Genomic DNA, 115343 nt, shown 5'->3' with positions numbered 1-115343 from the left:
ATACCAGTGCTCGACGAAGGTTTCAAAGCGTGGCAGGTTCACAAAATTCCTCCTGCGAGAAGGCGAGCACAGAAACCTGTATTAAGGTGCCGTATCGACGACTTCATCAGCGATACCAATTCGGTGTGCGTAGTCGACGTCTCGTCGACTAACACGAACTGGTCATTCTGGGTTTTGAAGGCATCATTTCAGCCCAGTCTCTGTAAAAGCGCATACACCGTTTATAGCTAGCGACGAGGAATGAAAGGCAAAATCGTTTACGCGGCGGGTTGGGCTCAATGTAAATTAGCGACAAGCCTCTTGAGTCGCGGAAAACGTTTGCTATGAGTATTCTGGAGTGCGCGATATTGCTAAGTGGTTACGCGGCCCGGTCGCTTCATTCTAAACCTACTAAAAAATAGACGGGGCGTTATATGCTAAATACGCAAAGATTTTACGAAGAGTGCATGCAGACTAATATGTGCACTCAATATTATTCCACGCTGATTCAGATTTTACGGCATGCACTTGAAGTTTGACTTGATTTATTCATAAGTCTGAGAGCCTAACGGATCAATCAAGTGGGCCATTTTAGCGTCAGCTGGTTCAAATGCGCACATCCCAATAGCCAACGTTATGTTCTGCAAATATTCGCATGCCTAGGACATATTCAAAGACGGATAGCTTGCCTCTAATTAGTTGGTTGGCTCTCAAAAACTCAGCACTAAGGTGATATAATATATTTAATTGTTAAATTGCAAGCTATGTTTGACCCCCGCTCCATACCTCGTTCCTCGGTCTGAAGCAGTGCTCAATCGGCTTGTGCTCAAACCCTTCGGGTTCTGCGCTTCGAATCAAAAAACTAAAAAACACCAATCAAAATAATAAGAAGGTGGATGCAATGGAAAAGGTCAAAATCAAGGGCGGTCGCCCGAAAAAAGATAATCCCCGCACTATTGTTTCAGAGGTGTACCTAACCCCTGAAGAAGCCGAGCAATTAAGAGCAGCAGGTCGAAAGTTCGGCTACGCATATCTCTCTCAATTTCTAAGACTCGCAGCTTTTGCGCTCATTGAGCAAAAAGACATTGAACTTGATGCAAAGTCGGCGGCTGTCTCTGCCTACCTGTCGTCAATCGCAAGCGACATCAATTCTTTGAATGACATTTGCAGTCATCCCAGTATGCCAGAGGCAGCATTTGTGCTCTCAGATTCTGTTCGTACCAAAATAATCAAGCTCAATGACACAATCCAAAAACAATAATAATAAATGGAGCAACACCAATGATTAGTAAACTGAAAGAGTTTTCAGCGACATTCAGAAACCGATTGATATACGAATTCGCGGCAAGAGCCCAGGATTTCGAAAAGCGGAAGCACGTCGAATTCATCGGGGGGAATCTTATCTCAAAGAATCCTTACTACGAAGTAATTGATGATGGTCAGCGTAAGGTTTTTGTTGATGTTGAGCCGATCATAAATGAGTTCGAAAGCTACACAAACTTGTATAAGGGTGAAAGTACCAAGCTTTGCGGACACTACATTCTCTCTCTTTCAAAAGGCGAAACGCTGACATCAGTCGAGTGGATGCACTCCATAAAAAAATATATGACAGATCTTGGGTACGATGAGACTACAAAATTTGTGGCAGTCGTCCATCGCGACATTGATATAGAACACGTGCATATCGTTAGCTCAAGGGTACGCCTTGTTCAATCTGATCCTCTAAGTTTGCGTGCTTCCCTTGGTGCTCACTTTGAGCTTGTTAGCGATAGCAATGATCGGTTGAAGGGAATGGATTCAGCAAGAGGAATAGAGCAGGTCTACGGACTGGCTGTTCCGGTTAGTGACGGCTGGACAAAGGAGCTACCGGGGAAGGGAAATCCAGAAAAGGATCAGGCTCATATAATCCGTGGCATCTCAAAGGAAATATTTAAAGCAAGTAATCGTCCATCAACCATGTCACAGCTCATCGACAGATTTGCAGAACGAGGCATCCAAGTTCGCGTGCGAGGCAAGGACGGGGTGGTGGAGGGCATTAGCTATAAACTCGACAGGCAGGATGGTCGCTGGATCAGTGGCAGCACAATAATGTCTACAAAGCTCACATGGCAAAGCCTCCAGCGTAATGGTGTTGGATACCTGCCATTCCGTGATAACGCAAAGCTTGGCCTGGGCATGCCAACAGCTTCTCCAGACATGCATTCTGTTCGCAACGATGGCGCGTTGTTTAGGGCGTACGTAAAGATCAACAAGCCTAATCAGCGCTTGAAATCCTACCTCAGCAAGCACTCCAGACGTACCTATATGCATTACTCCGATGATCGCACCAATCTATTCATGGGTTTCAATTTCGGAATCGCATTTACCATGCGCAAGAAAACTAGAAACGAGGTTGAGATTGAGATCGAAAAGGAGCGGATCGCCAAGCTGTTGGCTTCAATGTTTAAGTTGATTCAGGACGTCATGGATTCACTTTTTCGTGGAATGAGCGTGCATTTCGACCTCGAATCCAATGTCGCTGATTACCCTCAGACAGCCTTGCGGCTAAATGCACCAGTCATGCTCAACGACTCTGGTCAATTCGATCTAGACGAAAATTGGGAGGAGAGTGTGATGGTTCAGACTCGAACTCAGCTGTCGAGTCTTGCCAAGATGTGTCAGGAAAGTGAAAAAGAAGCAATGCTAGAACTCAACGCTTAAGTGCAAAATAAAACAAAGCACCGGAGCCGAAAAAACTACAACGGGGTTTATGGTTCTCAGGTATATTTAAGCAAAAGTTGTATTTAAAATTCGATGAAACGTAAGCCTCATACCCGTCTTTCCGGGTCGTCAGAATCATGCTCAAAAAGGGTTTTTAGGACTTGCGTTTCATTCTTCTATTATAGATGCACTTATCGCTATATTCAATGATTTGTCGCAAATATATCGTTAAAGTATTGCTCATCCATCCTTTCACTTTGTTATAACGGAGTGAGTTAACCCTTTATTAATAGTTGCCACCAATTGATCCAAATCCCTGAGAGCATAGAGTCTCTCGGACGCGAGGCTCTACTGGAATTCGCGATGGAAGTTAAGAAGCAATAGTTATTAATAAATTTTAATAATTACAACAAGCTAAAGTATTCCGCTCCCCCGGCCCCTGAAGGCAGTATCAAAATACCGAAGCCACCAATCCTTTTTTTCTAGTTGGTTTGAGTTGCGAATATTTCAAGCCCATCTTGTATATCTAGAATACGAACCGATAACCATCGATTACACTCGCATCGATACGCCCCTGACTCTTTAATCCCCGGTACGAACATTCTTGTAGAGCTGAAAGGTGCCTTCGATAAAGATAAGCCTGGAAAATATGAAGCCATAACAGAGCCGGGCGGCTTCGCATTTCTTTTTGTGTTTCAGCGACGAGGTACAGAAATCGCTTGGAAGAAACCGAGGAAAGATGGATCTCGGTTGGTACATGAAGAGTGGGTTGCATATCACAACAAAAAGGCCTTCCTTTCTACTGCACTTTCGAAGACGAATTTGCTGATTTCAAAAAGAGCAAATCGTTCGCAGAAATCATCAAGCGTCACAAAATAATGCTACATTAAAACTTATTAAAATATTTACTTATTTTTAATAAGTGTGCGTTAGAAATCCTTTTTAACATGTTATAATTTAAAACATAAGAATAATAATAAGGAGTAATATTTTATGTATATACGCATGTCTCAGAACTGTGACCGGGTAGTCGTCCTCAAATCAGTTTCGTTAGCTATTGCTGCATTCGATGCAAACGGCGATCCGCTGAAAGGCGTCCGTAAGAGCACAACAGTCCAAATTGCCTCATTCGATCTCCTTGAGCCCATCTCCCACCCGGAAATTCCGGCAGAACAAGCTGTCGAGTTCGAATCCTGGAGATCCCTTCAGATTTCACGCATCCACAAAGCATTCATTGACGCTGCCGCAGCTGGCAAACTGGGCGGCACACCGGTCCTGAAAACTCGAACAGCATTCGGTGACCCCTCAGCGAAAGTTGGTGAATTCAGCGGCGTCATCGAGCCCATCATCGAAGTGCAGGCTGGATTGATCAAGGGTGCGATGAGTGGTCAGAGAACTGAACCCGCGTTTCCAAGAGGCCCAATCGATGGAGTCGATCCTCAGTCCATCATCCAGTCAATTTTAGAAATCTCCACAAGAATTCTGAAGCATCAGCATCGCATTGGTAAAAAAGGAGACGACTTGTACACCGTTGATGAGTTGCTCGATATTCGTGCAGCTTGGTCTGCTCTTGGCGCGACAATGGAAGACGGTGTTACTGGACAAGGCAAAATTTCCGGTGATCGTAACGGCAGGAATGCCGCAGCCGAAGGGAGAGAAATGCTTAAAGAACTCAGGAAGAGCATCACAGGTTGAACGGCGTGAAATGGGTGTAAATGGGTGTGTAATTGGGTGTTGAGACTCTTACGCTCGTTCGATCAGGTTTCCCTCGGCTGATTCAGAACGGGCCTTATTACGCCTGGAACAATCTGCGTACACACGTCTACATGTGCTACCAAATTGTTCCTGAAAATCCACTGATTGCTGGCTGATTTCTCATTTTTGCCACTCCAAAGACGAGCGCATGGTTACGTCCCCAAGGCGTAAGAATCAGCTTGATTTCTTGATGCATCGCTGGCAGAGCTTCCAGACCCAGCCATCGATTACCGCCTTTTCAGCGGGACTATATGGTTGGCTGCTACGTGAAATACGGTGTTTCGCATGCACCGTAGGTCTGCTGATTTCGCATAGAAACGTTTTTGTCAGGGTAGATATATTGGATAGGGTTGTAGCGGATTACCTGGCTTTCATTAGAGCGATCGGCAACCACCCTCGAACCCGCTGGCCAGCTTCGGCGAAGCCGGTCAAAGGTTGTCCCAATGTACGTAGAAGCCGAGTGGCTGGATTAGCTGATCAACAGCACCAGCGATCCGTTCATCTGCGATCCACTCTCGTGGCGAGTAACTGATTGCCACTGCTAGAGCGAGCTGTTGCTCAGACAGCATTGATGGATCGAAGGGCCAGAGTTCAATGCGCGTGACATTCGAATCACAGAAATCGGGATCTCCAGCTAGAAGCTCTTTCCCTTCAATGAAATCAGGCCACCTCTGGATTGGTACGGCATATGTCCTCTGTGCTCTGTCTGCGAGCATCGTTCTTGCGTCGAGAAAAGTGTCACCGACAGCCACCAGTCCGGCGCCATGATGTCCGCGAACATAAAAATCAGCGAGCCTTGGTGAAGACACATACCCCTTCACCAATTCAATGTCGATCAGCCCAGATTCTGAGCGTCGGTATTGCAGCTCGTTCAGCAGTTTTTTGAGAAGGTTTGGCTCATTCGCCATCACTCGATTCATGCATTCACGCTCATCACATCAGACCACCTTGTTGTGTAGTTTTTGCTGAGCAGCTGTTGCTTCATAGACCAGGGCGCGGTGGCTGGCTCACTCGCGAAACGGACAGATCCTCGCCCGTGAATAATGTTTATCCTGTCGAGCACTGTCATTAGCTGTTCGCTGTTTTTTCGCTTGGGCTGTGCGAAAAGATCGTCGGTGAACATGCCGGGGTCGAAGAATTGAGAGAGAATCACCCCGGCCCTCGCATAACGTGGCCCGTCGATATAAATCTGTTGCAGCCCGGCCAGCGCAGCTTCCAGCAAATCGCGTGTGTCAAAGCTCGGGTACGCCAGGGGAATGCTCACAGACCTTGCATAGGGCATCCCAGTGGTGTCGAAACGGCTGGTTCGGACGAACACTTGGACGCATGCGGTGTACTGGTTTTGCGTCCACAGCTGCCGCGAAGCATTGGCAACAAACGTAGAGATTGCTGAGCGAAGGCCATCAAGGGTCGTCACTCTTTGGCTAAAGCTACGCGTACAGGCAATTATCTGCTTGGGCGTAACATCTTCCTCAAGCTCGTAGCGATACTCGCCAGACAACTCACGGGCCGTCTTCTCAACATTGATATTGAAATGCCTACGCACAGTTTTTTTGTCGAATGTAGCGAGATGCCACGCCTTCGTAATGCCCATCAGCTCAAGGCGTTTATTGAGCTGTCTACCAATACCCCAAACCTCGCCTACGTCGGCAAAGCGGAGAAGCTTTTCTTTTTCTAGGGGATCAAAAAACCGCATGCCAGCCGGCCGAGCTGCTGCATCAGCTCTGGCTCATCGGAGGGAATAAGTTGGCGAATTTCTATGGCATTCATCGGATCGCACGCAAATACTGGATGTTCATACAGTATAGTGCGATTTGCGCAATCGCCAAGACCATGAAGACGAGCAACCGATTGGTCGCGACCGTTTACTCTGATTCGCGTCCTAAGTGAGGCATAGCTTCCCATTCGCGGATGATTGAATCGGGCGGCGTTTCAGCCAGCAGCTCATCCAGCAAGTATTTGTGGTGAGATATGAGAAGACGCCCCTGGGCATCCACTTCGATGTTGACAGTGCATCCGACATGAAACCGCTCCCGCAGATCGGGAGGAAGTTGAATTCGAAATTCAGAATCAATCGTGACTTTGTTCATAACCACAGCCTTCGGAAGGAGGAGTACCAGAAAGCATAAACCGCTGGCCAGCTTCGGCAACGCCGGGATGGGTTGTTGCCAAAACCCCCTAGATCATCGAGGCGACTCAGCTTGTCAGCGGTGCAATGTTCAAGTATCGCGTCCTAATCGATAGGCTTGAAGGTGCACCGCGCCGCGTTTGTTGGGGGCTATTAGTTTGTGGGAAATAACCCATAAAGATATGGCGCAGGCTTATGTTGTGCGCTCAGAAAGGACATCGCCTACGTAGAGTCGGCGATATTTCAGATATACGGAATTATCGGAAATATACCGCTCCAATGTTGTTGTCAATTATAGTAGCGTGTATGAAAGAAGAGTGCGCTCTAAAAAAAATTAAAATTTGTTGATTTCGGTCGTTTTTTGGGAATATATATGCATCGCTATCTGGGCATGGCGATCTGCACCGGATAGATATGGTTGATTAACCTGATTACACAGCTGTGTAACTCTTGCGAATCTGGTGGAGACCGGGCATTGAAAGCGCCCTGGTTACACAGATGTGTAACTCTTGTGAATCTCGCGAAACTCCTACTCTTCGTTTTCAACATAAATTTTGGCTGTTATATTGCCTGTGGGACAAATATTTAAAGTAAGCTTGATAGTTTGAATGTGGCAAATCGTTTGCATGCGAAAATCTCCACACTACGGATTAACCAGTCGCCGGCAGATCTTATATAGCAACGCAGATCTTGATACGGGTTTAACTTTATGCACAGTCTAGACCGGTTGCTACTTGGGATGAGACCACTACGATGCATATGAGTTGGCGCGGTGATGCTTAATTAGGTTCAAGAAAGAAATTTTCCAAGAGAAGGTAGATGTCGTGCCTCATGATCGTCACTGACTTTCCAGAAAAGGTTACTAAAAATTATGCAAGAATCACTCGACGCACTTTTGCGCGCGCGATATCCGGACATTTTTTCAGTCGATAGCTCGGCAGGGCAGCGCATTTTCGGCTTTGAGTGCGGTGATGGCTGGTTCCCGCTTATCGATGCTACGTGTGAGTTGATTCAGCACGACATTGAGACCAATGGCTCTCAGCAATTTCTGGCTGTGCAAGTGAAAGAAAAATTTGGCGTGCTTCGTTTTTACTACCGACAGGGATGCGACTATGCAGCGGCTACGGTGGACCTGGTGGAATCTCTATCGCCGTACGTTTGTGAAGTATGTGGCGCTCTTGGCAAGACGGTATCACTTTTTGGTTGGATGCAAACGCGTTGTCCGGCGCATGAGAACACGACTATTTATGAAGGGCCTCTCCTGACTTTGGAGAATAACTTGCTGCTAGTTCCTCCTATGGGCGAGTTACTGGGCGCTGCGTTGGCGTTTTTCGCACTTGATGGTCAGGCCGCGGCCCGCTGGTTGACTCAACCAGCGCCTGCGCTTGCACATTCGATTCCGTTGGCGTTGGCAGGAACTGTAGGCGGCCAGCGCCAGATTTTGACGCTCATCGGACAACTTGAGCACGGCATCATTCCGTGACGCAGTTATGAATGTTTCCGCTGACCCAAACCTGACCCAGGAACCTGCCGTATGTTCGGTCAGCAGTAACCGTCTGGATTCCTTCCGCGTAGCGGCTCGCTAGTGCACCCGCCACGCGGAAATGAGCCAAGGGTACTATCCAAGGCTACCAGCCTTCCTGTTACATCGCGTCGGTTCGATGTGGGCCTAAATTTGAAAAAGATCCAACTGTAACACGGCAGAATTGCGCCGACCGTAAGGTTCTTACGGGATTATCTAATCTGGAAATTTTACAATCAGGAGTAGAAGAACATGACCGACAATCAACTGTTGAGCCGATTCCGAGATGAGGTTCTATATACCGGACCAGAAGCTTCGCTACCAGGGAATCTTGACGATTTTTGGTTGGCTGAGTTGTCCCGTAGTTTAGAGCAGTTTTTTGATAGAGAAGATAGTGAGGACGAGGAGGGGCAAGGTTTGTCCCTTCCACTTGCGGCAGTAGTACACATCCTCTTTGTAAAAAACGGTGGGAATGAAATCAAAGAGTCGATGGAAACTATATTCGATCACATGCAGAGCTATAGAGTCGAGCTGGCTTTGGAGGAGGTCAGACGTAAAACGGACGTGAAAGCTGACCCCGTTACGTTAGAGTCAATCTTCACCAACAGAAACGTCACTTTCGTAAAGGCGACCCCGAGAGGTTTTGCACTTTAAAATCCCGGCGAAAACTGATTCTTTGGCAAATCATTGTAACCATGATGCTTTCTTCGCAGGGTGCCGGTGGAGAGGTCCGCCGGACTGGCTATCGCACCAGCAGCCACTTTGCATATTGGTGATAACGCCTTGCGTTTTCGGCAGTTTTATCTTTGCTCGCCTCCCAATCGGTAGACCTTATAACGCGCTTCGTAGCGGGCTGGTATGTCGATTTTGGCTCGATCTCGGTGTATTTTTCGGCGCAAAAAGCGCTGCCAGCGAAAACCCGGGTGCTTGTGTATTTTCTGCTGGAGCTTTTTCAGGACCTACTCAGCGAGCATTTCCATGGTGTCTAACGATTATTTGAGGAATCGCAAGGCTGCTATTGATCGGATGACGGCCTCTCTCGGAAGGCAGTTACCGACCCAGGCTGTGTGAAAACGCCAGTGTTTGTCTAACCTTCTGATCGTCTAGATCGTATTGGGGGCGATCATGAAGCGATTCATTGAAGGTGAGGCGCGGACGCAAGTCACGTTGCTGCCTGAGTGCTTGGACGATTACGTATCCGAAGAAAATCCAGTGCGAGTGGTCGACCTTTTCGTCGATGAACTCGACCTGGGTGCGCTTGGATTTGAAGGTGTTGATCCTGCTGCAACGGGGCGTCCGGCCTACCATCCAGCGATCTTGCTGAAGATCTATATCTACGGCTACCTGAATCGGATTCAGTCCAGCCGCCGACTGGAACGGGAGGCCGAGCGCAATGTCGAGTTGATGTGGCTGACGGGGCGTTTGGCTCCGGACTTCAAAACCATTGCCGACTTTCGCAAGGACAATGGCAAAGCCATTCGCAGCGTCTGCCGGCAATTCGTAGTGCTTTGCCGCAACCTCAATCTCTTCTCTCAATCGATCATCGCCATCGATGGCAGCAAGTTCAAAGCCGTCAACAACCGCGACCGTAACTTCACCCAGGGAAAAGTGAAGGCACGCATGCAGCAGATCGAACAGAGCATTGACCGTTATCTGGCGGCGATGGATTCGGCGGATCGGGTAACACCCGAAGTGGCCGAGGCCAAGACCGAGCGGTTGAAAGAAAAGATAGAAACGCTGAAACAGCAGATGCAGAAACTCAAGGACATCGAGGCGCAGCTTCACGACAGTCCAGACCAGCAAATCTCTCTTACCGACCCAGATGCCCGCTCAATGGCCACGAGCGGCCGAGGTACCGGAGCGGTTGGCTATAACGTACAAACAGCCGTCGACGACAAGCACCATCTGATCATTGCCCACGAGGTAACCAACGTTGGCAATGACCGGACGCAACTCAGCAATATGGCGAACCAGGCGCGTGAAGAGATCGGCGCTGAGTCGCTGACGGTGGTCGCCGACCGAGGCTATTACAAGGGGCTGGAAATCCTTGCCTGCGAACAGGCGGGTATCACCACCTTCGTACCGAAACCCCTGACATCAGGCAGCAAAGCCGAAGGCCGATTTGGTAAGCAGGACTTCATCTACGTTGCTGCATCGGACGAGTATCGATGCCCTGCGGGGCAGTTACTGACTCGGCGGCATTCGTCGATGGAAGACGGCATGTTATTGCATTGTTACTACTTCTCTGGCTGCCAGTCCTGCGCAATGCAAAAGCAATGTACGACGGGTAAGGAGCGCCGAGTAAAGCGCTGGGAACATGAAGCCGTAGTCGATGCGATGCAGACTCGGCTGGATCATGATCCAACGATGATGAGGCGTCGCCGACAGACCGTTGAACATCCTTTTGGAACGCTTAAATACTGGATGGGAAGTACCCACTTCCTGACCAAAACTCTGCCGAGGGTAAGCACCGAGATGAGCCTTCATGTATTGGCCTACAACCTCAAACGAATGATGAGCATCTTCGGTATATCAGGACTGCTTGAAGCGATCAGGGCGTGAATCGAAGCTGCTTGATCGTCCGTGAGTGGCTGTTTGGGCCGCTGACGCGGCCCAAACAGCATTTACGAACGCCTATGTAGCTGACTAGGGCAATTCGCGCTTCCGTCTGCTGGTTTCGCAGGCAACGCTTGTAGCTCTCAGTTTTCGATGTGTGCAGTGCGTTTTCACACAGCCTGGACCCAAAGCGGACGGTGACGACAGGCAGAATCGACTATGGCATGTGCTGGACCATTTTGCTGGCGTGATGGTAGCCTACTTGTGTAAAGCAAACAAAAAGCGGCAGGAGAAACAAGTGGTATTCCATTCCGAATCTAAAGCACCGGTTACAAAAAATAAACTATTTGGTTTGGATGTGGAGTTTAGGCGGTTATTAGCCTTTTGTAATTTGGTTTGGTCAGAAAATTGGCCTTCTACAAAAATACTGTACTCAATAAATCCTACCATAATGCTTTACGGCTCACCTGGCACAGGAAAAACCTCGTTACTACGAAATGCCGCTTTGGAAATGCAACCTCAAGATGTAAAGTATTTTTCATTCAGTCTAGAACGTTTGCTGCATAAAGACCTTGGTAGATCATCTGAGGAGCTTAGAGATCTATTTGGTTTTATCAGGTCGGAATCTGATAAGGAAGAAAAGATGCTTGTGCACTTCGATGATGTAGACTCTGTGCTTAGTTCGAGATATGTCGAAAATGAATCGTCTGGGGTCAAACGCTTTGTTAATACTTTCATCAAAGAGCTTGATGTAATTTTTAATACGACTCAGAATTTTTCGCCGATTGTCGCTGTTACTACAAACATTTACCCGATGATTGACTCGGCAGTGAAAAGGCGCTTTTCATTAAAGCTTTCCGTAGAAAACAACGTAAGCAAAGAGGAGTTTCAGGATTGGCTTACTCCGATGATAGAAGATCTAGGAATATGCGGAAGTGTAAATTATGAAAGGCTCCATAGCAAAATGGAGCAGCGAGATCTAACACCGTACGATGTTTGCCTAGCGATGCAGAATCTATTACTTGACAAGCTTTCAGGTCACGCCATAGCTGACCACGCAGTTGAGCATGAATTTGACGTAATTGATTCTTCGAAATGCAATGGGCATCATATTTTTAAACATGTCTAAGGGGGATGCTTTGAGTGTCGAAAAAGAGCCAAGCGCTGCGCGGAAAGCTGCTCAATCAACAATTATTCATGAAGACTTGGTGGACGCTATCGAGGCGTTAGGACAAGCTAATGGATTGGACGTCGAAGCCACAAAAGGGAACGACTCTAGAGGAGATCTTCGAGTGAAAAAAAGTGACTTCGGTCCTCTCATGAACATAATCGAAGAAAAACTTAAGCGCGAGTAAGCCTCCATGAGCGATGATGACGAATTTGTTGAAGTTAAAGTTCATCGAGATAAAGTAGGAACGACCACAGCTAGAAAAATAGTTAAGCAGGGAGCCAAAGCGTTGATTTCTCACTATGAGATCACCCCTGGGGCGAAAGTTATTCTCGACGAGAATGGCGTTATTTATTTTGAAAATGTAGACCCGAAAGATCTTGAAGTTGAAAGCGAGGTAGAATAAATGGATATCGATTTTTACAAGGGCTTTGATTTTTACGACTCAGTAAGTTTCAATAATGACTTGTGGGGGGAAATATTGGCAATAGACTATCTTGATAATGTTAAGGACGCAGAAGAAATCATTCCAGAAGGCTATGATGGTGCAGGGGAAACATTGGAGCGAGTGCACATGGATGAAAGTCGAAACTTATTCATTAAAGGGCTTGCCAGGCTAATTGTTAAGTACTCTGGTCAGCCTCGCGGTGCTAGTAACGTTGAGGTGCTAAGCACGCTTTTGAAAACGATTGAGTTCATTAATGATGATAATATAACTCACTTTAGGCTAGATGTTTAGTAAATTGGCGCGCTATCGCGCGCTTGTAAACCAAGCCAGCAGCGCTTGAGCCTGAACTAATGCTTTGTGGTCTACACGGTAACAGGGTGGCCCAAATCTGAATCAGAGAACGCTGTTTATGAGCGATGTACAGGCCAGCCGGTGGCTTCTTCTGGCCGAATTTTGCCAGTAGCTATAGGCGGGAATAGTCCAATTATGGCGCTGACTAACGCTTGGATAAGGTGCGAACTTTTGCCCGTCTTGGATACCGCAGCGCACGATTTAATCACTTGTTAGGCATCATTTATAGGCTTCCCGTCGTCATTAGCCTCATACACGATTGGATTAGTGAGGCCTTCAGATCGCCAATGTGCGCGTAAGCATTCAAATGCGAAATTAACAAGCCTTGTTGCTTCGTCTTCACTGATTGCTTCACTAGGCCGTAAAATCTTTCCATTGTTGGCATCTACATAAGTTGACAGATTCTTCTTGCTGTAGGACTCTGGGACAGCCTTATTTGCACTGAGAAGCCACTGGATATCTTGGTCAGTGACGAGGTCGATTTCTAATCCGAAGGTGTAGAAGTGCCCGTTCTGTGACGCAATTTTTGCCTCGTGGTTCGTGAAACGCTTCTTGACCTTCTTCCAGTCGACCGCTTCTCCTTCGGTGACTTTCCCAATGACACCTACAACGATTGGAATTTTGCCAAGTTCTTCAACGCAGAAGTGAGCGAGTAGATACGCTCGACTGTACATACAGTTCTTCAGCAGAAGATCCGCTTCACGATGCAACTCCTCAGCGTTGTCGAAGATTGCCAAGCGCAGCGCATGTAGTTCTTGTATTGGCAGGGTATGCATGATGGCTAAACTTTGGTTAAGGGATCGGCTTTAGCCGGGCCCGAGTGAGCGAAGCGAACGGTTTGAAGCATTTTTTATGCCCCGCGTAGCTGATTAGAATGCGGCTATTCTACTTAATCCTTCGACTACTTCAAATTAACTAAGACTGAATCGCCATCAGTTTCCTATACGCCTTCGAATGACTGCCTCTGGCCGATATCTGCCTTTCGCGCCAGGAAGCTTTCGGCCAGAAACCGTCACTACATCAGCACGGGAATAGGTTGGGAGTACCCACCGGAGTCGTGGACTATTCATTCCAAGTTAGTGTTCACTCAGCCCGGACTGCCTACCTAATGATTTCCTTCATTCGACTCGTATGCCCGTGGTCCAGCCACCTAATTGAGAAGACACTCTAGGGTTATGGGCCACAAGAGTAATCACAGTAAAGACGCTCATGCGCTCCAACGGTAAGAGACTTACCCTACAGGTAGGAATATGTGCATTGAACACAAGCTCTGCGTCCCTAATCCGCTGAGTGCTGGGTGTTCCATTTTGCATCGTATAGGTAGCACTAAAATTCGGTTTTGGTAACGATTGCAAAGAACGGGCGATGGAGCGCCAACGTAGCATCAACAATACAAACGACATGGCTGTGGTGGCAAATTTTTGCAAAAAGACAACACACCTGAGAAACAAAAATATATTTAAAGTCCTTCTGGAATTTTTGTTTGGCCATCTCCTTGAACTCTTGTGCCTAGTTATCGCACACTCCATCAGTCGTGATATATGCCTTGCTTTCAAAGAAGGACTGAACTTTTTGAGTTTGCGCAAATTTAGGATATTTTGAAATTTCCGTAGTTCTGGATTTACTCTGGATAGCGGCGGCGCGAATAGCCAACTATCTAGCCTTACCGGATTGCCGATGTTGCAGGCACGGAGGTCCAGCAAGTGAGTGGCGGCAGCCATGGCTAGAGAATTCGTAAAAGCCGGCGATAGGGAATGTACCTTTCGTTGCCGTATATGAAGCGCCAAGCTGTCGTCTCGATCCCAACTCAGTGAGAGGCGTTTATCGAGCGCTGCGGTTAAACCTTGCCCTTTCATTGGTAGAAACAAAACAGCGCAGCCAATGTAGAGTCCTGGTAGGAAATACCAGGGAAAGTTCAAAGTAATATCAAATTTTACCTCGAATAAGCGGAGCGTCAGCTGCGAAAAAAAATACATAACAAGTGACAGAGTCAGTGCTTTTATAAGGTTGAAACGATGCAGTCGAAAAAGATATCGGCGAGTCGCACTTATTACAGTAATCTCTTTAAAAAAACTGGCTGAACGTTTCTGAGTTCGCATTATCAGTTTATCGAATAGTAAAAAAAATAAGATGCACCCTCCAAGGAACGCTAGTAGTTCGTAAAATGCCATTATGAAGCTATTCATAGGGGTTGCTCGGTCAACTTGTTGGCCCCGGAATTAATCGTAAATTTTCCGATTAAGAGCCTTTATGGATTCATACATGTTCTCATCTCGGGCAGAAGCTATAACTTGCGCCCAATTCACCGTGTCAGTTTCAAACTCTTGGAGTCTGAAGAATTTGTCACGGGCCCTCGCACAACGACGGCGAGAACACACCTCAGAGAGGCATTATGCCATCATGACTGGATTGGAATGAAGATTTAGCCCTTCAATCGGCTTGGGAGGCAGATGTCGCCACGATGCGACGGTTCAGCCCTGCGAAATGATGAACTCACCAATGTCAGCTTTTGGCTGTGGATGCTGCCTGTCCCTAATGTTTGAACACTCAGCCGACAGCAGTCATTCCGGCGTCATCATCAGAGCGAGAGACGTTGAATTCCTCTGCGACTCTTTGTGCGCTCAATTGAGCGCCCAGTAATAGCTCACCAGTCTAGATTTTCTGCCGGCTTAGAACGCTTAAGCCTTCATAAATGCGCGACTACTGGGCAAGGACGCCTTCTTCAGCAAGTCTTTATAAGGAGGAGTGAGCATCGAGGGATGATGATTCACTCGGTTTCTAAGCCGTGATCATGCGCACATAGGGCGATGTGATGGAGTGGTCGACATACCGTGTTCCGGCATCGGCCAATGACGCGCGTTCAATTGAGGAGATCGCGGCGGAGGAGTTGCGTATCGCCGCGTGCATTATCGATGCTGGAGACCGAGCCCTTGAGGTTGCCAGGTTATTAGGCGTTAGACGTCTCACAGGGGCAGCGCGTGAACGCATTGAGCGAATACTGAACGCATAGGGTCTGATTGATTCGTCGTGGTGATGTGAGTTCACGCCGTTTTTGGCCCTTTTTCGCGCTGTCTTTGGCACCAATCCTGTCTGATACTTTTCTTCCTCTCTCCGCTTTCTCGCATGTCAGATAGCCTTGCCAAACGCCCTGTTTCCGGGCGATTAGGGCGTTTTTCCTCGGGGCTCCGCGGCGCTAAACCCTGGAAGCTCAGTTCCGATTCTTCGTTCTTAAAGGTCACCACCCCAAATCATCGAAACCGGCTGTACGTCACGCGGGCCGTGCCTTTGAAGACAAACGGAAGCAGCGAAAGCACCTTTAGGCCGGACTTCCGATTGTGCGCTAGGGAAACGGAACAGAGCGCGGGGAGGGCGCATCTATTCGAACTTATTGCTGACGGGCTGTGGGCCTCCTGAAGACCCTTTGATCACAAGACCCAGGGGCCGATTTGGAATCAAACCATCGCGTCTGAGAGCCTGCCTCATACCTCCAAATTCGACGTTTTTGGGCCCAAACCGCAGTGCCAAACAGACCGCAAATTCACCCGACTTCTTGCTGTTTTGGTGACAAACCATTTTGCAGGTAGTTGGCACCGATTGAGTGCCGCTGAACCCTCGAAAGATCCGTCGGCCGCGGCTTCTAGCGGTCAACTCGGAATCTCTTACAAGGTCCTGGTCGGTGCCAAATCCGCTGCTAACTCACAGAATGTGTAAGTTGGCGTCGGATTTGGCATCGCGTTGCAGGATGTTTGGCACTGCCATCTAGCTTTCAGATCGCTAAATTTAGCGCAGTCTTTGGCACCGCAATGCTCTCACTGATTCTCTGGTTTTGTCGGCTGAGGGAATTTTGCATCTGGAAAGCCTTTTTTCAGCGCCGCATACAGTTCATCAGCCACTTTATCCAAATCCTCGATTGATCTATCTACCCTGAAAATCAGGCGTTTCGTCTGATCTATCAATTGCGAAAACAATCGTGGGCCGAGTGCTTGCTCTAGAGAGGCGTGCGAGACCGGCCCACCTTTAGGAAGGATTTTTTCTAGGATTGGCTGTATCTGCGTAAGATGCAGCGCTGAACGGGTTCGTACTACGTCTAGCGCATGCAGAAAATTCTGCTCAGCTATGACCAGTGTTTCCAGTACCCCTGAATCACCAAGATCAAGAAAAAATGCAAGGCTATCCAAGTCTAACCTGGGGGGCTCATCCAAGGGGTAGTCAATAGGGGGAAGTGAGATCACTACTGAGGGGTTGTCGCGGTAATCATCCACGAAGTCCAATTGGATTTGAGCGACGATATTCACTTGGCGCCAGAGTGTGAACATAGCGCGTGCGCCTGCACCTATTTGCCTTTTCCGTTCGTCTTCCTGGGCGGCATCTCGTACCAGAGCTGCTCCGTACCATGCCCCTGCATATGCGGCGATCAAAGTAGCTACAGCCGGCAAAAAGTCTTTTGCGAATGCTGCAAGTTGAGGGGTTCCAAACGGAGCGCTCAAGGACGCTGCGACAACGATCAAAACCAGCAAGGTTAGCGGATTTTTCAGCTTTTTCATTCCGTCCCTCTCATGACTCGTCCCTGGTTGGGTGATGCTATAAAGCGGAGCAGGGTGTGCTGATCGCCCGCAATGACCACCCGAGTCTGTTGCTAGATACGTGGTTAGTGCACTGCTAGACATTACCTTCCCTGGCTGTAGGCAGGGAGGTTGTGGCGGTGAACAGCTCGGCCAGCAGGAGGCTAGGGTAGGTCAACGCTGGATGGTCTTGCTAGAGGTGGGGCGGACAAATTTAAATCGGATTTCTGTAAAAACGTTCCCACCAGACAGGCTTAATCTGGGAGCAGGCTGCGCCGGGAATGGAGAAGCGCCAACAGCGCTTGGGAGTTTCAGCCCGGCGCTTCATCATGGCACCACTCCCAGTGGACCAGACTCGACATTGAAGGCCATCCCACCGTTGCTTTTTGCTGAAGTAACCCGCGCACGACCATCGGAATCGATTTTGATCCGCAACTCGCCCCCTACGTCTACCGTCTTATCGCTCACTCTGTGAGGCGAGTACTGGCTCGGGGAGGAGGCTGCACTCGACAGCGCGGGTGGTCCCAATTTGATGGCGGGCGGAGCGCTTGCGGCTGGTGCCGTTAGGCGTGTTGCGCTTCCATCACCCGTCATTCAGCTGGGCATCCAGTCGGTCAAGCTACCAACGCTTTCTTTGAGCCAACCCGTCAGTTGATTGAACTTCCCACGTATACCATCCCAAAGGCCACCGATCCATTGAGCTCCAATCTCGCTTAAAGGGCGCAGTCCAAACAGCTCGAACACGGCGTCAATTGCCTTTAGCAGAAGCCCAGCAGGCGAAAACGAAATGAGCCCCTGGACGATGTCACCAATACCCTGGGCAAAAAATCCTTCTAACTTGCCCCACAGGTCCGAGAACCAATTGGCGATGGAGTGTAGTGGTCTACTGAAACCGGACACCCATTTAGGCGAGAATGCTCGCCAGATAAAGGTGTCTGATGACCAAGCAACGTCGTTCCTTTTCCGCTGAATTCAAACGCGAGGCCGCAGGCCTCGTGCTCGATCAAGGCTATAGCCATATCGAAGCCAGCCGCTCGCTTGGGGTGGTCGAGTCCGCGTTGCGTCGCTGGGTTAATCAACTCCAGCAGGAGCGCAACGGCGTTACTCCGCAGAGTAAGGCGCTGACGCCCGAGCAGCAGAAAATCCAGGAATTGGAAACTCGAATCGCTCGCCTTGAACGGGAGAAATCCATTTTAAAAAAGGCTACCGCGCTCTTGATGTCGGAAGAGCACGAGCGCACGCGCTGATTGATCAACTGAGCGCCCAAGAGCCGGTCGATTGGCTTTGCACAGTCTTTGACATTACTCGCTCGTGTTACTACTCCCACCCCCTCAGGCACCGAACTCCGGACGTTGAGCGGCTTCGGTTGCGCAGTCGGGTCAACGAACTGTTTACGCAAAGTCGAAGCGCTGCCGGTAGCCGCAGCATCGTGTCGATGATGCAGGAAGACGGTGAGCAAATCGGGCGGTTCAAGGTGCGTGGCCTGATACGGGAGCTGGAGTTGGTTAGCAAACAACCTGGATCACATGCCTACAAACAAGCGACGGTTGACCGGCCTGACATTCCGAACATCTTGAATCGAGAGTTTGATGTGCCGGCGTCGAATCAAGTCTGGTGTGGCGACATCACTTACATCTGGGTTCAACGGAAATGGCATTACCTGGCTGTCGTTCTGGATCTCTACGCACGCCGAATTGTGGGTTGGGCGCTGTCAAACAAGCCGGATGCGGATCTGGTCATCAAGGCGTTGGACATGGCTTACGAACAGCGTGGCAGGCCTCAAGGGCTGCTGTTTCACTCGGATCAGGGCCCAGTATGCGAGTCGTTTATTTCGCCAGCGGCTGTGGCGTTATCGCACGCGCCAGAGCATGAGCCGGCGGGGAAATTGCTGGGACAACGCGCCAATGGAGCGCGTGTTCCGCAGCTTGAAAACAGAATGGATACCGACCACGGGCTACAGAACGGCTCAAGAAGCCCAGCGCGATATCAGCCAATTCTTGATGCATCGGTACAACTGGATTCGACCCCATCAATTCAACGGTGGGCTGGCGCCAGCCCGGGCCGAAAAAAAACTTAACGTCGTGTCCGGGATTAGTTGACCACTACACAATCGTTGGGCACTGTTTGTCCGATAGCTTTGCCACGGAACCGTAAGGGCTTTTTGTCAGCGACTGAATAAGGTCGCCCAGGAGCTGAGTGACGAGCTAAAAACCGTAGCGGGGTGTTTTTCTGCTTTGACATAGAATCACTTGGGTCGACCGACCCGTAGACCGCCAAGTAAGGCATTGCGCGCCAAGACTCGTGCGACCTGCATCTACGCTTTCTTCAATTTGCTGAAACTGTTTCATTGGCTGGCGGGTGTCGCCAGATTTTTTTGCCGTTCAAGCTGATCACTCAACAATTGGAGCGACTGCCATGAATGACATGACCACCGCTGCAGCAGAGATCACTGCTGAATCTTCCCTACACAATGAGCCCATCCCTGCGCTTCACACCAAAGCTGACCCGATCCGGATTGCAGCGGAAGGCTTCAGCGACCCGGATATGCTCGAGATACAGCAGCCGGAGTTTTGGCTCGGAAATGGATTGCCCTGAAGGAAGTTATTCTTGAAGGGCTTTGAATCGCAATGCTTCGTGTGCGGCGACGCCTTCGAGTGTTTTGACTTCAACCGTGAGCCAAGCTGGATCGACCACGCAGATGATTGGTCGGAAGTGCCGTGGTGTACTTCACTTGGCTCAGGGCAAAGCTTGACCTGATACTCGCTACGACAGGTATTGTCGTGAGACAGTCGAGCAGTAAGGTCTGGTATTTTGAAATATCCTCGCTCACAACCCTCAGCATGAAATCAGCCTCGCCGCTCATCAAATAACACTCCATGACTTCCGGTCGCTCCCTGATCGCATTGGTAAATATCTCCAGTGATTGCTTGTCCTGAAGCTTCAGGGTGACGTGTACGAACACGTTAATCGCAAGCTCCAGCTTCGCGGGGTCGACCAATGTGACTGCACCTCGAAGAACCCCGTATTCTTTCATCTCCGCAACGCGTCGCCAACACGGCGAAGTGGACAGCCCCACGATATCTGCCAATTCGGCATTGCTCAATTCTGCGTTCTTCTGCAATGCGTCGAGGATTCGCAGGCTGGCATCGTCCAGTTTTGCGCGGCTCATGGTAGGTTTTTCCTGTAATGGGTCGTTGATAGGTGAAACGTACCGATTTATTCGTTTTCAGGAAACAGATAGAAGCATTTTTGCTGCTGGGTAGAAATATCATGAATGCTCGATTGGATAACTTTCCGGAGCGCAATCATGAGTGTTTCCACCGAATTACTTGTAAGAGCTCGAGGCGGGACTTTCGGGTTTCAAAACACGTATATGTGGCTAGCTGTGATGGTACTGCTCTGGGGCAGCAGTTGGCCTATTACCAAGCTTGCATTACAGGATGTGCCTCCGCTCTGGCTGGCCACCATCCGGTTTTCCAGCGCGGCGCTGTGTTTGTTCATGTATTTGATCTTGCGGGGGCAACTGAAACTCCCGGTAGCCAAAGATCTTGCGATCATCGCAAGCGTTGGTTTATTGCAGATGATGGCTTTTACCGGGCTGGGTTTGGTGGCCATGGTGCACATCGACACCAGCCGTGCAGTGCTTCTGGCGTATACAACACCCTTATGGTGCGTGTTAGTGGCTTGGCTTATTTTTCGCGAAACACCGTCGAGGATGCAGGTGTCCGCACTCCTGATTGGCCTGATCGGTATTGCAGTGGTTTGTTCGCCCGGCGAGTTGGATTGGTCGAATAAGGATACTGTGCTGGGTGCGGTGTTCCTGATTCTGGCGGCCATCAGTTGGGCAATCGTTATCCTCCATATCAAGCGCCACCATTGGGTCACGTCTCCCTTGGCACTCGCCCCATGGCAGATGCTGCTTGCGACCGTTCCACTGGCAATTGCTGCCACTCTCACAGAAGGTCCTCCCACCTCCATAAAAGTCAGTGCCGATCTGTTAGAGGAGCTTTTTTCATTGGTCCCATCGCAACATCAGCGTGTTTTGTAATATCAGCGGAATTTGGGAGAAGGGTGTCGACGTTTGCGATGTCGAATTTCACCATGGGGGTGCCATTGGTGGGGATTGTTTTTTCCTGTCTTACTCTCGAAGCCACAGTCTCAGGTAAGTTCCTGCTTGGACTTTGCCTGGTAGTGTTCGGTGTTGTCATCGCTGCGCTGGTTGCGCGTAATACCGCGAGGAGTTGATTGTAAAAGTGAAGAAAATAGTTCGGGTCGACGATATTCAGGTATTCGTTACGACTGCAAGTGCAGGCAGCTTTTCGGCGGCGACACGATTGCTGGACATCTCGCCTGCCTTGGCCAGCGGCGCCGTTCAGCGTCTGGAGGGCATCCTGGGAGTCAGATTGTTCGTGCGCTCCACGCGGCGGCTGAGAGTATCTGACGACGGTGAGCGCTACCTGTCGCATGCTCGGCAAGCACTGGAAGCCCTTGAACTCGGCGAGCTGGCATTGACCCAAGGGCGTGATGAGATCGCCGGAACCATCCGTTTGTCCATACCTTCGGACATCGGAAGAAACGTGCTGTTGCCCTGGCTTGATGAATTTCAATTGATGTATCCGAAGGTATTGCTACAACTGCGGATCAGCGATCAGGTCGCGGACCTGTTCGGCGAGCATCTGGATGCCAGTATCAGATATGGCCAACTGGCTGACTCAAGCCTCGTGTCATTGGCCTTGGCACCGTTCAACCGCAGAACAGTGTGTGCATCGCCCAGCTATCTCGCACGGCATGGTGTTCCCCTGACGCCCGAAGATTTAAGCCGGCATAACTGTCTTCGTTATGTCATGGGGGAACAGACTTACGAGCGTTGGAGTTTTCACTCGTCAGAGGGCGCCAGAACCGTCCAGGTGACGGGGGACCGCATCAGTGACGATGCGGATATCGTTCGTCGATGGGCTGTAGCGGGAGTGGGGGTCGTCTACAAGTCCAGGATCGACGTCATGGATGATCTTCGGCAGGGCCGCCTTGTGGAAATCTTTCCCGAGGAGTACGGACAGCCGGCGCCGCTTCAGCTCGTGTGTGCACATCGAACTTCGCTGACGCCGGCAGTGCAAATGCTGAGAACCTTCTTGTCCACACGTTTCGAGAGCTATGTTGCGCAATGACGCTCAATGTTGGATGTCAGACTTTTTCAAGCTGTGATAGGCGTTCAATTCGACTATCAGCCGCTTCCAGGGCCGAGCATCCTTCCCGTCGAATCAGGTAGTCGGCTTCACTCCCGTTAGCGAAGTAGTCGCCGGCCTGATCCAGCGCACAAGACGGATGAGCTTTTGCATTGAACGGCCCTCTAGTGGGTTTGTGCAGGCTTGGCGTCGATCTTGATACGCATCAGGCTGTAGGGTTTCACGCGCTTGTCCTGACCATCATTGAATCCAGGAGAACGATGAAGTTGATTGGCCGTGAAGTACAAGTAGCCGTCGGGTCCGATGGACAAGGTGTCCGGCCAAAGCAAGCGTGAATCCTCGACCAGGGTTTGCCATTGACCGTCGGACAAGCGTTTCCTGATTGCGTTGTGCTCATAATCGCCGGCATAAACCGCTCCGTTGGCATCGGCTTCAAGGCCGTCGGAAGCTCCTTTCTCACCCAAGTCGATGACCGCTTTTTCCAGTTCGGTATCGCTCATGCTTGGGTCTCGCAACAGAGCGGTCGAAACTGAATAAAGATGCCTGCTCGACAAAGGGCAGAAGTACAGTGTCTGGCCATCGCTTGAGAGCGCTATGCCATCAGACGCTACCGACAACAGGCCGGCTTCTCCTTTGTCATTTTTTGTGACAAGGGCCGGTCTGCCTTCGATCACGGGAGTGAACGAGGGATCGACCGAGGTGGACTTGACTCCACTCAGTCGGCGAGTGGCATTGCCGCTTGCAAGATCGACAACAATGATTGCACCAGGGCCACTGACGGAAGAATCCGTAACATAGGCGACCCCTTCCTTGCCCACCCGAAAGTCGAACCTCATGTCGTTCACGTAGGTGGAGGGCAGCATCACCTCTGGGGGGAAAACGACGGTCTTGACTATCTTGTTGGACGCCAGGTCGATGGCGACCAGCTTGGCGCCTCCGGCCTTGGGTTCGGAAAACCTGGGTGCTGCGGTATCGAGTATCCAGACCCGCCCATGGCCGTCGGCGACTACGCTTTGCACACTGATGAAACCAGCGGCCGGGTTTTTCGGATCTTCGACATTGGTTTTCAGGTCAGGGTAAGGCACGACCTTTCCTTGGACAACTTCCGCAACGGTGTATGGAACGTCGTCACCCCAACGGGGAAAGTTGACAAAAATGCGACCGCTCTCGGTGACAGTAACTCCCGTTGGCATGGCCCCATTGAATGCGAAGACGCGTTCGATCTGGATGCCCTTGCCGGTTGCAGAATCGGCTACAGCCATTGCACTGAGAGAAACCGCGATCGCCAGTCCAGCGACTTTGAAGAGTGCTTTCATGTTCGTTTCCTTGCGTGTGTAAGCGCTTTTTAGAAGCCTTCCAGGACGATCTTGCCCTTGGCTTTGCCGCTTTCAATGAGTGCATGAGCGCGTTTGAGGTTCTCGGCGTTGATGCTGCCGAAGTGCTCGCCGATCGTGGTCTTGATCACGCCTTCTTCGACCAGGGCGCAAATCCTTTCCAGCAAGTGATGTTGTTGGATCATGTCGTCGGTGTGGTACAGCGAGCGAGTGAACATCAGTTCCCAATGCACTGACAGCGATTTGCGCTTGAGTGGAATCACGTCCAGTTGTTCGGGATCGTCAATCAGCGCGAGCTTGCCCTGAGGACGCAGCACTTCGACGATCTGGGGAAGGTAGGTGTCGGTGTGGGTCAGACTGATCACGTAATCGACGGGGCTTTGTTTGAGGTTTTCAAGCTGTAGGGAGATCGACCCTGAATGATCGATGACGTGATGGGCGCCCAGTTCACGTACCCAGTCCCGGGTTTCCGGTCGAGACGCCGTGCCGATCACCGTGAGTTGGGTCAGCTTGCGGGCCAACTGAACCAGGATCGAACCGACACCGCCGCCTGCGCCAATCACCAGGAGGCTTTGCCCTTTACCACCGCCTTCCTTTACGCCGAGGCGGTCGAACAACAGTTCCCAGGCGGTGATGGAGGTCAGCGGCAACGCTGCGGCACTGGCATTGTCCAGCGTGCGGGGTTTATGCCCAACAATGCGCTCATCAACCAAGTGAAACTCGCTGTAGCTGCCAGGGCGATCAATGGCGCCGGCGTAGAACACTTCATCGCCTGGCCGGAACAACGACACATCACCACCGACCTCACGAACGATGCCTACCGTGTCCCAACCCAAAACCTGAGGTTGCTTGCTGGTACTGCGAGCTCTCACTTTGGTATCGACCGGGTTGACGGCGATCGCCTTGACCTCGATCAGCAAATCACGGGCGCGTGGGATGGGTTGAGGCAATTCGGTTTCGAACAATGACTGAGCGTCTTGAATGGGCAAACCCGGTTGGGTGAATACGACTGCTTTCATTTGCGTTACCTCAATAGGGCGGGAAGTGGTGTCAGGCTAACTGCCTTGGCCTACCTCAAAAACCAACCAACCGGAGTAAGACTTTCGCCGTTTTGATGAAGGTTCGGACAAATTTGCTTCAACGGCGCTCCAATCTCCCAATCAGCGGCCGAAAGGACGGCGAATCCAGTGGTCCCGCATACCAGTAAGGCGATTCAAAGAACACCGCTACACCTGTCGCATCACCGTCCCTCTGATGCGACAAGTGTCCGGCTTCATCATCACGCATCACTTCGCTACAAGCCCCGTCGTTTCTGGCCTGTAGCCTGTTTCATCCCCTCTGGCACAGCCGTTGCTCCAGTCCTTTGCAGCCATCCGCGCCTGGCGCTGGCTCCTAATAAGAACTGGAGATTCCACGATGAATCAGATTGGCCTGCCACGGTCCCTTCTTCCCTCAAAAATCCTCGCTTCACTGCTTCTCGGCGCGGCGATTTCCGGCCACGCCATGGGAGCGCCTGCGCAGCCTGCGGCTGTGGATGGCGCGCGTATCAGCGCGGCCAACAGCGAGCCGGGCAACTGGATGAGCACCGGCCGCACCTACGACGAACAACGCTTTAGCCCGCTGAAGAAAATCAACGACGGCAACGTCGACAAGCTCGGCCTCGCCTGGAGCTACAAGCTGGATATCGATCGCGGTGTGGAAGCTACGCCGATCATTGTCGATGGCGTGATGTACACCACCGGGCCGTTTTCAATCGTCTATGCCCTGGATGCGCGCGACGGCAAGCTGCTGTGGAAATACGACCCGCAGTCCGACCGCTCCCGCGCCGGTGAAGCCTGCTGCGATGCGGTGAACCGTGGTGTGGCGGTGTGGAATGGCAAGGTCTATGTCGGCGTGCTCGATGGCCGTCTGGAAGCCATCGACGCCAAGACCGGGCAGAAGGTCTGGAGTGTCGATACCCGCAGCGACCCGACCCGCAGCATCACCATCACCGGCGCCCCGCGCATCGTCAAAGGCAAGGTGATCATCGGCAACGGTGGCGCGGAGTTCGGTGTGCGCGGCTACATCACCGCCTACGACGCCGAGACCGGCAAGCAGGACTGGCGCTTCTTCACCGTGCCCGGTGACCCCAAGGAAATGCCCAAGGGCAAAGGCATGGAAATCGCCGCCAAGACCTGGTTCGGCGACAACTACCACAAGCAGGGCGGTGGTGGCACGGTGTGGGACTCGATGTCCTATGACCCCGAGCTGAACCTGCTGTACATCGGCGTGGGCAACGGTTCCTCGTGGAACCCGCGTATCCGCAGCGAAGGCAAGGGCGACAACCTGTTTCTCTCCTCCATCGTGGCCATCAACCCGGATAACGGCGAATACGTCTGGCACTACCAGACCACCCCTGGCGATGCCTGGGACTACACGGCTACCCAGCACATCATGCTGGTGGACCTGGAACTCGACGGCAAGCAACGCAAGGTGCTGATGCAGGCGCCGAAGAACGGTTTTTTCTACGTGATTGATCGGGCCACGGGCGAGCTGCTGTCGGCGAAGAATTTTATTCCGATCAACTGGGCCACCGGCATCGACATGAAAACCGGGCGGCCGATCCGCAACGAGAAAGTCGCCGAATACTGGAAAGACCCGGAGAAAAAAGCCCGCCTGATCCAGCCGGCCTTCTGGGGGGCGCACGACTGGCAACCTATGTCGTACAACCCGCAAACGGGCCTGGTGTACATCCCGGCGCACATCATGTCGGCCATGTACCAGGACGTTGACGGCGCGCCACCGCGCTCCAAGTTCAAGAGCATTTACCAGCTCGACGTGAACACCGGGATGATGCCCGAGGACCCTGAAGGCCTGCGCAAGATCGCTGACACCTGGACCGGTAAGTTGATCGCCTGGGACCCGGTCAAGCAGGAAGCCCGTTGGGAAGTGCCATACACCACCATCTTCAACGGCGGCACCCTGAGCACCGCCGGCAATCTGGTGTTCGAAGGCACTGCCAATGGCCGCGTAGTCGCCTACGCAGCCGACACCGGCAAGAAGGTCTGGGAGTCGCCGGCCAACACCGGCGTGATGGCGGCCCCGGTGACCTATGAAGTGAACGGCGAACAGTACGTCACCTTCATGGCCGGTTGGGGCGGGGCATTCTCCACCTTCGCCGGTGCCTTGTCGTTGCGTGCCGGGGTCAAACCCAATGCGCAGGTGCTGACCTACAAGCTTGGCGGCACTGCCACGCTCCCGGACCTCAAGGACCGGTTCGCCGATCGCAAACCCGAACCGCCGAAGCTGACCGGCACGCCAGCGCAGATTGACCAGGGCCGTGAGCTGTTCAACTCCAGCTGCTCGCAATGTCACGGCATCAACGCCATCAGCGGCGGTGTAGTGCCGGACCTGCGCACCCTGAGCAAAGACAACCATGAACGCTTCCTTGGCATCGTCTACGGCGGGCGTATTCCCGATGGCATGCCGTCGTTCCAGGGCCACCTCGACCTTGCGCAAGCCGAAGCCGTGCATCAATACCTGATCAAGCGCGCCTATGACCTGCAGGAACAGCAGGCCGCCACCAAGAAAACCGCCAGCAACTGACACTTATGCGCCCGCTCTGACGGGCGTTTTTTCATGGACAGGAGAGACTGCAATGAGCGAGATCGTCACCTACCAGAACTACATCGATAGCGCCTTTGTCGGCAGTGAAGAGCTGATAGAGGTGTACAACCCGGCCGACGCCGCCCTGTTGGCTCGCGTGCCACAGGCCACCACTGTGCAGGTCGAGCGCGCCATCGCCGCCGCGCGCAAAGCGCAAAAAGGCTGGGCCGCGAAACCGGCCATCGAACGCGCCGGTTACCTGCGCCAGATCGCCAACAAGGTGCGCGCCAACGCCGACCGCCTGGCGCGCATCATCACCCAGGAACAAGGCAAGGTGCCGGGCCTGGCGCTGGTGGAAGTCAACTTCACCGCCGACTACCTCGACTACATGGCCGAGTGGGCCCGCCGCCTGGAAGGGGAAGTGCTGACCAGTGACCGCGCTGGCGAACACATCTTCCTGCAACGTAAACCCCTGGGTGTGGTGGCCGGCATTCTGCCGTGGAATTTCCCGTTCTTCCTCATCGCCCGCAAGATGGCGCCGGCACTGATCACCGGTAACACCATCGTGATCAAACCCAGCGAAGAGACGCCCATCAACTGCTTCGAATTCGCCCGCCTGGTCGCTGAGACCGACCTGCCCACCGGCGTGTTCAACGTGGTCAGCGGCACTGGCGCAGGCGTCGGGCATGCCCTCACCAGCCATGCCGGTATCGACCTGATCAGCTTCACCGGCAGCGTCGCCACCGGCTCGCGGATCATGGCCGCCGCCGCCCCGAACATCACCAAGCTCAACCTTGAGCTGGGCGGCAAGGCGCCGGCCATCGTACTGGGTGATGCCGACCTGGAACTGGCGGTTAAAGCCATCACGGCCTCACGCGTGATCAACACCGGGCAAGTGTGCAACTGCGCTGAACGGGTGTACGTCGAGCGTGGTGTGGCGGATGAGTTTATCGACAAACTGGCCAGCGCCATGGCCGCCACCAAGTACGGTGACCCGTCCAGGGAAGCTGGTCTGGATATGGGCCCGCTGGTCAATCAGATCGGTTTGGACAAGGTCGCGCAGATGGTCAAGACCGCCAGCAGCCAAGGTGCGCAAATCATCACGGGCGGCAACGTCGCCGACCTTGGCAAAGGTTTCCACTACCAGCCCACCGTGCTGGCCGGCTGCAAGGCCGATATGGAGATCATGCGCAAAGAAATCTTCGGGCCGGTATTGCCGGTGCAGGTGGTCGACTCGCTGGATGAAGCCATTGCCTTGGCCAACGACAGCGAATACGGCCTGACCTCGTCGGTTTACACCCGCAATCTGAGTGCCGGGTTGAAGGCCGCCCGAGAACTCGACTTTGGCGAGACCTATATCAACCGCGAAAACTTCGAAGCCATGCAGGGCTTCCATGCCGGTACGCGCAAGTCCGGGATCGGTGGGGCGGATGGCAAGCATGGGTTGTATGAGTTCACCCATACCCATGTGGTGTACATCCAGGAGTGAATGATGGCCGGGCGTGAAAGCGCCCGGCTTCTGCACGGGGTGATCGTGTTCGTGCTCAAAATACCTCGTTGGGCTGCACGATCCCGTGTTTTTTCATTTTGCGATACAGCGTGGAGCGCGAAATCCCGAAGCTGTCGGCCGCTGCGGTGATGTTCCATTGATGCTGCCGCAACGTGGCATACAGGTGCCGTGCCTCATCGCTGCACAGTTGTTCGGCCAGATTGCTGCTGGGCGGCACGTCGGGTGCCAGGGCGAGCGGTAGCGGCGCATTCATCCCCTGCAATTCCGCCGGCAGGCAATCGCTATCAATCACCCCGTCTTCAGCCAACGCCACGGCGTAACGCAGCCCATTGAGCAACTGGCGGATATTGCCGGGCCAGGGGTAGGCCAGTAGCCGGGCCCGCGCTTCGTTGTCCAGGCGTAACCCGGCCGCGCCGGGCTGGGCGGCCAGCAGTTCATCGAGCAGTTCGGCGCGGTCGCTGCGTTCGCGCAGGGCAGGCAGGTGCAAGGTCATGCCGCTGAGGCGGTAGAACAGGTCTTCGCGAAACTGTTTGGCGCTGATCATGCCGGCCAGGTTCTGGTGGGTGGCGGACACCACCTGGACGTCCAGCGCCACCGGCGCGGCTGCGCCGATGGGGGAGATTTCCCGTTCGGCCAGCACGCGCAGCAAACGGGTTTGCAGGTGTGCGGGCATGTCTCCGATTTCGTCGAGGAACAGGGTGCCGCCATTGGCCAGTTCCAGTTTGCCTTTCATGCCTTTCCTGTCGGCGCCGGTAAAGCTGCCGGCGCGGTAGCCGAACAGTTCGCTCTCGATCAGGGTTTCGGGAATTGCGGCGCAGTTCAGCGCCACGAAGGGGCCCTTGCGGCGCAGGCTGGCCTGGTGGATGGCGCGGGCGAAGGCTTCTTTGCCGGTGCCGGTTTCGCCGGTGATCAGGATCGGAATGCCCTTGTCGATCACCTTGCGAATACGTCGTACGCCTTGTTGCAGGATCGCGTCGCGGCCGCCCAGTTGATCGAGTTGCGGGTGCTGCGGGTGACTCGGGCGTGTGGGTTCGGCGGGTTTCAGGCGACCGACGGGGATACGCAGGCCGACGTCGACCAGCGCTTCGTCGATCAGCGCACGCAGTTGCACGCCGCGGGCGCCGCCGCTGGTCATGCTCAGCAGTTCATCGACATTGGCCGGCAGCAGGGTGTCGATGCGCCGGCAAAGCAACGGCTGGTTCTGCACCTGGTCGTAGGCGACAAACGCAGCGCGATTGGCGCCGACCACCCGGCCGCTTTCATCCAGGGCCAGCAACTGTTCGTTGGCCAGGTCGGTGATGTCATCGCGCGGTTTGATCGCCAGCGTCAGGCAGTCACGGTAGCGCTGGCGAAAGTGCGAGTTCTCGATCATGCGCGCATACATGATCACCAGTTGCAGGGTCAGGTACTGTGATTCCTTCGGCCCGGCGCTGTTCAGGCAGGTGGCGTTGAGGCAGCCGCGCAGCAAGCCCTGGGCGTCGAAGATCGGGGCCACGGAACAGCTGAGGCGGAAGTTGGAGGCCAGGAAGTGTTCTTCGCGGTGAATGATCATCGCCTGTTGGGCGGCCAGGGCGGTGCCGATGGCGTTGGTGCCGGCCACCGATTCGTCCCAGCGCGCGCCGACGATCAGCCCTGACTGGGTATAGGGATCGTGCTGGTTGGGCAGGCGAGCGTCGAGGGTGATGCCTTGTTCATCGCTGAGCAACACGGCAAAACCGGCGGGCACCACGCGCTTGGCCAGTCCGGTGACGCCCTGGCTGGCGATGGCCAGGTATTCCTGGTGCTGGGCCTGGTGCTGGCGTATTTCTTCCGCGGTGAGGATGTTCTTGACGTTCACCGCCCGTGGATTGAGCTGGTGCTGGTTGATGCTGCGATACCAGGACTGGGCAATCACCCGGTCCGGGCGGATACCGCGATCATGGAAGTGATCATCGACGAAGGCAGCCAGTTCACTTGCGTTGGTTTCCACGGCATGCACAGGCATAGCAGGACTCCCGATGCCGATGCCGTCAGCGGGTCAGGCGCTGCGGATCGGCTGTTGTTTTTGTAATGGCGACGCTCAGTCAGAGCGTGAACGCTGCACAGGTGTAACAACCATAGACCTTTGGTCTGCCTTTTGCAGTCATCCTTGCGTCGCATGCCGACCATTGCAGCAAGCTACATGCCGAAAGCCGGACGTCGGCCTACAAGGCCCAATCCAGCGCACTGAAAGGACTGCAGGGCGGGGCCGGGTGGTCGGCGCAGGTGTGCCACGGATGACACACCTGTCGCAGCACGCTGATTCAGGTGTTGCGGCGAGAATTGCAGTACTCCTATCAATAACAAGAGGATCGCACCATGTGGACTAAACCCGCCTACACCGACCTGCGCATTGGTTTCGAAGTGACCATGTACTTCGCCAATCGTTGATCGCCGTTGCCCCGGCTTGCCGGGGCATCTTCGTAGTGGCATTTTAATGGTGTTAAATGTCCCGTCGCCACCCGGAACGGGTCAGCACCCATCGCAGACTCAAAGCCTGCCTTGCAAAGGCTCCTGAAATGCCAAAAACACCACCTGAGAACAGGGCTTCAGTAACTGCCGCTGATATCGAGCGGTCGATCCAGGCCTTGAACAAAATGGCTGAGCGTCTTTGGGGCAATGGTCGAGAGGCCGAGGCCAAGGCGCTTCTCGGTGCCCTGGATGCGTTGAACCGCGCGTTGGATCGAATCAGGATTGGCGAAAGCCGCAGAGCGGCCACCCTCCACTGAGTCGTCGCCCCTGCAACCAGTTACGAGCGCTGGGGTTTGCGCGCCACCTTCACCCGATACATCTCCCGATCCGCCAGCTTGATCACCTCATCTGCCGTCATCCCTTGAGGCATCACCGCCACCACCCCCACGCTCGCGCCGGGATAGTGGAAGTCGTCCAGGCCATCGCCCAGTTCATATCGCCCGATCGTCGCCTTGCTCAGGCGTTGCTGCAGCAGCTCGGCTCCATGCTGCATGTCCTGGGCCTGGTCGGGGTTTTCGGACAGGGTGCCCAAGGCAATCGCGACAAATTCGTCACCGCCGGTACGGCCGATGATGTCGCTGGTTCGCAGCGCTTGTTGCAGGCGCATGGCCACGCCGCGCAGCAGTTCATCGCCGGCCAGATGACCGTGGGTATCGTTGACGAGTTTGAAGCCATCGAGGTCGATGACGGCCATGAGGATGTACTTGTGCTCGCGCTCGGCAAGGGCGAGCAGGCGGGTGGCGTCGCTGAGGATGGCGCGGCGGTTGGACAGGCCGGTCAAGGGGTCGGACAGCGCCAGTTTGGTCAGTTCGGCATTGAGCATTTGCAGGCGTTCGACCAGTCGTTCGCGTTCCAGGGAATAGCCCAACAGGCCCGAGAGCAGCGTCAGCAGCGGTTCGACTTCCGGCGTACGAGCGACCTGGCTGGAGCTGGCGGCGCAGACGGTTCCCAGCACTTCGCCGTTCTGGGCCTTGATCGGCGCACTCACATAGGTCTTGATGCCCAGCGCCGCGGCAGCCTCGGAGTCTCCCCAGGCTTCGACCACGTTATCGCAGTACAGGCGGTTTTCATCCAGGGCGCGCTTGCACAGGGTGTCGCCCCAGGGCACGACCAACCCTTCCGGGATGACCATGTCGCCGGTGTTGCGGGCGAACTCGACCCGCTGGATACCCTGGTCGGTGTCGATGGTGGTGAGGTAGGTCGACTCCATCCCCGTCACCTGGCTGAGCAGCGTCAGCAATGGGCGCGTCAACTGTTCGAGGTTCTGCGCTTTGGGGATGGTCTCGGAAAGAAGTGAAAGTAGATGATCCATCAGTACCCGCCGGTCGCTAAAAAGATTGCCCAATTATCGACATATCGGCGGGCAATTTTACAGCCCTGATGGGATGAGTAGGGGTCTCCCTGACAGGCATTGATCGCCTGTCAGGGGCCTGTCACCCACTTACTTGGTGCTGTGCACCGCATCAATGATGACCTTGGCCACATCTGCCGGGCGCGACTGTTGAGGCACGTGGCTAGACTCCACCTCGGTGACGTGTGCCTTGATCTTCTTGGCAAAATCGCGTTGCAAGTCTGGCTGGATCATGCGGTCTTCACGGGCGACTACGTACCACGACGGCTTGCCTTTCCAGGCGGCGGCGCTGGTCTTGTCCTCGAATGCAGCGGCGCGGATCGGGCCTTGGGTCGAGGTCATGACGGCGGTCTGGGCAGCAGGCAGGTCCTGAGCGAAGCCGGTGGCCATGCCTTGTGCGGTCATGTAGAGGAAGCCGTTTTTATCGGCGGCGATGTCCTTCGTGCCGGACGGCGCCGGGTATTGCTTGCCCAGGTCCTTGACGGCCTGGCCGGCATCCGGGGCGAACGCGGCGACGTACACCAGGCTACGAACTTTCTGGTCAGTACCGGCCTGAGTGATTACTGTACCGCCCCAGGAGTGGCCGACCAGCACCACATTGCCGTCCTGGTTGTTCAGTACGCGCTGAGTGGCGGCCACGTCATCGGCCAGCGAAGTCAGCGGGTTCTGCACCACGGTGACCTTGATGCCTTCGGCTTGCAGCAATGGAACGACCTTGGCCCAGTCGGAGCCGTCGGCGAATGCGCCGTGCACGATCACTACCGAAGGTTGCGGGGTGGCGGCGTGGCTTGCGCCAGCAAAAACGGAAGCGGTCATGGCGAGGGCGAGGGCGATTGCCTTGGGTTTGAACATGGTGGAATCTCCTGTGGTTGATGTGACCAGTTTCCGGAATACGCGTGAGGTCCGGTATCGGTCGTTTATCCGAGGCGGACAAAAAAACAGGTGAATGATGGAGAGCGTGATGAAGGGTGCCGACGCGGTTGAGCTGGAAAGTGCAATGGTGTGCCTGTCCGTTGTGGGCGACTTGAGCATGGGCCAACCCACTGATCAGTCACGCCGCGCCGCTCGCCTGGCCCAGTGGCTTGCGCAAACCTGCGACGGCGCCGGCGAACACATCGAAGTGGCGCGACAGGTGTCCCTGCTGCGCTGGTCCGGTTGCACCGCCAACGCCGAGGACTTCATGCGCCTGCTCGGTGATGACGTCGCCGGGCGCAACGCGATGCTCAGCCAGACGCTGGGCCCGGCGGGGCTGCGGGCCATGCGCAAGACCGCGCCGCAGGCCCAGGTACATTGTGAGGTGGCGGGTGACATCGCCCAGACTTTGGGGTTGAGTGCGCCGGTCGAACTGGGACTGCGCCATGTGTTCGAGCAATTCGACGGCGAAGGCCGCCCGGGGGGCCTGCGCCATCCCGAAGTGCCGGAAGTGGTCTATCGAGTGCTGCTGGCCGGGGACCTGGAGATTCTCTCGCGGGTGCACGGGCTCGATTCTGCGCTCGAGTGGATTGCGGGCCAGGGCAACCGTCGTTATCCGGCCTCGTTGGCCGCCGAGCTTTCACGCAATGCCGCCGAATGGCTGGACGCATTGAGGGAGCCGCCAGCCACCCATTCAAGCTCGCCCGCGCTGAAGGCACAGGTGCCGCTAACGTTGGTAGGCGATGTGATCGACCTGAAAATTCCCTGGCTGGCAGGTTATTCCCGGCGCTCGGCCGAACTGGTGCGCGACGCGGCCAAGCTGTGGGGCCTCGCCGAACCCTCCATCGAGCAACTGGGCAAAGCGGCGCTCATTCATGGCGTCGGTCGGGCGGCGGTGCCCAATCGCATCTGGAACCTGCCCGGCCCATTGCTCGATGGCGATCTCGAACAGGTGCGACTGGTGCCGTACTGGACGTCGCGCACCTGCAAGCAGATCCCTGAGCTGGTGGCTCCCGGTCAAATCGCCGCCAACGCCTACGAACGACTCGATGGCAGCGGTTATTTCCGGGGGCTGGACGGGGATGCCCTGCAACCTGAACACCGTTTGCTGGCGGCGGCGCTTGCCTGGCAGGCATTGCGTTGCGTGCGACCCTGGCGTCCAGCGTTCAGCGAGAGTGACGCCGAACGCCTGCTGCTCGAGGAAGCAGCAGAAGGGCGTTTCGACCCGCGCGCTTGTCAGGCGGTGATCGCCGCCGCGCGGGGTGAAGCGCCGTGGCCCCCTGTAAGTCCAACACCAGCCCGCTCAGTGAACGAGAGACCCAGATCCTGCAGTGCATCAGCATGGGTGGCAGCAACAAGGAGGTGGCGCGCCAGCTCGGCATCAGCCCGAGCACGGTGCGCACCCACGTTGAAAGCGTGTTCCGCAAATTGCAGTGCACCACACGGGCCGCCGCGACCCTCAAGGCGTTGACGTTGGGATTGATCTGATTACCCCACGCATCTCCCGCGATGCGCAGCGACCCGCCAGCCACGCCAGGACAGCCGCGACACCCAGCAACATCGCGCTCGACTCGAACGTTGCGCGATAGCCGCTGAAGTCGAACAGCAAACCGCCCACGGTGGCGCCGGAGGCGATCGCCAGTTGCACGATGGCGACCATCAGGCCGCCACCCGCTTCGGCATCGTCCGGCAGGGTTTTCGCCAACCAGGTCCACCAACCCACCGGCGCCGCCGTGGCGACCAATCCCCACAGGCCGAGTAAAACCGTGGTGGTCATCGCCGAGCTGCCGAAGGACAACAGCGCCAGGGCGATCACGGCCATCAGTACGGGGATGGCGATCAGGGTGCGATGCAGGCCGGATTTGAGAAACCCTTCAATCAGGAAGGTCCCGGCCAGGCCCGCCAAGCCGAGCACCAGCAACATCAGTGACAGCGTGGAAACGCTGACCTGCGTGACCGTTTCAAGGAAAGGACGCAGGTAGGTGAACAGCATGAACTGGCCCATGAAGAACACGCTGACTGCAATCATGCCCAGGGCCACCGGCATTCGTTTCATCAACCGGAAGACGTTGCCGTTGCCGGCGCTGGCGCTGTTTTTCAGCGTGGGCATGCTGAACATCAGCCACGCCGCGGCGATGACGGCGACCGGCACAATGCAGAAAAACGCCCCGCGCCAGCCGATCAACGAACCGACAAAGCTGCCCAGTGGCGCAGCAATCACCGTTGCCAGGGCGTTGCCGCCGTTGACGATGGCCATCGCCCGGGTGACCTGGTCTTCAGGAACCAGGCGCATGGCGGTGGCCGCCGACAGCGACCAGAACCCTCCAATGGCAACGCCGATCAGGGCGCGGCCCATCATGAAGATCGTGTAGTTCGGTGCGAAAGCAGCCACCGTCCCGGAGACGATCATCAGCAACGTCAGGGACAGCAGCAGGGGTTTGCGGTCGACCCGCGCCGCGATCGAGGCGATCAGCAGGCTGGTGATCAGCGCGAACAATCCGGACACGGCGATGCCCTGGCCGGCCTGGCCTTCGGTGACATGCAGGTCGGCGGCAATCGGTGTCAGCAGGCTGACGGGCATGAATTCCGAGGCCACCAGCACGAAGGCGGCGAGGGACATGGCGAATACCGCGCCCCAGGATGTTTTGGGGGGTTGGGTCATGGTTTGAATCCTTTAAACGCAAAGCATCGCGCCCCCTGGATCGGGGGCGGGACAAGGTTGTTTTTTAGCGGGGGGGTTAGTTAGCCAGCGTGGCGTTGTCGATCACGAAGCGGTATTTCACCTCGCCCTTGAGCATGCGCTCGTAGGACGCGTTGATCTGGTCGGCGCGCACCAGTTCGATGTCGGCGACGATGCCGTGCTCGGCGCAGAAATCCAGCATCTCCTGGGTCTCGGGAATGCCGCCGATCATCGAGCCTGCAACCGTGCGGCGCTTGGTGATCAGGTTGAACACGTTCGGCGACGGATGCGGCGAGGCGGGGGCGCCGACCAGCGTCAATGCGCCGTCGCGCTTGAGCAGCACCAGGAACGCATCGAGGTCGTGGGGCGCGGCGACCGTGTTGAGGATGAAGTCGAAGCTCTTGGCATGCGCAGCCATTTCCTCGGCGTTGCGTGACACCACCACCTCATCGGCACCCAGCTCGCGGGCGGCCTCACGCTTGGACTCGGACGTGGTGAACGCCACCACATGCGCGCCCATGGCATGGGCCAACTTGATGCCCATGTGGCCCAGGCCACCGATGCCGACCACGCCGACTTTCTTGCCGGGGCCGGCGTTCCAGTGACGCAGCGGCGAGTAGGTGGTGATGCCGGCGCACAGCAGCGGCGCTACCGCCGCCAGTTGCGCTTCGGGATGGCGGATGCGCAGGGCATAGCGTTCATGCACGACGATGGTTTGCGCGTAGCCACCGAGGGTCCAGCCGGGCGCGTCCGGGGTCGGGAAGTTATAGGTGCCGATCATGCCGTCGCAGTAGTTTTCCAGGCCGCTTTCACAGTCGTCGCAGTGCTTGCAGCTGTCGACGATGCAGCCGACACCGACCAGGTCGCCAACCTTGTAGTCCGCCACATTGGCGCCGATCGCAGTCACACGACCAACGATCTCGTGCCCCGGTACGCAGGGGAATTGCGTGCCGGCCCATTCCGCACGCACCTGGTGCAGGTCGGAATGGCAGATGCCACAGAACGCGATATCGATCTGGATGTCATGGGCGCCGGGTGTGCGGCGGGTGATCTGCATGGGCTCAAGGGGTTTGTCACCTGCATGGGCACCGTAGGCGTGTACAAGCATGGGGAAATTCCTGAGTGAGTGGGGGTGGACGACCATTGTGTGGCCGGCCCCTGCATGCCCTGTAGATCATTCCTGTGAGTTACTTGCCTGATTCTATGAATGTCGGTTCGCGCCGGAACACTCCCTGTAATTTCGGCGGGTTATGATGGCGCCACTGCTTATGTTCAAAGACTCAAGGACCTTGCAATGCGGATATTGATTGTGGGCGGCGGCATCGCTGGTTTTGCCATGGCCAGGGCCCTGGAATTGAAGGGCTTCACGCCGGAACTGGTCGAGCGCCGTCTCGATGAATCACCCGGTGGCATGGGGTTCTACCTGCCTGGCAACGCCGGCCGCGCACTCGCCCGACTCGGTCTGCTGGACTCGGTTCGCGGGGCGGCGGCGCTCATCAAAACGCAACGGATCATGGACCAGCGAGGGCGCTTGCTGACAGTCACCGACACCGAAGACTTCTGGCGTGACTGCGGCCCCTGCCTGTCGCTGCCGCGTGATGCGCTGCACACCATCCTGCGCGGCGCCCTCGAGCGCACGAACACCCGTTTCGGCGTCTCCATCACCGGGATCACGCCTGCGACCGATGCCTGCGAGGTGGCTTTCTCCGATCACACCACGGCCACTTATGACCTGGTCATCGGCGCCGACGGCATTGATTCGACCGTGCGCCGGATGATTTTTCCGGCGATCCAGCCGTCCTTTGTCGGCAACGTCTGCTGGCGCTTCATCACGCAGAACACCACGGATATCGAAGGTTGGACAGCAATGCTGGGCAAGGGCCGCACGCTGTTGGCCATCCCGGTCAGTGGCGAGCAGGTCTACGTTTATGCCGACATGGCGGTGGCTGAAGACGAATTCGACCGCGTCAGGCACGCCTCACTGCAAAGCCTGTTCGGTGACTTCGCCGGGCCGCTGTTTCCACTGCTTGCCGACACCGGCCAGGACACCCACTTCGGCAGCATCCAGCAAGTGGTCATGCCGCACTGGTATCGCGGCCGCGCCGTGCTGATCGGCGACGCGGCCCACGCCTCATCGCCAAGCATGGCGGAAGGCGCGGGCATGGCCATCGAGGATGCTTGGGTCATGGCCGACGCCATCGCCACCCATCAGGACCTGGATGCGGCGTTGCAGGCGTACAGCGCCAGGCGTCAGCCGAGGGTGGACTGGGTACAGAAACAATGCGTGGCGCGGGACAAGATGCGCACGCTGCCGGTGCCGGCCCGCAACCTGATTCTCAAGCTGCTGGGCGACAAGCTCTACAAACGCAGCTACATGCCGTTGCTGGCTTCGGTGTAGTTCAGGCGCCGCTCTCCATGGGGCGGCTGATCAGGTACTGACACACCAGGCGTTCTCCGCGAAGGCACTGGTCCGCCGCCGGTTGGCCGGTGGCTTCGGAGAAGAACGACGCCATCGCCCGGCAGACGCAAGGTTCGTCGTGCACGGCGCCGCCCAGCGGGCACGTGTAGTTGCGCACCATGATGCCTTCGTCCTGGGCATGCGCTTCGGTGTTGGCGCCGAGCGCGTTGGCAGCAGCCATGGCGGACTGCAGGCCGCTTTGAAAGTCCTCGGGCGTGGCGATACCGGCTTCGCGGGCGAGGTGGCGGCCGGTCTCGTCGAGCAATTCACTGATCTGTCGCTCGTCCATGCGCGTCTGCATGACTTTCAACAGCCCGCGCAGGAACAGCCGATAGGCGCTCGACTCGATGTCCTCGCTGCCCGGCGCCGCTTCATAGACCACCGGTGGTTTGCCGAGCATCCCGCGTTGCCTGAGGGTGGCGCGACGGACCAGCCCCTGGGCTTCGAGTTGGCGCAACTGCACGTTGATGGCATTGCGCGTGACGTCCAGGTGCTCGCACAACTGCACGACAGTCAGCGGTTCGCGTTGTAACAGGCGCAGGATGTCGTTTTTCGTGGTCACGAAAAAATCCTTTTGGTCCAAAAGTGCCGATCATAGCAATCCCTCCGGCAAAGTGGGGTAAGGCGATTAATGACAATTGGTATTGTCATTAATCGCGTAATGCCGCTAGACTCGCCTGGCAACGCCATAAAACCAAAACCAAGCCTGATGATTGCCGAGCCAAGACAAATGAACGCACACGAAAATACCCGTCCTGCCGAAATGGTCGATGCACTGAATGCAGTGTTCGGCAAACACCAAGCTGCGCGCAGTTCTCATGCCAAGGGCGTCTGCGCGAGTGGTGAATTCACGCCATCGACTGACGCGCCCCAATGGGTCAGGTCGAGCCTGTTTGCCCAGGGTGGCGTGCCCGCGGTGCTGCGTTTTTCAGTGGGCGGTGGCAACCCCAACGTCTCTGATAAGAGCCGCACCGTACGCGGCTTGTCGGTGCACCTGAACGACAGTGCCCAAGCCTACGACCTGATGATGATTTCCGAGCCGGTGTTCTTCGCCGCCACGCCCGCTTCGTTCGTCGCGTTCCTGCAAGCGCGGGTGGCTGACCCGGCCACCAAGAAGCCTGATCCGAACAACATCAAGGCGTACGAAGCCAGCTTCCCCGATGGCAAGCTCCAGCCGCGTCTGCTGGCGTCGCACCCGGCGCCGGCGTCCTATGCCACGACCGCGTACTTTTCCACGCATGCCTTTCGCTTCGTCAACGGCCGTGGTGAAGGTGTGTGGGGCCGGCTGGTGATGGAACCGGTGGCAGGCACGGTGTTGCTCAGTGAAGAACAGGAAGCCAGCCTGCCTGACGCGTTTCTGGCCGCAGAACTCGATGCGCGTCTGCAGACCGGCACGGTGCAGTTTCGCTTGTACATTCAGCCGGCGGGGCCGAACGATTCGCTGGTCGATCCCTCGCAACAGTGGAGCGAAAACCACAGCGCTCGCCTCGAGCTCGGACGCCTGAGCGTTCAGGCGGTCGAAGCGGACACCTTGTGCAACCCAGGGGTGTTCGACCCGATGCGCCTGCCGGATGGCATCGAACCGTCGGACGATCCGGTGCTGCTGTCGCGCAGCGCGGCGTACAGCGTATCGCTGCAGCGTCGCCAGGCACCTGGCGACGCGACTTGCTGAGGATCAGTCGAATGGGTGATTTACCGATGGCGGCCATGGCGTGTGCTGCGGTGTTGCTCACGGGTTGCGCCTGCGCACCAAACGAACCGACCCTGACCTTGCACACCCGCAAGACCCCGGCCGAGTACGCCGATTGCGTTGTGCCGAAATTGCAGGACAACGCACTGACGTCGACCGTTTCGCAGAGCCAGCGCAGCTATCGGATTGTGGTGCCCAGCAAGGTTTCGGCGGACAAGGTGCTGGAGGCGCACAAGGCTGGCAAGGGCGGCAAGGTATTTGTCTACGACCCGCAACTGCTGGCCTCGAACGTACTGCCTTCGAGCTTTGAGCGCGTCGCGCAGGATTGCATCTGATCCTGGCTGACAGCGCTTTTGCGCAACTCCTTTGGTTGGCCGTAACCAGCCATTTTTCAGCCCATGCCGGTGTCGGCGTGGTTTTTTTTTGCCAGAACAACAGTGCGCGGCCGTGAGGAAATTGTCTCCACAGAGGCTACAGAGCGTATCAAATCGGACGGCGCACTGGCGCGCCGGCGCCTGCACTTCGATGACCCGCTATTTCTGCGGATGGGCAGAGGGGTGCAGCCAACGGTTCGGGCGATGGACATCGCGGCATTACTGATCCCGGCATTGCGTAACATCGAGGTAGTGATCAAGCAGGCAGCGCGGCGCGGTGGTTGATTGACGGGCTCGCCGTGGTCAGGCAGACACGATCCCTGTAGGAGCGAGCTCGCTCGCGATGGTCGTCAACGATGACGATGGCTGCCTGAATGCCCGCGGTGCCTGACTCCACCATCGCGAGCGAGCTCGCTCCTACAGGGGATCGCGTAACGCTTTTGATCTTCTGTGGGAGCGGGCTTGCCCGCGATGGTCGTCAACGATAATGCGGAACACCTTGCACTCCGTAGTGCCTATTTCAACGCTTGCTGAACGCCAACCGCGCCGCAAACAGCACGAATAGCATCCCCGTGGCGCGATCCATCCACTTGATGACTTTCTCGCGGCGCAGAAAGCTTGCCAGCGGCTGGGTCGCGCCGATCAAGGTGGTGGACCAGATCAGCCCCAGCACCACGTGAATGCTCACCAGGCCAAAGGTCCAGGCAACCAGGTTGTGCCCCTGGGGGATGAACTGCGGCAGGAACGACACATAGAAAATGCCGATCTTGGGGTTGAGCACGTTGCCCATCATGCCCTTGAGGAACCAGTTGGCATTGGGTTTGGCGTCAGCCTGCACCGGCGATAATGAACTGCGCGGGCGCAGCAGCATGTTCAGGCCCAGCCAGGCGAGGTAGGCCGCGCCGCAGTATTTGAGGATGTTGAAGGCCAGCTCCGACACCGCAATCAGCGCACCCAGGCCAAACGCCACGGCCGCCCCCCACAGCAGGCAACCGGCGTTGATGCCCAGCGCGGCGCGAAACGCTTGCTGCCGACCTTCCACGGTGGCGGTGCGCAAGACCAGGGCGGTGTCCAGGCCCGGCGTCAGCGTCAGCAGGGTGGCGGCGAGGGTGAAGGCGAGCAGGTTGTCGGCGATGGGCATGGGATTCACTTACTGCGGGATGGATATGAGCGCACGTTAGCATAGGCCCCTCACACCCGTTGACCGCTGCGAATTCGTTCACTCGCACGCATTCACCTTTGCGCTCGGTGTCGACCGCCATGACATCCTGGGAGTGCCCAAGGTATGCCGAAAAGGAATGTCAGTATGCGGCGTTTTCGTTACATCGGCGCGGCGATTTCTCCTAGTATCGTGGCATTAATCAACGGGTAGCCGCGATGCGAACAGCAATAGTCCATGCCATGATGGCAGGCGCTTTATGGGGGGCGGTAATCGTCACGCCTTCAATGATCCCCGATGTGCATCCGGTGGTGATCAGTTGCGCACGTTTTCTGGTGTATGGCTTGTTCGCCGTGCTGGTGGCGTTGCCTCGCGCCCGGCAGCTCCTGGGGCGCCTGCGCAAGAGCGATGTGCTGATTTTGCTGGAGCTGGCGCTGACCGGCAACCTGGTCTATTTCATCCTGCTGAGCGCGGCGGTCCAATATGCCGGGGTGGCGATTGCTTCCTTGATCAATGGGTTGATCCCGGTCGCGATCATGCTCATGGGCAGGAAAACCAGCGGTGGCAGCAGCGGGTCGATGTACATCTCCCTGGTGTTGATTTGCATCGGCACAGCGTGGATCAATGTGCCGGCGATCATGGACATCCTCCATGGCCAGGGCAACAGCGACAGGGCGTTTGGCGCATTCCTCGCAGGACTGGGCGTGTTGTCCTGGTCGTGGTTTGCCTTGCGCAATGCCGGACACCTCAAGACGCTGCGCTTCAGCCCCAGTGAATGGTCGACGCTGCAAGGCGTGACAACGGGCGTTGTCGCGTTGTTTGCCAGCATCGGCGTGTGCCTGTTCAATCCGCAGATTCTGCCGACGACGTTGAGCGGCGGGCGCATGACCGTGTTTATCCTGGTGATCCTGTTTCTGGCCATTTGCGGGTCGTGGCTGGCCAACGGCTTGTGGAACAGCGCTGCACAGCGCTTGCCGCTGGGGCTCAGCGGGCAGATGATCGTCTTCGAAACCCTGTGTGCGCTCGTCTACGGCTACCTCATGTTGTGGGCCTTGCCCGGCGCCAACGAGGCGATTGGTATCCTGCTGGTGCTGGGTGGCATCGCCTGGACCTTGAATGCGCGAGGGCGACGAGCTGCTGCTACCTGACATGCTGGCTTCAAGGGCTGCGCCGTTCGCAGCTACGCTAAGGGGCATCTCCATCTCCAGGACGCAAGCCTTGATGCCGCCCATAACCACGCGCCTGGTGGCGCTGCTGGCGTTTTGCCTGAGCCTCCCACTGGCGGCTCAGGACAGCGCCTGCCCGGCAGGCGAAAAACAGGTGTGCCTCAACGGCTGCATCTGCCTGCCTGACCTGGGCAAGATCGCTGGTGTACCGGATGGCATCTATCAGGTTGCAGCGCCCGCCTTGGCGTTATGGCTGACCCAGTCGCGCGCCGAAGCCGCGAGTGCTGGGGTTCAACCCATTCCGGCGTCTGTACGTGAGCAACTGCTGCGCTGGTACGACGCCAGTGTGCTCGACGCCGTGAGCTACAAAATCAGCGACGACGGTCAACTCAACGCCGCCAACGCCATGCTGCAAAACCCTGACATCGGCGCGGTGACGCTGATCGACATCATCGTTTTTCGAACCGCTGAAGACGCCGGGCAGAACATCGCGCTGTGGGCCCATGAGCTCAAGCACGTGCAGCAGTATCAGGAGTGGGGTGTTGCCGGTTTTGCCCAGCGTTACACCGCGGATTTCAACGCGGTGGAGGCGCCGGCCTACGCCATCCAGATCGAGGTGGGAAGGGTGTTGCGAGAAGAGGCGGCGACTCAATGAGCCTCCTCCCGACAGGTATTGCTTAATTCGACAGGATCAGCAGCGGCGTGTTTTTCTTCACGACGTAGGTCGCCAGCTCCGACGCGGTGGTTGAGCCCACGTTCTTCGCCGTGTGGGCGACACCTTCGGGAATGAACAGCGAATCACCGGCTTTCAGCGTCACCGGTGGCTGGCCTTCGAGTTGGTATTCGAACGTACCGCTCTCGACGTGGGCGATCTCCACGCCGGGGTGTGAGTGCTTCGGCGCCGCCACGCCCGCATCGAAGTCCACACGCACCTGGATCACCTCGCGGTCGGCGGCACCCAGGTCGGCGCGCAGCAGGTCGGTGCGGTGCAGGCCGCTTTGCCAGCTTTTGGTTTCTTCAGCGTGGGCGATGCCGGTAAGAGCGCCGAGAGCGACGACGGTAACGAGGACGGCAGTCTTGAATCGAGACATTTTTGTTCTCCGGTAAGAGCACGGCGAAGCGGGGGAGGTAAGCGCCTGTGCGGTGAACTCATTAGGCGGGCGGGGTGTATCTGCGGCGTGTCGAACTATGGGTGTTTTGTATCTTGAGGTAGCCGTGGGGGTAGGGGATACGTGGTGGTACATATCGCGGCTGGTCTTACCCAATTCCTGTAGGAGCGGGCTTGTCGAGGCGTCGAACCGTCGCGATGCTTGTGAACGATGACGCTGGCTGCCTGATGCCCTGCGGTGTCTGGGCTTGCATCGCGAGCAAGCTCGCTCCTACAGGTTTTTGTGTCGACTGCACATCCTGCGGCTTGCCCGGCCCCTGTGGGAGCGGGCTTGCCCGCGATGGTCGTCAACGATGATGAGGGCTGCCTGATGCCCCGCGGCGTCTGGGCCTCCATCGCGAGCATGCTCGCTCCTACAGGTTTTTGTGTCGACTGCGCATCCTGCGGCTTGGGTAGAAACCGGAGACATCGTTTACAGGTGCAAAACTGTGATCTGTAGGTTCACCGTCGACTAAGCTAATTCCAAAATATTATTTATTTCATTTTTTAAGATCGTTTAGCTTTATGCCCATGCAGAGCGCCTCGCTGTCCAGCCAGGCGCTTTTTTTTGCGTCAGATGATGTGCAGGGAGCGGCCGTGTCAGTTATACAAACCCGATTGGCGACAGGTCTGGAACCTGCGCAAAGGTCCGTTGCCCCAACCGACGTGGTGCTTGAGCTGCGGGCCGTCACCAAGGCCTACACACGCAGCCAGGGCGCGGCGACTTTGCCAGCGGTCAACGATGTCAGCCTCAAGGTACGACGCGGTGAAGTGTTGTGCCTGATGGGCACCTCCGGCAGTGGCAAGTCGACCTTGTTGCGCCACATCAATCGCTTGATCGAACCGACCCAGGGTGAAGTGCTGATCGAAGGCCAGGCCATCAGTGGCTTGAGCAACAGCGATCTGCGCACGCTCAGGTCGCGTCGCATCGGCATGGTGTTCCAGCATTTCGGCCTGTTACCCCACCGCACCGTGCTGGAGAACGTGGCGTTGCCGCTCGAGCTGAGCGGCGAGCCGGAAGTCATCCGGCTGGACTCCGCCGCCGTGCAACTCAAAGCCGTGGGGCTGGCGGGCTGGGGCGAGCATTACCCGCAGGAGCTGTCCGGTGGGATGCAGCAACGCGTCGGCCTGGCCCGGGCATTGGTCACCGAGCCGGACTTCCTGCTGATGGACGAGCCGTTCAGTGCCCTAGACCCGACGATTCGCCGAGACCTGCAACAGCATTTCCTCGCCCTGGTTCGCGAGCGCGGAATCACGACCTTGCTGGTCACCCACGACCCGGCCGAAGCCATTCGCCTGGCGGATCGTATTGCGGTGTTGCGGCGCGGGCGGCTGGTGCAACTGGGCACGCCGCAACAATTGCTTGAGCAACCCGTCGATGCTGAAGTCGCGGATTTTTTCCGTGACTGCCAGCCAACCTCAGCCACGCCATCGGCGGTGAACAGCCTGACGACCGAGGCGGGGCAACCTGAACTGCGCGAACAGCCGGTGACGTCTGGGCTGCCGTGGTGGCAAGCGCTGTTCCTGGGACCTGCGGCCTTGGCAGCAAGGGGCAAGGGCGGATTATTCTGGGCCACCTTTGCGGCCGAACTCGGGGCTTTGGCCGCGCTCGGGCAGGGCATTGCCAGCGCAACGGCATGGACGGTGGTCGTTGCGCTGCTGGTGTTGGCTGCCAGCCGATTTGCCGCGATTTCCCTGAGCGGGCATGCCTCGCGCTCCCACGCCTCTGGTTGGCTGCTGCCCCTGACCGTGGTATTGGCGTCCCAGGCGCTGGTGGTGTGGCGGGTGATCACTCCCGAAACCACCCACGCGCTGTTGCAGTTTCCGATCAATCGCCAGGTCATGCTGGTGACTGCGCAAAGCATTGACGACTTTATCGGCTGGTCGCAAATCACCTTCGAAGGGGCTTTCGTCGGTGTGATCGTCGCGGTGCGCACGGTCATCGAAGGCGTCGAAAACATGCTGGGCTGGCTGCCATGGCCGGTCGCTGCACTGTCACTGGTCTTCCTGGCCTGGCGGTCTGCCGGTTGGGGCCTGGCGCTCACCAGCGGTGCGGCATTGTTGTACATCGGCCTGTTCGGCTTTTGGGAGCACACCATTGCCACGTTGGCGCTGGTGGGTGCCTCGGTGTTGATCGCCCTGGTGATCGGTGTGCCCACCGGCATCGTGCTGGCCAAACGGCCTCTGGTGCGCCGACTGTTCACGCCGTTGCTGGACGTCATGCAAACCTTGCCGACCTTCGTCTACCTGATTCCTGCCGTGGCGTTCTTTTCGGTCGGCAAGACTCCGGCAGTGATCGCTACCGTCATTTTCGCCCTGGCCCCAATGATTCGCCTGACTTCGCTGGGCATCCAGGAAGTGCCCAAGGACGCGGTCGAAGCCGCCGTCGCCCACGGCGCCAGCCCCTGGCAGACCCTGATCAAGGTGCAACTGCCACTGGCGCGCCGCTCGCTGCTGCTGGGGATCAACCAGACCATCGTCATGAGCCTGTCAATGGTGGTGGTCGCCGCGCTGATCGGCGCCGGCGGCCTGGGCTACGACGTCATGACCGCGTTGCGCAACATCAAGGGCGGCGAGGGCGTGCTGGCCGGTATTGCGATTGTCGTGTGTGCACTGATCCCTGACCGAATCATTCAATCGAGCTTGCGCAAGCAAGACCACCTCTCCCACTGAAAGTGAGACTTATCGTGAAGACATCTCTATCGCGCAGCTTCGGCACGGCGGCACTCGTGGCGTCCTTGATCGCTCCTGTCACGGCCATGGCCAAGGACAAGATCGTCATTGGCGAACAGAATTGGACCGGCGCCATCGCCATTCAGCACATCCTGGGCGAAGTCCTGCAAACCCGCCTGGATGCAGACGTTTCCTACCTGGCCGGGGATGTTCCGGTGCTGTTCAGCGCAGCGTCCAAGGGCGACGGCTCGGTGGATGTGCTGACCGACATCTGGCTGCCCAACCAGTCTGCTGCCTGGGCCAAATACGTCACTGGCGGCACCCGTTCACTGGTGCCCAACAAGCAGCCCTACGTGGGTGAGCAGGGCTTCTACATTCCCGGCTATGTGCAGGACAAGTACGGGGTCAAGTCGGTGTACGACCTGAAGAAACCGGAAGTGGCCAAGCTCTTCGAACCGCTGGGCGGCGGCAAGGCGCAGTTGCTGGTAGGGCCGGCGGGTTGGGAGTCGACCTACATCGGCGAGATCAAGGCCAAGGATTACCAGTTCGCCGATAAATTCGAGTCGATCTCCACCGAGGCCTCGGTGACTTATTCCAAATTGGCGGCGGCTTACAAGGCCGAGCGAGGCGTAATCTTCTACGCGTACACCCCGGACTGGATTTTCTCCGCCTTCGACCTGCGTCGCCTGGAAGAGCCGGCTTTCGACGGTTATGCCCAGGACAACAAAAAGGATGACCCGCTGTACAAGGCCGACGGTTGCTGGAAATTCATCAGCCCGACGGTCGACCCGGACTGGCTGAACAAGAGTCGTATTACCTGCGCGTTCCCGGACGCCAAGGTCTACGTGCTGTCCTCGGTTGCCCTGCAAAAACGTGCGCCCAAAATCGCCGAATTCTTGCAGAACGTTGCCATCGAGCCGTCGCAGCTCAATGACCTCATCCTGAAAATCGAAAAGGAAAAGCAACCGGCGGACGTTGCTGCCAAGGCGTGGGTCAAGGCCAACCCTGCCGTTATTGATCAGTGGCTGGCCGGTCCTGCGCAGAAAGTGAGTGCCAACTGATGACGACCGTACGTTTGCTGGATGGTGGCATGGGGCGGGAATTGCAGCGCATCGGCGCGCCGTTCCGTCAGCCGGAATGGTCGGCGTTGGCGCTGATCGAATCGCCGCAGTTCGTGCTGCAAGCACACCAGGCCTTCATCGCCGCCGGGGCCCGAATCATCACCACCAACAGCTACGCGGTGGTGCCATTTCACATCGGTGAGGAGCGTTTTGGCGAGCAGGGCCTGGAGCTGGCCGAGCGCGCAGGAAGGCTGGCACGCCAGGCGGCCAGTGAAAATCCGGAGCCGGTCACGGTGGCCGGTTCGTTGCCGCCGGCCCTGGGGTCTTACCGGCCGGACCTGTTCGATCACACGCGCAGCGTTGCCATTCATCGAACGCTGATTGCCGGGCTACGCGATCACGTCGATGTCTGGCTGGCGGAAACCCAGAGCTCCATCGCCGAAGTGCGAGCGGTGGTAGAAGCGTTGGGTGCGCAGCCCAAGCCGCTGTGGCTGTCGTATACGCTACTGGATGACGCTGACGGGGCGCCACGGTTGCGCTCTGGCGAAACAGTCGGAGCGGCGGTGCAGATGGCTGCTGAGCTGGGCGCGAAGGCGGTGTTGTTCAACTGCAGCCAGCCGGAAGTGATGGCTGCGGCGCTGGCCGAGGCGCGGTCAGTCATTGTCGGGCAGGCGATTGAATTGGGGGTATACGCCAATGCGTTTCCTGCGGTCACCGCCAAGGCCGAAGCCAATAGCACATTGCTGGAGATTCGCGCCGATTTGACCCCGGACTCGTATTTGAACTGGTCCAGTGCCTGGGTCGCGGCAGGTGCGAACATCATCGGCGGGTGCTGCGGCATTGGACCGGAGCATATTGCGCAGTTGCATGTGCACTTGGTGCAACAACAGGCATCTTGAGTGCCTGTACGGACCCCTTCGCGAGCAAGCCCGCTCCCACAGGGGGTGGACAACGCGGAGCTCCGGTGGGAGCGGGCTTGCTCGCGAAGAGGCCAGCCCCACACCACACCCCTCATCAATTGACCTGAACCTCGCACCGCCCCGGGTGTTCCATACCAAAACACCCCCGGATCGATGCCGCCATGAGTTCATTCAAGCCCTTGCTGACACCCCTCCAACACCAGCGGCTCTGCGCTCTGGATGCCTGGCATCGAGCGCTCGAGGACTGCACGCTGCGCATGAACTGCCCTGACGCCTACCATGAGACGCTGATACGCCATGCGGACGAGATGGATCGCAACGGTCTGGTGGATTGGCAGGAGTGGCGGGATCTGCGCGCCGAGGCAGACCGCGCCTATTTGCGGGCCGTCGCGGGTGAGGACTACCACCCGTCACGTTCCAGCGGTCGGCGCCTCGTCTAGCGCAGGGGAATGGGCCATGAACGAGCCACTGAAGTTCGGCATCGAAGAAGAGTATTTCCTCACCGATCTGGACTCTCGACAGGTGCCCGGGGAAGTCCCGTGCGAGGTGACCAATCAGTGCACGGCCGCCCTGGGACACGCCTTCGCCTACGAGATGTTCCAGGCGCAAATCGAAGTCGCCTCACCGGTTTTCACCAGCCTGCCTCAAGCGGCCGAATACCTGGTCAACGCCCGCGGAACCTTGCAGCAGGTATTGCAACCCTTTGCGCTCGGGTTGCTCAGCGCCGGTAGCCATCCCTTGGGTGATTGGCGTGTGCAACACCCCACCGACCAGGCGCATTACCGGCAGCTGTTCGACGATTATCAATATGTCGCCCGGCGCAGCCTGCTTTCTGGCCTGCACGTGCACGTGGAGGTTCCAGCTGACCTGGACCGTATCCGGGTGATGAACGAGGTCTTGCCCTGGACGCCGTTGCTCCTGGCATTGAGCTGCTCCTCACCGTTCTGGCAGGGGGATGACAGCGGATTCGCCAGCTATCGTCAGACCGCCTGCGATGAATGGCCGCGCATGGGCGTGCCGGAATACCTGGAAGATCAGCGCGCTTATGATGACTACGTGTCGTTTCTCATCGCCAATGGCGCCATGAAGAAAGCCAGTGGCTGCTGGTGGGCGGTGCGTCCATCCTCCAGCTACCCGACGCTCGAATTAAGGATGACCGACGCCTGCCCTCGTTTGAAGGATGCGCTGAGCCTGGCGTCGTTGTTCCGGGTGCTGGTTGCCTACGCCATTGCACAGCCTCGTGCGGGGGCTGACTACTCGGTGACGTCCCGTTGGACACTGATGGAGAACCGCTGGCGAGCAAAGAGGTCTGGCACCAACGCTATGTTTCTCGTCGAGGGCTTCGACCGTGCCTTGACCCTTGAGCAATGGTTGTCCCTGGCGGAGCAGATATTGGGGGCAACAGCGCGATCATTGGGTGTCGAGGACGTCTTCGATGAGTTGCGGCACATAATCCGCGAGGGCAGCAGTGCAGGGCGGCAACGGGTCGTTTATCAAACGTCCATCAGTAGCGGTCGCCAACCCCATGAAGCGCTCTTGCAGGTGGTCGATCATCTACTGATCGAAACCGCGTCATCCTCGCGCCGTGACATGCCTCAGGCATTGGGCAGCAGCACGGTGAAGATAGTGCCTTGATCAGGTGTGGATTGCACTTCAATGCTGCCGTCGTGTCCTTCTACGATTTGTGCAGCGATGAACAAACCGAGCCCCAATCCGGACGATGAGCCTTTTTCGCCCGAGGCATAACTGGAATACCGGCCTTCTGGATTGAACAGGTGAGGCATGATTTGTGCGGGAATGAGCTCACCACGATTCTGCACGCTGAACAGAGTGCGGTGCCCGTCGCGCTTGAGTGTCACGTGGATCGGTTGCTGCGCATCCCCATGGCGGATGGCATTGGCGATCAAATTGGTGAACACCTGTTCCATGCGTAAAGGATCGAATTGCCCACTGACGTTTTCGTTGGCGTGCAGCACGAGCTGTACGGCGGGGAAACCGGTGCGCAGTTCTTCCACCACCGAGGCGCACAAACCTTTCAGCTCGCAGGGTTGACGATTGACCGGCAGCCCGGTGCCCAGGTTGACCCGCGCCAGGTCAAGCAAGTCATTGACCATCGAGTCGGCACGCCGCACGCTCGTGCTGATCTGCGTCGCAAGTCTGCGTTCGCGGTCGGACAGGTGAACGCTCTCTCGCAGCAGGTCACTGGCCATCATCACCGCGCCAAGCGGCGAGCGCAGGTCATGCCCCAGGACACCCAACACGGTCTTGCGCGTCGACTCGACGGCCTGCCCGTACGTTCTGATCGACTCAACGAGCGCCTGATCGATCGCTTCGTTGAAGCGAATCATGTCATCGATCCGATGAGTTTCGTCAAAAGCGTTTTCCGCCATCCAGAGCCTGAGCACGCTGGAGCGCAGTGCCCGGTATTCAGAAACCATCTGATCCATGGAGAAACCGGCGACAAGGCGTGTCCTGGCATGGGTATCGGCGGGCGAATCGCCGTCAATATCGGGGCCCCGTCCTTCGGATTTGGCAATCTGCTGCTGCTCGGTCTGGGTCCTGGGCATGTCCCGCGCCACTGTTTCCAGAATGAATTGAGCGTGATTTCTCAGCCCTTTGGCGTCCATCGTCGGCATGGGTGTATCTATCGTCCTGGCATACGTAACCCAGGCCGCCAAAATCTGTTCCATGTGTTTGAGAATGAAATCGTGTAATCGCATGGCGGTCGTTGTTGCCTCCCTGGTCACCCATTTGATGTGCATGTGTGTGCGACAGGCGAACGGATGGCGCCGGCCCTGCCTTCAGAAGTCATTTTAGTTCAGTGCCCAGAGAGTGTAGTGCCGTACGGGGTCTGTGCCATGACACTCGGTTCAATGTCGTGCGTTCAGCCACTGTTCGAAGTCTTGCGCCGGCATCGGACGTCCGTATAGGTAACCTTGACCCTGGTCGCAGCCGATTGTTTCAAGGAAACGATGCTGCTCTTCGGTTTCAACGCCTTCGGCAATGATCTTGAAGCCCAGTGCATGGCCCAGTTCCACGATGGTTTTGGTAATGGCCACGTTTATGGAGTCCTGGGGCAGGTCCGAGATGAACGTGCGATCGATCTTGATATGGTTGATCGGCAGGATCTTCAGGTACGCCAGAGACGAATACCCCGTACCGAAGTCATCGATGGCGGTGGTGATCCCCAGATTTTGCAGGGTGCACAGCACCTCCCTGGAGTGTTCGGGGCTGGCCATCATCAGGCTTTCCGTCACTTCGACCTCCAGCGCGCTGGCAGGCAGGTCGTACAGGTCCAGCGCGCAGCGAATGGTTTCGACGTAGTCGCTGCGATCGATCTGCAAGGTGGCGACGTTGATTGCGATGACGCCGTGGGCAATGCCCTGATCCTCCCAACGGCGCAGGTCCTTGCAGACCATGTCGACCACCTGTTCGCCGATCTGAATGATCAGCCCCGTGCTTTCTGCCAACGGAATGAATTCAGCAGGGGAAATCAGGCCTTTGATCGGGTCGCGCCAGCGGATCAATGCTTCTGCACCTTCGACCGCGTTCGTGACCAGATTGACCTTGGGTTGATACCAGACCTCGAATTCGTGATTGAGCACCGCCCGCCGCAGGAAGCGCTCGCTGTTCATACGCTCCTGGGCGCGCAGTGTCATTTCGGGCTGGTAGAAGCGGTAGTCGTTACGACCACTGTCCTTGGCGCCATACATGGCAGTGTCTGCCTGGCGCAATAGAAGCTCGGGCGTTTCGGCGTCGTGCGGGGCAATCGAAATACCAATGCTGGCAGTCAGCAGCGTCGAGGTGCCTTTGAGGTCGAAGGGCTCCTGCAGTGAGGCCAGTAGCTTCTTGGCGATGATGATCGCGTCGGTGGGATGAGTCAGGTTGTTGAGAATCAGTGCAAACTCATCCCCGCCCAACCGTGAAACCGTGTCTTCTGCTCGTACGCACGCCAGGAAACGAGACGCCGCCTGCTGCAAGAGCAGATCACCCATCGAATGCCCCAGGCTGTCATTCACGGTCTTGAAGCTGTCCAGGTCAAGCACGACGACGGCCAGTGATTGGTTGTAGCTCAGCGAGAGGTCCAGTGAATGCTGCAATCGTTCGTGGAACAGCGAGCGGTTGGGCAGGGCGGTGACAGGGTCGTAGTGCGAGACGCGCTCCAGGTCGGACCTGGATTGATTGATGGCCGCCATATCGGAAAACACCGCGACGTAGTGGCTGATATTTGCATTGTCATTGTAGACCGCGTTGATAGTCAGCCATTGTGGATACAGCTCGCCGTCTTTCCTGCGATTCCACAACTCCCCGCGCCACAGCCCGGTGAGCTTCAGGGTTTCGATGATGTCGCGGTAAAACGCATTGTCCTGTTTGTCGCTGATAAGAATGTTGGGCTTGAAGCCGACGGATTCCTCGGCACTGAAGCCGGTAATATGGGTAAACGCCGCGTTCACTGACAGGATGTGGCCGCGGGCGTTGGTGATGATCACGCCGTCGGCGGTATTGTCCAGAACGATGCCTGCCAGGCGTAACTGTTCGCTGTTCTGCCGGGTCGCGGTAATGTCGGTGGAAATACCCAGGACTCCTGAGGCTTGGCCACCGGCCCCTCTGAGCACGCATTTGGTGGTCAGGTAAGTTCGAGTCGCGCCCTGTTGCACCAGTTGATCCTCGAAATGCAGTATGCCGCCGGTTTCGAGCACTTTCTTGTCGTTCTCGCGCAGCGTGTGGGCCTCCTGCGTGGGCAAATAATACTCCCGCGTCTGGCCTTTCATTTCTTCAAAGGAAATATTGGCGGCCTGCTCGAACATGCGGTTGCAAAGCCGCAGTTTGCCTTCGGTGTCATAGACGTAGATGAGCGATGGAGCGTTTTCGACGATCTCCAGCAACAGGGCCTTCTGCGTGTGCAAGGCTTCTTCGGCCTTCTTCCTGTCGGAGATGTCGCGCACCACGGCGTAGAGCATCGGCTCGTCAGCCAGATTGACCGAGCACAGCGTGACCTCGGCCGGGAAAACGCTGCCATCGCCGCGCTTGTGCAGCCATTCGAAACGGTGCACACCGTTGGCCAGAGCCGTTTTCAACATGGCCTGTGCCTTGACGGTCGACAACTGTCCGTCGCCTTGATACTCGGGAGAGATGTCGGTCGTGCGGATTCGGTGATACGTGGCGGGATCATCGAAACCGAAAACGCGCATCGCCGCCGCGTTGGCCTGGGTGCAAATACCGCCCGGGCCCAGAATCCAGATAGGATCGGGGGAGCGCTCGAACAGCGCACGAAAACGCGATTCACTCTGGCCCAATGACCTCTCGATCACCCGGCGCTCTTCGATTTCCTGTGCCAGCTCGGTATGGCGCTGGCGGATGAGTTGGTTGCGCCTGCTCAGTTGCGCCGCGAACACCGTCAGCAGCCCGGTGCCGATCAGGGCCGAGAGGAACAGTGGCGACACGAGCAGGGACGCAGGGCGCGAGCCCGCTACGGGCAATGCCGCCAACTCCCAGGTACCACCGGGTACATCGACCGATGTGACCAGCGCATCGCCCTGGAACAGCTGCGGATCACCTTTGATCATTTCGCCCAAGGCACCCCTGCCGTCCCGGCCACGCAGCGCAAGGCGCAGACTGCTGCTGGTGTTCAGCCCCCCGCGTCGAGCAACCGATCCACGTCAGCGACCACGGACGTGCTGCCCCAGTACACCGCTTCCCCTGAGGCATCAGTGACGAAGACGGGGCGACGATGAATAAACGCCTGACCGCCCTGCACCAGCGTGACGGGGCCGGCCAATACCGACGTCTTGTTTTTGCGGGCGAGTTCGAGCGCCGGATATTGGTCTGCAACCGTACGGTAATCCAGGCCCAGGATCTGTTGGTTGCCGGCGATTGGAAATACCCGACTGACGACGTCATTGGGCGCCAGAGAGAGGTGATGAATGTGCGGTTGGGACTCGATCGCTCGTTGCGACATGCCGTCGAAGTGCGCTGCAGTGATGGTGCCATCCAGGCTCAGCAGTTGTCCGATACCCGCCGTCACATCGAATGTCGAGCGAACCTGGCTCTCCAGCCGAGCCTTGACTCCGGCCAGCTCCACCATGCCTTGGGCGGCGGCCTCCTGTGCCTCTTCGTGCACGTCCATCGCGCCCAGGGTGACAGAAATGACGATTCCGCTCAAAAAAATGCTGGCTGGCAATACAAAGGTACGCCACCGACTTTGCGGCTCGGGAGTCGGGCTATTTTGGGTGTCCGGGGCCGTGGCGGCTCTTGGTGTGTCCAACGCGTCGTTCCTTGAGTCCATGCACGGCATCTGCCTTTGAGTTGACTGGTCGGCAACAATGAAAGTTTCGATGGATAATGAGTGAACCTCAAGTGGAATTCGGACCTAAGTTCTTATCGCTTATCTGAACGCCGTGTACGACATTAACTCAAACGAGCCGTCCTCTCCATGACCCTGACGCGAATCGGTTTTGCCTGTCAGTTCAAGCATCCGCAGCGTGAGCTGTCGGTGTCTGAGCTCAAGGCGCTCGAAGGCCCCTTGAACCCGCGTACTACCACCCTTCGCTGGATGGACACGGTGTCGCCGCAGCTTGCGCGCGACAAGCTGATTGAAGTGGTGCTGCACAACCTGGCCGCACAACTGCGCCTGCTCGAATATGTCAGCGGGTTGCCGCCGACCCTTCGCATGCTGCGTCTGAGCAGCGACCTTTTGCCGTTCTACAGCCATCAAAAGGTTCGAGATTTCTATCGCGACCCCGGGATCGAGCAGCAGTTGGCGGCGGGGTTCGCCGCCATCGGCGAGCTGGCGCGCGAGGCGGACATACGCCTGTCGTTTCACCCCGGACAATATTGTGTGTTGGGATCGGATAACCCAGGTGTCGTGGAAAACAGCGTCGCCGAGTTCGAATACCACGCCGACATGATCCGCATGATGGGCTACGGACGGCGTTTCCAGGACCTCAAGTGCAATGTGCACATCGCCGGGCGATTGGGTGTCGAGGGGACGCGTGCCGTCTGGTCGAGGCTGTCGGAGGTTGCCAGGAACTGCATCACTTTCGAGAACGACGAGAAAACCTACGGGCTGGACCATTGCCTGCAAGTGGCCGACCTGGCGCCCGTGGTGCTGGACATTCACCATTGCTGGATCCATGAAAACGACTACATCGCCCCCGATGACCCCAGGGTTGCACGAGTGATCGACAGTTGGCGCGGCGTTCGTCCGACCATGCATTACTCCCAGCCACCGGAGCGTTTGCAGGAATTGGGCTTCGATGCCGGCAACAAGCTGGAGATGGAGGCGTTGTTGCAGGTGGTGTCAAAGCGTGACCTCTACGCGCACAGCGACCAGATGTGGAACCGCTGGACCAATGACTACGCGCTGCAGTTTCGCGATCGCTTCGACATCATGCTCGAGGCCAAGGACAAGAACCTGGCGGCGCTGGCGTTTTACGACTACGCCAGCAACCTGTAGGAGCGAGCATGCTCGCTCCTACAGGTTGCACAGTCGTTGTGCATAACTCTTCGGCGAACACCCGGTCCGCTCCTTGAAGCAGCGATAAAACGTCGACAACGAATTGAACCCCGCCGCACTGGCTATCTCCTCGATCCGGGCCGTCGTGCCCTGGGTGTTCAGGTGCTCCAGCGCCTCATCCAGCCGCAGCTGATTGAGCAGCGCATAAAACGTTTGCCCGCGAACCTGATTGAGGAAAAACGAAATCTGGTTACGCGTGTACCCCGTCGACGCCGCGACATTGGACAAGTCCAGGCGTGGATCGAGGTACGGCTTGGACTGTTCGAAATACTGCTGCAAATCATTGGCCAGCGCGCCGATCTGCCGGGCGGACAAGCCCAGGCGGCTTACGGCACCTGCACTGTATGTCGGGCGCGTTACGGGCGGCGCCTGGCTGACCAGGGCGGCATGCTCGTTGACACTGACAATCAACCCGTCGCGGATCGATAGCGCTTCGACGGTGCGCAATGACACCAGCCCGTCACTGCCATTGAGCGTCACCTGGTATTGCAGGAACGCGGTGTCGCCGTCGACTCGCAGGCGGTCGGTGTAGGTCTGCAATTCCTGCGACCCGCGCGGCATGCTGGCGCCGAGATACGCGCGCAGTTGTCCGTAGTCCAGCGCGCGGTTTTGCAGGAAATCGTTGTACTCGACCGCCGGGTGATACAGCGCCATCACCGCGTCGAGGTCGCGGCGTTTCCAGGCCTGGTGGTAACGCACGGCGACCAGGTGGGTCTGGGCGCTCGCCGGATCCGTCACGAAGGTGTCGGTGGTGGGTAAATCCAGTGCTTGCACAACGAACTCCAGGTCGCGCATCAGGGGCGAGTCGTGAGTATTCCAGAAGCCGTGGTTTTCCGCCCGTGTCCGCTGCGAGGTTTGTCGCGCCGTGGTGCCTGTGAAAGCGCAGGCGTTTGCATTAGCGTCAGCCTATGAATTTTCGGAGCCGAGCGCATGACCCAGCACACCGCGAACCCATCCCTGGCTGATGCCCGGCCTTACCCCGTCTGGTTGGAGGCGCGAGTCAGCCCGCCAGCCGCTCCCCGACTGACCGGCGACATCCTCTGCGACATTGCCATCGTCGGCGGTGGTTTTGTCGGTTTGTGGACGGCGCTGAAAGCGCGACAGCGTTGGCCCGATGCAAGGATCGTGGTGCTGGAGGCCAGGGAGTGCGGCGGTGAGGCGAGTGGACGCAACGGCGGGTTCTGCGCACCGAGCATTTCCCATGGTGTGGCCAATGCGTTGAAACGCTGGCCGGGGGAGGCCGAGCAACTGGTGCGCCTGGGTCGGGAAAACCTCGATGCTTTCCAGCAGGATCTTCAGGAGTACGCCATGGACGTGGCGTTCGAGCGCCAGGGCAAACTCAACGTCGCCAGCCAGCCGTGGCAGGTCGATGGCTTGCGCTCGATGCAGCGCAACTATGAGCGCTTCGGCATTGATTGTCAGTACGTGGAAGGCGTTGACCTCAAGGCCTACCTGGACTCGCCCGACTATGTCGCCGGTGTCTTCGAGCCCAATTATGCGCTGCTCAACCCGGTGAAAATGGTCACCGAGTTGCGCCGGGTTTGCCTGGCGCAAGGGGTGCAGTTGTTCGAGCATTCGCCTGTCAGTCGTTTGCGTGAAGACGGCACTTATCAGGTGCTGGAAACCGGCCTGGGCACGGTCAGGGCGGACAAGGTCGCGCTCGCCACCAACATCGCGCCGCCCCTGCTGGGGACGCTTAAATCCAAGGTCATTCCGATCTATGACTATGCCTTGGCAACCCAGCCGCTGGACGACGAGCAATTGCGCGCCATTGGCTGGGTCGGGCGCTACGGCATCGCCGACAGCGGCAATCAGTTTCATTACCTGCGCAAGACCGAGGACAACCGCATTCTCTGGGGCGGCTATGACGCGATCTATCACTTCGGCAGCCGCCGCGACGAGGCGCTGACCCAGCGTCCCGACAGCTTCGCCACCCTGGCCCGGCAATTTCAGGCGGCCTTCCCGGCGTTGGTCGATGTGCGTTTCAGCCACGCCTGGGGCGGCATCATCGACACCTCGGCGCGCACCACGATGTTCTGCGGCACCGCGTCCAATGGCCGTGTGGCCTATGCCCAGGGCTTCACCGGGCAGGGTGTGTCCGCCAGCCGTTTCGCGGCATTGACCCTGCTCGACCTGCTGGAGGGCAAAGCCACTGAGCGTACAAAGCTGGCGATGACCTCGACCGCACCGTTTCCGTTTCCCCCCGAGCCCTTGCGGTACCTGGGCGTGTCGATGGCCCAGCGCTCGCTGGCCCGCGAAGACCGCACCGGGCACCGCGACTGGCTGCTCAAGGGGTTCGATGCATTGGGCATCGGGTTTGATTCTTGACTGGAGTGAGTACACGCATGAGCACGCCTTCGCACATCATCGACTTCGCCAACCCCGAGTTGCCCGTGGTCGAACTCGACACCACGGACCCGGCGCTTGTCGACACACCGTACCGTAGCCGCAGCTGGCGGCATTTTGTCGACCCGCAGAAAAAAGCCACCGCCGGCATCTGGGAGGCCCCGCCCCATCTGGAGCGCTGCGAGTGCGACTACGATGAGCTTTGCCACCTGCTCGAAGGGCAAGTCCGCCTGACCGACAGCGATGGCGTCAGCCAGTCGTTCCAGGCCGGTGACACCTTCGTGGTGGCCGCCGGGTTCAAGGGTACCTGGGAAAACCTCACGCACGTGCGCAAGGTGTTCATGATTCTGCGGGGCTGACATTTGGGTTGTCTGGACTGGCCTCTTCGCGGGCAAGCCCGCTCCTACAATGATCCGTGTTGTTGCATAAATAGTGTGAACACCCAAAACCCTGTGGGAGCGGGCTTGCCCGCGAAGAGGACGTCATAGCCACCGCGAAACCTCAATCCACCCGCGCAATCATCTCCAGCTCGCGCATCAGCCAATCCGAGAATGCCTTGGCCAGGTCATTCGCGCCCCGCGGCGGCAGGATGATGAAGTACGGGTGCGGGGCCGGGAACTGGATGTCGAACAGGCGGATCAGCGTACCCTGGGCCAGGTGCTCGCCCGCCAGGATGTGATCGCTGATGGTCACGCCCGTGCCGGCAATCGCCGCGTCGATGGTCAATGAGGCATTCGGCAGGTAGATGTTCTGCCGACCCTGCAAGCTGGGAATGCCGGCCGCCAGGAAATAGCGGCTCCAGTCATAGCCCTCGTCCTCATGCAGCAACACCTGGCGCTCCAGGTCACGTGGTTTGCGCAACGGTTCGCTACCGTTGAGCAGGCGCGGGCTGCCCACCGGGAAATACATGATGTCGCCCAGCGCCGCGATGCGCTGGCCTTCGACCTGGCTGTCACCAAACGAAATCACCAGGTCGACGTTCGGTGTCGCCTGTTCGATCGGCAGCATGTACAGCGACACGTCCGGGTAATCACGCAAAAAACGGTCGAGGATTTTCGAGATTCGCGCCAACAGTGCCGGGGCGCAGGCGATGCGCAGGCTGCCGGACGGCGTGGAGGTGGGCAGGGCCGTCTGGATGTCGCGCAGTTGCTCGAACGCGCCGTTGACCAACTGGCTCAACTTGCGCCCCGCCGAGGTCAGGTGCACGCCCTTGCCCTGGCGCTCCACCAGCGCCACTTCCAGCTCTTCCTCTAGCTTCTTGATCTGGTGGCTGATGGCGCTGTGGGTAACGTGCAGTTCCAGTGCCGCCCCGCCCGTGCTGCCCTGCCGGACCAGGGCATCGAAAGCGCGCAGGGCGATCAGGGAGGGGAGGCGGCGTGTCGCTTTCAGAGCCATGTTTGCCTGATTGATGGTTAGTTGAATTCACATGAAACCTAGAAAACAAATCATTTGATGTCAATCTGGTTTGTCGTGAAGATGGCTCCACCAGTCAGTCACTCATACGGTTACACGAGAGGGATTTTCGATGTCGGTTCAGCAAGCGCAATTTGTCGACCTGATACGCCTCGGCAAGTCCTACGGGCAAACCCGTGCGTTGAGTGACCTGACCCTGCACATCAAGCGCGGTGAATTCCTCACCCTGCTCGGGCCGTCCGGTTCCGGCAAAAGCACCACCCTGATGATGCTCGCCGGCTTCGAAACGCCCAGCGAAGGCCGCATCGAACGCAATGGCCAGAACATTACCCACCTGCCCGCCGACCAGCGCGATTTTGGCGTGGTGTTCCAGGGCTATGCGCTGTTCCCGCACATGACTGTGGCGCAGAACATCGCCTACCCGCTCAAGGTGCGCAAAATGCCCGCCGCACAGATCACCGAGAAGGTCGGGCAGATGCTCGAAAGGGTCGGCCTGCAAGGTAAGGGCGAGCGCGGCATCCAGCAGTTGTCCGGCGGCCAGCAACAGCGTGTGGCCCTGGCCCGGGCGCTGGTGTTCGAACCCTCGTTGCTGCTGCTCGACGAACCCTTGTCCGCCCTCGACCGCCGCCTGCGCCAGGAGATGCAGATGGAGCTGGCGCGCATGCACAAGGAATTCGGCACCACCTTTGTTTTCGTCACCCACGACCAGGAAGAAGCACTGGCGCTGTCCGACCGGGTCGCGGTGTTCAATCATGGTCGCCTGGAACAGCTGGGCACGCCGCAGGAAGTCTACGAGCAGCCGTCCAGTCGCTTCGTCGCCAACTTCCTTGGTGACACCAACCTGCTCGGCGTGCAGGGCATTCGCCGCCAGGACGACGCGCTGATCTGCAATTACCAGGGTCGCTCGCTGGTGGTGACCCGCGGCGCCGACCCGCTGGCGGTAAGCAATGCCGGCGAGCACTGGCTGGCGATCCGCCCCGAACACGTCGACCTGCAACCGCTCGCCCAGGCCGGCGGCGGGAACGGCGTGATCGCGCGCATGGAAAAACTCACTTACCTGGGTACCCACGTCAGCCTCGACATGCGCCTGGACGATGCGCAACCGATGGCGTTGCGCATCCCGGTCGGTCATCCGATGTTGAGCAACCTGCAACAGGGCCAGCCGTATTGGTGCGCCTGGTCGCAGCAACATGGCCACCTGATTTCGGCTTAAAACAACAGCAAGCAACACACCTAATAAAAACTGGTTCGATCACCTGCCCACCACCTATTGCATGGGGTTCCGAGGATGAAAGACAAACAGCGCTTTATCGACGACACAATGGACATCGCCCGGGAGAAACTCGAAGCCGGCACGCTCAGCCGTCGCAGTTTCAACCAGGCCCTGATGGTCGCGGCCGCCATGGCCGGGCTCGGTCCGATGCGCGGTGCCTTCGCCGCCGGCGGTTCGCTGGTGGTGTCCAACTGGGGTGGCGATGCGGTCCCGGCCTTCGAGAAAAGCTACCTGGATTTCGCCGGCGCCAGTGGCCTGGTGCTCAAGGTCGACGGCAGCGGCCCCACCGAAGGCGCGGTGAAAACCCAGGTCAACAGCGGCGCTGTGCGCTGGGATGTGTGCGACGGTGAAATGTATTCCTCGTACCGCCTGGGCAAGGAGGGGGTGCTGACGCCCATCGACTACTCGATCGTCGACAAGTCTTTGATCGGCTATGGCGATATCCACGAATTCGGCCTGGCCAACTACACCTACAGCTACGTGATCGGCTACGACGCCAAACGCTTCGGCAAGAACCCGCCGAAAAGCTGGGCGGATTTCTGGGACGTGAAGAAGTACCCCGGCAAACGCACGCTGTACAAATGGATGAGCGCCAACCTGGAGTGCGCGCTGCTGGCCGATGGCGTCGCCCCGGACAAGCTCTACCCGCTGGACGTCGACCGCGCCCTGCGCAAGATCGAGGAGCTGATGCCCCACGTGGTCACGCACTGGTCCACCGGTGCCGAGTCGCAACAACTGCTGCGCGACGGCGAGGCGAGCATGGGCCAGATGTGGCACACCCGCGCCGAACTGGTCAAACACGACACCGGTGGTGCGGTGGACTGGACCTTCGACAACGCCATCGTCGCGCCGTCGGTGTGGTTCGTGCCGAAGAACAACCCGGCCGGTTCCGCCAACGCCATGAAGTTCATCGCCTACGCCTTGCGCCCGGAAGTCCAGGCCAAGCTGATGGAGGTCTACAACATGGGTCCGGTGGACGCCAAGGTGAACGCCTTGCTCTCGCCCGAGTTGCAGCGCATCAACCCGACCGCGCCGGACAACCTGGCCAAACAGGTGTCGATGAACAACCTGTGGTACGCCGATCATTACGGTGAAACCCTCGAACGTTACCTGGCCCTGATTGGTGGCTGACATGCGACTCGGTTCCCAAGGGACGTTGTCCATCTACGCGCTGCTGATCCTGCCGTTGCCGGTGATCATCCTCGTCGGTTACCTGTTGCCGACGGTGGGTGTGCTGGGCTGGAGTCTCAGCCTGCCGCAGCCAGGCGTGCAGCATTACGCGACGATCATCGACAACGCGACGATCCACACGGTCATCTGGCGCACGCTGCGTATTTGCCTGCTGACCACGCTGATCAGCGTCGCCATCGCCTACCTGATTGCCTATCGCTGGCGGTTCGCATCCGGGCGCGGGCGGCAGCTCATCGAGTTGTTCGTGCTGCTGCCGTTCTGGTTGTCGATGCTGATCCGCGCGTTCGCCTGGCTGGTGTTGTTGCGCAACGACGGTCTGGTCAACCAGAGCCTGCTGACCCTGGGCATCGTCGACGAGCCGCTGGCGCTGGTGCGCAATGAACTCGGGGCGCTGATCGGCATGGTGCATTTCATGGTGCCCTACGCGGTGCTGCCGTTGCTGTCCTCGATGCGCCAGATCGACGACGGCCTGCTGCGGGCGGCGAGCAGCCTGGGCGCGCGACGCTGGGCGATGCTACGGGACGTGTTCTTCCCGCTCACCGTGCCCGGTGTGGCAGCGGCCTCGGCGACGGTGTTCGTGTTCAGCCTCGGTTGCTTCGTTACGCCGGCCCTGTTGGGCGGTGGCAAGGCAGCGATGCTGGCCGAGAGCATCTACATCCAGATGTTCCAGTTGTCCAAATGGGGTCTGGGCGCCGCGCTGAGCATTGTCCTGATGTTGATGGTCGCGGTTTGCGCGCTGGTGTTCGGCAAGCTGGTGGGTTTTGCACGTTTGACCGGGAGAACCGCATGAGTAGCTTGCCAACGGTAAGTCGTCTGACCGCGCAGGCGCCGGCCGCTGCACGATTGAAGCCGCGCTTCGATGTCGCCCGGCTGCTGTCGTTCGCCGGCCTGTTGCTGGCGGCGGCTTTCCTGCTGCTGCCGGTGCTGGTCATCGTGCCGCTGTCGTTCGGTGATCAACGCTATCTGGCCTTTCCGGACGGCGCCTGGTCCCTGCGCCATTACCTGGAGCTGCTCAGTGGTGGCTGGCTTAGCTCGATCCTGCAAAGCCTGGGGCTGGCGATTGTCGTGGGGGTGATCAGCACCGCCCTGGCATTGCTGTTCGCCACCGGCATCTGGCTGGAGCCCCGTCACCGCATTGCGCTGACCACCGTGGTGCTGTTGCCGATGATCGTGCCGCAGGTGGTGTCCGCCATGTCCATCTATTACCTGGGGGCGAAGGTGCAGCAACTCGACACCTTGCTCGGCGTGGGTTTTGGCCACCTGATGATGGCACTTCCGTACTCGCTGATCGCCATGCTGGTGGCCTACAGCCGGCTCGACACCAGCCTGTACAAGGCCTCGCGTTCGATGGGCGCGGGCCTGTGGATGACCCTCCGCCAGGTGCTGATGCCCAACGTGCGGGTGGGCATGGCCGGGAGTTTCTTCATGGCCTTCATCATGTCCTGGGAAGAGGTGGTGGTCACGCTGTTCACCAGCGGCCTCAACGTCATTACCGTGCCCAAGCGCATCTGGGATGGCCTGCGCTACAACCTCGATCCGGCCGTCGCCGCCGTTTCCACCCTGATGATCTTCATCACCCTGGTCGTGCTGCTGGTGCGCCTGTACCGGCACGACAGGAACGCTGACACACCGGGTCGCTAGCCGGCCCGTCTCAACGCAATACCTCACTCGTCACCCGTGCACCTTTTCCCTAAGGAGGGAGTCCTCATGATGACTGCATTTCCGCTGCGCACTTATCGTCAACGTATCGACGCGGTCAAACGCCGAATGAGCGAGCGTGGCCTCGACGCGATGGTGATCAACTACCCGGACAACATCAACTACCTGACGGGCTTCGACAGCCTGGGTTTCCTCTGGTACCAGGCGCTGATCATTTCGCCGAAACTGGTCAACCCGATCTTCCTCACCCGCACCAGCGAAGAGCCGTGCACCTATGAGTTGTCGAGTCTGGAAGAGGGGATCTTCTACGACATCGCCAAGCAGGACCCGCTGCGCATCGTCGCCGATTCGCTCGAAGGGCTGGGCCTGAGCCAGGGTCGCATCGGCCTGGAAATGCAGGCCTCGACCTTCAGCGCCCTGCAATACACCACGCTGCTGCGGCACATGCCCAACGCGCATTTCGAGGATGCCTCGGTGGTGGTCGCCGAAGAGCGCCTGATCAAGACCGCCGAAGAAATCGAATACCAGCGCAGCGCCGCACGCATGGCCGACTACGGCATGCGCGCCGCGTTCGAGGCGCTGCGTCCGGGCATGTCGGAAGTGGAGATTTCCGGGATCGTCTCCCAGGCGCTGGGCGCGGCCGGCAGCGAGTATTCGGCGATCAGTCCGATGTGTGCCACCGGGCGGCGCAGCACCATGACCCACGCCATGCCGCACCGCATCACCATCAGTCCGGGTGATGTGGTGATTCTCGAACATGCCGGCGTGTGCAACCGTTACCACGCGATCCTGATGCGCACCGCCGTCATCGGCAAACCGACGGCGCGGGTACGGGAAGTCTCGACCCTGCTGACCGAAGCTTTCAATGCTGCCATCGACGTGGCCAAGCCGGGCACGCCGGTGGGGGAGGCCAACCGGGTGTGCAACAAGATCCTTGACCGCATCGACCTGTCGCGCACCCGCGTGCACCGCATCGGCTACAGCCTGGGCCTGGCCTATCCGCCGACCTGGCTGGAAGCGATGATGGTCGACGAGGCCGACGACCATGTGTTTCAGCCAAACATGTCGTTCTCGATCGAGCCTAACCTGTCCCTGTACTCCGAAGGCTTTGGGCTCAAGCTGGGTGACACCGTGCTGTGTGAAAAGGATGGCTCGCGCAGCCTGTCCGAGATTGCTCCTGAGCTGACCGTCATCGACTGAGGAAGCCGACATGCCTGCATTGATGGACGTTTTCTGGCACGACGATGTGCTGCGCCACGACACCGGCTACGGGGTGTTCGAGGCGCCGCCCAGCGAACTTTTGGATACGCAGAGCCAGCACCCGGAAAGCAGCCCACGGCTGGTCAACATGCGCGCGATCCTGCGCAATGGACCGGTGGCCGGGAACCTGGTCTGGCACGAGGGGCGGCACGCAACCTGGCCGGAGATCCTGCGTTTTCACACCCAGGCCTATGGTGAGAGCATTCAACAGGCTGATCAGCAAGGGCGGCGATTCAGCAGCACCACGCTGATCAACGCTGGTGGCCTGGCCGGGTTGCTGGCGGCGGCGGGCACCAGCGTGGCGGCGCTGGAGCAGACCCTGCGCGAGCGGCGTCCGGCCATGGCACTGGTGCGCCCGCCGGGGCACCATGCGGCGCCGGCCATGGCGGACGGGTACTGCTTTTTCAACAACGTCGCGGTGGCAGCGAGAGCCGCGCAGGCGGCGGGCATCGAGCGGGTGGCCATCGTCGATTGGGACGTGCATCACGGCAACGGCACCCAGGAAGGGTTCTACCAGGATCCGACGGTGCTGACCGTGTCGCTGCACATGGACCACGGCGCCTGGGGGCCGAGCCATCCGCAGACCGGCGGCGTCGAGGAGCGCGGCAGCGGTGATGGGGTTGGCAGCAACCTGAACATCCCATTGCCCATGGGCTCCGGGGATCTGACCTACGCGCTGGCGTTCGAACGGTTCGTCGAGCCGGCGCTGGCCTCGTTTGCCCCGCAATTGCTGATCATCGCCAATGGCCTGGACGCCTCGCAGTTCGACCCGAACGGCCGTCAGTTGCTGACCATGAAGGGTTTCAACCGTCTGGCCCAACGGGTCCGCCACTTCGCCGACGCGCACTGCGAAGGGCGCCTGCTGATCGTCCAGGAAGGCGGCTACAACCCGGCCTACAGCGCCTACTGCCTGCACGCCGCCGCCCAGGGGTTTTTGGCTGCAGACTCGACCCTGGCCGACCCGTTGGCGTACATGCCGGTGTTCGAGGAGCGCAGCCATGCCGATGTCGAGGTGTTGGCCAAGGCGCTGGAGGAGGTGGGTTGGCGATTCTGATACCCGGCCATCCCCACCCCCTGTAGGAGCGAGCTTGTCGAGGCGTCGAACCGTCGCGATGAGGTCGGCACATTCAACATCGATGGTGTCTGACCCTGCGCCATCGCGAGCAAGCCCGCTCCTACAGGAAACCGGAGGGGCCGGGGTTACAGCGCCATGATCGCCCGTGCCGCGATGTCGGTGCCGCGGGTGGCTTGCATGGTCTGGCTGATCGTGGCCAGGCGTTGTTTCATTGAAGCATCGGCCAGCAGTTGTTCGAGGGCGGCCGGCAGGGCGGACAGGGGGTCGGCGAAGCGCGGCAGGTAGCGCCCCACGCCCACTTCCTCGGCGCGGGCGGCGTTGTCGTGGCCGTCCCAGCAGTAGGGGATGATCACCGACGGCAAGCCGAAATACAGCGCTTCGCAGAAGCTGTTGTTGCCCCCGTGGTGGATGAACAACTGGCACTCCCTGAGCACCGCCGGTTGTGCAAACCAGCTGTCCAGGTAGACGTTGTCCGGCACCGTGGCGTACTCGTCTCGATAGGCGCCGACGTTGATCAAGAAGCGATAGGGCAGGTGTTCGATGGTGCCGATCAGGCGCTTGATCATCGAGGTGTCGGCCGCCCCCAGGCTACCGAAGCTCAAGTAGATCAGTGGCGCGTCGTTGTGCCGTGGAAAGTCCGGCACGATGTAGGGCGCCTCGCGCCGCACGCAGCCGTCGAGGTAGACATACCGCTGCGGATCCAGGGCCTTGTCTCGCGCATACCGCACGGGCGTTGGTGACAGCAGCAGGTTGAGCCACGGCGAATCATCGAGAAACTGGCCCGGCGGGCAGGGCGGTGTGCCGTTGTTCGCCAGGAACGCGGAAAAACGCTCATGGGCCGGCGCGACGGCGCGGTGATAATGCTCGGCAAACCGCTCGCGCCCCTCGTTGTCGCCCGCCAGGCAGCCTGACAGATAGGGCGGCACGGCGGCATCCGGCAGTTCGGTTTCGGCGCAGGAGACCATGCGCACCCACGGGCAACCCGCGTTGGCGATGGCGGGGAACATGACCACATTATCGAGCACGATCACGTCCGGCTTCAGACGACCGAGCAATTGCTGCAACGGCTTCTCGGCTTCGATGGCGGTGTCGATGATCGCTTCCCAGGCCGGGGCGACGTAGCTGTCGATCTGCGCCTGTGGGGTCTGGTCGAAATACGGGATATTGCGCTCGATGAAGCGCTCCCAGTAGTGCTGGTGCTCCGCCGCCGACAGTGGGTTGACCGGCGCAATCGGGTACTCATCGAATCCGTATTCGGCAAACAGCCCCTGGAAATGTTCGTAGCAGATAAATACCGGTTTGGCCCCCAGCTCACGCAAGGACTGGGCGATACCAATGCAGTTCAGGGCCGCGCCGAAACTGGCTTCCGGAAACAGGGCGATCAGTTTTTGTGGGTGCATGGCAAGAAAATCCGTGGCGGGTAAAGTCCGCCGTGCCTGAGATAACTGGATGCTGTCTTATTTTATAAAAAAAATCATCCTGTATTTTGAGCGCTTCAGCGACGTCCGAACACGTGGCCCTGAGGGATCCCGCGATTGGCCGTTTGCGGGCGCTGGGCGGCGCTCAGGCGCAGATGCAGGCGCAGCAGGTCGGCGGCGATTTCCAGTTGGCCGCGTTCGATGTGCGCAATGATCTGCAGATGTTCGCGCAATGCCTCCTGCAAGCGGTGCACGCTAACGCTCGGCAGCAGGTTCGGCAGGCGCCGCAGGCTCTGATGCTGGAGAAGTGCGTCAGCGACAAAGCGATTGCCGCAGCTCTGGCCGATCAGCTCGTGGAAGCTGATGTCCAGCTCGCGAAACTGCTGGATATCGAAATGCTCGACCGGGCTTGCCAGCAGGCTCTGCATGGCGCTGCGCAGCAAGGCCAGGCGTTGCGGATCGGCGTTGAAGTTGGCGCTGAGCAGCGCTTCCGGTTCGAGAATCAGCCGGAATTTGAGGCTTTCCTCAAGGGCGGCGAAGCTGTTCAGCGACGGTCGGAACAGCCACGACTGCCCCGGCCCGCGCTCGATGGCCTGGTTTTCACTGAGTTGCTGCAGGGCTTTCTGTGCGGCTGGGCGGCCGATGCCATAGCGGCGCATCAGTTCGCTGATGCTGATGCTGTCACCCAGGCGCCCGGCCATGCGATCGCGCAACACCGAAGTGGCCAGTTCTTCTTCCTCGGCCTGGGGCAATACGGCGCTGAACGCCTGGCCGGCTGGGGTGGCGAGCAGGCGATAGCCCTTGCCGGCTTCGTGGCTGAGCAGGTTTTCCTCGAGCAGCACATTGAGCGCGCCACGGATCAGCGTGCGTGACACCTGAAACGTGCGCGCCAGGGCTTGCTCGGCCACCGGGTCGCCGGCCACCAGTCCGCTTTCCTGGGTGTGCTCGAGGATGCGCCGGGCCAGCTCCAAGTGGTTGGTGCGAGGTTTCTTTTCAGCTGTTGTGCTCAAGCGTCTCATCTCTATTGGTCGCTGTGGACTCACGTGCACATCTTATGTCATGCACCGCCCGACAGTCAGTCCAGAAAAAACCATTGACATCTTTTTATACTGGTCCTAATTTCTAAAAAAAAACACATGCAATCGTTTCTCTGGTTTTGCCGTACTGCCTTCGAATTCAAAAAATAAACAATCGTCGGGTGAGTATTATGAGAAAGCTGAAAGGCCTTATGTGTCTGGGATTGAGCGTTTCCCTGGCGATCGCTGCACAAGCGGCCACTGCGAAAGACATGGTGATTTCCATCTGGGACGGTTACATGGCCCCGGATGCGCTGGACAAGTTCAAGGCGGCCAGCGGCGTCGAGGTCGACAAGGCCTTGCACGCGACCAACGAAGAGATCATGGGCAAGCTCATGGCCTCGGGCGGAGAAGGGTATGACGTGGTGTTTGTCTCCTCGCCATTCGCTGAAGTCCTGCACAAACAGGGGCTGCTTGCGGACATCGATCCGGTCAAGGTCCCCAACCTGAAGAACCTCTATCCCCAAGCCTCGAAACTGGAATATGACCCGGGCAACCACTTCTCGGTGCCGTACACCTGGGGCACTACCGGCATCTGCTACCGCTCCGACAAGGTCACGCCGGCCCCGGTGAGCTGGAACGAACTGCTCAACCCCAGCGATGCGCTCAAGGGCAAGGTGACCATGCTCGCGACCGACCGCTGGATGCTCGGCGCCGGGTTCCTGGCCAAGGGCTGGTCCGTCAACGACAGCGACCCGAAACAGATCGCCGCCGTGCGTGACCAGTTGATCGCCACCAAGAAACGCATCCTCGCCTTCGACGACACCACCTTCTACTCCAAGCTCGCGTCCGGCGAATCGCTGATGGCGCATGCCTGGGACGGCTGGTGCAACTACGGCACCCAGGCCAATGCCGCGATCAAGTTCGTGGTGCCCAAGGAAGGCTCCGACTTGTGGGTCGACACCATGGTCGTGCTGAAAAGCTCCAAGCACCAGGACCAGGCGTTGCAGTTCATCAACTTCATGCTGGCCAAGGAAAACCACGCCTGGGTCGCGGAAAACATCCTCTACAAAGTCCCCAACCAGGCCGCCATGGCCGGCTTGTCGGCTGACCTGCTCAAGCAGTACCCCAACCTCACCATCGCCCCCGACGACTTGCTGAAGATGGAGCAGTTGCGGGACCTGGGCGGCACCACGCAAAAAGCCTACACCCGGGCGGTCACCGAAATCATGGCGGCGCAGAACTAAGCCACATCGATCCCGAGGCATGCCGGGCATGCCTCGCCACGCTCGCAAACCGCCCGTGTGACTGGGCGCAAGGATTGGGTAATGAGTGCTTTGCATGCTGACAGGCGCCTGTCGGCCTGGCTTCTTGCGCCCGGCTTCGGCTGGCTGCTGATCTTCCTGGTGGTGCCCTGCGTGCTGGTGCTGGTCTACAGCTTCGTCGAGCGCGGAGCCTACGGCGGCATCGACTGGCTGTTCACCTGGGAAAACTACCAGCGCGCGTTCGATCCGCTGTACCTGGGCATTCTGCTCAAGTCGGCGAAAATCGCCGGGCTGGCGACGCTGTTCGCCGTGCTGATCGGCTACCCCGCCGCGTACGCCATTGCCCGTGCGCCACGGCGTCATCAGGCGGTGTTCCTGTTCCTGGTGATGTTGCCGTTCTGGAGCAACTACCTGATCCGCACCTACGCCTGGATCGTCCTGCTCAACCGCGAAGGCCTGATCAACCGCCTGTTGCAGATGTTCGGCTACAGCGGTGACCCGATCAATATGCTGTAGCACCGAAGCGTCGGTGGTATTGGGCCTGGTCTACAACTACATCCCGTTCGTGATCCTGGCGATCTTCTCTTCGCTGTCGCGTATCAACAACGAGCTGTGGGACGCCTCCCGGGATCTGGGCGCCTCGGGCTGGATGACCTTCCGCCGGATTATCCTGCCGCTGAGCGTGCCGGGTGTCGCCGCCGGTGCGGTGTTCGTATTCGTGCTCAGCATCGGCAACTTCATTACCGCCGACCTGCTGGGCGGCAAGCAGGTACAGATGGTCGGTAACCTGATCTACGCGCAGTTCCTCACCGCGCGGGACTGGCCGTTCGGTGCCGCACTGAGTTTCTTCCTGATCGCGATCATGCTGATCCTGTTGTTCGTCCAGGCCCTGGTGGCGCGCCGTGCAGAAGGGGGCCGCGCATGAGTCAGTCGCGTTCCTTGGGCGGTACCGCACTCAATACGCACCTGTGGCTGGTGTATGCCTTCCTGTACGTGCCGATCCTGGTGCTGATCCTGTTGTCGTTCAACAAGTCCGGCCTGCCGACCGCCTGGGGCGGCGTCTCGCTGAAATGGTACGTGTCGCTGGCCCACAACTCGGCGATCCTGTCGGCGGCGCTCAACACCCTGATCGTGGCGTTGGCGGCGACCTTCATCGCCTGCGTGCTCGGCACCTTGCTGGCGCTGGGCATCGAGTTGCGCCGCAAGGGCAGCGACAAGGGCCATGTGGTGGACACCTTGCTGATGGCGCCGATGATCATCCCCGACATCGTCCTGGCCATTGCGCTGCTGAGTTTCTTCAACCTGCTCAAGGTCGGCCTGGGCCTGCACTCGATCATCATCAGTCATGCGGTGTTCAACATCGCCTTCGTCTGCGCGGTGGTGCGCACGCGCCTCAAGCACTTCGACTACTCGATCCTCGAAGCCTCGATCGATCTTGGCGCCAGTGCCTTCACCACCTTCCGCCGGGTGCTGCTGCCGGCGATTTTTCCAGGCGTGCTGGCCGGCGGCTTGCTGTCGTTCACGCTGTCGGTGGACGAATTCATCATCGCGTTTTTCAACTCCGGTTCCGGCCAGGCGTCGACCACCTTGCCCATGCAGATCTACGCCATGATCCGTTTTGGTGTCACCCCGGAAATCAATGCCCTGGCGACGCTGGTGATGCTGGTCAGCATCACCGCGCTGCTGGCTTCGCAGCGTCTGAACAAGGCTCCTCGCACCCATGAATAATTCATCTGCGGTACTGATCCTGGACAAGGTCAGCAAGTCCTATGGCAACGGCCTGGCGGTCGACGAGGTGTCGCTGAACATCCGCGAGAACGAGTTCTTCGCGCTGTTGGGCCCGTCGGGCTGCGGCAAGACCACCTTGCTGCGCATGCTCGCCGGTTTTGAAACCCCCAGTGGCGGCTGTATCTACCTGGATGGCAAGGACATCTCGCCACTGCCGGCCAACAAGCGCCCGCTGAACCTGATGTTCCAGTCCTACGCGCTGTTTCCCAACATGACCGTGCGCAAGAACATCGCTTACGGCCTGGAGATGGAGCGCCTGCCGGAAGCGGAAATCCGCCGGCGGGTCGATGAAGTGCTGGGCACCGCGCAGCTCGCTGAACTGGCCGAGCGCAAGCCCGATCAGCTCTCCGGCGGGCAGCGCCAGCGTGTTGCCCTGGCGCGGGCGCTGGTCAAGCGGCCACGGGTATTGCTGCTGGATGAGCCCCTGGGCGCACTGGACAAAAAGCTGCGGGAAAAGATGCAGCTGGAACTCAAGCGCCTGCAACTGGAAAGCGGCATCACCTTCATCATCGTCACCCACGACCAGGAAGAAGCCCTGGTCATGTCCGACCGCATGGCGGTGCTCGATGGCGGCAAGGTCTGCCAGTGCGGCAGCCCGAGCGAACTCTACGAGAGCCCCAACAGCCGCTTCGTCGCCAACTTCATCGGTGTCAGCAACCTGTTCGAAGGTGTGCGGTCCGGGCAGCACACCGTGCGCGTCAACGGCCAGGAACTCAACGTCGAGACCGATGCGCCGCTGGTGCCGGGGCAATCGGTGGCGGTGGTGGTGCGTCCCGAACGCCTGCAGGTGCTGGGGGAGGGCGAAACCTGCGCCAACCAGGTCAGCGGCCAGATCGTCGAGATCGCCTATCACGGCCTCGACACCAACCTGCATGTGCAGACCGCGTTCAGCGACAAGCCGCTGATCGTGCGGGTGCCGTCCTCGCAATGCGAATTCGCCCATTTTGCGATGGGCATGCATGTCCGGCTCGGCTGGCAGGCACGCCATGCCCGTGTTTTGACGCGCTGAACCCTTAAAAAGACCAGGCAGGAGCATTGTTCGATGAAACAGAAAGTGATCGCGTTCTTTCCCGAAGCCGCCTATGGCCCGGCCCTGAATTCAGTGGGCATCGCCCAGGCGTGCGAAGCCCTCGGTCACAAGGCGGTGTTCCTCACCGACCCGGGCATGAGCGGCGTGTATGCCGGCTATGGTTTCGAAGAACACATGGTCAACATGTCAGCGCCCATGCCGCCCGAAGAGATGGCGCGTTATTGGGTCGACTTCATCAACGGCCACATTCCCAACTTTCGCAAAACGCCGCTGGACCAGATCGACAACTACGTGAAGGAATGCTGGGCCGCCATCGTCGACACCGCCAAGTGGGCACAGAAGGAATTGCCCGCCGTGCTGGACAAGGTCAAGCCGGACCTGATCTGCGTCGACAACGTGATCCTGTTCCCCGCGATCAAGCAATACGGCAAGCCGTGGGTGAGGATCATTTCCTGCTCGGAAAACGAGATCGAAGACCCGGACATCCCGCCGCACCTGTCGGGCATGAGCGTCGACGACAAGGCCGGCCATGCGCAATTTCGCCAGCGCTTCGAAGAGGTGGTCGGACCGATCCACGACGACTTCAACCAGTTCCTGCAAGCCCATGGCGAGGCACCGTATCCGCTGGGTACCTTCTTCGAAGCGTCGCCGTACATGAACCTGTTGCTGTACCCGGACGCCGTCAAGTTCGAGCGCCGTCATCCGTTGCCGGCCGAGCGCTTCCACTACCTGCAAGGGTGCGTGCGTAACGATACGAGCTACGAGATTCCGCAGTTTGCCGCTCACAACGACAAACCGTTGCTCTACGTCAGTTTCGGCAGCCTGGGCTCCGGTGACGTCGAGCTGCTGCAACGGCTGATCCGCGCCATTGGGCGGTTGCCTTACCGTGCGTTGTTCAACGTTGGCGAGCACCTGGACGAATACCCGGACCTGCCCGACAACGTGCAGATCTCCAACTGGTTCCCGCAACCATCGGTGATCGCCCAGGTCGATGCGGTGATCCACCACGGCGGCAACAACAGCTTCACCGAATGCCTGTTCTTCGGTAAGCCGGCAATTGTCATGTCCTACGTCTGGGACGGCCACGACAACGCCATGCGCGCCGAGGAAAGCGGCCACGGCTTCAAGCTCGATCGCTACGAATGGACCGACGCGCAACTGGCGGAAAAACTCGACGCCTGCCTCAACGACCAGGCCATGCGCCAACGCTTGCAGCGCACCAGCGCGCAGATGCAATCCCGCAAGGGCCCTGCCGATGCAGCGGCCATTCTCGACAAGGTCCTGAACAATGCCTGATACCCACACCACGGCGGGGTTTACCCCGTACCTCGAAGCCGTCAGCACCCGCACCGACCTGGTGGACTGGGGCGTACAGAGTGACGCCGTCGAAGGCGTCTCGCATTCGAGCGGGCGTCTGCTGTTCAAGGGGCCGAACAACAGCCCCGAAACCGGGCTCTGGGTGTGCACGCCAGGGCGCTGGCGCCTGTCGATTCCCCGTGACGAGCTGTGCCATTTTCTGGAAGGCGATGCCACGTACCGCCACGACAACGGCGAGGTGATCGAAATCCGCCCCCACACGCTGGTGCTGTTCCCGGCCGGCTGGACCGGCGAATGCCACGTGCGGGCAACCCTGCGCAACGTTTACATGCTGGCTTGAATACCAACACAACCCGAACCCGAACCTGTAGGAGCGAGCATGCTCGCGATGGACTCCCAGACACCGCTGGCATCCAGACAGCCCGCGTCATCGTTGACGACCATCGCGAGCAAGCTCGCTCCTACAGGGGATATCACCCATTTTGGAGAATGTTTATGACCACCCCATACCTGTACAACCCCCTGAACATCACCGACGTCAAAGACTGGGGCGTGATCCCCACCATGCTCGAAGGCGAGTCCCGGGTCAGCGGCGTTGTCCTGCACAAGGGGCCGGAAGGTCAGTCCGAGTGCGGCGTGTGGATCTGCACCCCAGGCAAATGGTTCTGCCACGTCACCAGCGACGAGTTCTGCCACTTCCTCGAAGGCCGCTGTACCTATGTGCATGAGTCCGGTGAAGTCATCGAGATCAAGCCTGACACCGCGGCGTTTTTCCGCAAGGACTGGAAGGGCGTGTGCACCGTCCATGAGACGGTGAAAAAGGTCTACATGATTCGGTGACCGCCATGACCCAGACACCTGTGACAACGTCCGAACGCGAACATCAGCGCGCCGCCTTCCTGGCGCGCGCCGGGTTTGCCACGGCGCGATTGGAGGCGTTGCCGGCGGATGCGTCGACCCGGCGCTATTTCCGCCTGGGCGGCGAGGGCTTGTTGCTGATGGACTCGCCACCGCACAGCGAGCCCATCGGTCCGTTCGTTCAGGTGGCCCGGCATCTGCACGACCTGGGGCTGTCCGCACCGGGCCTGATCTTGGTGGACGAGGAAGCGGGGTTGGCGTTGATCGAGGATTTCGGTCACGACACCTACACCCGCCTGTTGGCGGCCGGGCACCCGGAAGGGGCGTTGTATCGGTTGGCGGTGGATGCCCTGGTGGCGTTGCATCGCGCGCAGCCCGCCACGGCACTGGCGCCGTATGACGCCGGGCAACTGAGTGACGAATGTGCGTTGTTCATCGACTGGTACGCGCCGTTGTTGATCGGCCATGAGGCTGCGAGGGAGCGGCGCGAGGCGTTCCTTGCGCTGTTCGCCGAAGCCTGCCGCGACGTTGCGCAACGCCGTGAAACGCTGGTGCTGCGCGACTATCACGTGGACAACCTGATGCTGCTCGAAGGCCGTCAGGGCGTGGCGGCCTGTGGCTTGCTGGACTTTCAGGATGCGTTGCTCGGCGCGGCGGCCTACGACCTGATGTCCTTGCTCGAAGACGCCCGCCGGGACGTTCCCGAAGCGCTGCGCGTGGCCTTGCTGACCCATTACCTGATGCAGCGCCCGGAAATCGACGCACCGCGCTTCCTGGAAGATTACCGCCGGCTGGCGGCCCAGCGTCACGCCAAGGTGCTGGGGATTTTCGTGCGCCTGGCCGGCCGCGATGGCAAGCACGGTTACCTGGCCCACCTGCCGCGCACCCTCAAGCTGTTCGTTCGTGCATTGGACGCCGAGGCCTTCGGGCCGCTGCGCGCGTGGCTCAACGGCCATGTGCCGGGCTGGCGCGATGAACTGCCGCCGGCCACGCTCGATGCATTGCGCCAAACCCCTTATCGAATGGTTCAAGGATCTGCCCATGACCCCCTTTAGTCCTGACACCGCACTGCGCTTCATCAATGGCCAATACTTGCCGCTGACCCAGGGGCGAGGGGCGCGAAGTGCTCGACCCCGCCACCTTGCAACCCGTCGGGCAGGTCGGCCTGTGCGGCGACGCCGATGTGCAGGCCGCTGTCGATGCCGCGAACGCCGCGCAACGGCAATGGCGGCAGATCGACGCGAAAAGCCGCGCTGCGCTCCTGCATCAATTGGCTAACGCCCTCGAACAGAACACCGCCTGCAACCGCGAAGTGGCGCGGCTGATGACCCTGGAAATGGGCAAGCCTTTCGCCGAGGCCATGGGCGAGCTGGCCAACTGCGCGCCGATCTTTCGCTACTACGCGGAAATGGCCCGGGACGATGCCGGCAAGGTCGCCGGCACCACGCAGATCGGCTCGTTCCAGCATGTGCGTTACGAGCCTTACGGCGTCAGCGTGCACATCATGCCGTTCAACTTTCCAATCCTGCTGATGTGCTGGACGGTGGCGGCTTCGCTGGCGGCGGGCAATGCCTGCATCATCAAGCCGGCGGAAGCCACCACCCTGTGCACACTCAAGTTCATGGAGCATTTCACCACGCTGGCGCCGGGGCTGGTGGCCTGCGTGCCGGGGGATGCAGCGACCGCCCAGGCGCTGGTGAAATCCAGCGGCACCCATGCGGTGGCCTTCACCGGCAGCGTGGCGGCGGGCAAGGCGGTGGCGGTGGCGTGCGCCGAGCAGATGAAACCCTGCGTGATCGAGGCCGGTGGCAGCGACCCGATGATCATCTCCCGGCATGCGCCGCTGGAAGTCGCGGCCGCCGGGGCGGTGACCGCCGCGTTCCACTTGAGCGGGCAGATCTGCACCTCGGCGGAACGCTTCTATGTGGTCGACGAGATCCACGATGAATTCGTCGCCCGCTTTGCCGAGCGTACCCGCGCGCTGCGCATCGGCCACGGCCTGGAGCACACCGAAATCGGGCCGATGGTCAGCGAGGCGGCGCGTAACAAGGTCATGCGCCTGGTCGACGATGCCGTGGCCAAGGGCGCGACGGTTGTGTGTGGTGGGCGGGTGCCGCCGCAGCATAGTGTTGGCTGGTTTTATGAACCGACCATCCTCACCGGCGTGACGTCGGACATGGCGATCCTGCAGGAAGAATGCTTCGGCCCGGTCGCGGCGATCTGCCGGGTCGGAAACTTCGACGAGGCGGTGCGCCTGGCCAATGATTCGCCGTTCGGCCTCGGGGCATCACTTTTTTCCACGGACCTGGCCGAAGCGATGGAGGCCGCCGAGCGTCTTGAAGCCGGCATGGTCTGGGTCAACAACCCGCTGATCGACAACGACGCACTGCCTTTCGGCGGCTGGAAAATGTCCGGACTGGGGCGCGAACTCGGACGGCAGGGCCTCGAGGCGTTCCGCCGCTCGAAAATGGTCATCATCGACCACCAGCCGAAAATCCATGACTGGTGGTATCCGTATGCCGATGATGTGTTTTATCGCGATCAGCCCTGAGTCAGCAGAGCACCGCCCACTGTGGGAGCGGGCTTGCCCGGGAAGGCGGTGGGTCAGGCCCCATGATGTTGGATGTGAGGGCCTCTTCGCGGGCAAGCCCGCTCCCACAGGTTTTGGTGCGATGCACAAAAACTGCATGCCATCACCGGACCCCATGTGGGAGCGGGCTTGCCCGCGAAGGCGGTGGGTCAGGCCCCAAGATGTTGGATGTGAGGGCCTCTTCGCGAGCAGGCTCGCTCCCACAGGGGGCCTGCTCGCTGAACCGCGGTTATTTCAGGTACCACCCCCACGGCTGGTCGCTGATGTACTCGGTCACCTGCTTGACCTCCAGGTAATTGTGCAAGCCCCACTCACCAAGCTCACGGCCGATGCCGCTGTGTTTCATGCCGCCCCACGGGGCCTCGACGAAGGTCGGCTGTGAGCAGTTGACCCAGACGATCCCGGCACGCAGCTGGTTGGCGACCCGGGCGCTGCGCTCGAGGTCGGCGCTCATGACGGCCGCGGCCAGGCCGAAGCGGCTGGCGTTGGCCATTTGCAGCGCCTGCTCTTCGGTCTTGAATCGCTTGACACACAACACCGGGCCGAACACTTCTTCGCGCCACAGGATGCTGTTGTGCCCCGGTTCATCGAAGATCGCCGGCTCGATGAAATACCCCTCGGGCAGATGCGCCGGTCGCTGGCCGCCGGTGAGCAGGCGTGCGCCGCTGGCCAGTCCCTGGTCAACGTAACCGAGGACCTTGTCGTACTGCCCCTGGCTGACCAGCGGCCCCAGCAACACGCCGGGCTGCATGCCTTGGCCGATGGTGATCTTGCGGGTCTCCTCCACCAGTCGTTCGATCAGTCGCGGTGCGATACCTTCTTGCACCAGCAGGCGCGAGGTGGCGCTGCACACCTGACCCTGGTTCCAGAAAATGCCGAACAGAATCCATTCCACCGCCGCTTCGACATCGGCGTCGTCGAACACGATAAACGCGGATTTTCCGCCCAATTCCAGGCTGATGTTCTTGATGTCACGCGCCGCCGCCGACATGATCTTCGCCCCGGTCGGTACGCTGCCGGTGAACGCCAGTTTGTCCACGCCAGGGTGCTCGGTCAGCGGGCCGCCGGCATCGGCGCCGAGGCCACTGACCACGTTCAGTACTCCGGCCGGCAGCCCGATGCGATCCGCTGCCGCCGCCAGCTCCAGCGCGGTCAACGGCGTCAGTTCAGATGGTTTCAACACCAGCGTCGCCCCGGCCGCGAGGGCTGGTGCGACTTTCCAGGCCGCCATCAGCAGCGGGTAGTTCCAGGGGATGATCTGCCCGGCCACGCCAATCGGTTCGTGGCGGATGCGACAGCGAAAGCGCGCGTCGGGCAACGCCAGGGGTCGGTCCTGCTGCTGATCCAGCTCACGGGCGAGCCCGGCATAGTAGCGAAAGCAGCCGATGGCATCGCCGATATCCCATTGCGCTTCGGGCAAGGGTTTGCCGTTGTCCCGCACTTCCAGTTCGGCCAGAGTCTGTTGGCCGCTTTCCAGTTCCTCGGCGAGCGCTTCCAACCACTGCGCGCGCTCGGCACCGGTCGTCTGGCTCCAGCCATTGTCAAACGCCCGTCTTGCGGCACGCACGGCATGGTCGACATCCTCTTCGGTGCCCGCCGCGACGCGATGAAACACTTGGCCGGTCGCCGGGTCGATGACGTCCAGGTAACCGCCCAGGTCCGGGCTGACCCACTCGCCGTTGATGTAAAGCTGATCACGCATGGTGAGACTCCTGGGCGCCGGAACGGCGGTTTTGCAGGTGGCGGGAAGTGAACAGCAGCGCCAGCGACGCACAGATGATGACGGTGGACACCGCATTGATTTCCGGGGTCACGCCGCGGCGGATCGAAGAAAAGATGTAGATCGGCAACGTTGTCTCGGACCCCGCGACAAAAAACGCGATGATGAAGTCGTCGAAGCTGAAGGTGAAGGCCAGCAGGAATCCAGCCATGATCGCTGGACTGATCTGCGGCAGGGTTACGCGCCAAAAGGTGTGCATGGGTGGTGCGTAGAGGTCGGCTGACGCCTCCAGCAGCGCCTTGTCCAGTGAGTCGACGCGGCTTCGCACGATTACCATCACCAGCGCCATGGTGAACAGCGAGTGCGCGGCGATCACTGTGAAGAACCCCATGTTCAGGCGGGGCAGGCTCGGAATCCAACTCGCCAGCAATGGGTTGATCAGATCGAACAGACTGATGAAGGCGATCAGCGTCGAAATGCCGATCACGATGCCGGGCACGATGATCGCGCAGTAAGTGAGGGCGTCGAACAGCAGGCGGACCTTGGGATGGGCGCGTTGCAGGCCGAACACCGCCAGGGTGCCAAACAGCGTGGCGATCACGGCGGACGTAAAGGCAATCAAGGCGCTGTTGCCCAGCGCTTCCATGATGAAAGGGTTGCCGAACGCCCGGCCGAACCACTGCGTCGAGCAGCATTGGAACGCCAGGCCGCTGCGCCCGGCGTTGAAGCTGAACAACACGATCAACGCGATCGGGGCGTAGAGGAACAGGTACAGCGAAGTCGAATAGCTACGCAGCCACATGTCACATGCCTCCATCGGCGGGGCGGCCGCCGTAGCGGGCCACCAGTTTGAGGTAGACGCCGATGATCAGCAGCATCATCGCCACTAGCGTCATCGCCAACGCACTGCCGAACGGCCAGTTGCGCGATTGCAGGAACAGGTCGACCAGCGCGTTGCCGACGAAGAACACCTTGCCGCCCCCCAGAATCGCCGGGATCAAAAACTCGCCCATCAGCAGAATGAACACCAGCATCACCCCGGTAATGATCCCGGGCGCGGAGAGGGGCAGGGTGATCCGCCGGAAGCTCTCGAAGGCGCTGGCCCCCAAATCCGCAGAGGCCTCGAGCAGGCGCTTGTCGAGTTTTTCCAGACTGACGTAGATCGGGAATACCATTAGTGGCAGGTAGCCATAGACGATGCCGATCAGCACCGCCCAGGGCGTGTTGATCAAGCGCACGTCCTCAAGGCCCACGCTTGCAAGCAGCGCCGGGATGCCCTTGCCGCTGAGGATGAAGATCCAGGCGTAGGTGCGGATCAGGAAACTGGTCCAGAACGGCACGATCACCAGCGTCAGCAACAGCGAGCGGTTGCGGGAGACCTTGACCGCCAGGAAATACGCCAGTGGGTAGGCCGCCAACAGGCACACCAGGGTCCCCAGCGGCGCCAACATCAGCGTGTTGCTGAACGCCGCACCGCGGGAACCAAGGTTCAGGTAGTTGGCCAGCGTAAAGCCGCCGGCATAACCGCCCACCGCGCTGCGCTCGCCGAAACTGAACACGAGGATGATCACCAGCGGCATCAACAACAGCAGCAGGAACCACAAGGTCGAGGGCAACAGCATCAGCAGGGTGATCCGTCGGCCGAGGCTGCGCCGTTGGCGTACCTCGGCTGACAGGGCACTGGCCGGCTGCACCGTTTGCGGGTGGGCGGCAGCGTTCATCGGTGACTCCTCGTTAGCCATGGTCGGGGGGCTCAGGCGGACTTGAAGCGCGCCATCAGTTCAGCGCGTGCCGGGCTGGTAAGCGTCGCCGCTGCACCGAATTCCAGCGGGCTCAAGGCTTCGGCGGCCGGGTACATGATCGGGTCGTCGAGCATGGCGGTCGGCAGAAGGGCATCAACGCGCTTATCGCCGCTCGGGTAGCCGTGGCTCAGCACTTCAAGCTTGTTGTGCTGCGGGTCGAGCAGGTAATTGATGAACGCATAGGCGGCGTCCTTGTGTTCGGAGCTCTTGGGGATGGCGAAAAAATCGCTCCACAGCTCGCCACCTTCCTTGCCCAATGTGAAGTGCATTTGCTCGTTGTCGCGGTGCAGTTGTGAAGCGTCGCCGGTCCAGGACATCGCCAGCCACGCATCGCCGCTGCGCATCGATGGCTGGATGTCCGAGTTGATCGCGAACAGGTGCGGCTTGACCTCGATCAGCAGCTTTTCCGCATCGGCCAGTTCTTTGGGGTCCAGTGAGTTGAAGCTGTAGCCGAAACTTTTCAGGGCGTTGCCGATGGCGGTCAACTGGTAGTCGTGGACCATGGTGCGACCACTGGCCGGGCCTTGCGCGGCTGCCCAGAATTCTTTCCAACTGGTAGGACCGTTCTTCAATTTACCGGTGTCGTAGAGCATGCCGGTGGTGCCCCAGTTTTTCGGCACGGCGTACACCTTGCCGTCTACCGTGCCCTGGGCCATGAACTTCTGCTGGAAGGCCGAAGCATCGAAGTTGGGAATGCGCGACAGGTCCAGCGGTTCGATCAGACCCAGTCCCACATAGGTGCTGATGGTGTAGTTGGTCGGCACGAGCACGTCCCAGCCGCTGCCACCGGCCTGCAACTTGGCGAGCATTTCTTCGTTGGAACCGAACACGCTCATCGACACTCGCGCGCCGGTGGTTTTGCCGAATGCGTCGAGATTGTCCTGGCTGTGGTAATTCGGCCAGGTCGCCAGCGACAGGCGATCGCCGAGCTTGGCCTGCTCGGCCGCGTACGCGGTGGACGTCAGCAGGCCGGGCATGTTGGTGGCGACTACCGCAGCGGCAAGGCCGAGGCCGGTGCGGCCAAGGAATTCGCGGCGACTGATCGAGCCGTTCTGCCAGCTGCGCAGGGTTTTGATAAACGTCTTCTGGTCCATAGCACGCTCCACATCCAGTTGATGAATTATTGATTTACATCGCCATGGCCAAGCCGTTGGCGTGATCCCAGCCGACGCTCACTGCCGCGCCGTGTTCGAATGCATGAGCGTCCTGATGGCGCGGCACCCGCACGCAGACCACGCCGAAAGCCTGGGTGCGCACGCGGTATTCGGTGGAGTTGCCCAGGTAAATGCGGTCTTCCACGCACCCTTGCAGCTTCACTTCGCGGGAGAGGTCCGCGTGGGCGCCAGCAATGCTGATCAGCTCCGGACGCACGGCGATGCAGCCGGCGGAATCGGCGCTCAAGGCTTTGCCGGTGGGCGTCAGGGGGCTGGTCAGCTCCAGACCCTGTTCGGTGCGCAGCACCACAGAGTTACCGTGCAACTGACGCACCGTGCCGTTGAACAGGTTGGATTCACCGATGAAATCGGCCACGTACCGGGTGGCCGGTGCTTCGTAGAGTTGTTCCGGAGTGGCGGTCTGGATGATGGAGCCTGCGTGCATCACGCTGATGCTGTCGCTCATCGACAGTGCCTCTTCCTGATCGTGAGTGACGAGCACGAAAGTGATGCCGACCTCCCGTTGCAGGCGCAGCAGTTCCGATTGCATCTCTTTGCGCAGCTTTCGATCGAGGGCCGCCAGCGGCTCGTCCAGCAACAGCACGGTCGGCTTGTTCACCAGTGCCCGGGCCAGTGCAACACGCTGTTGCTGGCCACCGGACAGCTCGCTCGGCTTGCGCTGGCCGAAGCCACTCAGGCGCACCATTTCCAGCGCTTCATCGGCCATGCGCAGTTGGGTTTTTTTGTCGGGGCGCGGGGTGCGATAACGCAGGCCGTAGGCAATGTTCTGCGCCACCGTCAGATGGGGGAACAGCGCGTAGTGCTGGAACACCATGTTCACCGGCCGCTCGTAGGCCGGCACACCGGCGACGCATTGACCCGCCAGGCGCACTTCACCGCTGGACGGTTGTTCGAAACCGGCGATCATGCGAAGGGTGGTGGTCTTGCCGCAGCCCGAGCCGCCAAGGAAGGAGTGGAAGGCGCCACGGCGCACAGCGAAGTTCAGGCCACTGACGGCGGTCACATCGCCATAGCGTTTGACCACATTGCAGAATTCGATATCACTTGGCGAATTGTCGTTCACGAGGCCGGCTCCCTTGCAGTGATGAAACAGTGCGACGGGAGCCAAACTAGCAATGGGGGTTTTACGGTGTATATATCCCTTGGGGGATAGGGGCAGCTTCGAGCTTCGAGCTTCAAGCTTCAAGCTAAAGGCTGGTCGTGCGTTTCTCTTGCAGCTTGTCGCTTGAAGCTTGCAGCTGATTCTCTGTCAGATCGCGAATGAACAACCCGAGCAATTCGGACTGGCTGCCGATGCAGAGTTTGGCGTAGATGTTCTTGCGATGAATCTTCACGGTGCCGGGGCTGATGTTCAGTTGCTCGGCCACCGAGGCGCTGGAGTGACCGCGCAACAGCAACTGGACGATTTCCTGTTCGCGGCCGGTGAGGATGTGGGCGCCAAACTGGTCGAAGGCTTCGCGGATCTTGAAGTCCAGGTCCTGAGCCGGTCGTGGCTGCTGCGCTTGCCGCAGGCGCCAGGCTTCAGTGATGACCTGCTCGACCACGCCTTGCGCGCATTCGATCAACTGCATCTCGTCGCGACTGAATGCGCAACTCGCCGAGGAGCGCATCAACGACAGCACCGCCATGGCACCACCCCCCAGCTCGACGAAAAACGCCACTTCTTCGGCCAGGCCCGTTTGCTGGTAATAGGTCAGGTAATACTCGCCGAGGTAGAAGTGGTCGGGCGCGAACTGGCGCAGGCGCCACAATCCCGGTGCCTGGCCACGGGTGCAGGCCAGGTAGAACGGGTCGAGCAGGTAGGGGCCGCACTGATAGTCGTCGACGTACACGGCGCGCTTGTCGGCGGCGAAGGTATCGAACAGCGCCAGTGGCCGGTGATTGCCCTCGTAGACGAACAAAACGAAATGATCGACTGGGCAGATCTGCCGCAACCAATGGCTCAATCCGGCCAGTCGCGCGTGTCCTGCTTGCAAGTCGAGCAGGTGGGCGACTCCGGTGGTCCAGAGTTTGAGTTCCTTGGGACGCATGGCAGCTTCGGATAACGGGTGAGCTTCAAGCGATGCACAAATTACGCCATGGCGGTTTACGCCATGGATTGCGGGGAGGACGAGGTGGCGTCCTGGAAAAGACGCACCTTTAAGGGGCTGGTTGTTACCGAGGTCTACAGGATCAGTATCATCCTCGAGGCATTGTGTGGGAAAACCGTCAGAGTGCGTAGCCGGCCGTGAGGGCAATCGGGGCGTCCTGCGCACCCACGATCAGATGGAAGGGCACTTGCACAGGTTCATCGACGGAACTGACCTCGAAGCTACCGACCACTACGGGCTGGCGCTCACACATTTCAGTCGACTCTCCGGCCATGTTTTTCGCCATTTTCGCGTGATTCGCTGCGATTTCACTGAGAGTTGACACGTTGCATCTCCGAAAAGCTGATCCAGCGGTGTGCTGGCGTGGGTGAGTATAGGTGATGGATGTTACGTCAGGATTTCGACGCTCCGTGACGACCACGCGAGCGTGTGCAAACCGTGAGCCAGAGGGGGTGGGCTTTTTCTGACGCTGATCGCCGGGCGACGAGTGGTGAACTCCTGTAGGAGCGAGCATGCTCGCGATGGTGGTTCAGGCTCCGCGGGGTGTCAGGCAGTCAGCGTTAACGTTGACGTCCATCGCGAGCATGCTCGCTCCTACAGGTATGGGTACAGGTTCAGGTGACTCCTCACCGATACTTGATCACAATCCCTTTGAGTTTGCGGCCCTGGACCGTTTCAACGTCGCGGCTCCACAAACCGCCGCGCACGAACGCGCCGGTGGTCTGGATGTGGTCGTAGACCACCACCACCGCATCGCCGCCGAGTTTGGCCGATTCCTCGCGCAGTTTCTGTTCGACTTCGGTGATCGGGGGCGCGGGCTCGGTGCTGGCGTCGATCAAGACTTCGCCCAGGCGGATGTGTGGGCGCAAAGGTTCAGTGCGCAGCACTTGCACTTCGCTGGGCAGGGTTGGCGCCGGGTGTTCGACGCCGACGTAGGCGGTGGTGTGGGCGTCGACGGTGGCGCAGCCTTGCAAAATGAGGAAGGAGGCCGCCAGCCCTCCTGCCAGCAGGGACAGTTTTAACCGGGGGGCAGGAGCGGCATGGGGGGTACTCCGAAAAGTGAAGCGTTAGTCGGGTCGCCCGTTTGACGATAGCAGACACCAGGCTGACTGGCCCCTGTGGGAGCAAGGCTTCAAGACCCGCTACTGATCCTTCTCGCAGTTAACCATCCACGCCACCCCAAACCGGTCGGTCAGCATGCCGAAACGCGCGGCCCAGAAGGTCGCTTCCAGCGGCATCTGCACCTGGCCATCTTCGGCCAGTGCGTTGAACACCCGTTCTGCCTCCTCGATGCTGTCGACATTCAGCGATATCGAACACCCGGCCATGTCATCGGTGGGGCGGTCGGGCGTGGTGTCCGAGCCCATGATTTTCTGGTCGCCCACCGCGAGGCAGGTATGCAGGATCAGGTTGTGCAGGTCGACGGGGACCTGGTCGCGCATCGGGCTTGAAGCAAAATCCATCATCACTTCGATCTGGCCACCCAGGGCCTGGGCATAAAAAGTGAACGCGGCTTTGCAGTCGCCGTTGAAGATAAGGTAGGGATTGATTTTCATGTCGGGCTCCGGCTTTGCGAGGGATCTGGATAGCAAAGCGTTAGAGCGTGGGACAAGCAAAAATCTTTTAGATGGTTTTTCTATTGAAAGGGCGTGGCTTATCGCCTCAGGCGACGGCGAGTGATGGAGAAGGTCGCAACAGACGCTCGATGGCGCCACCGATCAGGCTCTCCAGCAGCTCATCGCGAGCCGGTTCATCCAGCGCATGTTGCGCCAGCCAACAGGGGGCGCTGTTGAGCAGGTTGGCAATGGCGTGGCCGGTGGCCAGACGTGCCGGTTCGCTTAGACGCAGGCGGCTGGCGAGCATCTGCAACAGTAGGCCTTCGTACTGTTCGCGCAGCTGCCGTACTCGCGCCTGCTGCTCGTCGTTCAGGCAGCCGCTGTCGCGCTCCACCAGGCGGAAATGCCACGGCATCTCCTGATGGAGGTTCAGGTGCGCACGGATCAAATTGTGCAGTTTGTCGCGTTTAGCCCCGGCCTTGTGATCGATCCGCGCGAGCGCGGCCAGCAGCTCTTCGTAGAACTCTTCGATCAAATCAAGCAGCAAATGCTGTTTGCTGGGGTAATGGTGATACAACGAGCCCGGCGAAAGGCCCAGGCACGTTGCCAGTTCGCGCATGCCGACCTGACCGAAACCCTTGCTGGCGAACAACTCCAGCACCTTGTCCCGGTACTCGGCAAAACGCGAACAACGCTCAGGCATAGGCATGGAAGCCACGCCCCGATTTGCGGCCCAGATAGCCTGCGGCAACCATTTCCTTGAGCAACGGTGCCGGTCGATATTTGCTGTCGTTGAACCCCTCGTAGAAAGCTTCGAGGATGGCGAGTACGGTGTCCAGGCCGATCAGGTCCGCCAGGGCCAGCGGGCCGATGGGCTGGTTACAGCCCAAACGCATGCCGGTGTCGATGTCTTCGGCGCTGGCCAGGCCTTCCTGGAACACCAGGATCGCTTCGTTGATCATCGGCACCAGAATCCGGTTGACCACGAATCCCGGACGGTTACCGGCGGTGATCGCGGTCTTGCCCAGGGTGGTGGCCATCTCCAGCGCCAGGGCATGGGTGGCGTCGCTGGTTTGCAGGCCACGGATCACTTCGATGAGGCCCATCACCGGCACTGGGTTGAAGAAGTGCAGACCGATGAAACGCGCTGGCGTGCTGACGCTGGCGGCCAGTTGGGTGATGGACAGCGACGAGGTATTGGACGCGATCACGCACTCGGCGCTGACCTGCGCGGCAATCAGTTGCAACACGCGTAGCTTCAGGTCGAGGTTTTCCGTGGCCGCTTCGATCACCAGTTGCACATTTTGCAGGCTGGCGTAGTCGGTGCTGGTGCGGATGTTGTCGAGGGTGGCGAGCTTTTGCGCAGGTGTCAGGGTCTCTTTGCTCACCTGGCGTTCGAGGTTCTTGTCGATGGTCGCCAGGGCTTTTTGCAGGGCGCTGTCGGCGATGTCGATCAGGGTCACCTTGAAACCGGCCTGGGCGCAGACCTGCGCGATGCCGTTGCCCATGGTGCCGGCGCCGATTACGCCAATGTTTTGCAGATTCATGTGCCGTCCTTTCAATCAACCCTGCGATACCTTCGCCGCCGCAACGACCGAAGGCGTACTATTGCCGCGAGTCTAGAACCGGCATGACGGTTGGCCTATGCCGAAACTGTTCAACGGTGCTGGTGTTTTTTGCCATTCGGCTGATGGGGAGCGAAGCGTTCAAATGCGGGAAAAGGACTCGGTGGCTGCCTACTTCGTGCAAGCGATGATCCATGGGCTGGGTGACGATCAGCAGCGTCTGGCGGCGGCACTGCAGCAGGCCGGCATCGAACCGGCGTTGCTCGAGCAACCTTCGGCGCGAGTGCCGGCCAGTGCATTTGCGGCGTTGTGGCTGATTCAGATCCGCGAGCTGAACGACGAATTCTTCCAGCTCGACTCCCACGGCATGTTGCCGGGCAGCTTCGCCCTGATCTGCCGCGCCCTCATCCAGGAACCCGACCTGCACAAGGCCATGCGCCAGTGTCTGAGCAATTTTTCCCTGTTTCTCAGTGACTATCGGGGCACGCTGACGGTGCGCGGCAAGCGGGCGGTAATCAGCCTGGACACCTGCGCGCCTAACGCCGATGTCGCGCGGTTTGGCGAAGAGACGTTCCTGGTGCTGATGATCAGCCTGATGTGTTGGCTGGGCGGGCGACGCATCCCCATCGACCGGGCGGACTTTCGCCATGAACGCCTGTCCCTCAGCGATGACCGCCTGCTTTGGGGCCCCAACCTGACCTTCGGCGCCGAGCGGACCGAAATCGAGTTCCCTAGCCATTACCTGCGCCTGCCGGTGGTGCAGGACCTGGCCTCGCTGAAGGTGTTTTTGCGCACCGCGCCCCAGTGGCTGGTGATCCGCTTCCGCAACCAGCACGGCTTGGCCTCGCAAGTTCACCAACGCCTGCGCAGCAGCCATTACAGCCAGTGGCCAACCTTGCAGGCCTTTGCTTTGGAACAACACCTGAGCCCTAGCACCTTTCGTCGCAAGCTCGAGCGCGAGGGTTGCTCCTATCAGGAAATCAAGGACGAAGTCCGACGCGCCGTGGCGTTCGAGCAGTTACGCGAGAGCAAGGCCAGTATCGGCGACATTGCCGAGCGGTTGGGCTTTCAGGAACCCAGCGCGTTTCATCGGGCGTTCAAGAAGTGGACGGGGGAGAGTCCGGGGAAATATCGGGCGCGGTTCCAGACCGCTTGAACGGCCCGGCCATTTGCGCCGGTTTGCTTTTCATCAGGCTCTCAATGGCCTGCCGATACTGGTTGCCCCCAAGGCTCATGCTGTTGTTGTGGGTGCCACCGGGCACCAGCAGCAGCTTTTTCGGTTCGTTGGCGGCGTTGAACAATTGTTCGCTGAAGCGCGAAGGCATGAATGCATCGGCCAGGCCATGGACGACCAGCAGGGGCATGTCGATGTCGACGATTTTGTCGATGGAATCGAATTTCTGCGACAGCAGCCAGCGCACTGGCAGCCATTTTACCGGCAGGTTGCTCTCGGCCACTTGCGCCACCGCATCACCCAGCGAGGTGAAGGTCGACTCGATCACCAGCCCGCGCGCCGGCACGGCAACCTGGTCTTTTTTGGCTTGTGCGGCCAGGTCGGCGGCCAGGTCGATGGCCACGGCGCCCCCCAGGGAGTGGCCGTAGATCAGGCGCTTGTTCGCATCCGGCTGCAGTGCCTTGAAGCGCTCCCAGGCCGCCCGCGCATCTTCGTACACACTGGCTTCCGACGGCAGATCGCCCTTGCTCTGGCCAAAACCACGGTAGTCGATGGCCAGTACCGAATAGCCCATGGCGCGCAGTTGCTCGATACGGAACGCCTGGCCGGTAAGGTTCCAGCGCACGCCGTGCAGGTACAGGATCGACGGCGCATCCCGTCGCGCAGCGGGCCACCACCAGGCATGCAGGTTCTGTCCGCCCTTGAACTTGGGGGATTGGATGTCGAATTCCTGGACGTCCTTGGGTAAACCGCGATACCAGCCAGCCGTGCCCGGCTCGATGCGAAACAGCAACTCACGCTCGGTATGCTGCAGCACCCCGCAACTCACCGGCAGGCCGACCACCAGCACGGTCATGCACAGCAGCGCCAGCCAACGTCGGCGCAGGGTGGTGAGCAGGGGTGAAGACATGACTGGCTACCGGTTGAACATGGAAAGTCGATTTTTAACAGATGCTCGGCGGCTTTGTGTGGTTTTCGTGTGGCTTTTGTGTGGACTCATGTTGCTTTTGTGGGAGCGGGCTTGCTCGCGAATGGGGTGTGTCAGTCACCCACGATGTTGAATCTGCAACCGCCTTCGCGAGCAAGCCCGCTCCCACAAGGGAGAATTGCCTCCTGAGTTCAATCCACCCGCAACACAATCTTGCCGATATGATCCCCACCCTCCATCCGCGCGTGGGCCTGCGCCGCCTCGGTCAGCGGGTAGACCTTGTCGATGATCGGCAGGCAACGTCCGGCCGCCAGGACGGGCCAGACGTATTCACGCAGTTGCTCGGCAATCGAGGCTTTTTCCGAAGTGGTGCGCGGACGCATCAGTGAGCCCGTGACGGTTGCGCGTTTGCTCATGATGCCCAGCAAGTCGACGTCATCGGCACGTGCGCCACCGAGGAAACCGAGCATCACCAGACGACCTTCCATGCCCAGTGCCGCGATGTTCTGGTTCAGGTACGAGGCGCCCATGATGTCGAGAATCACGTTTACGCCTTTGCCAGCGGTCTTGTCCTGGATCACCTGGACGAAGTCCTGCTCGCGGTAATTGATCGCCTCGGCACCCAGCTTGCGCACGGCTGCACATTTGTCCTCGCTGCCGGCGGTGGCGAAGGCCTTGATGCCGAACTCGCGGCACAACATCAGCGCGGTGGTGCCGATGCCACTGGTGCCGCCGTGGATCAATGCGCGCTGGCCTTTGCTGGCACCGCCCATATCGAACAGGTTGGCCCATACCGTAAAGAACGTTTCCGGAACGGCCGCCGCCTGCAGCCAATCCATACCGTCGGGGATCGGCAGCGTCTGGCCCGCCGGGGCGATACAGTATTGCGCATAGCCACCGCCATTGGTCAGGGCACACACCTTGTCGCCTACGAGGAATTCGCTGACGCCTTTACCGAGCGCCACGACTTCACCGGCCACTTCCAGGCCCGGGTTGGGGTTCATGCCAGGCTTGAGTGGGTATTTGCCGGCCCGTTGCAGGGCATCGGGGCGATTGACCCCAGCAGCGTGTACGCGGATCAACACTTCGCCTTCAGCGGGGCTTGGCACTGGCACTTGTCGGGGTTGCAACACCTCGGGGCCACCGGGTTGGGTGATTTCGATCAGGGTCATGTGATTGGGCAGCGTCATCGGAGCGTCCTGTCTGGATGTTTTCATTTAAGTGGGACCGCGTGAAGGTGTCAGTGACTCAGTTCAGTGCCGGGTGCAGCCGATCGCGGCGCGGCACCAGACGCATGCCCTGTTCCAGCAGCAACGCCACGACAATCGCACCGGCGGCAATCAGAAACAACAGCTCATGGCGACCGCCGCTGGCGTTGAACAGTGCCGAATAGGCAAACCCCGCCAGTGCCTGGAACGTGGCGAACGACACCGTGGCACGACTCCAGGCAATCTGTTGCTGATGATGTTGAGGAATCAGCTCATGCACGCGGGCCAGCGCCAACGGCACGATGCCGGGTGGGAAGGCACCGATGATCACCGCCAGCACGGCCAGTGCGATGAATGAGCTGGAAATGGCCAGCAACCCCACCGCAACGGCCTGCACAACCAGCACCAGGCGGATGCTCGGGCGCGCGCCCAGTTTGTCGGCGAGAAAGCCGTAGCTCACCGGTCCGATGATTGCGCCCAGGCCATACATCACCCAAATCAGTGCGCCCACGTGCGGCCCCGCGCCGAGGCCCCGGGCGACGTAGTCGACCAGGAACACCATGGCCGGAACCAGTCCGGCAGCCATGAAGGCGTACTGGGCGAACAGCAGGTAAACCTGTGGGTCGGTCTTCGCTGCGGATGCATCAGCCAAGGGCGTGTGGGTTGCCACATGGGAGGTTGAAGGCCAGCCAAACCAGCTCGCAGCGGTCAGCACCAGCGACAACAGGCCCAGGCCGAACCATGTGTTCTGCAAACCAAGGCTCAGCAGCGGCGGGACAATGGTCCCCGAGCCGGCAATGCCCAGGCCGATGCCCAAGAAGATCGCACCGCTGGCCAGGCCACGGCGCGAGGCTGGCACGTGCGGCAGCACCGTTGCGGCCACCAGCACCATGATCGCGCCACCGGCGATCCCCGACAGCAGGCGCCAGCCAAAAAACCAGCTCACCGACAATGGGAAACCACAGGCGAAAAACGCGGCCGTCACCGCCAGCATCATCAGGCGCAATGCCGTTGTGTTGCATGTGCGGCGAGCCAGGGGATGGCCGAGCAGGGCGCCGATCAGGTAACCGACCAGGTTTGCCGCGCCCAGGTAGACCACGTCATGGGTCGAGAACCATTGCGCCTGGATCAACGAGGGTATCAACGGCGTGTAGGCAAACCGCGCCAGGCCAATGCTGACCAGGCTGGCGCAAAGGCCTGCGAAGATCGGCAACCAGATCGCGCTGCGGGGTGGTGCATCAGGAGTCAGCATGGGGAAGTCCTGTGGAAATTTCTCTTGGGCCCAGCTTAGCCAGTTTCATTGATGCAAATACGCAGCGATTTTGCGTTATGGTGATGCGTAAATGCACCAGTGGAGTACGCCATGAATTGGGATGACGCGCGGGTTTTTCTTGCCGTGTGCCGGGAGTCGACCCTGCGGGGGGCCGCGCGGGTGCTGGGAGTGGACCAGGCCACGGTTGGGCGGCGGGTCTCGGCATTGGAGAAGACCTTGAGCGCGACGCTGTTTCTGCGCACCTCGGAAGGCTACGCCTTGACTGCGGTGGGTGAGGCGGCGTTGCAGGCGGCCGAGAAAATGGAGCATTCGGCGCTGGAACTGCAACGGCGGATTCAGGGCCTGGATGATCGCCTGACGGGCACCGTACGCGTCAGTACCACGGACTCCATGGCCGTCGATTTCCTGATCCCTGCGATTGCCCGCGTGCACCAACGCCATCCCGATGTTCGAGTGCAACTGGATGCGTCGACCCACATTCTCAGTCTGGCGAAACGCGAGGCCGACATCGCCGTGCGCAACACCCGTCCCGATAATCCGGACCTGATCGCCCGGCGCATCGCCCGTTGGCCGGTGGGGCTGTTCGCCTCGCAAGCCTATGTCGACGCCCACGGCGTCCCCGCGCCGGGCTCGGCGTTCGAGGGACATGACCTGGTGGTGTATCAGCCGTACTTGCAGGGCAACAAGGAATTTACCCTGGTGGCGGAACCGCCGGGGCGCGGGCGCATTGTGGCGAGTCTGAGTTCAAGTCTGCTGGTGCGTCGCTCGATTGCGGCGGGGTTGGGGCTGGGGGAAATCCCGGTGTACATGGGCGAGAGGGACGGGCTGGTCAGGTTGTGGCCGGAGCGCACGCGACCGTTGCCCTATGACGTGTGGCTGGTGACCCACGCGGACCTGCGGCACACCGCGAAGGTGCGCGCAGTAATCGATGAAATCGTCGAGGTGTTTGCCTAGATTCTCCTGTAGGAGCGAGCATGCTCGCGATGGTCGTCAACGATAACGCTGGCTGTCTGGATGCCAACGTTGTCTGGGCTACCATCGCGAGCATGCTCGCTCCTACAGGGCAACCGTGATGCCTCATGGCATTTCAGGCAATTCCTGCGGCCGCAGGTCGAACACCAGCACTTCGGCATCCACTCCATTGCTCAGGTTCAGCAACTGCTCATTACGAACCCGCACGCCGTCGCCTTCCTGCAATTGCACGCCATTGAGTTCGACGCTGCCACGGGCCACATGAACGTACGCATAACGGTCGGCGGCCAGTTCCAGGGTGGCGCTTTCCTTGCCGTCGAACAGCCCCGCGTAGACCCTTGCATCCTGGCGCACTTTAAGCGAGCCGCTTTTCCCTTCGGGCGAAATGATCAGTTGCAGGCGCCCGCGTTTTTTCCCGGCGCTGAAATGCTCTTGCTGGTAGCGCGGCTTGGCGCCACTGACATCCGGCACGATCCAGATTTGCAGGAAGTGCACGCCCTGCGTTGCCGAGTGGTTGAACTCGCTGTGGGCCACGCCGCTGCCGGCACTCATCAGTTGCACATCGCCAGGGCGGATCACCGAACCGGTGCCCAGCGTGTCCTTGTGCTCCAGGGCGCCCTCAAGCACGTAGGAGAAAATCTCCATGTCGCGATGCGGGTGTTGGCCAAAGCCTTTACCGGCGGCGACGCGGTCGTCGTTGATCACCAGCAGGTCGGAAAAACCCTGTTCCTTCGGGTTGCGGTAGTTGGCGAAGGAGAAGGTGTGGAATGACTTCAACCAACCGTGATTGGCCATGCCGCGATCGGAAGCTTTGCGTAGGGTCAGCATGATGGAATCTCCTGTGTTGGACGTTGATTCGTCCGAGTGAGGAGAAGGTTAATGGTTATCCTGTGGTGCAATAAGTAGATGAAAATTGAAATACTGTCTCTTTTGGGTTGACAGTGATGTGTGGGCAGCGCGCGGCTGTGGAGCTGGGCCATAATGCTGGGAAATTTCCTCGTTTCCACAGGGGATTGGTGTGTCTGATCAAAGAACTCCTTTTGAATTTTCAGTGATGTGCAACCCATGAAAACCGTGGCAATGGTGCTGTTTCCCGACTTTCTCCTGCTCGACATGGCCGGGCCCATGGAGGTGTTTTCCATCGCCAATCGTTATCTCAAGCCCGATGACCATTACGCGCTGTCGACCATCGGCACGGTGCCGGGTGCGTTGCGCGCGTCCAACGGGGTGAACGTGCATGCCGACGTGCACATCGACCAGGCCTGTGACGGTTACGACCTGCTGCTGGTGCCCGGCGGCCCCGGTGCGTACAACGAAAGGCATCCACCGTTGCTCGATTGGCTCAAGCACAGCGTCAGCCGTTCCAGGTCCTACGGGTCCATCTGCACTGGCGCGTTCGTGCTTGGGCATGCCGGGCTGCTCGACGGCTACCGGGTCACTACTCACTGGCATTACACCGAACGCCTGATCAAGGCTTTCCCTGGCGCCAAGGTGGAGACCGATCAGATTTTCGTCCAGGACCGTAACCTCGTGACCTCTGGCGGCGTCACCGCCGGCATTGACCTCGCGCTCGCGGTGGTGGCCGATGACCATGGCAAGAAAGTTGCCCAGGACGTGGCCAAGGTATTGCTGGTGGTGATGAAACGCCAGGGCGGGCAAGCGCAGTTCAGCCCCTTGCTGGCCACGGTAGCCCCTCAGGAAACGCCGGTGACCCGCGTACAGAACTACATGCTCGAACACCTCGACGAAGCTTTCAACATCGAGCGCCTGGCGGGCCTGGCGACCATGAGCCCGCGGCATTTCGCCAGGGTGTTCGCCCGGGAGGTGAACATGACGCCGATGGAGTTTTTGCAAAGCGCGCGCATCGACTGCGCGAGGAACCTGTTGGAAACCACCGAGCTGCCGCTCAAGACCGTGGCTTTCAAAAGCGGGTTTGGCAGTGTTCGGCACATGCGCTTTCTATTTGGTGAAAAACTCGGGCTGACCCCGGCTCAATACCGCGAGCAGTTCAGTTAGCGCTGATTTGTCCGTTCTGCGCACCGAGATGGCCGTCATGCTCCCCTCAAGGCAGTTGTTCCGTCACTGATGACTGCCAAGATACCGGGAACGTTTGCAAGGAGGTGCGCGAGCCCGGCGTGCCATTGAGCCACTACGGGTTTGCCGACGAGAACGCGCATGAACAGTGTCACGAACCACGAGACCGTGTTGCATTTTGGTCCCTATGCCTTTCATCTGCGCCAGCGGTTGATCCTTGAGGGTGACCGCCCATTGCGCATGGGCGGGCGCGCCATGGACATCCTGCAAGTGCTGGTGGAGCAAGCCGGCAATATCGTCAGCAAGCAAGAGCTGATTGAGCGCGTGTGGCCGACATCGGTGGTCGAGGACATCAACTTGCGCGTGCACATTGCTGCTTTGCGTCGCGCACTGGGGGACGGTCAGGATGGGCGGCGCTACATCGAGAATGTGCCGCAACGCGGTTACCGCTTCATTGCTCCGGTGGAGCAGGCGCCCCTTGGCACCGAGATTTGCCTCGACAGCGCGCAGAAAATCCAGCACAACCTGCCGGCACGCCTGACCCCGGTGACGGGGCGTGACTCACTGGTTGGCAGCCTCGTGCGGCAATTGCCGGTGTGCCGGCTTATGACCCTGGTCGGCCCCGGCGGTATCGGCAAGACGACCGTGGCATTGCGCGTGGCCGAACTGCTCTTGCAGCACTATCGGGACGGTGTCTGGTTGGTGGACCTGGCCGCCATCGATGACCCCGCGCAGGTGGAAGATCACTTGAGCCGCGTCCTGGGGCTCGAGGTCGGCACCTCGCTGGAGGTCGTGGCGAACTGGCATGCGCTACTGGTGCTGGATAACTGCGAGCACCTGCACGAACGCTGTCGGTCCCTGGTTGAAAGTTGCCTGCACTCGGCGCCGCGTCTGTCGGTGCTGGTCACCAGTCGTGAGCCGTTGCAGGTGCCGGGCGAAAACGTCCAGCCGCTGCCGGCGCTCACCGTACCGCCACAATCGGCCCTGCGCAGTGTCGACGAAGCCATGGGCTATTCGGCGGTGCAGCTTTTTGTCAGTCGTGCCCGCGCCCGTCAACAGGGTTTTACACTGCGCGAGCAGGACTTGGCTGCGGTGCGCGACATCTGTCGTCGCCTCGACGGTTTGCCGTTGGCCATTGAGCTGGCTGCGGGGCAAATCGATGCATTGGCGCTGGTGGGCGTGCAGGCGCAACTGGATAACTGTTTTCAGTTGCTGGCCCAGGGCAGACGCACGGCTGTCCCACGTCATCAGACCCTCAAGGCGACGCTGGACTGGAGTTATGAGCAGTTGAGCCCAATGGAGCAGACTGCGTTGCAACGCCTGGCGGTGTTCAAGAAGGCCTTCACCCTTGACGCGGCGATGGGCGTACTTGCCTGTTCCGCTCTGTTGCCGGCGCGTCTGATGGACGGGCTGCAAAACCTGGTGCGCAAGTCATTGCTGTCGGTGGAGCAGGGCAATGGTCAGGTCCGGTACCGCTTGCTCAATACCACGCGCAGCTACGCCCTGGAAAAACTCGAAGACAGTGGCGAACTGCGCAGCGTCGAGCGGCGGTACGCGCGCTACGTCAGCCAGGCCCGCCTGCCGTCAAACGGTGGGTTGCAGCTGGTCGAGTAGCCGGCGGACTTTCATCAGGTCCGGGGTGGCATAACCTTCGGTGAACCGCTGGTAGATCGGCGTCAACAGCGTACGCGCCTGCTGATGGCGTCCCTGGCGTTGCCACAGTCGCGCCAGCGAGGTGGCGCTGCGCAACTCCCAAGCCAGGGCACCCTGATGTTTCGCCACGTTCAACGCGCGGACCAGCAAGCTCTCGGCCGCCTGGCTGTTCAGCAGGAAATCTTCGACCAACAACGCATCAGCCCTGGCCCGGAGGATTTCCGCCGTGTTCCAGCCCGCCATGCCCGTATCGGCTCGGTGCATCAAATCGTCATCGATGAACGTGCCGTCCAGCGTGATCAGCAGGTCCTTGATCAGGCCTTCGCCCGGTTTGAATGGCAGGCGTGCTTGTTCGCGATCAATCACGTGTGCGTAATGCCTGGCCCAGGTGTAGAACAGCTGCACTGAATGTTTCTGCGCCTGTTCGAGCAACAACCCCAGCAAGTCACGCGCCGTGCGGCTGTCACCGTTGTAATGGGCAATCAGGCACCCGGCCAGGGCCAGGGTGTAGCAGATAGAGGTGCCGTGGTTGATTTGCAGGGCGATGTCCAGCGCTTGCCGGGCGGTACGCCAGGCCTGTTCCGGCTGACCTTGCAGCCAGAGGATTCGCGCCAGGATGGTCAGCGAAGCGACGCTCTGGTCGTATTGCACGCCAAATCCGTGGGTGAAACGGTTGAGATGGCCGCTCTGGGTCATGCGTTGCAGCACCTGCTCGGCATTCACCCGGGCCGTTGACTGGTCTCCGGCAAAATGCAGCGCCAGCACCCGCAGCCGTTGAGTGCTCAGTGACAACACGGCGTCACCGTGCAAACCCAGGCGATCAAATTGCTGGCTCTGTTCCAGGGCCGATTGATAGTGCGCGCAACAGAGGTTGACCGCCATGTGCCCGGACACCGCCCGCAGTTGACCGGCGATGTCGTTGCACTGTCGAGCCAGGATTCGGGCGCTGACGAACGCCTCGATGGTTTCCGGCGTGCCGCCCTGGGTGTGATAACAGGAACTGCCCAGCGCCAATTTGAGGGCGATTTCCACCTTGGGGTTGGGCTCGGCCGCAGCCGCCAGCAGGGCCAGTGCCTTGCGCACATACAGCCCGTGTTCCTTGAGCAGCGACAGTTCCTGCCACAGCGGCGTGGACGTGGCCGTGAGGCGGATCGCCAGGGCTTGCGGCCCTTGCGCGGTCAAACCCCAGTCGAGTGCCGAGCGGATGTCCTCCAGGCTGCGGGCGTACCGGTCAATCCACATCGCCGTCGGTATCAACTCCCAATCGTCCCGCGCCTGTTCCATCAGGGCCAGGCAGCGCTCGGCGTGGCGCTCGCGAGTGCCCGGCAGATCCGAGGCGAGGCCGAGTTTCTCCAGGGCGTAGCTGCGCGTGGTGTCGAGCAGGCGGTAAAACACCTCCTCGTCGCCGACTTCCACGTTCAGCAGCGATTTGGCCACCAGTTGAGTGATCGAACCGAACACCTCGCGCGGTTCGATGTGTTCACCACCGATTACGGCGGCCGCCGACTCCAGAGTAAAACTGCCACGGAACATGCCCAGGCGTCGCAGGCAGGTTTGCTCGCAGGTACTGAGCAGTTCGAAACTCCAGTCCAGCGTGGCACGCAGGGTCTGGTGGCGGCCCAGGACAGCCGGGCAACCCTGGGTCAGCAGGCGGAAGCTGCCTTGCAGTTGTTTGAGCAAACCGCTCAGGCCCAGGCTGCCGACTTGCGCCGCCGCCAGTTCGATCGCCAACGGGATACCGTCCAGGCGCTGGCAGATCTCGATGGCCAGGGGCAGTTCTTCTTCGGTCAATTCGAAACTGTCGTGACTGGCCATCGCCCGTTCCACGAACAGCTGCAGGGCGGAAAACGTCAGGGCCTGCGCGCGATCGAGCACCGCGATGGGCGGTGGGCAGTCAAGTGATTCCAGGCGCTGCACGAACTCGCCTTCAGCACGCAGGCCTTCTCGGCTGGTGGCCAGAATGTTCAGTTGTGGCGCGGCGCGCAGCAGGCTTTCGCTGAGCAGGGCGATCGCGTCGATCAGGTGTTCGCAGTTGTCGATCACCAGCAGCATTTGCTGGTCACGCAGGAATGCACCGAGGTCGCTCAGCGGTTCGCCATCGTACAAGGTCAGTTCGAGCAAGCTGGCCAGGTGTGAGGTGATCATCGAAGGATTGTTGATCGGTGCCAGGTCCAGCAGCAGGATACCGTCGCGGTAGCGTCCAATCAGTTGCTCGGCGACCCGCAGGGCCACGGTGGTCTTGCCGATGCCGCCGGGCCCGACCAGGGTGATGAAGCGCTGGCGTGGCAACTGCGTCACCAGGTTGTCCACCAGGGTTTGCCGACCGATCATACGGGTGCGCCGCAACGGCAGGTTGTGACCGCCAGGTGAAAGCGCCGGCTGCGCGGTGGGGTGTTCGCCATGCTCCAGCGAATACGGTGCCACGAAGCTGTAGCCTCGCTGGGCGACAGTGACGATGTAGCGCTGCCCGGCCTGACCGTCGCCCAGTGCCTTGCGCAAGGCCGCCATGTGTACCCGCAGGTTGATGTCTTCGACGACGCTGTTGGGCCAGACTCCGGCAATCAGCGTTTGCTTGCTCACCACATTGCCGGCGTGCTCCAGCAGGATCAACAGGATGTCCATGGCGCGTCGACCCAGGCGCACCGGTTGATCAGCTTCCATGACCAGGCGTTGCGCGGGGTAGATCCGGTAAGGACCGAAATGGATCGCCTGGGCATGGGGTGGGGTCAATGGGTTGCTCCTGCTTGCAGCCGTCTGGTACGCATATCCCGAGCATTTTTATCAGGTTTTTGCCGCAGCGCAATGCACGTGCGGGTGACCGTGCGGTGCTGGTCTTTGACACCGGGCTCCCCGCGCCACTCTACGCTTGCGGATTTACGGGCTGCGATGCGGATATAAGGTGATGCCATGGCTTTTGGCGCGCCAGGGAAAATTAACAACATTTAACTCGTGCTGCGTCCGGTCTACGCCCAAAACTCTCGCTCTTCAACGTCCATCGATCGGGGGCGACCCGACCGGCACCGTGGCCCTGTTGCAAAAGGAACAATTTGTCATGAGGACGTCGCAATGAGCAGCGTGGTTGTGGTCTATCACAGCGGCTACGGGCACACCCGCGTCATTGCCGAGGCCGTGGCCCAGGGGGTGGAACGCCACCCGGGCAGCAGTTGCCTTTTGATTTGCGTCGAGGATGTCGACCAGCACTGGGACCTTTTGCACAACGCCGACGCCATCATCTTCGGCGCACCGACCTACATGGGCAGCGCCTCGGCGCGCTTCAAGGCTTTCATGGAAGCCACCTCGGCGTTTTACCTGACCCAGCCGTGGCGCGACAAGCTCGCGGCGGGTTTCACCAACTCCGGTAGCCTGTGCGGGGACAAGCTCAACACCTTGTTGCAGATGGCCGTCTTTGCCGCCCAGCATTCGATGATCTGGGTCGGGCTCGATGTGCTGCCCGCACGCTCCAGTAGCGGACAGTTCGAAGGGCAGATGAATCGCCTGGGCAGCTCACTCGGTGCGATGGCGCAATCGAATGTCGAACAACCTCCCGAACAGGCGCCCCCGGCCGAGGACCGCTGCACTGCCGCGCACCTGGGCGAACGTGTAGCGCGGCTGGCCGAGCGCATGGGCCATGCGCCGGCCTGATCGAGGTTTTCTTGCAAAGGTTTGAGAGAGGAGGCGACACCCCATGGGTGTCACCGGCGTTACAGCGCGTGCAGTTGGGGTGCGAGACGGGGCAGGGCACGCAGGGTACGGCAGCGCCAGGCAAATGGGTTGATGCCTTCGCTGCGAGTGAACATGTGGCAGAAATGGGCCTGGTCGCAGAAGCCGCATTCGAGGCTGATCTGCGTGAGGCTGCGATCGGTGTCCTGGATCAATTGCTTGGCCCGGTTGATGCGCTGCTGACGGATCCAGTCCTGCGGGGAAAGCCCCGTGCTGCATTTGAATGCGCGGGAGAAATGACTGCGTGACAGCGCGCAGGCGCTGGCCAGGTCACTGACTTCGATGGTTTCGCCCAAGCGCTCGAGAATCAGTCGCTTGGCCAGGGCTTCACGCCAGGGTGTCAGGCCACCCGCAGTTTTCTTCGGCGCTTGCGTAACGGCCATACAGGCGGTGTTCTGCTGAGAATGGGCCATAACAAATGTCCGTGTCGGTGAGCTTCATTCTTGGTCGCAGGCCTCTGGCAGGCGAGTTAAACGTTGTTAATTGTGTCGATGTGCAGACACGGGATCGCGTAGAGTCCTACGCATTAAAAAAGGAAGGCCTTGCCCATGAACCGTAACGATCTGCGCCGCGTCGACATGAACCTGCTGGTGATTTTCGAAGCCTTGATGTTCGAGAAGAACTTGACCCGGGTCGCCGAAAAACTGTTCATGGGCCAGCCTGCGGTGAGCGCGGCGCTCGGTCGTTTGCGGGATCTGTTCGACGATCCGCTGTTGTTGCGCAACGGCCGCGGTATGGAGCCCACCGCGCGGGCATTGGCGATTCTCAAGGAATTGCAGCCGGCCATGGATGTCATCTCGGGCGCGGTCAGCCGGGCCAAGGAATTCGATCCGGCGACCAGCAGCGATGTGTTCCGCATCGGCCTGTCGGATGATGCCGAGTTCGGCCTGTTTCCACCGTTGCTGCGCCATTTGCAGGAGGAAGCACCGGGCATCGTCGTCATCGTGCGACGTGCCAATTTTTTGCTGATGCCGGCCTTGCTGGCCTCGGGGGAAATCTCCGTGGGGGTGAGCTACACCACGGACCTGCCGGCCAATGCCAAGTGCAAGAAGCTACGTGACATTCCCTGCAAGATTCTGCGCGGCGACAAACGGCCAGGGACGCTGACCCTGGATGAGTATTGTGAACGGCCCCATGCCATGGTGTCGTTCTCCGGCGACCTCTCCGGCAACATCGACCTGGACCTGGCAAAGATCGGACGCAGCCGTCGGGTGGTGCTCGGCGTGCCGCAATTCAGCGGCCTGCGTGCGTTACTGGCCGGCACCGAGATGATCGCCACCGTGCCCGATTATGCGGCGTGTGCGCTGGTCGAGGGCTGCGCGTTGCGCGCCGAAGACCCGCCATTCCCGATTGCCGCCGCACAACTGTCGATGGCCTGGAGCGGCGTGCACGATAACGACCCGGCTGAACGCTGGTTGCGCTCGCGCATCAGCGAGTTCATGTCGCGGCCGCTGCCGATCGGCGGCTGAGAGTCCCGACACCTTCCCCTGTAGGAGCGAGCATGCTCGCGATGGAGGCCTAGGCACCGCTGGCATCCAGACAGCCTGCGTCATCGTTAACGACCATCGCGAGCATGCTCGCTCCTACAGGTGGGCGCGGGCACCCTCCGCGCAACTAAGCACGTACATCCAATTTTCCCTTCCCCCGTACCCGCATTATTCCCTCACGTTGTGGCGCACCCGCGCCCATGGTTTTCATTCGTGCAGGTACCCCATGAACGTTTCGCGACCGGATGAACGGGCCCAGGCAATCGGGCTGTTTTTTTTGCGTGTCAGCGCCAGCCTGTTCCTGCTGTGGGTGCACGGTTTGCCCAAGCTGCTTAACTACAGTGCTCAGTTGCAGGTGATCGAAGACCCCTTCCATCTGGGCGCTCACGTCACTCTGATGCTGGCGATTTTTGCCGAAGTCCTGTGCCCGCTGCTGATCATCGCCGGGGTATTGGTGCGTCTGGCGTGCCTGCCGATTCTGTGTGTCCTGTTGATCGCGCTGCTGGTGGTGCACCCACAGTGGAGCGTCGAAGAAGGGCAGTTCGGCTGGCTGTTGTTGCTGCTGTTCAGCAGCGTCCTGATCGCGGGGCCAGGACGGCTCGCGCTTAATGTCCGCTTCACCGGAGCTTTACGTTATGCCTGAATCCAACCGTTTCGACGAAGTCGTGACCCTGGTCATCAAACACCGGATCAAACCCGGTTTTGAGGTGCCTTACGAAGCCTGGTTACGCAACATCGTCAGCATCGCCGGGCAGCAGGAAGGGCACTTGGGCGTGGACGTGATTCGCGGCAAGAACGCTGGCCTCGACCTGTTTACCTGCGTGCTGCGCTACAGCAGCACCGAAGCGATGCAGCGCTGGCTGGACTCGCCGCAGCGCGTGCAACTGGTCAACGAAGCGGCGCCCATGCTTGCCGATGGCGACCAGACCGAGGTCAACCCGGTCAATGAGTTCTGGTTCGCGCCAACCACCGATAACGCACCACCACCGCCACCACGCTGGAAGCAGGCGGTGGTCACACTGGTTGTGATCCTGCCGCATACCCTGCTGGTGCCGCTGCTGTGGGGCCCGCTGCTCAAGCTCAATGCCTGGCTGTCCAACTACGTGGTCGCCACGTTCCTGATCACACTGACCATCGTTGTGTCGGTGTGCTACCTGTTCATGCCCCTGGCGACGCGTCTGTTCGCCCCCTGGTTGTCCTCTTCCACTCCATCCAAGGAAACGCGATGAACGCCGATCTGATTCTGCTCAATGGTCAATTTCATACCGTTGACCGTGAAAACCCGCGCGCCAGTGCTGTCGCCATCAGCGACGGCCGTTTCGTCGCCGTGGGCACTGACGCCGAGGCCATGGCCCTGCGTGGTTCAGCCACACAGGTCATCGACCTCAAGGGTCGTTGCGTCATTCCCGGCCTCAATGACTCGCACCTGCACTTGATCCGCGGCGGTCTGAACTACAACCTCGAACTGCGCTGGGAAGGCGTGCCGTCGCTGGCCGATGCGCTGCGCATGCTCAAGGAACAGGCTGACCGCACGCCAACGCCGCAGTGGGTGCGCGTGGTCGGTGGCTGGAACGAATTCCAGTTTGCCGAAAAACGCATGCCGACCCTGGCCGAACTCAACCAGGCCGCGCCCGACACCCCGGTGTTCGTGCTGCACCTGTACGACCGCGCCTTGCTCAACCGTGCAGCCCTGCGCGTGGCCGGCTACACCAAGGACACGCCGAACCCGCCGGGTGGCGAGATTGTGCGTGACTCCAACGGTGAGCCGACCGGCATGCTGGTGGCGCGTCCCAATGCGATGATCCTGTACTCGACTCTGGCCAAGGGGCCGAAGCTGCCGCTGGAATATCAAGTCAACTCCACTCGCCAGTTCATGCGTGAGCTCAACCGCCTGGGCCTGACCAGCGCCATCGACGCTGGCGGCGGTTTCCAGAACTACCCGGACGATTACCAGGTGATCGAGCAGTTGGCCAAAGACCAGCAACTGACCGTGCGTATCGCCTACAACCTGTTCACCCAGAAGCCCAAGGAAGAGCTGACTGACTTCAAGAACTGGACCAGCAGTGTGACCCTGCACCAGGGCGATGATTACCTGCGCCACAACGGCGCCGGCGAGATGCTGGTGTTCTCGGCAGCGGACTTCGAGGACTTCCTGGAGCCGCGCCCGGATCTGCCGCAAACCATGGAAGACGAATTGGAGCCGGTGGTTCGCCACCTGGTCGAGCAGCGCTGGCCGTTCCGCCTGCACGCCACCTACAACGAATCCATCAGCCGCATGCTCGACGTGTTCGAGAAGGTTAACCGCGACATTCCGTTCAATGGTTTGCCGTGGTTCTTCGATCACGCCGAAACCATCACCCCGCACAACATCGAGCGGGTGAGAGCGCTGGGCGGCGGTATCGCCATTCAGGACCGCATGGCGTTCCAGGGCGAGTATTTCGTCGAGCGTTATGGCGCCAAGGCTGCAGAAGCGACACCGCCGATCAAGCGCATGCTCGCCGAAGGCGTACCGGTGGGCGCCGGCACCGACGCCACTCGCGTTTCCAGCTACAACCCCTGGACCTCGTTGTACTGGATGGTCAGCGGCCGCACCGTCGGTGGCCTGGAACTGCACGCCGAAGGGCTGTCGCGCCAGACCGCGCTGGAACTGTTCACCCATGGCAGCGCCTGGTTCTCTTCCGAGCAAGGCAAGAAAGGCATGATCAAGGTCGGCCAACTGGCTGACGTAGCGGCCCTGAGCGCGGACTTCTTCAGCGTCGAGGAAGAAGCGATCAAGTGGATCGAGTCGGTGCTGACCGTGGTCGGCGGCAAGGTGGTCTACGCCGCTGGCGATTTCGAAAAACTCGGGCCAGCCAGTGTGCCGGTGCTCCCGGACTGGTCCCCGGTGGCGAAGGTGCCGGGTCACTGGCGCCAGAACGCGCCGATGCAGGCCCAGGTTCACCATTGCAGCGGTCCGTGTGGCGTGCATGCCCACAGCCATGACAGGGCGCGGATGTCGAGCGTGCCGGTCAGTGATTTTGCCGGCTTCTGGGGCGCCTTCGGCTGCTCGTGCTTTGCGTTTTAACCAAAAGAAAATGCGTTGGCTTTGCGTGCCGACGCTCGTGTAACACCCATCCATCGAGGAGCTTCACATGAGCAACGTTCCATACACACGCCTGAACAAAGACGATGCGGTTGTCCTGCTGGTCGATCACCAGACCGGCCTGATCTCGCTGGTGCAGGATTTCTCGCCAAACGAGTTCAAGAACAACGTCCTGGCCCTGGGTGACCTGGCCAAGTTCTTCAAACTGCCGACCATCCTCACCACCAGCTTCGAAAACGGTCCGAACGGCCCGATGGTGCCTGAACTCAAGGAGCTGTTCCCGGACGCGCCGTACATCGCCCGTCCTGGCCAGATCAACGCCTGGGACAACGAAGACTTCGTCAAGGCGATCAAGGCCACTGGCCGCAAGCAACTGATCATCGCCGGTGTGGTCACCGACGTGTGCGTAGCGTTCCCAACCCTGTCGGCGCTGGCTGAAGGCTTCGAAGTGTTCGTGGTAACCGACGCTTCCGGCACCTTCAACGAAACCGTGCAGCAAGCGGCCTGGGCGCGCATGACAGCGGCCGGTGCACACCTGATGAACTGGTTCTCGGTCGCTTGCGAGTTGCAGGGCGACTGGCGCAACGACATGGAAGGCCTGGCCAACCTGCTGTCGCAGCGCATCCCTAACTACCGCAACCTGATGAACAGCTACTCGGCACTGGCCGCGAAATAACCACGCAATAACTTTGTGGGAGCAAGCCCGCTCCCACATTTTGATCTTCATGCATTCAACGCTTCTGCATCCAACTCAAAAACCCACCCTTTTTGATCGGCACCGGCTTGGTCATCAGTGCCAATCGGCTGTTCTGCGTGCGCACCGCCTGCAACTTGTTCAATGCCCGGCCCACTTCCACGCGTTGCTCCATGGCACTGCGCACCAGCGCCTTGTCGATGCGGTAGATGACGCACGAGGTCAGGGTGGTGAAGGTAGCCTGGGAAGGGGTGTCGCCGAGGATGCTTTGTTCACCCATCACTTCACTGGGGCCCATGCGCCCGGCTTCGGTGTCTGCGTTGCCGTCCGGCACGGTTGCACTGACCACACCGGTGGCGATCACCATCAGGCTGTTCGGTATTTCGTCCAGTCCCAAGACCACCTGGCCAGCCGCGTATTGTTGCGCCACCATGGACTGGGCCATCTGGTCGCGTTCGTCGTCGCTCAGCGAACGGAAGATTTTCACTTCATCCAGCAGCGCCCGTGCGCGAGTCGCCGGTTCGATCACGCCATCGAGCCTGCGGGAAATACCGGCGGCCTCAAGGTGCCGGTGCGCCAGGTCGAACAGTTGATTGCGCACTTCGCTTTTGTTGCCCAGCTCGGCGATAAAACCGCTGATCACGTATTCGGACATGGTTTCGCCAGCTTCCTTGAGCACGGCTTTTGGTGCCGGATTGGCCAGCAAACGGCTGCTGCCGCGCAGCGTGCGCTCCAGGGCATCCAGAACCCTGCGTGGACGAATGTTGTTGGGTACCTGGATGCTGATCGACACGCCGAACATGTTGTTGGGCCGGCTCAGGTTGACGATCTTCGCCTTGGCCGCCACCGAGTTCGGAACGACGGCGGTCGTGCCGGCGCCGGTCAGCAGGTGCGTGGCGCGCCAGTCGATGTCGACCACCTTGCCCTCCACACCGTCGATGACGACCCAGTCATCGACCTGATAGGGCTTGGTGGTGTTGAGCACGATGCCGGAAAACACGTCGCTCAAGGTGCTTTGCAGCGCAAGACCGACGACGATTGCCACGATCCCGGAAGTCGCCAGCAAACCCTTGACCGGCAGCTCCAGCACATAACCGGCAGCGGCGACGATCGCGGCGAGAAACACCAGCGCCCCGATCACGTCCTGCAGCAAGCGCCCGCTATGCCCGATGCGGCGCATCAGCACCAGGCCGATGACTTCGGTCAATACCCGTGCGGCGTACAACCACCAGAGAATTCCCAATGCGGTAGCGCCCAGTTGCGCCACACGATCATCAGCGAACAACGGCGCCTGCAAAGGATTGACGCCGGCATTGATGCTGATCGCGCTGAACAACATGAACAGCACCAGGCGCACCGCCACCCGCGTCACGCGATGCTTGAAAGGCGCGAGGTGCCAGAGCACGGTGTCGATGAGCAGGAGCAGGGCACTGAGGGTCAGCAGGTGGTTGGTGAGGAAGGACATGGGGACGCTCCGCAAGGCAGGGACAGGAACCGGAACCCTGTAGGAGCAGCCGGTCGACGCTCGAATGCTCGCGATGGAGGCCCAGACACCGCGGGCATTCAGACAGCCCGCGTCATCGTTCACGTCCATCGCGAGCTTGCTCGCTCCTACAGAGGGTGATTGGCGGATTTACTTCAGGTGTTCTTTGAGCTCCAACGCCGCCTGGCGCACCGCCGCTTTCACTTCCGGAATCTGGCTCAGCGGATTGAGCAGGCCGAAGTCGTGGATCATGCCGTTGTAGCGCACTGCGGTGACCGGCACACCGGCCGCATCCAGATGGCGGGCGTAGGCTTCGCCTTCGTCACGCAACACGTCGAACTCAGCGGTCTGCACCAGCGCGGCGGGCAAGCCCTTGAGCTGTTCAGCGCTGGCCTGCAACGGCGAGGCATGGATCTGCGCACGCTCGGCCTTGTCGGTGGTGTAGTTGTCCCAGAACCATTTCATCATGCCTTTGGTCAGGAAGTGGCCTTCGGCAAATTGCTGGTACGAACCGGTTTCGAACTGTGCATCGGTCACGGGCCACATCAGCAACTGGAAGCGCAGGGCCGGGGCTTTCTGTCCCTTGGCCATCAAGGCCACGACTGCCGCCATGTTGCCGCCGACGCTGTTGCCGGCCACTGCCAGGCGTTTACCGTCGACACCGATCTCCTTGCCGTGTTCGGCCACCCAGCGGGTCGCCGCATACGCCTGATTGATCGCGGTCGGGTATTGGGCTTCTGGCGATGGCGTGTAGTTGACGTACACCGCGACGGCACCGGAGTCGACCACCAGGTCATGGATCAGGCGCTGGTGAGTCGGGTAGTCGCCCAGCACCCAGCCGCCACCGTGGAAGAACATGAACACCGGCAACTCGCCCTTGACCTTGGCCGGGCGCACGATTTTCAGGTCGATGGTCTGGCCGTCGACCTTGATCGCACGGTCGCTGACTTCAACACCCGACAGGTCCACTTTCACAGAGTTCTGCGCACCGGTCAGCACCGCACGGGCGTCTTTCGGGCTCAGTTGCTCAAGCGGCTTGCCACCACCGGCAGCGAGGGCTTCGAGGAAGGCCTGGGTGTTGTGTTCGACACCTGGGCTGCCTGCGGCGAACGCATTGCCGACAGCGAGGGAGAGGAGGGAAGCGGTCAGGGTTTTTTTGATGATCTTCATGGGGCAATTCCTTTTTGATTAATTAGAAGTTCGTTACCTGAGGGTCAGGGCTGCTGGCTCTGCGGTTCAGGCCTCAGCAACACCGTGGACACAGATTAATAAGTCGCCGCAAAAGGAAAAAGCGGCTATAAAGCGTTTAACTGTCAACCAGAGAGTGACAATGAACCCGTTCGAAGACATGCGTATTTTTTGCCAGGTCATGGACTCCGGAAGCTTCACGGCGGCGGCCGATCAATTGGGCCTGTCCAAACAGTTCGTCAGCCGGCGCCTGATGCAGCTCGAAGAGCGCCTGGGCGTGCGCCTGCTCAACCGCTCGACGCGGCGACTGGACGTGACGCCTTTGGGCCAGAGTTATTACGAGTCGGCCATGCGCTTGCTCGGTGAGGTCGAGCAGGTGGAGCAGGGCATTGCGGGCCAGACGACCGAGCCGCGCGGCAGCATCCGCTTGAGTGCGCCGCTGTCGTTTGCCGTGGCGCATTTGGGTTGCCTGCTGCCGCTGTTTTTGCAGCGCTATCGCGATGTCACGGTTGACGTGGACTTGAGTGACCGGCCGGTGGATCTGCTGGGCGAGGGGTATGACCTGGCGTTGCGTATCGGCGTGCTCGAAGACTCGACGCTGATTGCCCGGCGCATTGCCGTCATCCAGCGGGTGTACTGTGCAAGCCCCGCCTACCTGGCCGAGCGCGGTACGCCACTCAAGCCCGAGGACTTGCACAACCACGACTGCCTGCCCTACGGCCACGGCCGCCAGGTGCAATGGCGCTTTGCCGGACCGGGCAAACCGCTGACGGTCAATGTCGCCGGGCGCATGCGCGTCAACAACGGTGAATTGCTCAGGGACGCCGCCTTGGCCGGGATGGGGATTGCTTATTTGCCGACGTTTATCGTCGGGGCGGCGTTGAAGGATGAACGGTTGGTGCCGGTGCTGGAGGACTATCAGCCCGAGCCGCTCGTGTTGTCGGCAGTTTACCCGCAGCATCGCCAGAGTTCGCGCCCGGTGCAGGCGCTGATCGAGTTTTTGCGGGAGCGGTTGGATGGGGTGGAGGGAGGCCTGTAGGGTTCACTCGGCCCCTGTGGCAGCGGGCTTGCCCGCGATTGCGGTGTGTCAGGCGACTTCTCTATCGACTGGCACGGCCCCATCGCGAGCAAGCCCGCTCCCACAGGTTGTGTAACTCACAAGGTCTATGGGTGTTGTTGGATCACTCTCGGTCAGGACCGTTTGTCATCACCCGGCTCGCCACCGACGTGTACGCCGTGGTCGTCGCCGATCTCGCCGGAGCGATGTACACCGTGGTCATCGCCGATTTCTCCTGAGCGATGTACGCCATGATCATCACCGGGCTCGGAGTGGGTGCCACTGCGACCCGATGAGGCCGTGTTGCCGGAATGCCCAGAATCGTTGCCTCTGCCGCTATTGCCACTGTGGTCGCCACCATGGCTGCTGCCGCTGTTGCCGCTGCCATGATCACCGCCGTGACTGCCACCGCTGCCGCCACTGCCGCCACCGCCTCCATTTCCACCGCCACCGCCGCCAGATCCACCTCCGCCACCACCACCGGATCCTCCGCCACCTCCATGGCCGCCGCCACCGCCGCCACTTCCGCCACTTCCGCCATCCTTGGCCTGTGCGCTGGATACGCTGGACAGGCTGTCCGGGATCAACACGGTAGACGCCGACAAGACCGCGCCAATCGCTACTGCCAACAAGAGTCTGTTGATATGCATGTCGTTCTCCGTTTTCTGTTTCGGGTTTGAACGTCTGTGCTGCTTGATTCAATGGGTGAACACCTCACCCTGCGTATTTATTCGCAGGGTCAGTGAATGCTTGAGGCCAATTCGAAGATCGGCATGTACATCAGGATCACGATGACTCCGATCAACAGTCCGATGAACGTCATCAGCAGAGGCTCGAACAACCGCACGAACCACTCGATCCATCGGCTGATTTCCTCGTCGTAGAAATCGGCGCTGCGCTCCATCATCTGCCCCAGGTTCCCGGACTGCTCGCCGGCCCGCAGCAGGCGCAGCGAGACCGGCGTGACCAGTTGGTTGAGCTCCAGCGCGGCTGAAAGCGACTGGCCCTCACGCACCCGTTCGCAGGCCTGATCCAGGCGCGTGCGGGAGGCGACTGTGAGCAGGTTGCGAACCATGCCCATGGCCGTGACGAGCGGTATACCGCCTTGCAGCAAAATCCCCAGCGAGCGATAAAAACGCGCCAGTTCGTACATGACGATGCGCTGATGGACTGCCGGCAGTCTTTCGATCAAACGGTCCACGCCCCGACGAAAGGTCGGTTGTCGTTGCAGGAAGGTGAGGGTGCCAATGATCGCCGCAAGGCCACCGAAGAACTCCATTTGATGCGCATGGAGGAACATGCCACTGCTCATCAGGATCTGCGACAGCCACGGCAGGTCCGAGCCCAGGCCCTCGAATACCAGGCTGAAGCGCGGCACCACATAGCCCATCAGGAACAGCACCACGCCACCGCCCACCACCAGCAACAACAGCGGGTAGATCGACGCGCTGACGATCTTCTGCCGCACCTCGTCCATGCGTTGGCGATAGCTGACATAACGCCCCAGAGCCTCGCCGACGGCGCCGGTCTTTTCGCTCGATTGCACCAGCGCCACGTACAGCGGCGGGAACACCGCCGACAACTGCCCCAAGGCCTGGGAGAACGATTTGCCTTCATACAGCAGGCGTACCAGTTCACTCAGGGTCTTGCGGGCCTGCGGCGCACTTTCCTTTTCCGCGAGGCTCTCCAATGCATCGATCAACGGCAGGCCGGCATTGAGCAGGGTGGTCAGTTCCTGGCTGAACAGCACCAGATTGAACGCTTCGCGCTTTTGCAGGCGCAACGCCCGCCAGTGGCGCTCGGCGTGCAGGCTGACTACCCGCAGGCCCTGGTCTTCGACCATGCGTCGCGCTTCGCTGTCACCCTGGGCCTCGATGCTCATCGACACCACGCCAGCCTTGCCCACCGCCTTGAGATGGAAACGCATGCGCACCTCCGGTCATTGCCAACTGGTGATTTCGGCGTTTTCGCCGTCGCCACCAGGCTGCCCGTCCTTGCCCATGGACAGCAGGTCGTATTCGGCGTTTTCACCGGGGTAACGGTAGGTGTAGCTGCGGCCCCACGGGTCCATGGGCAGTTTTTTCTGCAAGTACGGGCCGGTCCAGCGGGTTTCGTCGCTGGGCGCAGTCACCAGCGCCTGCAAACCCTGTTCGGTCGACGGGTAGTGGCCAACCTCCAGGCGGTAAAGGTCCAGGGCTTTGCCCAAACCTTCGATCTGCGCCTTGGCCACTTTCACTTCGGAGCGGCCGAGCTGGGCGAAATATTTGGGTGCGACGATGCCGGCCAACAACCCGAGCACCACCAGCACCACCAACAATTCGAGCAGGGTGAACCCGCGTTGAGTTCGCGTTGAACGCGGGGCGAAACACAGTGGCTGTTTCATGATGACCTCACAGAGTCGGCAGAAGGGTCGCCACAGCCCCTCATGCAATTGCCATGCTCACCCCCGGACATCCTCGCGCAACCCTTGATTCACGGGCCTCCACGCAATCGGCACAGTGCTTGCGTATGCCTGATTTACCACCGGCCATTGGGGCATTACCCCCATTTTTCGGGGTCGGTCAGGGGAGAAGAATAATGAAAACACTCACCGCGGGATTGCTCGGCTGTGTGCTGCTGGCAGGTGCCGCCCAGGCCGATGTCTTCGTTTCCGTGGACGCCAAGGGCAGCTACGTTCTGTCCAACGTCCACCGCCCGGGTCGGACCTACGAACGGGTGATTCGCGAGCCATCGTCCTCGCTGGTCAGCCTCGATCAGCAACCGCAGATGATTGCCCGGCAGCCCTATGCCGAGTGGGTGTCGGCGGCGGCCACGGCCAATCATTTGCCGGCGGCGCTGGTTCATGCGGTGATCCAGGCTGAGTCCGCCTACGACCCCAGCGCACGGTCGGCGAAGGGGCGGGAGGGCTGATGCAGTTGATGCCCGACACCGCGCGGGAGATGGGCGTGAGCAACGTCTACGATCCCCAGGCCAACATCCAGGGCGGGACCAAATACCTCAAGCGCCTGCTGACCCTGTTCGACAATGACATCGCCCTCGCCGTGGCCGCCTACAACGCCGGGCCGCAAGCGGTGCTGAGCCGGGGAGGGGTGATTCCACCGTTCGCCGAAACCCAGCGTTATGTCCCCAGTGTGCTGCGCCAGTACCGCCGTTTGCAGGGGCTGGCAGCGGACGCGCCGTTGTAAACCGGGGGTGCCCCAGTTCTGGGGCATAAGCCCCTGATCCCCAAACACACCCCGTCTCCTGTGGGAGCGGGCTTGCCCGCGATAGCGTTGGATCTGCCCATCATTTGTTGCCTGACACTCCGCCATCGCGGGCAAGCCCGCTCCCACAGTGGATCACTCGGAGCAATCTGCCATCAACCCGAAATGTGGGGGAAATGGGTGGGGGATTTCCCCCCACTTATCAAGTCGTTATCGCAACAGACTGAAAAATAACAAAAATATTTATGGCATGCGGATTGCTCAAAGGGATTTGTCGAGAACCATTCCCTGTGAAACCCCACAGCGAGGACCGTGATCATGACCGGTATCCCCCACGCTCATCACCTGGTTAACCTATTGCTGTTTCTTGCGCCGCTGTTCGGCGTCGAACTCGCCGAAGCCGCTGCACGCTGCGAACGCAACCTGGTGGCGAACGTCGTGGCGCTGGATCAACCGCTCATGTTCAACCGCCTTGGCGCCCAGAACGTCAACGGCATGATCTACGCCCTGCGCCGGGATGTGGTCGACGACAACGAAGTGTCGTTGGCCCAGGGCGGCGCGGCGGTGCCGGGCAAGGTGACGTTGCGGCCGGACAAGCGTCCGCGGCCGCTGGTGTTGCGCGTGGCGGCAGGCGACTGCCTGACCGTCAATCTGCAGAACCTGTTGGCCTATCAGGCCAACCCCGGTTCCCATGAGGATGGCGAGCAAGAGGGCGAGGAGGAAGGGGGCGTCGCAGGCGGCAACCTCGACCCCTTCAAGGTCGACGAGCAGGTCGCCGACCGTCACGTCGGTTTCCAGGTCAACGGCCTGCAAGCGGTGAACAGCGTCGACGACATCTCGTCGTTCACCGGACGCAACGCCAACACCCTGATCCCCCCAGGTGCCAGCCGTTCCTACACTCTTTACGCCGAGCGTGAAGGGGTGTTCGCCGTCAGCAGCCGTGGCGCGACCTTCGGTGGCGAAGGTGCGGCGGGCAACGTCGCCAACGGCCTGTTCGGCCAGGTTGCAGTGGTGCCCAAGGGTGGTCGCAGCTACCGCAACACGATCACCGAGGAAGAAATGCGCCTGGCCAGCACTGGCCGCACGCCAGCCGGGCAGCCGATAGTCGATTATCAGGCCCGCTACCCGCAACGCGAGCCATGGATACGTGAAGGCAAGGCCGGCTCGCCGATCATCAACATGGTCGATGGCAACGAAATCATCTCCAGCGAAAGCGACGCCATTGTCATGGGCAGTAATGCCGACGGCAGCTTCCTGCCCGCCACCTACGCGCTGGAGTCAGTCGGTAAACGTAACCCGGCGCTGCCCAATCGCCTTGAGCCGTTCCGTGATTTCGCCTCGCAGTTCCAGGATGAAACGGCGGCGACCCAGGCGTTCCCCGCTTACTGGGCGGATCCGGTGATGGCCCACGTGCTGGAGCCGACCCGCGATTCGTTCATGATCAACTACGGCTCTGGCGGCATGGGGGCCGAAGTGGTCGCCAACCGTCTGGGCGTGGGGCCGATGCACGATTGCCTGTCCTGCGCTTATGAAGAATTCTTCCTCAGCTCCCACACCGTCGGTGATGTGGCGATGCTGGTGGACGTTCCGGCCAACGCCGGTCTGGAAGGCATCACGCCCGGCCAGACGCCGCGCGCCGACCAGGTCGGGGTCAAGGCGACCATGGCGCTGTATCCGTCGGAGCCTTCCAACGTCAACCACAGTTACATCGGTGACTTCGTCAAATTCCGCAACACCCACAACGGCCACGAGCAGCACATCTTCCACCTGCACGGGCACCAGTGGCTGTTCAACCCCAATGACGATAACTCCGATTACGTCGACGCCCAGGGCATCGGCCCAGGGGCCGGCTACACCTATGAAATCGCCAACGGCGGCTCGGGCAACCGCAACCGGGTAGCGGGCGACGCGATCTATCACTGCCACTTCTACCCGCACTTCGCCCAAGGCATGTGGGCCATGTGGCGGGTGCATGATGTGTTCGAAGAAGGCACCCAACTCGAAGTTTCGCAACAAGGTAACGACGGCTACCACAGCGAACCCTACGCATTGCGCCAGGGCAAACCGGCTGCGGGGGCGCGGGCCTTGCCCGATGGCGAGATCATCGCCGGCACGCCGATCCCGGCCGTGGTACCGCTGCCCGGCAAAGCGATGCCACCGATGCCCGGCAAGGTCGCGGTGGTGCCCAAAATCAGCGAAACCCTGGTCGCCGGCCATGACGACGATGATGAACATGAGGGCCAAGGCGATGGCGACGGCCAACACCACGGTGGTGGCGCCCAGGCCATCGGTTCCCTGGCCCTGGTTGACCGCAGCGAAGCCAACCGCAACGCTGACGGCACGCTGAAAAACCCTGGCTATCCCTTCTGGATCGGCGGCATGGAAAGTTCGGTTGGCCAACG

General features: G+C 59.6%; 104 protein-coding genes and 3 pseudogenes (1 of these 107 only partly in view). 62 read left to right on the top strand and 45 right to left on the bottom strand.

Features of this window, described 5'->3' with window-relative positions:
• Positions 1-880: 880 nt before the first annotated feature.
• From AB4N33_RS11810 to AB4N33_RS11800, 3 genes are all read left to right on the top strand, one after another.
• On the top strand, positions 881-1240 hold the full coding sequence (locus AB4N33_RS11810; protein ID WP_476457384.1) for a hypothetical protein: 360 nt from the start codon (positions 881-883) through the stop codon (positions 1238-1240).
• 20 nt (positions 1241-1260) lie between these two features.
• A complete protein-coding gene (locus AB4N33_RS11805; protein WP_476457383.1) occupies positions 1261-2679 on the top strand; it encodes a relaxase/mobilization nuclease domain-containing protein in 1419 nt (472 codons plus the stop codon).
• A 993-nt stretch (positions 2680-3672) separates the two neighbouring features.
• Positions 3673-4374, top strand: a complete 702-nt coding sequence (locus AB4N33_RS11800) for a hypothetical protein (protein WP_476457382.1) — start codon at positions 3673-3675, stop codon at positions 4372-4374.
• Positions 4375-4862: 488 nt separating this feature from the next.
• Here AB4N33_RS11800 and AB4N33_RS11795 read toward each other — a convergent pair whose 3' ends face one another.
• From AB4N33_RS11795 to AB4N33_RS11785, 3 genes are all read right to left on the bottom strand, one after another.
• Positions 4863-5354: a hypothetical protein gene (locus AB4N33_RS11795; RefSeq protein ID WP_476457381.1), complete on the bottom strand. Its 492-nt coding sequence runs from the start codon at positions 5352-5354 to the stop codon at positions 4863-4865.
• Entirely contained in the window at positions 5351-6130 is a 780-nt protein-coding gene (locus tag AB4N33_RS11790; RefSeq protein WP_476457380.1) for a DinB/UmuC family translesion DNA polymerase, read from the bottom strand. Before AB4N33_RS11790 ends, AB4N33_RS11795 begins: the two co-directional genes overlap by 4 nt.
• Positions 6131-6299: 169 nt before the next feature.
• Positions 6300-6524 (bottom strand): AbrB/MazE/SpoVT family DNA-binding domain-containing protein, encoded by a 225-nt coding sequence (locus tag AB4N33_RS11785; protein ID WP_476457379.1) that lies wholly within the window; start codon positions 6522-6524, stop codon positions 6300-6302.
• A gap of 909 nt (positions 6525-7433) precedes the next feature.
• Here AB4N33_RS11785 and AB4N33_RS11780 point away from each other — a divergent pair.
• The 7 genes from AB4N33_RS11780 (at position 7434) to AB4N33_RS11750 (ending at position 12547) form a co-directional block, all read left to right on the top strand.
• Positions 7434-8045 carry an antitoxin Xre/MbcA/ParS toxin-binding domain-containing protein gene (locus AB4N33_RS11780; RefSeq protein ID WP_476457378.1) on the top strand — a complete coding sequence of 204 codons (612 nt, stop codon included), beginning with the start codon at positions 7434-7436 and terminating at the stop codon, positions 8043-8045.
• A 291-nt stretch (positions 8046-8336) separates the two neighbouring features.
• On the top strand, positions 8337-8738 hold the full coding sequence (locus tag AB4N33_RS11775; protein ID WP_476457377.1) for a hypothetical protein: 402 nt from the start codon (positions 8337-8339) through the stop codon (positions 8736-8738).
• Between the two features lie 471 nt (positions 8739-9209).
• Positions 9210-10646: an IS1182 family transposase gene (locus AB4N33_RS11770; RefSeq protein WP_476457376.1), complete on the top strand. Its 1437-nt coding sequence runs from the start codon at positions 9210-9212 to the stop codon at positions 10644-10646.
• Between the two features lie 220 nt (positions 10647-10866).
• Positions 10867-11769, top strand: a complete 903-nt coding sequence (locus AB4N33_RS11765; protein WP_476457375.1) for an AAA family ATPase — start codon at positions 10867-10869, stop codon at positions 11767-11769.
• 10 nt (positions 11770-11779) lie between these two features.
• Complete coding sequence (locus tag AB4N33_RS11760) at positions 11780-11995, top strand: hypothetical protein (RefSeq protein WP_476457374.1); 216 nt, start codon at positions 11780-11782, stop codon at positions 11993-11995.
• A 6-nt stretch (positions 11996-12001) separates the two neighbouring features.
• Positions 12002-12214: a hypothetical protein gene (locus AB4N33_RS11755; RefSeq protein ID WP_476457373.1), complete on the top strand. Its 213-nt coding sequence runs from the start codon at positions 12002-12004 to the stop codon at positions 12212-12214.
• Positions 12215-12547 carry a hypothetical protein gene (locus tag AB4N33_RS11750; protein ID WP_476457372.1) on the top strand — a complete coding sequence of 111 codons (333 nt, stop codon included), beginning with the start codon at positions 12215-12217 and terminating at the stop codon, positions 12545-12547.
• A gap of 272 nt (positions 12548-12819) precedes the next feature.
• Here AB4N33_RS11750 and AB4N33_RS11745 read toward each other — a convergent pair whose 3' ends face one another.
• The gene (locus AB4N33_RS11745; protein ID WP_476457371.1) at positions 12820-13383 is read right to left on the bottom strand and encodes an AbiV family abortive infection protein; all 564 of its coding nucleotides are present in this window, start codon (positions 13381-13383) and stop codon (positions 12820-12822) included.
• Positions 13384-16416: 3033 nt separating this feature from the next.
• Positions 16417-17151, bottom strand: coding sequence for a hypothetical protein (locus AB4N33_RS11740; protein WP_460139650.1), 735 nt, complete (start codon positions 17149-17151; stop codon positions 16417-16419).
• 956 nt (positions 17152-18107) lie between these two features.
• Here AB4N33_RS11740 and AB4N33_RS11735 point away from each other — a divergent pair.
• Positions 18108-19268: pseudogene (locus tag AB4N33_RS11735) on the top strand (IS3 family transposase).
• Positions 19269-19584: 316 nt separating this feature from the next.
• Positions 19585-19764, top strand: coding sequence for a hypothetical protein (locus AB4N33_RS11730; RefSeq protein ID WP_476457370.1), 180 nt, complete (start codon positions 19585-19587; stop codon positions 19762-19764).
• A gap of 70 nt (positions 19765-19834) precedes the next feature.
• Here the strand turns inward: AB4N33_RS11730 and AB4N33_RS11725 are convergent, their stop codons facing one another.
• Entirely contained in the window at positions 19835-20338 is a 504-nt protein-coding gene (locus AB4N33_RS11725; protein ID WP_476457369.1) for an Lrp/AsnC family transcriptional regulator, read from the bottom strand.
• A 138-nt stretch (positions 20339-20476) separates the two neighbouring features.
• Between AB4N33_RS11725 and AB4N33_RS11720 the strand changes: the two genes are divergently transcribed.
• Both AB4N33_RS11720 and AB4N33_RS11715 read left to right on the top strand, forming a co-directional pair.
• On the top strand, positions 20477-21217 hold the full coding sequence (locus AB4N33_RS11720; protein WP_476457368.1) for a DMT family transporter: 741 nt from the start codon (positions 20477-20479) through the stop codon (positions 21215-21217).
• A gap of 214 nt (positions 21218-21431) precedes the next feature.
• Positions 21432-22334 (top strand): LysR family transcriptional regulator, encoded by a 903-nt coding sequence (locus tag AB4N33_RS11715; protein ID WP_476458810.1) that lies wholly within the window; start codon positions 21432-21434, stop codon positions 22332-22334.
• A gap of 182 nt (positions 22335-22516) precedes the next feature.
• On the opposite strand, the gene AB4N33_RS11710 is transcribed toward AB4N33_RS11715, so the two are convergent.
• Positions 22517-23668, bottom strand: coding sequence for an L-dopachrome tautomerase-related protein (locus AB4N33_RS11710; protein ID WP_476457367.1), 1152 nt, complete (start codon positions 23666-23668; stop codon positions 22517-22519).
• 29 nt (positions 23669-23697) lie between these two features.
• On the bottom strand, positions 23698-24705 hold the full coding sequence (locus AB4N33_RS11705) for a zinc-binding alcohol dehydrogenase family protein (RefSeq protein WP_460116573.1): 1008 nt from the start codon (positions 24703-24705) through the stop codon (positions 23698-23700).
• A gap of 397 nt (positions 24706-25102) precedes the next feature.
• On the opposite strand from AB4N33_RS11705, the gene AB4N33_RS11700 reads away from it, so the two are divergent.
• Complete coding sequence (locus tag AB4N33_RS11700) at positions 25103-27271, top strand: PQQ-dependent dehydrogenase, methanol/ethanol family (RefSeq protein WP_476457366.1); 2169 nt, start codon at positions 25103-25105, stop codon at positions 27269-27271.
• 52 nt (positions 27272-27323) lie between these two features.
• Complete coding sequence (aldA, locus tag AB4N33_RS11695) at positions 27324-28760, top strand: aldehyde dehydrogenase (protein WP_476457365.1); 1437 nt, start codon at positions 27324-27326, stop codon at positions 28758-28760.
• A gap of 55 nt (positions 28761-28815) precedes the next feature.
• Here aldA and AB4N33_RS11690 read toward each other — a convergent pair whose 3' ends face one another.
• Positions 28816-30765: a sigma-54-dependent Fis family transcriptional regulator gene (locus AB4N33_RS11690; RefSeq protein ID WP_476457364.1), complete on the bottom strand. Its 1950-nt coding sequence runs from the start codon at positions 30763-30765 to the stop codon at positions 28816-28818.
• A gap of 353 nt (positions 30766-31118) precedes the next feature.
• Here AB4N33_RS11690 and pqqA point away from each other — a divergent pair, with 353 nt between their 5' ends.
• Both pqqA and AB4N33_RS11680 read left to right on the top strand, forming a co-directional pair.
• Positions 31119-31190, top strand: coding sequence for a pyrroloquinoline quinone precursor peptide PqqA (pqqA, locus tag AB4N33_RS11685; protein ID WP_003243383.1), 72 nt, complete (start codon positions 31119-31121; stop codon positions 31188-31190).
• A 128-nt stretch (positions 31191-31318) separates the two neighbouring features.
• Positions 31319-31528 carry a hypothetical protein gene (locus AB4N33_RS11680; RefSeq protein WP_476458809.1) on the top strand — a complete coding sequence of 70 codons (210 nt, stop codon included), beginning with the start codon at positions 31319-31321 and terminating at the stop codon, positions 31526-31528.
• A 20-nt stretch (positions 31529-31548) separates the two neighbouring features.
• On the opposite strand, the gene AB4N33_RS11675 is transcribed toward AB4N33_RS11680, so the two are convergent.
• Both AB4N33_RS11675 and AB4N33_RS11670 read right to left on the bottom strand, forming a co-directional pair.
• Positions 31549-32583 carry a sensor domain-containing diguanylate cyclase gene (locus AB4N33_RS11675; protein WP_476457363.1) on the bottom strand — a complete coding sequence of 345 codons (1035 nt, stop codon included), beginning with the start codon at positions 32581-32583 and terminating at the stop codon, positions 31549-31551.
• Between the two features lie 129 nt (positions 32584-32712).
• The gene (locus AB4N33_RS11670; protein ID WP_476457362.1) at positions 32713-33474 is read right to left on the bottom strand and encodes an alpha/beta fold hydrolase; all 762 of its coding nucleotides are present in this window, start codon (positions 33472-33474) and stop codon (positions 32713-32715) included.
• A 109-nt stretch (positions 33475-33583) separates the two neighbouring features.
• Between AB4N33_RS11670 and AB4N33_RS11665 the strand changes: the two are divergent.
• Positions 33584-35022, top strand: a pseudogene (locus AB4N33_RS11665) (HD domain-containing phosphohydrolase).
• On the opposite strand, the gene AB4N33_RS11660 reads toward AB4N33_RS11665, so the two are convergent.
• Both AB4N33_RS11660 and AB4N33_RS11655 read right to left on the bottom strand, forming a co-directional pair.
• The gene (locus AB4N33_RS11660) at positions 34994-36196 is read right to left on the bottom strand and encodes an MFS transporter (RefSeq protein ID WP_476457361.1); all 1203 of its coding nucleotides are present in this window, start codon (positions 36194-36196) and stop codon (positions 34994-34996) included. The pseudogene AB4N33_RS11665 and the gene AB4N33_RS11660 sit on opposite strands and share 29 nt — an antisense overlap.
• Before the next feature lie 76 nt (positions 36197-36272).
• Complete coding sequence (locus AB4N33_RS11655; RefSeq protein ID WP_476457360.1) at positions 36273-37322, bottom strand: NAD(P)-dependent alcohol dehydrogenase; 1050 nt, start codon at positions 37320-37322, stop codon at positions 36273-36275.
• Positions 37323-37508: 186 nt separating this feature from the next.
• On the opposite strand from AB4N33_RS11655, the gene AB4N33_RS11650 reads away from it, so the two are divergent.
• A complete protein-coding gene (locus AB4N33_RS11650; protein WP_476457359.1) occupies positions 37509-38612 on the top strand; it encodes an FAD-dependent monooxygenase in 1104 nt (367 codons plus the stop codon).
• A 1-nt stretch (position 38613) separates the two neighbouring features.
• Here the strand turns inward: AB4N33_RS11650 and AB4N33_RS11645 are convergent, their stop codons facing one another.
• A complete protein-coding gene (locus AB4N33_RS11645; protein ID WP_476457358.1) occupies positions 38614-39234 on the bottom strand; it encodes a helix-turn-helix transcriptional regulator in 621 nt (206 codons plus the stop codon).
• A 168-nt stretch (positions 39235-39402) separates the two neighbouring features.
• On the opposite strand from AB4N33_RS11645, the gene AB4N33_RS11640 reads away from it, so the two are divergent.
• The 3 genes from AB4N33_RS11640 to AB4N33_RS11630 all read left to right on the top strand — a co-directional run bounded on the left by AB4N33_RS11640 (position 39403) and on the right by AB4N33_RS11630 (position 41021).
• Positions 39403-40344, top strand: a complete 942-nt coding sequence (locus AB4N33_RS11640; protein WP_476457357.1) for a catalase family peroxidase — start codon at positions 39403-39405, stop codon at positions 40342-40344.
• An 11-nt stretch (positions 40345-40355) separates the two neighbouring features.
• Positions 40356-40697 (top strand): hypothetical protein, encoded by a 342-nt coding sequence (locus AB4N33_RS11635; RefSeq protein ID WP_476457356.1) that lies wholly within the window; start codon positions 40356-40358, stop codon positions 40695-40697.
• A 63-nt stretch (positions 40698-40760) separates the two neighbouring features.
• The gene (locus tag AB4N33_RS11630; RefSeq protein ID WP_476457355.1) at positions 40761-41021 is read left to right on the top strand and encodes a hypothetical protein; all 261 of its coding nucleotides are present in this window, start codon (positions 40761-40763) and stop codon (positions 41019-41021) included.
• A gap of 235 nt (positions 41022-41256) precedes the next feature.
• Here the strand turns inward: AB4N33_RS11630 and AB4N33_RS11625 are convergent, their stop codons facing one another.
• Complete coding sequence (locus tag AB4N33_RS11625; protein WP_476457354.1) at positions 41257-41877, bottom strand: LysE family translocator; 621 nt, start codon at positions 41875-41877, stop codon at positions 41257-41259.
• Between the two features lie 236 nt (positions 41878-42113).
• Between AB4N33_RS11625 and AB4N33_RS11620 the strand changes: the two genes are divergently transcribed.
• Together AB4N33_RS11620 and AB4N33_RS11615 are read left to right on the top strand one after the other, a co-directional pair.
• Positions 42114-43043 (top strand): DMT family transporter, encoded by a 930-nt coding sequence (locus AB4N33_RS11620; RefSeq protein WP_476457353.1) that lies wholly within the window; start codon positions 42114-42116, stop codon positions 43041-43043.
• Positions 43044-43116: 73 nt separating this feature from the next.
• Complete coding sequence (locus AB4N33_RS11615) at positions 43117-43716, top strand: eCIS core domain-containing protein (RefSeq protein WP_476457352.1); 600 nt, start codon at positions 43117-43119, stop codon at positions 43714-43716.
• 22 nt (positions 43717-43738) lie between these two features.
• Here AB4N33_RS11615 and AB4N33_RS11610 read toward each other — a convergent pair whose 3' ends face one another.
• Positions 43739-44152 carry a cupin domain-containing protein gene (locus tag AB4N33_RS11610; protein ID WP_476457351.1) on the bottom strand — a complete coding sequence of 138 codons (414 nt, stop codon included), beginning with the start codon at positions 44150-44152 and terminating at the stop codon, positions 43739-43741.
• Positions 44153-44814: 662 nt separating this feature from the next.
• On the opposite strand from AB4N33_RS11610, the gene AB4N33_RS11605 reads away from it, so the two are divergent.
• The 5 genes from AB4N33_RS11605 (at position 44815) to AB4N33_RS11585 (ending at position 50497) form a co-directional block, all read left to right on the top strand.
• A complete protein-coding gene (locus AB4N33_RS11605; RefSeq protein WP_476458808.1) occupies positions 44815-46881 on the top strand; it encodes an ATP-binding cassette domain-containing protein in 2067 nt (688 codons plus the stop codon).
• 14 nt (positions 46882-46895) lie between these two features.
• A complete protein-coding gene (locus AB4N33_RS11600; protein WP_460139633.1) occupies positions 46896-47942 on the top strand; it encodes an ABC transporter substrate-binding protein in 1047 nt (348 codons plus the stop codon).
• Positions 47942-48841, top strand: a complete 900-nt coding sequence (locus AB4N33_RS11595; protein WP_476457350.1) for a homocysteine S-methyltransferase family protein — start codon at positions 47942-47944, stop codon at positions 48839-48841. Before AB4N33_RS11600 ends, AB4N33_RS11595 begins: the two co-directional genes overlap by 1 nt.
• 182 nt (positions 48842-49023) lie before the next feature.
• Entirely contained in the window at positions 49024-49302 is a 279-nt protein-coding gene (locus AB4N33_RS11590; RefSeq protein ID WP_460116544.1) for a hypothetical protein, read from the top strand.
• 16 nt (positions 49303-49318) lie between these two features.
• Positions 49319-50497: a carboxylate-amine ligase gene (locus AB4N33_RS11585; protein ID WP_476457349.1), complete on the top strand. Its 1179-nt coding sequence runs from the start codon at positions 49319-49321 to the stop codon at positions 50495-50497.
• Here AB4N33_RS11585 and AB4N33_RS11580 read toward each other — a convergent pair.
• The 3 genes from AB4N33_RS11580 to AB4N33_RS11570 all read right to left on the bottom strand — a co-directional run bounded on the left by AB4N33_RS11580 (position 50458) and on the right by AB4N33_RS11570 (position 55127).
• Positions 50458-51582 carry an ATP-binding protein gene (locus tag AB4N33_RS11580; RefSeq protein WP_476457348.1) on the bottom strand — a complete coding sequence of 375 codons (1125 nt, stop codon included), beginning with the start codon at positions 51580-51582 and terminating at the stop codon, positions 50458-50460. The two genes, AB4N33_RS11585 and AB4N33_RS11580, sit on opposite strands and share 40 nt — an antisense overlap.
• A gap of 150 nt (positions 51583-51732) precedes the next feature.
• A complete protein-coding gene (locus AB4N33_RS11575; RefSeq protein WP_476457347.1) occupies positions 51733-54429 on the bottom strand; it encodes a sensor domain-containing protein in 2697 nt (898 codons plus the stop codon).
• Positions 54430-54491: 62 nt separating this feature from the next.
• On the bottom strand, positions 54492-55127 hold the full coding sequence (locus AB4N33_RS11570; protein ID WP_476457346.1) for a CHASE domain-containing protein: 636 nt from the start codon (positions 55125-55127) through the stop codon (positions 54492-54494).
• A gap of 168 nt (positions 55128-55295) precedes the next feature.
• On the opposite strand from AB4N33_RS11570, the gene AB4N33_RS11565 reads away from it, so the two are divergent.
• Positions 55296-56318 (top strand): UV damage endonuclease UvsE, encoded by a 1023-nt coding sequence (locus tag AB4N33_RS11565; protein WP_476457345.1) that lies wholly within the window; start codon positions 55296-55298, stop codon positions 56316-56318.
• Between the two features lie 18 nt (positions 56319-56336).
• On the opposite strand, the gene AB4N33_RS11560 is transcribed toward AB4N33_RS11565, so the two are convergent.
• Positions 56337-57173 (bottom strand): helix-turn-helix domain-containing protein, encoded by an 837-nt coding sequence (locus AB4N33_RS11560; protein WP_476457344.1) that lies wholly within the window; start codon positions 57171-57173, stop codon positions 56337-56339.
• A gap of 135 nt (positions 57174-57308) precedes the next feature.
• Here AB4N33_RS11560 and AB4N33_RS11555 point away from each other — a divergent pair, with 135 nt between their 5' ends.
• Entirely contained in the window at positions 57309-58706 is a 1398-nt protein-coding gene (locus AB4N33_RS11555) for an NAD(P)/FAD-dependent oxidoreductase (RefSeq protein ID WP_476457343.1), read from the top strand.
• 17 nt (positions 58707-58723) lie between these two features.
• The gene (locus tag AB4N33_RS11550) at positions 58724-59083 is read left to right on the top strand and encodes a cupin domain-containing protein (RefSeq protein WP_476457342.1); all 360 of its coding nucleotides are present in this window, start codon (positions 58724-58726) and stop codon (positions 59081-59083) included.
• Between the two features lie 142 nt (positions 59084-59225).
• Here AB4N33_RS11550 and AB4N33_RS11545 read toward each other — a convergent pair whose 3' ends face one another.
• A complete protein-coding gene (locus tag AB4N33_RS11545) occupies positions 59226-60119 on the bottom strand; it encodes a LysR family transcriptional regulator (RefSeq protein WP_460116532.1) in 894 nt (297 codons plus the stop codon).
• A gap of 130 nt (positions 60120-60249) precedes the next feature.
• Between AB4N33_RS11545 and AB4N33_RS11540 the strand changes: the two genes are divergently transcribed.
• From AB4N33_RS11540 to AB4N33_RS11515, 6 genes are all read left to right on the top strand, one after another.
• Positions 60250-61350: an ABC transporter ATP-binding protein gene (locus AB4N33_RS11540; protein WP_476457341.1), complete on the top strand. Its 1101-nt coding sequence runs from the start codon at positions 60250-60252 to the stop codon at positions 61348-61350.
• A 75-nt stretch (positions 61351-61425) separates the two neighbouring features.
• A complete protein-coding gene (locus AB4N33_RS11535; RefSeq protein WP_476457340.1) occupies positions 61426-62541 on the top strand; it encodes an ABC transporter substrate-binding protein in 1116 nt (371 codons plus the stop codon).
• Between the two features lies 1 nt (position 62542).
• A complete protein-coding gene (locus tag AB4N33_RS11530) occupies positions 62543-63391 on the top strand; it encodes an ABC transporter permease (RefSeq protein ID WP_476457339.1) in 849 nt (282 codons plus the stop codon).
• Entirely contained in the window at positions 63388-64242 is an 855-nt protein-coding gene (locus tag AB4N33_RS11525) for an ABC transporter permease (protein ID WP_476457338.1), read from the top strand. The genes AB4N33_RS11530 and AB4N33_RS11525 overlap by 4 nt, the downstream gene beginning before the upstream one ends.
• 66 nt (positions 64243-64308) lie before the next feature.
• The gene (locus tag AB4N33_RS11520; protein WP_476457337.1) at positions 64309-65460 is read left to right on the top strand and encodes a M24 family metallopeptidase; all 1152 of its coding nucleotides are present in this window, start codon (positions 64309-64311) and stop codon (positions 65458-65460) included.
• Between the two features lie 10 nt (positions 65461-65470).
• A complete protein-coding gene (locus AB4N33_RS11515; RefSeq protein ID WP_476457336.1) occupies positions 65471-66574 on the top strand; it encodes an arginase family protein in 1104 nt (367 codons plus the stop codon).
• 146 nt (positions 66575-66720) lie between these two features.
• Here the strand turns inward: AB4N33_RS11515 and AB4N33_RS11510 are convergent, their stop codons facing one another.
• Together AB4N33_RS11510 and AB4N33_RS11505 are read right to left on the bottom strand one after the other, a co-directional pair.
• Entirely contained in the window at positions 66721-67995 is a 1275-nt protein-coding gene (locus tag AB4N33_RS11510; RefSeq protein ID WP_476457335.1) for a nucleotide disphospho-sugar-binding domain-containing protein, read from the bottom strand.
• Between the two features lie 95 nt (positions 67996-68090).
• The gene (locus AB4N33_RS11505) at positions 68091-69023 is read right to left on the bottom strand and encodes a GntR family transcriptional regulator (protein WP_460116519.1); all 933 of its coding nucleotides are present in this window, start codon (positions 69021-69023) and stop codon (positions 68091-68093) included.
• A gap of 197 nt (positions 69024-69220) precedes the next feature.
• On the opposite strand from AB4N33_RS11505, the gene AB4N33_RS11500 reads away from it, so the two are divergent.
• From AB4N33_RS11500 to AB4N33_RS11455, 10 genes are all read left to right on the top strand, one after another.
• On the top strand, positions 69221-70276 hold the full coding sequence (locus AB4N33_RS11500; protein ID WP_460116517.1) for a polyamine ABC transporter substrate-binding protein: 1056 nt from the start codon (positions 69221-69223) through the stop codon (positions 70274-70276).
• A gap of 81 nt (positions 70277-70357) precedes the next feature.
• Positions 70358-70810 (top strand): ABC transporter permease, encoded by a 453-nt coding sequence (locus AB4N33_RS11495; protein WP_476457334.1) that lies wholly within the window; start codon positions 70358-70360, stop codon positions 70808-70810.
• Complete coding sequence (locus AB4N33_RS11490) at positions 70788-71219, top strand: ABC transporter permease (protein ID WP_476457333.1); 432 nt, start codon at positions 70788-70790, stop codon at positions 71217-71219. The genes AB4N33_RS11495 and AB4N33_RS11490 overlap by 23 nt, the downstream gene beginning before the upstream one ends.
• Positions 71216-72022 carry an ABC transporter permease gene (locus AB4N33_RS11485; RefSeq protein ID WP_460116514.1) on the top strand — a complete coding sequence of 269 codons (807 nt, stop codon included), beginning with the start codon at positions 71216-71218 and terminating at the stop codon, positions 72020-72022. Before AB4N33_RS11490 ends, AB4N33_RS11485 begins: the two co-directional genes overlap by 4 nt.
• Entirely contained in the window at positions 72015-73091 is a 1077-nt protein-coding gene (locus tag AB4N33_RS11480) for an ABC transporter ATP-binding protein (protein WP_476457332.1), read from the top strand. Before AB4N33_RS11485 ends, AB4N33_RS11480 begins: the two co-directional genes overlap by 8 nt.
• 33 nt (positions 73092-73124) lie before the next feature.
• A complete protein-coding gene (locus AB4N33_RS11475) occupies positions 73125-74408 on the top strand; it encodes a nucleotide disphospho-sugar-binding domain-containing protein (protein ID WP_476457331.1) in 1284 nt (427 codons plus the stop codon).
• The gene (locus tag AB4N33_RS11470; RefSeq protein WP_460116509.1) at positions 74401-74769 is read left to right on the top strand and encodes a cupin domain-containing protein; all 369 of its coding nucleotides are present in this window, start codon (positions 74401-74403) and stop codon (positions 74767-74769) included. The genes AB4N33_RS11475 and AB4N33_RS11470 overlap by 8 nt, the downstream gene beginning before the upstream one ends.
• Before the next feature lie 155 nt (positions 74770-74924).
• The gene (locus AB4N33_RS11465; protein ID WP_476457330.1) at positions 74925-75269 is read left to right on the top strand and encodes a cupin domain-containing protein; all 345 of its coding nucleotides are present in this window, start codon (positions 74925-74927) and stop codon (positions 75267-75269) included.
• Between the two features lie 5 nt (positions 75270-75274).
• The gene (locus tag AB4N33_RS11460) at positions 75275-76342 is read left to right on the top strand and encodes an aminoglycoside phosphotransferase family protein (protein WP_476457329.1); all 1068 of its coding nucleotides are present in this window, start codon (positions 75275-75277) and stop codon (positions 76340-76342) included.
• Between the two features lie 68 nt (positions 76343-76410).
• Complete coding sequence (locus tag AB4N33_RS11455) at positions 76411-77838, top strand: aldehyde dehydrogenase family protein (RefSeq protein ID WP_476457328.1); 1428 nt, start codon at positions 76411-76413, stop codon at positions 77836-77838.
• 268 nt (positions 77839-78106) lie between these two features.
• On the opposite strand, the gene AB4N33_RS11450 is transcribed toward AB4N33_RS11455, so the two are convergent.
• The 11 genes from AB4N33_RS11450 to AB4N33_RS11400 form a co-directional block, all read right to left on the bottom strand.
• The gene (locus AB4N33_RS11450) at positions 78107-79579 is read right to left on the bottom strand and encodes an aldehyde dehydrogenase family protein (protein ID WP_476457327.1); all 1473 of its coding nucleotides are present in this window, start codon (positions 79577-79579) and stop codon (positions 78107-78109) included.
• The gene (locus AB4N33_RS11445) at positions 79572-80399 is read right to left on the bottom strand and encodes an ABC transporter permease (protein ID WP_476457326.1); all 828 of its coding nucleotides are present in this window, start codon (positions 80397-80399) and stop codon (positions 79572-79574) included. The genes AB4N33_RS11450 and AB4N33_RS11445 overlap by 8 nt, the downstream gene beginning before the upstream one ends.
• Before the next feature lies 1 nt (position 80400).
• On the bottom strand, positions 80401-81318 hold the full coding sequence (locus AB4N33_RS11440) for an ABC transporter permease (protein WP_460116500.1): 918 nt from the start codon (positions 81316-81318) through the stop codon (positions 80401-80403).
• Positions 81319-81350: 32 nt separating this feature from the next.
• Entirely contained in the window at positions 81351-82493 is a 1143-nt protein-coding gene (locus AB4N33_RS11435; RefSeq protein WP_460116498.1) for an ABC transporter substrate-binding protein, read from the bottom strand.
• A 34-nt stretch (positions 82494-82527) separates the two neighbouring features.
• On the bottom strand, positions 82528-83637 hold the full coding sequence (locus AB4N33_RS11430; RefSeq protein WP_460139619.1) for an ABC transporter ATP-binding protein: 1110 nt from the start codon (positions 83635-83637) through the stop codon (positions 82528-82530).
• 124 nt (positions 83638-83761) lie between these two features.
• Positions 83762-84604 (bottom strand): helix-turn-helix transcriptional regulator, encoded by an 843-nt coding sequence (locus tag AB4N33_RS11425; RefSeq protein ID WP_460116495.1) that lies wholly within the window; start codon positions 84602-84604, stop codon positions 83762-83764.
• 178 nt (positions 84605-84782) lie between these two features.
• Entirely contained in the window at positions 84783-84989 is a 207-nt protein-coding gene (locus tag AB4N33_RS11420) for a hypothetical protein (protein ID WP_460116494.1), read from the bottom strand.
• A gap of 301 nt (positions 84990-85290) precedes the next feature.
• Positions 85291-85680, bottom strand: coding sequence for a hypothetical protein (locus tag AB4N33_RS11415; RefSeq protein WP_476458807.1), 390 nt, complete (start codon positions 85678-85680; stop codon positions 85291-85293).
• Positions 85681-85806: 126 nt separating this feature from the next.
• Positions 85807-86220, bottom strand: a complete 414-nt coding sequence (locus AB4N33_RS11410; RefSeq protein WP_476457325.1) for a VOC family protein — start codon at positions 86218-86220, stop codon at positions 85807-85809.
• A gap of 106 nt (positions 86221-86326) precedes the next feature.
• A complete protein-coding gene (locus AB4N33_RS11405) occupies positions 86327-86929 on the bottom strand; it encodes a TetR/AcrR family transcriptional regulator (protein ID WP_460139617.1) in 603 nt (200 codons plus the stop codon).
• Positions 86916-87767, bottom strand: a complete 852-nt coding sequence (locus AB4N33_RS11400) for a 3-hydroxybutyryl-CoA dehydrogenase (protein ID WP_476457324.1) — start codon at positions 87765-87767, stop codon at positions 86916-86918. Before AB4N33_RS11400 ends, AB4N33_RS11405 begins: the two co-directional genes overlap by 14 nt.
• A 163-nt stretch (positions 87768-87930) precedes the next feature.
• Between AB4N33_RS11400 and AB4N33_RS11395 the strand changes: the two genes are divergently transcribed.
• Positions 87931-88941 carry an AraC family transcriptional regulator gene (locus AB4N33_RS11395; RefSeq protein ID WP_476457323.1) on the top strand — a complete coding sequence of 337 codons (1011 nt, stop codon included), beginning with the start codon at positions 87931-87933 and terminating at the stop codon, positions 88939-88941.
• On the opposite strand, the gene AB4N33_RS11390 is transcribed toward AB4N33_RS11395, so the two are convergent.
• The 3 genes from AB4N33_RS11390 to AB4N33_RS11380 form a co-directional block, all read right to left on the bottom strand.
• Positions 88883-89869 (bottom strand): alpha/beta hydrolase, encoded by a 987-nt coding sequence (locus AB4N33_RS11390; RefSeq protein ID WP_476457322.1) that lies wholly within the window; start codon positions 89867-89869, stop codon positions 88883-88885. The genes AB4N33_RS11395 and AB4N33_RS11390 overlap by 59 nt on opposite strands.
• A gap of 209 nt (positions 89870-90078) precedes the next feature.
• Positions 90079-91077 carry an NAD(P)H-quinone oxidoreductase gene (locus AB4N33_RS11385; RefSeq protein ID WP_476457321.1) on the bottom strand — a complete coding sequence of 333 codons (999 nt, stop codon included), beginning with the start codon at positions 91075-91077 and terminating at the stop codon, positions 90079-90081.
• A gap of 58 nt (positions 91078-91135) precedes the next feature.
• A complete protein-coding gene (locus AB4N33_RS11380) occupies positions 91136-92347 on the bottom strand; it encodes a YbfB/YjiJ family MFS transporter (RefSeq protein WP_476457320.1) in 1212 nt (403 codons plus the stop codon).
• Positions 92348-92458: 111 nt separating this feature from the next.
• On the opposite strand from AB4N33_RS11380, the gene AB4N33_RS11375 reads away from it, so the two are divergent.
• On the top strand, positions 92459-93322 hold the full coding sequence (locus AB4N33_RS11375) for a LysR family transcriptional regulator (protein ID WP_476457319.1): 864 nt from the start codon (positions 92459-92461) through the stop codon (positions 93320-93322).
• A gap of 123 nt (positions 93323-93445) precedes the next feature.
• On the opposite strand, the gene AB4N33_RS11370 is transcribed toward AB4N33_RS11375, so the two are convergent.
• Complete coding sequence (locus AB4N33_RS11370) at positions 93446-94168, bottom strand: pirin family protein (RefSeq protein WP_460116478.1); 723 nt, start codon at positions 94166-94168, stop codon at positions 93446-93448.
• 237 nt (positions 94169-94405) lie between these two features.
• Between AB4N33_RS11370 and AB4N33_RS11365 the strand changes: the two genes are divergently transcribed.
• Together AB4N33_RS11365 and AB4N33_RS11360 are read left to right on the top strand one after the other, a co-directional pair.
• Positions 94406-95356, top strand: coding sequence for a GlxA family transcriptional regulator (locus AB4N33_RS11365; RefSeq protein ID WP_460116476.1), 951 nt, complete (start codon positions 94406-94408; stop codon positions 95354-95356).
• A gap of 159 nt (positions 95357-95515) precedes the next feature.
• On the top strand, positions 95516-96988 hold the full coding sequence (locus tag AB4N33_RS11360) for an ATP-binding protein (protein ID WP_476457318.1): 1473 nt from the start codon (positions 95516-95518) through the stop codon (positions 96986-96988).
• On the opposite strand, the gene AB4N33_RS11355 is transcribed toward AB4N33_RS11360, so the two are convergent.
• Entirely contained in the window at positions 96959-99757 is a 2799-nt protein-coding gene (locus tag AB4N33_RS11355) for an ATP-binding protein (protein ID WP_476457317.1), read from the bottom strand. The genes AB4N33_RS11360 and AB4N33_RS11355 overlap by 30 nt on opposite strands.
• Positions 99758-100093: 336 nt before the next feature.
• Here AB4N33_RS11355 and AB4N33_RS11350 point away from each other — a divergent pair, with 336 nt between their 5' ends.
• The gene (locus tag AB4N33_RS11350) at positions 100094-100669 is read left to right on the top strand and encodes a flavodoxin family protein (RefSeq protein ID WP_460116470.1); all 576 of its coding nucleotides are present in this window, start codon (positions 100094-100096) and stop codon (positions 100667-100669) included.
• A gap of 59 nt (positions 100670-100728) precedes the next feature.
• Here AB4N33_RS11350 and AB4N33_RS11345 read toward each other — a convergent pair whose 3' ends face one another.
• Positions 100729-101160 (bottom strand): helix-turn-helix domain-containing protein, encoded by a 432-nt coding sequence (locus AB4N33_RS11345; protein ID WP_476457316.1) that lies wholly within the window; start codon positions 101158-101160, stop codon positions 100729-100731.
• A 135-nt stretch (positions 101161-101295) separates the two neighbouring features.
• On the opposite strand from AB4N33_RS11345, the gene AB4N33_RS11340 reads away from it, so the two are divergent.
• From AB4N33_RS11340 to ycaC, 5 genes are all read left to right on the top strand, one after another.
• Complete coding sequence (locus AB4N33_RS11340) at positions 101296-102216, top strand: LysR family transcriptional regulator (protein ID WP_476457315.1); 921 nt, start codon at positions 101296-101298, stop codon at positions 102214-102216.
• Between the two features lie 244 nt (positions 102217-102460).
• Complete coding sequence (locus AB4N33_RS11335; protein WP_476457314.1) at positions 102461-102877, top strand: DoxX family protein; 417 nt, start codon at positions 102461-102463, stop codon at positions 102875-102877.
• Entirely contained in the window at positions 102870-103463 is a 594-nt protein-coding gene (locus tag AB4N33_RS11330; RefSeq protein WP_460116463.1) for an antibiotic biosynthesis monooxygenase, read from the top strand. Before AB4N33_RS11335 ends, AB4N33_RS11330 begins: the two co-directional genes overlap by 8 nt.
• On the top strand, positions 103460-105298 hold the full coding sequence (locus tag AB4N33_RS11325) for an amidohydrolase (protein ID WP_476457313.1): 1839 nt from the start codon (positions 103460-103462) through the stop codon (positions 105296-105298). The genes AB4N33_RS11330 and AB4N33_RS11325 overlap by 4 nt, the downstream gene beginning before the upstream one ends.
• A 67-nt stretch (positions 105299-105365) precedes the next feature.
• Complete coding sequence (ycaC, locus tag AB4N33_RS11320; RefSeq protein ID WP_460116460.1) at positions 105366-105992, top strand: isochorismate family cysteine hydrolase YcaC; 627 nt, start codon at positions 105366-105368, stop codon at positions 105990-105992.
• Between the two features lie 55 nt (positions 105993-106047).
• Here ycaC and AB4N33_RS11315 read toward each other — a convergent pair whose 3' ends face one another.
• Together AB4N33_RS11315 and AB4N33_RS11310 are read right to left on the bottom strand one after the other, a co-directional pair.
• Complete coding sequence (locus AB4N33_RS11315; RefSeq protein WP_460139609.1) at positions 106048-107475, bottom strand: mechanosensitive ion channel domain-containing protein; 1428 nt, start codon at positions 107473-107475, stop codon at positions 106048-106050.
• Positions 107476-107643: 168 nt separating this feature from the next.
• Positions 107644-108663: an alpha/beta hydrolase gene (locus AB4N33_RS11310; protein WP_476457312.1), complete on the bottom strand. Its 1020-nt coding sequence runs from the start codon at positions 108661-108663 to the stop codon at positions 107644-107646.
• Positions 108664-108823: 160 nt separating this feature from the next.
• Between AB4N33_RS11310 and AB4N33_RS11305 the strand changes: the two genes are divergently transcribed.
• The gene (locus AB4N33_RS11305; RefSeq protein WP_476457311.1) at positions 108824-109720 is read left to right on the top strand and encodes a LysR family transcriptional regulator; all 897 of its coding nucleotides are present in this window, start codon (positions 108824-108826) and stop codon (positions 109718-109720) included.
• Positions 109721-109872: 152 nt separating this feature from the next.
• Here AB4N33_RS11305 and AB4N33_RS11300 read toward each other — a convergent pair whose 3' ends face one another.
• The 3 genes from AB4N33_RS11300 to gspG form a co-directional block, all read right to left on the bottom strand.
• Complete coding sequence (locus AB4N33_RS11300) at positions 109873-110388, bottom strand: hypothetical protein (RefSeq protein WP_476457310.1); 516 nt, start codon at positions 110386-110388, stop codon at positions 109873-109875.
• An 89-nt stretch (positions 110389-110477) separates the two neighbouring features.
• Complete coding sequence (locus AB4N33_RS11295) at positions 110478-111665, bottom strand: type II secretion system F family protein (RefSeq protein WP_476457309.1); 1188 nt, start codon at positions 111663-111665, stop codon at positions 110478-110480.
• Positions 111666-111677: 12 nt separating this feature from the next.
• Entirely contained in the window at positions 111678-112121 is a 444-nt protein-coding gene (gene gspG, locus AB4N33_RS11290) for a type II secretion system major pseudopilin GspG (RefSeq protein ID WP_460116451.1), read from the bottom strand.
• 194 nt (positions 112122-112315) lie between these two features.
• Here gspG and AB4N33_RS11285 point away from each other — a divergent pair.
• Both AB4N33_RS11285 and mnxG read left to right on the top strand, forming a co-directional pair.
• Positions 112316-112923 (top strand): annotated as a pseudogene (locus tag AB4N33_RS11285) (lytic transglycosylase domain-containing protein).
• 336 nt (positions 112924-113259) lie between these two features.
• On the top strand, positions 113260-115343 hold the beginning of the coding sequence (gene mnxG / locus AB4N33_RS11280) for a manganese-oxidizing multicopper oxidase MnxG (RefSeq protein WP_476457308.1). 3745 nt of this gene lie beyond the right edge of the window; 2084 of the gene's 5829 nt are visible here — the first part of the coding sequence; it begins with the start codon at positions 113260-113262; the stop codon falls past the right edge of the window.

It is taken from the genome of Pseudomonas sp. S1_E05, from assembly GCF_056337105.1.
The sequence above is the reverse complement of the archived record's forward strand: the minus strand, read 5'-3'. Positions and strand labels throughout refer to the sequence as shown.

Excerpts from the sequence above, each read along its gene's own strand:
- AB4N33_RS11705 (WP_460116573.1), bottom strand. The coding sequence starts at position 24,705 with ATGAAAGCAGTCGTATTCACCCAACCGGGTTTGCCCATTCAAGACGCT.
- AB4N33_RS11425 (WP_460116495.1), bottom strand. The coding sequence starts at position 84,604 with ATGCGTCCCAAGGAACTCAAACTCTGGACCACCGGAGTCGCCCACCTG.
- AB4N33_RS11350 (WP_460116470.1), top strand. The coding sequence starts at position 100,094 with ATGAGCAGCGTGGTTGTGGTCTATCACAGCGGCTACGGGCACACCCGC.
- AB4N33_RS11535 (WP_476457340.1), top strand. The coding sequence starts at position 61,426 with ATGAAAGACAAACAGCGCTTTATCGACGACACAATGGACATCGCCCGG.
- ycaC (WP_460116460.1), top strand. The coding sequence starts at position 105,366 with ATGAGCAACGTTCCATACACACGCCTGAACAAAGACGATGCGGTTGTC.
- AB4N33_RS11495 (WP_476457334.1), top strand. The coding sequence starts at position 70,358 with ATGAGTGCTTTGCATGCTGACAGGCGCCTGTCGGCCTGGCTTCTTGCG.
- AB4N33_RS11660 (WP_476457361.1), bottom strand. The coding sequence starts at position 36,196 with ATGACCCAACCCCCCAAAACATCCTGGGGCGCGGTATTCGCCATGTCC.
- AB4N33_RS11435 (WP_460116498.1), bottom strand. The coding sequence starts at position 82,493 with ATGGACCAGAAGACGTTTATCAAAACCCTGCGCAGCTGGCAGAACGGC.
- AB4N33_RS11465 (WP_476457330.1), top strand. The coding sequence starts at position 74,925 with ATGACCACCCCATACCTGTACAACCCCCTGAACATCACCGACGTCAAA.
- AB4N33_RS11450 (WP_476457327.1), bottom strand. The coding sequence starts at position 79,579 with ATGCGTGATCAGCTTTACATCAACGGCGAGTGGGTCAGCCCGGACCTG.
- AB4N33_RS11720 (WP_476457368.1), top strand. The coding sequence starts at position 20,477 with ATGAGTGTTTCCACCGAATTACTTGTAAGAGCTCGAGGCGGGACTTTC.
- AB4N33_RS11625 (WP_476457354.1), bottom strand. The coding sequence starts at position 41,877 with ATGCCCATCGCCGACAACCTGCTCGCCTTCACCCTCGCCGCCACCCTG.
- AB4N33_RS11595 (WP_476457350.1), top strand. The coding sequence starts at position 47,942 with ATGACGACCGTACGTTTGCTGGATGGTGGCATGGGGCGGGAATTGCAG.
- AB4N33_RS11335 (WP_476457314.1), top strand. The coding sequence starts at position 102,461 with ATGAACGTTTCGCGACCGGATGAACGGGCCCAGGCAATCGGGCTGTTT.
- AB4N33_RS11530 (WP_476457339.1), top strand. The coding sequence starts at position 62,543 with ATGCGACTCGGTTCCCAAGGGACGTTGTCCATCTACGCGCTGCTGATC.
- AB4N33_RS11670 (WP_476457362.1), bottom strand. The coding sequence starts at position 33,474 with ATGTTCAAACCCAAGGCAATCGCCCTCGCCCTCGCCATGACCGCTTCC.
- AB4N33_RS11295 (WP_476457309.1), bottom strand. The coding sequence starts at position 111,665 with ATGCGTTTCCATCTCAAGGCGGTGGGCAAGGCTGGCGTGGTGTCGATG.
- AB4N33_RS11640 (WP_476457357.1), top strand. The coding sequence starts at position 39,403 with ATGAACGCACACGAAAATACCCGTCCTGCCGAAATGGTCGATGCACTG.
- AB4N33_RS11575 (WP_476457347.1), bottom strand. The coding sequence starts at position 54,429 with ATGATCAAAGGTGATCCGCAGCTGTTCCAGGGCGATGCGCTGGTCACA.
- AB4N33_RS11515 (WP_476457336.1), top strand. The coding sequence starts at position 65,471 with ATGCCTGCATTGATGGACGTTTTCTGGCACGACGATGTGCTGCGCCAC.
- AB4N33_RS11630 (WP_476457355.1), top strand. The coding sequence starts at position 40,761 with ATGCCGGTGTCGGCGTGGTTTTTTTTTGCCAGAACAACAGTGCGCGGC.
- AB4N33_RS11480 (WP_476457332.1), top strand. The coding sequence starts at position 72,015 with ATGAATAATTCATCTGCGGTACTGATCCTGGACAAGGTCAGCAAGTCC.
- AB4N33_RS11580 (WP_476457348.1), bottom strand. The coding sequence starts at position 51,582 with ATGCGATTACACGATTTCATTCTCAAACACATGGAACAGATTTTGGCG.
- AB4N33_RS11310 (WP_476457312.1), bottom strand. The coding sequence starts at position 108,663 with ATGAAGATCATCAAAAAAACCCTGACCGCTTCCCTCCTCTCCCTCGCT.
- AB4N33_RS11680 (WP_476458809.1), top strand. The coding sequence starts at position 31,319 with ATGCCAAAAACACCACCTGAGAACAGGGCTTCAGTAACTGCCGCTGAT.
- AB4N33_RS11790 (WP_476457380.1), bottom strand. The coding sequence starts at position 6,130 with ATGCGGTTTTTTGATCCCCTAGAAAAAGAAAAGCTTCTCCGCTTTGCC.
- AB4N33_RS11550 (WP_476457342.1), top strand. The coding sequence starts at position 58,724 with ATGAGCACGCCTTCGCACATCATCGACTTCGCCAACCCCGAGTTGCCC.
- gspG (WP_460116451.1), bottom strand. The coding sequence starts at position 112,121 with ATGAAACAGCCACTGTGTTTCGCCCCGCGTTCAACGCGAACTCAACGC.
- AB4N33_RS11770 (WP_476457376.1), top strand. The coding sequence starts at position 9,210 with ATGAAGCGATTCATTGAAGGTGAGGCGCGGACGCAAGTCACGTTGCTG.
- AB4N33_RS11330 (WP_460116463.1), top strand. The coding sequence starts at position 102,870 with ATGCCTGAATCCAACCGTTTCGACGAAGTCGTGACCCTGGTCATCAAA.
- AB4N33_RS11475 (WP_476457331.1), top strand. The coding sequence starts at position 73,125 with ATGAAACAGAAAGTGATCGCGTTCTTTCCCGAAGCCGCCTATGGCCCG.
- AB4N33_RS11485 (WP_460116514.1), top strand. The coding sequence starts at position 71,216 with ATGAGTCAGTCGCGTTCCTTGGGCGGTACCGCACTCAATACGCACCTG.
- AB4N33_RS11365 (WP_460116476.1), top strand. The coding sequence starts at position 94,406 with ATGAAAACCGTGGCAATGGTGCTGTTTCCCGACTTTCTCCTGCTCGAC.
- AB4N33_RS11740 (WP_460139650.1), bottom strand. The coding sequence starts at position 17,151 with ATGAAAAAGCTGAAAAATCCGCTAACCTTGCTGGTTTTGATCGTTGTC.
- AB4N33_RS11655 (WP_476457360.1), bottom strand. The coding sequence starts at position 37,322 with ATGCTTGTACACGCCTACGGTGCCCATGCAGGTGACAAACCCCTTGAG.
- AB4N33_RS11585 (WP_476457349.1), top strand. The coding sequence starts at position 49,319 with ATGAACGAGCCACTGAAGTTCGGCATCGAAGAAGAGTATTTCCTCACC.
- AB4N33_RS11500 (WP_460116517.1), top strand. The coding sequence starts at position 69,221 with ATGAGAAAGCTGAAAGGCCTTATGTGTCTGGGATTGAGCGTTTCCCTG.
- AB4N33_RS11510 (WP_476457335.1), bottom strand. The coding sequence starts at position 67,995 with ATGCACCCACAAAAACTGATCGCCCTGTTTCCGGAAGCCAGTTTCGGC.
- AB4N33_RS11340 (WP_476457315.1), top strand. The coding sequence starts at position 101,296 with ATGAACCGTAACGATCTGCGCCGCGTCGACATGAACCTGCTGGTGATT.
- AB4N33_RS11565 (WP_476457345.1), top strand. The coding sequence starts at position 55,296 with ATGACCCTGACGCGAATCGGTTTTGCCTGTCAGTTCAAGCATCCGCAG.
- AB4N33_RS11785 (WP_476457379.1), bottom strand. The coding sequence starts at position 6,524 with ATGAACAAAGTCACGATTGATTCTGAATTTCGAATTCAACTTCCTCCC.
- AB4N33_RS11525 (WP_476457338.1), top strand. The coding sequence starts at position 63,388 with ATGAGTAGCTTGCCAACGGTAAGTCGTCTGACCGCGCAGGCGCCGGCC.
- AB4N33_RS11750 (WP_476457372.1), top strand. The coding sequence starts at position 12,215 with ATGGATATCGATTTTTACAAGGGCTTTGATTTTTACGACTCAGTAAGT.
- AB4N33_RS11780 (WP_476457378.1), top strand. The coding sequence starts at position 7,434 with ATGCAAGAATCACTCGACGCACTTTTGCGCGCGCGATATCCGGACATT.
- AB4N33_RS11460 (WP_476457329.1), top strand. The coding sequence starts at position 75,275 with ATGACCCAGACACCTGTGACAACGTCCGAACGCGAACATCAGCGCGCC.
- AB4N33_RS11725 (WP_476457369.1), bottom strand. The coding sequence starts at position 20,338 with ATGAGCCGCGCAAAACTGGACGATGCCAGCCTGCGAATCCTCGACGCA.
- AB4N33_RS11560 (WP_476457344.1), bottom strand. The coding sequence starts at position 57,173 with ATGCGCGACCTGGAGTTCGTTGTGCAAGCACTGGATTTACCCACCACC.
- AB4N33_RS11775 (WP_476457377.1), top strand. The coding sequence starts at position 8,337 with ATGACCGACAATCAACTGTTGAGCCGATTCCGAGATGAGGTTCTATAT.
- AB4N33_RS11805 (WP_476457383.1), top strand. The coding sequence starts at position 1,261 with ATGATTAGTAAACTGAAAGAGTTTTCAGCGACATTCAGAAACCGATTG.
- AB4N33_RS11305 (WP_476457311.1), top strand. The coding sequence starts at position 108,824 with ATGAACCCGTTCGAAGACATGCGTATTTTTTGCCAGGTCATGGACTCC.
- AB4N33_RS11325 (WP_476457313.1), top strand. The coding sequence starts at position 103,460 with ATGAACGCCGATCTGATTCTGCTCAATGGTCAATTTCATACCGTTGAC.
- aldA (WP_476457365.1), top strand. The coding sequence starts at position 27,324 with ATGAGCGAGATCGTCACCTACCAGAACTACATCGATAGCGCCTTTGTC.
- AB4N33_RS11650 (WP_476457359.1), top strand. The coding sequence starts at position 37,509 with ATGCGGATATTGATTGTGGGCGGCGGCATCGCTGGTTTTGCCATGGCC.
- AB4N33_RS11345 (WP_476457316.1), bottom strand. The coding sequence starts at position 101,160 with ATGGCCCATTCTCAGCAGAACACCGCCTGTATGGCCGTTACGCAAGCG.
- AB4N33_RS11445 (WP_476457326.1), bottom strand. The coding sequence starts at position 80,399 with ATGTGGCTGCGTAGCTATTCGACTTCGCTGTACCTGTTCCTCTACGCC.
- AB4N33_RS11730 (WP_476457370.1), top strand. The coding sequence starts at position 19,585 with ATGAATGACATGACCACCGCTGCAGCAGAGATCACTGCTGAATCTTCC.
- AB4N33_RS11385 (WP_476457321.1), bottom strand. The coding sequence starts at position 91,077 with ATGACGCTGCCCAATCACATGACCCTGATCGAAATCACCCAACCCGGT.
- AB4N33_RS11315 (WP_460139609.1), bottom strand. The coding sequence starts at position 107,475 with ATGTCCTTCCTCACCAACCACCTGCTGACCCTCAGTGCCCTGCTCCTG.
- AB4N33_RS11370 (WP_460116478.1), bottom strand. The coding sequence starts at position 94,168 with ATGCTGACCCTACGCAAAGCTTCCGATCGCGGCATGGCCAATCACGGT.
- AB4N33_RS11610 (WP_476457351.1), bottom strand. The coding sequence starts at position 44,152 with ATGTCTCGATTCAAGACTGCCGTCCTCGTTACCGTCGTCGCTCTCGGC.
- AB4N33_RS11375 (WP_476457319.1), top strand. The coding sequence starts at position 92,459 with ATGAATTGGGATGACGCGCGGGTTTTTCTTGCCGTGTGCCGGGAGTCG.
- AB4N33_RS11440 (WP_460116500.1), bottom strand. The coding sequence starts at position 81,318 with ATGAACGCTGCCGCCCACCCGCAAACGGTGCAGCCGGCCAGTGCCCTG.
- AB4N33_RS11300 (WP_476457310.1), bottom strand. The coding sequence starts at position 110,388 with ATGCATATCAACAGACTCTTGTTGGCAGTAGCGATTGGCGCGGTCTTG.
- AB4N33_RS11745 (WP_476457371.1), bottom strand. The coding sequence starts at position 13,383 with ATGCATACCCTGCCAATACAAGAACTACATGCGCTGCGCTTGGCAATC.
- AB4N33_RS11390 (WP_476457322.1), bottom strand. The coding sequence starts at position 89,869 with ATGTCTTCACCCCTGCTCACCACCCTGCGCCGACGTTGGCTGGCGCTG.
- AB4N33_RS11520 (WP_476457337.1), top strand. The coding sequence starts at position 64,309 with ATGATGACTGCATTTCCGCTGCGCACTTATCGTCAACGTATCGACGCG.
- AB4N33_RS11620 (WP_476457353.1), top strand. The coding sequence starts at position 42,114 with ATGCGAACAGCAATAGTCCATGCCATGATGGCAGGCGCTTTATGGGGG.
- AB4N33_RS11400 (WP_476457324.1), bottom strand. The coding sequence starts at position 87,767 with ATGAATCTGCAAAACATTGGCGTAATCGGCGCCGGCACCATGGGCAAC.
- AB4N33_RS11810 (WP_476457384.1), top strand. The coding sequence starts at position 881 with ATGGAAAAGGTCAAAATCAAGGGCGGTCGCCCGAAAAAAGATAATCCC.
- AB4N33_RS11405 (WP_460139617.1), bottom strand. The coding sequence starts at position 86,929 with ATGCCTATGCCTGAGCGTTGTTCGCGTTTTGCCGAGTACCGGGACAAG.
- AB4N33_RS11710 (WP_476457367.1), bottom strand. The coding sequence starts at position 23,668 with ATGAAAGCACTCTTCAAAGTCGCTGGACTGGCGATCGCGGTTTCTCTC.
- AB4N33_RS11755 (WP_476457373.1), top strand. The coding sequence starts at position 12,002 with ATGAGCGATGATGACGAATTTGTTGAAGTTAAAGTTCATCGAGATAAA.
- AB4N33_RS11540 (WP_476457341.1), top strand. The coding sequence starts at position 60,250 with ATGTCGGTTCAGCAAGCGCAATTTGTCGACCTGATACGCCTCGGCAAG.
- AB4N33_RS11700 (WP_476457366.1), top strand. The coding sequence starts at position 25,103 with ATGAATCAGATTGGCCTGCCACGGTCCCTTCTTCCCTCAAAAATCCTC.
- AB4N33_RS11795 (WP_476457381.1), bottom strand. The coding sequence starts at position 5,354 with ATGAATCGAGTGATGGCGAATGAGCCAAACCTTCTCAAAAAACTGCTG.
- AB4N33_RS11590 (WP_460116544.1), top strand. The coding sequence starts at position 49,024 with ATGAGTTCATTCAAGCCCTTGCTGACACCCCTCCAACACCAGCGGCTC.
- AB4N33_RS11555 (WP_476457343.1), top strand. The coding sequence starts at position 57,309 with ATGACCCAGCACACCGCGAACCCATCCCTGGCTGATGCCCGGCCTTAC.
- AB4N33_RS11635 (WP_476457356.1), top strand. The coding sequence starts at position 40,356 with ATGGGTGATTTACCGATGGCGGCCATGGCGTGTGCTGCGGTGTTGCTC.
- AB4N33_RS11615 (WP_476457352.1), top strand. The coding sequence starts at position 43,117 with ATGCCGCCCATAACCACGCGCCTGGTGGCGCTGCTGGCGTTTTGCCTG.
- AB4N33_RS11690 (WP_476457364.1), bottom strand. The coding sequence starts at position 30,765 with ATGCCTGTGCATGCCGTGGAAACCAACGCAAGTGAACTGGCTGCCTTC.
- AB4N33_RS11360 (WP_476457318.1), top strand. The coding sequence starts at position 95,516 with ATGAACAGTGTCACGAACCACGAGACCGTGTTGCATTTTGGTCCCTAT.
- AB4N33_RS11380 (WP_476457320.1), bottom strand. The coding sequence starts at position 92,347 with ATGCTGACTCCTGATGCACCACCCCGCAGCGCGATCTGGTTGCCGATC.
- AB4N33_RS11410 (WP_476457325.1), bottom strand. The coding sequence starts at position 86,220 with ATGAAAATCAATCCCTACCTTATCTTCAACGGCGACTGCAAAGCCGCG.
- AB4N33_RS11470 (WP_460116509.1), top strand. The coding sequence starts at position 74,401 with ATGCCTGATACCCACACCACGGCGGGGTTTACCCCGTACCTCGAAGCC.
- AB4N33_RS11545 (WP_460116532.1), bottom strand. The coding sequence starts at position 60,119 with ATGGCTCTGAAAGCGACACGCCGCCTCCCCTCCCTGATCGCCCTGCGC.
- AB4N33_RS11800 (WP_476457382.1), top strand. The coding sequence starts at position 3,673 with ATGTATATACGCATGTCTCAGAACTGTGACCGGGTAGTCGTCCTCAAA.
- AB4N33_RS11395 (WP_476457323.1), top strand. The coding sequence starts at position 87,931 with ATGCGGGAAAAGGACTCGGTGGCTGCCTACTTCGTGCAAGCGATGATC.
- AB4N33_RS11675 (WP_476457363.1), bottom strand. The coding sequence starts at position 32,583 with ATGGATCATCTACTTTCACTTCTTTCCGAGACCATCCCCAAAGCGCAG.